This window comes from Sanguibacter inulinus (assembly GCF_013415325.1).
Taxonomy (GTDB): Bacteria; Actinomycetota; Actinomycetes; order Actinomycetales; family Cellulomonadaceae; genus Sanguibacter; species Sanguibacter inulinus.
This window is the reverse complement of sequence record NZ_JACBYE010000007.1, coordinates 1-108,184: the sequence shown is the minus strand read 5'-3', so window position 1 is coordinate 108,184 and position 108,184 is coordinate 1. Positions and strand designations below refer to the sequence as shown.

General features: G+C 71.2%; 120 protein-coding genes (1 of these 120 cut by a window edge). 59 read left to right on the top strand and 61 right to left on the bottom strand.

Translation table 11 applies throughout. From position 1 onward, the window contains the following. On the bottom strand, positions 1 to 260 hold the 5' portion of the coding sequence (gene idi / locus HZZ10_RS04860; RefSeq protein WP_308507490.1) for an isopentenyl-diphosphate Delta-isomerase. 337 nt of this gene lie to the left of the window's left edge; 260 of the gene's 597 nt are visible here — the first part of the coding sequence; it begins with the start codon at positions 258 to 260; its stop codon lies beyond the left edge, outside the window. Between the two features lie 92 nt (positions 261 to 352). Between idi and HZZ10_RS04855 the strand changes: the two genes are divergently transcribed. Beyond that, the gene (locus tag HZZ10_RS04855; protein ID WP_179912642.1) at positions 353 to 916 is read left to right on the top strand and encodes a MarR family winged helix-turn-helix transcriptional regulator; all 564 of its coding nucleotides are present in this window, start codon (positions 353 to 355) and stop codon (positions 914 to 916) included. Between the two features lie 79 nt (positions 917 to 995). Then, the gene (locus tag HZZ10_RS04850) at positions 996 to 1,631 is read left to right on the top strand and encodes an alpha/beta hydrolase (protein ID WP_179912641.1); all 636 of its coding nucleotides are present in this window, start codon (positions 996 to 998) and stop codon (positions 1,629 to 1,631) included. A gap of 88 nt (positions 1,632 to 1,719) precedes the next feature. On the opposite strand, the gene HZZ10_RS04845 is transcribed toward HZZ10_RS04850, so the two are convergent. Together HZZ10_RS04845 and HZZ10_RS04840 are read right to left on the bottom strand one after the other, a co-directional pair. Beyond that, a complete protein-coding gene (locus tag HZZ10_RS04845; protein WP_179912640.1) occupies positions 1,720 to 2,103 on the bottom strand; it encodes a hypothetical protein in 384 nt (127 codons plus the stop codon). 61 nt (positions 2,104 to 2,164) lie between these two features. After that, positions 2,165 to 2,803, bottom strand: a complete 639-nt coding sequence (locus tag HZZ10_RS04840) for a CYTH domain-containing protein (protein WP_179912639.1) — start codon at positions 2,801 to 2,803, stop codon at positions 2,165 to 2,167. A gap of 226 nt (positions 2,804 to 3,029) precedes the next feature. Between HZZ10_RS04840 and HZZ10_RS04835 the strand changes: the two genes are divergently transcribed. Beyond that, positions 3,030 to 3,449, top strand: coding sequence for a pilus assembly protein CpaE (locus HZZ10_RS04835; protein WP_179912638.1), 420 nt, complete (start codon positions 3,030 to 3,032; stop codon positions 3,447 to 3,449). Positions 3,450 to 3,457: 8 nt separating this feature from the next. On the opposite strand, the gene HZZ10_RS04830 is transcribed toward HZZ10_RS04835, so the two are convergent. Then, entirely contained in the window at positions 3,458 to 4,210 is a 753-nt protein-coding gene (locus HZZ10_RS04830) for a helix-turn-helix domain-containing protein (RefSeq protein ID WP_179912637.1), read from the bottom strand. A gap of 181 nt (positions 4,211 to 4,391) precedes the next feature. Between HZZ10_RS04830 and HZZ10_RS04825 the strand changes: the two genes are divergently transcribed. The 3 genes from HZZ10_RS04825 to HZZ10_RS04815 are packed head-to-tail and all read left to right on the top strand — an operon-like array spanning position 4,392 to position 6,961. After that, positions 4,392 to 5,435 (top strand): hypothetical protein, encoded by a 1,044-nt coding sequence (locus HZZ10_RS04825; protein WP_179912636.1) that lies wholly within the window; start codon positions 4,392 to 4,394, stop codon positions 5,433 to 5,435. Then, positions 5,432 to 6,148, top strand: coding sequence for a class I SAM-dependent methyltransferase (locus tag HZZ10_RS04820; RefSeq protein ID WP_179912635.1), 717 nt, complete (start codon positions 5,432 to 5,434; stop codon positions 6,146 to 6,148). Before HZZ10_RS04825 ends, HZZ10_RS04820 begins: the two co-directional genes overlap by 4 nt. 3 nt (positions 6,149 to 6,151) lie before the next feature. Next, on the top strand, positions 6,152 to 6,961 hold the full coding sequence (locus tag HZZ10_RS04815; RefSeq protein WP_179912634.1) for an isocitrate lyase/PEP mutase family protein: 810 nt from the start codon (positions 6,152 to 6,154) through the stop codon (positions 6,959 to 6,961). Positions 6,962 to 7,009: 48 nt separating this feature from the next. Here HZZ10_RS04815 and HZZ10_RS04810 read toward each other — a convergent pair whose 3' ends face one another. Then, a complete protein-coding gene (locus HZZ10_RS04810) occupies positions 7,010 to 7,411 on the bottom strand; it encodes a DUF1304 domain-containing protein (protein ID WP_179912633.1) in 402 nt (133 codons plus the stop codon). Between the two features lie 339 nt (positions 7,412 to 7,750). Between HZZ10_RS04810 and HZZ10_RS04805 the strand changes: the two genes are divergently transcribed. The 5 genes from HZZ10_RS04805 to HZZ10_RS04785 all read left to right on the top strand — a co-directional run bounded on the left by HZZ10_RS04805 (position 7,751) and on the right by HZZ10_RS04785 (position 11,315). Beyond that, entirely contained in the window at positions 7,751 to 8,083 is a 333-nt protein-coding gene (locus HZZ10_RS04805) for a YciI family protein (protein WP_179912632.1), read from the top strand. Between the two features lie 70 nt (positions 8,084 to 8,153). Beyond that, complete coding sequence (locus tag HZZ10_RS04800) at positions 8,154 to 8,504, top strand: ArsR/SmtB family transcription factor (RefSeq protein ID WP_179912631.1); 351 nt, start codon at positions 8,154 to 8,156, stop codon at positions 8,502 to 8,504. 149 nt (positions 8,505 to 8,653) lie between these two features. Then, entirely contained in the window at positions 8,654 to 9,772 is a 1,119-nt protein-coding gene (gene arsB, locus HZZ10_RS04795; RefSeq protein ID WP_179912630.1) for an ACR3 family arsenite efflux transporter, read from the top strand. Then, positions 9,769 to 10,797, top strand: coding sequence for a metalloregulator ArsR/SmtB family transcription factor (locus HZZ10_RS04790; protein WP_179912629.1), 1,029 nt, complete (start codon positions 9,769 to 9,771; stop codon positions 10,795 to 10,797). Before arsB ends, HZZ10_RS04790 begins: the two co-directional genes overlap by 4 nt. Before the next feature lie 74 nt (positions 10,798 to 10,871). Further along, a complete protein-coding gene (locus HZZ10_RS04785; RefSeq protein ID WP_179912628.1) occupies positions 10,872 to 11,315 on the top strand; it encodes an arsenate reductase ArsC in 444 nt (147 codons plus the stop codon). 146 nt (positions 11,316 to 11,461) lie between these two features. Here the strand turns inward: HZZ10_RS04785 and HZZ10_RS04780 are convergent, their stop codons facing one another. From HZZ10_RS04780 to HZZ10_RS04770, 3 genes are all read right to left on the bottom strand, one after another. Next, complete coding sequence (locus HZZ10_RS04780; protein WP_179912627.1) at positions 11,462 to 12,847, bottom strand: FAD-dependent oxidoreductase; 1,386 nt, start codon at positions 12,845 to 12,847, stop codon at positions 11,462 to 11,464. A 118-nt stretch (positions 12,848 to 12,965) separates the two neighbouring features. Beyond that, entirely contained in the window at positions 12,966 to 13,298 is a 333-nt protein-coding gene (locus HZZ10_RS04775) for a metal-sensitive transcriptional regulator (RefSeq protein ID WP_179912626.1), read from the bottom strand. A 37-nt stretch (positions 13,299 to 13,335) separates the two neighbouring features. Further along, entirely contained in the window at positions 13,336 to 15,021 is a 1,686-nt protein-coding gene (locus tag HZZ10_RS04770; protein WP_179912625.1) for an FAD-dependent oxidoreductase, read from the bottom strand. An 81-nt stretch (positions 15,022 to 15,102) separates the two neighbouring features. On the opposite strand from HZZ10_RS04770, the gene HZZ10_RS20210 reads away from it, so the two are divergent. The 3 genes from HZZ10_RS20210 (at position 15,103) to HZZ10_RS04760 (ending at position 17,181) form a co-directional block, all read left to right on the top strand. Continuing rightward, entirely contained in the window at positions 15,103 to 15,270 is a 168-nt protein-coding gene (locus tag HZZ10_RS20210) for a DUF8730 family Cys-rich protein (RefSeq protein WP_506344874.1), read from the top strand. 176 nt (positions 15,271 to 15,446) lie between these two features. Further along, entirely contained in the window at positions 15,447 to 15,857 is a 411-nt protein-coding gene (locus HZZ10_RS04765; RefSeq protein WP_179912624.1) for an arsenate-mycothiol transferase ArsC, read from the top strand. Between the two features lie 58 nt (positions 15,858 to 15,915). After that, positions 15,916 to 17,181, top strand: a complete 1,266-nt coding sequence (locus tag HZZ10_RS04760) for an APC family permease (protein ID WP_179912623.1) — start codon at positions 15,916 to 15,918, stop codon at positions 17,179 to 17,181. A 16-nt stretch (positions 17,182 to 17,197) separates the two neighbouring features. Here HZZ10_RS04760 and HZZ10_RS04755 read toward each other — a convergent pair whose 3' ends face one another. From HZZ10_RS04755 to HZZ10_RS04740, 4 genes are read right to left on the bottom strand one after another with little or no spacing between them, the layout of a single operon-like run. Beyond that, complete coding sequence (locus tag HZZ10_RS04755) at positions 17,198 to 18,226, bottom strand: adenosine deaminase (protein WP_179912622.1); 1,029 nt, start codon at positions 18,224 to 18,226, stop codon at positions 17,198 to 17,200. 55 nt (positions 18,227 to 18,281) lie between these two features. Then, entirely contained in the window at positions 18,282 to 18,701 is a 420-nt protein-coding gene (locus HZZ10_RS04750) for a YchJ family protein (RefSeq protein ID WP_179912621.1), read from the bottom strand. A gap of 57 nt (positions 18,702 to 18,758) precedes the next feature. After that, complete coding sequence (locus HZZ10_RS04745) at positions 18,759 to 20,804, bottom strand: AAA family ATPase (RefSeq protein ID WP_179912620.1); 2,046 nt, start codon at positions 20,802 to 20,804, stop codon at positions 18,759 to 18,761. Positions 20,805 to 20,822: 18 nt separating this feature from the next. After that, positions 20,823 to 21,701 (bottom strand): LLM class F420-dependent oxidoreductase, encoded by an 879-nt coding sequence (locus HZZ10_RS04740; RefSeq protein ID WP_179912619.1) that lies wholly within the window; start codon positions 21,699 to 21,701, stop codon positions 20,823 to 20,825. 159 nt (positions 21,702 to 21,860) lie between these two features. Between HZZ10_RS04740 and HZZ10_RS04735 the strand changes: the two genes are divergently transcribed. The 5 genes from HZZ10_RS04735 to HZZ10_RS04715 all read left to right on the top strand — a co-directional run bounded on the left by HZZ10_RS04735 (position 21,861) and on the right by HZZ10_RS04715 (position 26,240). Then, positions 21,861 to 22,859, top strand: a complete 999-nt coding sequence (locus HZZ10_RS04735; RefSeq protein ID WP_179912618.1) for a DMT family transporter — start codon at positions 21,861 to 21,863, stop codon at positions 22,857 to 22,859. Positions 22,860 to 22,914: 55 nt separating this feature from the next. Next, positions 22,915 to 23,922 (top strand): LLM class flavin-dependent oxidoreductase, encoded by a 1,008-nt coding sequence (locus HZZ10_RS04730; protein ID WP_179912617.1) that lies wholly within the window; start codon positions 22,915 to 22,917, stop codon positions 23,920 to 23,922. A 360-nt stretch (positions 23,923 to 24,282) separates the two neighbouring features. Further along, positions 24,283 to 25,278 carry a hypothetical protein gene (locus HZZ10_RS04725; RefSeq protein WP_179912616.1) on the top strand — a complete coding sequence of 332 codons (996 nt, stop codon included), beginning with the start codon at positions 24,283 to 24,285 and terminating at the stop codon, positions 25,276 to 25,278. Beyond that, entirely contained in the window at positions 25,278 to 25,529 is a 252-nt protein-coding gene (locus HZZ10_RS04720) for a hypothetical protein (RefSeq protein ID WP_179912615.1), read from the top strand. The genes HZZ10_RS04725 and HZZ10_RS04720 overlap by 1 nt, the downstream gene beginning before the upstream one ends. A gap of 57 nt (positions 25,530 to 25,586) precedes the next feature. Continuing rightward, positions 25,587 to 26,240, top strand: coding sequence for a CatA-like O-acetyltransferase (locus HZZ10_RS04715; protein WP_179912614.1), 654 nt, complete (start codon positions 25,587 to 25,589; stop codon positions 26,238 to 26,240). 36 nt (positions 26,241 to 26,276) lie between these two features. Here HZZ10_RS04715 and HZZ10_RS04710 read toward each other — a convergent pair whose 3' ends face one another. From HZZ10_RS04710 to HZZ10_RS04695, 4 genes are all read right to left on the bottom strand, one after another. After that, positions 26,277 to 26,660 (bottom strand): MmcQ/YjbR family DNA-binding protein, encoded by a 384-nt coding sequence (locus HZZ10_RS04710; protein WP_179912613.1) that lies wholly within the window; start codon positions 26,658 to 26,660, stop codon positions 26,277 to 26,279. Between the two features lie 129 nt (positions 26,661 to 26,789). After that, positions 26,790 to 27,113 carry a DMT family transporter gene (locus HZZ10_RS04705; RefSeq protein ID WP_200945479.1) on the bottom strand — a complete coding sequence of 108 codons (324 nt, stop codon included), beginning with the start codon at positions 27,111 to 27,113 and terminating at the stop codon, positions 26,790 to 26,792. Beyond that, a complete protein-coding gene (locus HZZ10_RS04700) occupies positions 27,110 to 27,514 on the bottom strand; it encodes a DMT family transporter (RefSeq protein ID WP_179912612.1) in 405 nt (134 codons plus the stop codon). The genes HZZ10_RS04705 and HZZ10_RS04700 overlap by 4 nt, the downstream gene beginning before the upstream one ends. After that, complete coding sequence (locus tag HZZ10_RS04695) at positions 27,511 to 28,224, bottom strand: GNAT family N-acetyltransferase (protein WP_179912611.1); 714 nt, start codon at positions 28,222 to 28,224, stop codon at positions 27,511 to 27,513. Before HZZ10_RS04695 ends, HZZ10_RS04700 begins: the two co-directional genes overlap by 4 nt. Positions 28,225 to 28,368: 144 nt before the next feature. On the opposite strand from HZZ10_RS04695, the gene HZZ10_RS04690 reads away from it, so the two are divergent. The 3 genes from HZZ10_RS04690 to HZZ10_RS04680 all read left to right on the top strand — a co-directional run bounded on the left by HZZ10_RS04690 (position 28,369) and on the right by HZZ10_RS04680 (position 30,628). Further along, a complete protein-coding gene (locus HZZ10_RS04690) occupies positions 28,369 to 28,980 on the top strand; it encodes a TetR/AcrR family transcriptional regulator (RefSeq protein ID WP_179912610.1) in 612 nt (203 codons plus the stop codon). A gap of 323 nt (positions 28,981 to 29,303) precedes the next feature. Next, on the top strand, positions 29,304 to 30,167 hold the full coding sequence (locus tag HZZ10_RS04685; protein ID WP_308507489.1) for a cytochrome c oxidase assembly protein: 864 nt from the start codon (positions 29,304 to 29,306) through the stop codon (positions 30,165 to 30,167). After that, positions 30,164 to 30,628 (top strand): DUF2243 domain-containing protein, encoded by a 465-nt coding sequence (locus HZZ10_RS04680; RefSeq protein WP_179912609.1) that lies wholly within the window; start codon positions 30,164 to 30,166, stop codon positions 30,626 to 30,628. Before HZZ10_RS04685 ends, HZZ10_RS04680 begins: the two co-directional genes overlap by 4 nt. Here HZZ10_RS04680 and HZZ10_RS04675 read toward each other — a convergent pair. The 5 genes from HZZ10_RS04675 to HZZ10_RS04655 all read right to left on the bottom strand — a co-directional run bounded on the left by HZZ10_RS04675 (position 30,618) and on the right by HZZ10_RS04655 (position 34,976). Beyond that, positions 30,618 to 31,703 carry a M20/M25/M40 family metallo-hydrolase gene (locus HZZ10_RS04675; protein WP_179912608.1) on the bottom strand — a complete coding sequence of 362 codons (1,086 nt, stop codon included), beginning with the start codon at positions 31,701 to 31,703 and terminating at the stop codon, positions 30,618 to 30,620. The two genes, HZZ10_RS04680 and HZZ10_RS04675, sit on opposite strands and share 11 nt — an antisense overlap. 18 nt (positions 31,704 to 31,721) lie before the next feature. Next, complete coding sequence (locus HZZ10_RS04670) at positions 31,722 to 32,675, bottom strand: CU044_5270 family protein (RefSeq protein ID WP_179912607.1); 954 nt, start codon at positions 32,673 to 32,675, stop codon at positions 31,722 to 31,724. A 12-nt stretch (positions 32,676 to 32,687) separates the two neighbouring features. After that, entirely contained in the window at positions 32,688 to 33,239 is a 552-nt protein-coding gene (locus tag HZZ10_RS04665; protein WP_056131375.1) for an RNA polymerase sigma factor, read from the bottom strand. A gap of 106 nt (positions 33,240 to 33,345) precedes the next feature. Next, entirely contained in the window at positions 33,346 to 34,173 is an 828-nt protein-coding gene (locus HZZ10_RS04660; protein ID WP_179912606.1) for a hypothetical protein, read from the bottom strand. A gap of 122 nt (positions 34,174 to 34,295) precedes the next feature. Then, entirely contained in the window at positions 34,296 to 34,976 is a 681-nt protein-coding gene (locus HZZ10_RS04655) for a nucleoside/nucleotide kinase family protein (protein ID WP_179912605.1), read from the bottom strand. Positions 34,977 to 35,102: 126 nt separating this feature from the next. Between HZZ10_RS04655 and HZZ10_RS04650 the strand changes: the two genes are divergently transcribed. Beyond that, positions 35,103 to 36,131, top strand: a complete 1,029-nt coding sequence (locus tag HZZ10_RS04650; RefSeq protein WP_179912604.1) for an NADPH:quinone reductase — start codon at positions 35,103 to 35,105, stop codon at positions 36,129 to 36,131. Between the two features lie 63 nt (positions 36,132 to 36,194). Here HZZ10_RS04650 and HZZ10_RS04645 read toward each other — a convergent pair whose 3' ends face one another. The 3 genes from HZZ10_RS04645 to HZZ10_RS04635 are packed head-to-tail and all read right to left on the bottom strand — an operon-like array spanning position 36,195 to position 38,070. Continuing rightward, the gene (locus HZZ10_RS04645; RefSeq protein ID WP_179912603.1) at positions 36,195 to 36,536 is read right to left on the bottom strand and encodes a branched-chain amino acid transporter permease; all 342 of its coding nucleotides are present in this window, start codon (positions 36,534 to 36,536) and stop codon (positions 36,195 to 36,197) included. Then, complete coding sequence (locus HZZ10_RS04640; RefSeq protein WP_308507488.1) at positions 36,529 to 37,395, bottom strand: AzlC family ABC transporter permease; 867 nt, start codon at positions 37,393 to 37,395, stop codon at positions 36,529 to 36,531. Before HZZ10_RS04640 ends, HZZ10_RS04645 begins: the two co-directional genes overlap by 8 nt. A gap of 6 nt (positions 37,396 to 37,401) precedes the next feature. Beyond that, on the bottom strand, positions 37,402 to 38,070 hold the full coding sequence (locus HZZ10_RS04635; protein WP_179912602.1) for a FadR/GntR family transcriptional regulator: 669 nt from the start codon (positions 38,068 to 38,070) through the stop codon (positions 37,402 to 37,404). 177 nt (positions 38,071 to 38,247) lie between these two features. Here HZZ10_RS04635 and HZZ10_RS04630 point away from each other — a divergent pair, with 177 nt between their 5' ends. Together HZZ10_RS04630 and HZZ10_RS04625 are read left to right on the top strand one after the other, a co-directional pair. After that, positions 38,248 to 40,065, top strand: a complete 1,818-nt coding sequence (locus HZZ10_RS04630) for a 2-isopropylmalate synthase (protein WP_179912601.1) — start codon at positions 38,248 to 38,250, stop codon at positions 40,063 to 40,065. A 41-nt stretch (positions 40,066 to 40,106) separates the two neighbouring features. Beyond that, a complete protein-coding gene (locus HZZ10_RS04625) occupies positions 40,107 to 40,613 on the top strand; it encodes a hypothetical protein (protein WP_179912600.1) in 507 nt (168 codons plus the stop codon). Between the two features lie 76 nt (positions 40,614 to 40,689). On the opposite strand, the gene HZZ10_RS04620 is transcribed toward HZZ10_RS04625, so the two are convergent. Next, a complete protein-coding gene (locus HZZ10_RS04620) occupies positions 40,690 to 41,181 on the bottom strand; it encodes a heme-degrading domain-containing protein (protein ID WP_179912599.1) in 492 nt (163 codons plus the stop codon). A gap of 288 nt (positions 41,182 to 41,469) precedes the next feature. On the opposite strand from HZZ10_RS04620, the gene HZZ10_RS04615 reads away from it, so the two are divergent. Continuing rightward, positions 41,470 to 42,375, top strand: a complete 906-nt coding sequence (locus HZZ10_RS04615) for an oxygenase MpaB family protein (protein WP_228087064.1) — start codon at positions 41,470 to 41,472, stop codon at positions 42,373 to 42,375. A gap of 13 nt (positions 42,376 to 42,388) precedes the next feature. On the opposite strand, the gene HZZ10_RS04610 is transcribed toward HZZ10_RS04615, so the two are convergent. The 3 genes from HZZ10_RS04610 to HZZ10_RS04600 form a co-directional block, all read right to left on the bottom strand. Continuing rightward, positions 42,389 to 42,937, bottom strand: coding sequence for a hypothetical protein (locus tag HZZ10_RS04610; RefSeq protein ID WP_179912598.1), 549 nt, complete (start codon positions 42,935 to 42,937; stop codon positions 42,389 to 42,391). 81 nt (positions 42,938 to 43,018) lie between these two features. Further along, complete coding sequence (locus tag HZZ10_RS04605; RefSeq protein WP_179912597.1) at positions 43,019 to 43,420, bottom strand: HicB family toxin-antitoxin system; 402 nt, start codon at positions 43,418 to 43,420, stop codon at positions 43,019 to 43,021. A 110-nt stretch (positions 43,421 to 43,530) separates the two neighbouring features. Further along, entirely contained in the window at positions 43,531 to 44,130 is a 600-nt protein-coding gene (locus HZZ10_RS04600; protein ID WP_162246140.1) for a TetR/AcrR family transcriptional regulator, read from the bottom strand. Positions 44,131 to 44,270: 140 nt separating this feature from the next. On the opposite strand from HZZ10_RS04600, the gene HZZ10_RS04595 reads away from it, so the two are divergent. The 4 genes from HZZ10_RS04595 to HZZ10_RS04580 all read left to right on the top strand — a co-directional run bounded on the left by HZZ10_RS04595 (position 44,271) and on the right by HZZ10_RS04580 (position 49,768). Beyond that, positions 44,271 to 45,923 carry an ABC transporter substrate-binding protein gene (locus HZZ10_RS04595; protein WP_179912596.1) on the top strand — a complete coding sequence of 551 codons (1,653 nt, stop codon included), beginning with the start codon at positions 44,271 to 44,273 and terminating at the stop codon, positions 45,921 to 45,923. A 16-nt stretch (positions 45,924 to 45,939) separates the two neighbouring features. Beyond that, positions 45,940 to 46,938, top strand: a complete 999-nt coding sequence (locus tag HZZ10_RS04590; protein ID WP_179912595.1) for an ABC transporter permease — start codon at positions 45,940 to 45,942, stop codon at positions 46,936 to 46,938. A gap of 116 nt (positions 46,939 to 47,054) precedes the next feature. Then, entirely contained in the window at positions 47,055 to 48,080 is a 1,026-nt protein-coding gene (locus HZZ10_RS04585; protein ID WP_308507487.1) for an ABC transporter permease, read from the top strand. Then, a complete protein-coding gene (locus HZZ10_RS04580) occupies positions 48,077 to 49,768 on the top strand; it encodes an ATP-binding cassette domain-containing protein (protein WP_179912594.1) in 1,692 nt (563 codons plus the stop codon). The genes HZZ10_RS04585 and HZZ10_RS04580 overlap by 4 nt, the downstream gene beginning before the upstream one ends. Before the next feature lie 226 nt (positions 49,769 to 49,994). Here the strand turns inward: HZZ10_RS04580 and HZZ10_RS04575 are convergent, their stop codons facing one another. From HZZ10_RS04575 to HZZ10_RS04565, 3 genes are all read right to left on the bottom strand, one after another. After that, positions 49,995 to 50,465 carry a GNAT family N-acetyltransferase gene (locus HZZ10_RS04575; protein WP_179912593.1) on the bottom strand — a complete coding sequence of 157 codons (471 nt, stop codon included), beginning with the start codon at positions 50,463 to 50,465 and terminating at the stop codon, positions 49,995 to 49,997. Between the two features lie 77 nt (positions 50,466 to 50,542). Next, positions 50,543 to 51,895: a chloride channel protein gene (locus HZZ10_RS04570; protein ID WP_218928436.1), complete on the bottom strand. Its 1,353-nt coding sequence runs from the start codon at positions 51,893 to 51,895 to the stop codon at positions 50,543 to 50,545. A 175-nt stretch (positions 51,896 to 52,070) separates the two neighbouring features. After that, positions 52,071 to 52,622, bottom strand: a complete 552-nt coding sequence (locus tag HZZ10_RS04565) for a hypothetical protein (protein ID WP_179912591.1) — start codon at positions 52,620 to 52,622, stop codon at positions 52,071 to 52,073. A 259-nt stretch (positions 52,623 to 52,881) separates the two neighbouring features. Between HZZ10_RS04565 and HZZ10_RS04560 the strand changes: the two genes are divergently transcribed. The 7 genes from HZZ10_RS04560 (at position 52,882) to HZZ10_RS04530 (ending at position 61,796) form a co-directional block, all read left to right on the top strand. Continuing rightward, on the top strand, positions 52,882 to 54,369 hold the full coding sequence (locus HZZ10_RS04560) for a glycoside hydrolase family 32 protein (RefSeq protein WP_179912590.1): 1,488 nt from the start codon (positions 52,882 to 52,884) through the stop codon (positions 54,367 to 54,369). Between the two features lie 50 nt (positions 54,370 to 54,419). Next, a complete protein-coding gene (locus HZZ10_RS04555) occupies positions 54,420 to 55,757 on the top strand; it encodes an ABC transporter substrate-binding protein (RefSeq protein ID WP_179912589.1) in 1,338 nt (445 codons plus the stop codon). A 122-nt stretch (positions 55,758 to 55,879) separates the two neighbouring features. After that, positions 55,880 to 56,761 carry a carbohydrate ABC transporter permease gene (locus HZZ10_RS04550; RefSeq protein WP_179912661.1) on the top strand — a complete coding sequence of 294 codons (882 nt, stop codon included), beginning with the start codon at positions 55,880 to 55,882 and terminating at the stop codon, positions 56,759 to 56,761. After that, positions 56,704 to 57,576: a carbohydrate ABC transporter permease gene (locus HZZ10_RS04545; RefSeq protein WP_179912588.1), complete on the top strand. Its 873-nt coding sequence runs from the start codon at positions 56,704 to 56,706 to the stop codon at positions 57,574 to 57,576. The genes HZZ10_RS04550 and HZZ10_RS04545 overlap by 58 nt, the downstream gene beginning before the upstream one ends. Then, a complete protein-coding gene (locus HZZ10_RS04540; protein ID WP_179912587.1) occupies positions 57,573 to 58,592 on the top strand; it encodes a LacI family DNA-binding transcriptional regulator in 1,020 nt (339 codons plus the stop codon). The genes HZZ10_RS04545 and HZZ10_RS04540 overlap by 4 nt, the downstream gene beginning before the upstream one ends. 12 nt (positions 58,593 to 58,604) lie before the next feature. Further along, positions 58,605 to 60,062, top strand: a complete 1,458-nt coding sequence (locus HZZ10_RS20010) for a glycoside hydrolase family 32 protein (RefSeq protein ID WP_308507485.1) — start codon at positions 58,605 to 58,607, stop codon at positions 60,060 to 60,062. A gap of 171 nt (positions 60,063 to 60,233) precedes the next feature. Next, positions 60,234 to 61,796 (top strand): glycoside hydrolase family 32 protein, encoded by a 1,563-nt coding sequence (locus HZZ10_RS04530; protein ID WP_179912586.1) that lies wholly within the window; start codon positions 60,234 to 60,236, stop codon positions 61,794 to 61,796. A 55-nt stretch (positions 61,797 to 61,851) separates the two neighbouring features. On the opposite strand, the gene HZZ10_RS04525 is transcribed toward HZZ10_RS04530, so the two are convergent. The 3 genes from HZZ10_RS04525 to HZZ10_RS04515 form a co-directional block, all read right to left on the bottom strand. Next, positions 61,852 to 62,802, bottom strand: coding sequence for an alpha/beta fold hydrolase (locus tag HZZ10_RS04525; RefSeq protein ID WP_218928435.1), 951 nt, complete (start codon positions 62,800 to 62,802; stop codon positions 61,852 to 61,854). Between the two features lie 318 nt (positions 62,803 to 63,120). Continuing rightward, positions 63,121 to 63,555: a VOC family protein gene (locus HZZ10_RS04520; RefSeq protein WP_056131305.1), complete on the bottom strand. Its 435-nt coding sequence runs from the start codon at positions 63,553 to 63,555 to the stop codon at positions 63,121 to 63,123. Positions 63,556 to 63,631: 76 nt separating this feature from the next. After that, positions 63,632 to 64,423 (bottom strand): SDR family NAD(P)-dependent oxidoreductase, encoded by a 792-nt coding sequence (locus HZZ10_RS04515; protein WP_156382721.1) that lies wholly within the window; start codon positions 64,421 to 64,423, stop codon positions 63,632 to 63,634. A gap of 91 nt (positions 64,424 to 64,514) precedes the next feature. Between HZZ10_RS04515 and HZZ10_RS04510 the strand changes: the two genes are divergently transcribed. Both HZZ10_RS04510 and HZZ10_RS04505 read left to right on the top strand, forming a co-directional pair. Then, on the top strand, positions 64,515 to 65,003 hold the full coding sequence (locus tag HZZ10_RS04510; RefSeq protein WP_179912584.1) for a MarR family winged helix-turn-helix transcriptional regulator: 489 nt from the start codon (positions 64,515 to 64,517) through the stop codon (positions 65,001 to 65,003). A 126-nt stretch (positions 65,004 to 65,129) separates the two neighbouring features. Beyond that, positions 65,130 to 66,173, top strand: coding sequence for an arsenic resistance protein (locus tag HZZ10_RS04505; protein WP_179912583.1), 1,044 nt, complete (start codon positions 65,130 to 65,132; stop codon positions 66,171 to 66,173). A gap of 14 nt (positions 66,174 to 66,187) precedes the next feature. Here the strand turns inward: HZZ10_RS04505 and HZZ10_RS04500 are convergent, their stop codons facing one another. Continuing rightward, positions 66,188 to 66,736: a TetR/AcrR family transcriptional regulator gene (locus HZZ10_RS04500; protein ID WP_179912582.1), complete on the bottom strand. Its 549-nt coding sequence runs from the start codon at positions 66,734 to 66,736 to the stop codon at positions 66,188 to 66,190. A gap of 88 nt (positions 66,737 to 66,824) precedes the next feature. Between HZZ10_RS04500 and HZZ10_RS04495 the strand changes: the two genes are divergently transcribed. Beyond that, a complete protein-coding gene (locus tag HZZ10_RS04495; protein ID WP_179912581.1) occupies positions 66,825 to 67,781 on the top strand; it encodes an SDR family NAD(P)-dependent oxidoreductase in 957 nt (318 codons plus the stop codon). Positions 67,782 to 67,794: 13 nt separating this feature from the next. On the opposite strand, the gene HZZ10_RS04490 is transcribed toward HZZ10_RS04495, so the two are convergent. Next, positions 67,795 to 68,826, bottom strand: coding sequence for an aldo/keto reductase (locus tag HZZ10_RS04490; RefSeq protein WP_179912580.1), 1,032 nt, complete (start codon positions 68,824 to 68,826; stop codon positions 67,795 to 67,797). Between the two features lie 159 nt (positions 68,827 to 68,985). Here HZZ10_RS04490 and HZZ10_RS04485 point away from each other — a divergent pair, with 159 nt between their 5' ends. Together HZZ10_RS04485 and HZZ10_RS04480 are read left to right on the top strand one after the other, a co-directional pair. Continuing rightward, complete coding sequence (locus HZZ10_RS04485; protein WP_179912579.1) at positions 68,986 to 69,231, top strand: hypothetical protein; 246 nt, start codon at positions 68,986 to 68,988, stop codon at positions 69,229 to 69,231. A gap of 58 nt (positions 69,232 to 69,289) precedes the next feature. After that, a complete protein-coding gene (locus tag HZZ10_RS04480) occupies positions 69,290 to 70,330 on the top strand; it encodes a DNA polymerase Y family protein (protein WP_179912578.1) in 1,041 nt (346 codons plus the stop codon). Between the two features lie 142 nt (positions 70,331 to 70,472). On the opposite strand, the gene HZZ10_RS04475 is transcribed toward HZZ10_RS04480, so the two are convergent. From HZZ10_RS04475 to HZZ10_RS04435, 10 genes are all read right to left on the bottom strand, one after another. Further along, entirely contained in the window at positions 70,473 to 71,174 is a 702-nt protein-coding gene (locus HZZ10_RS04475) for a DUF3618 domain-containing protein (RefSeq protein ID WP_179912577.1), read from the bottom strand. Beyond that, positions 71,171 to 71,623 carry a phage holin family protein gene (locus HZZ10_RS04470; protein ID WP_179912576.1) on the bottom strand — a complete coding sequence of 151 codons (453 nt, stop codon included), beginning with the start codon at positions 71,621 to 71,623 and terminating at the stop codon, positions 71,171 to 71,173. The genes HZZ10_RS04475 and HZZ10_RS04470 overlap by 4 nt, the downstream gene beginning before the upstream one ends. Next, positions 71,620 to 72,798, bottom strand: coding sequence for a hypothetical protein (locus HZZ10_RS04465; RefSeq protein WP_179912575.1), 1,179 nt, complete (start codon positions 72,796 to 72,798; stop codon positions 71,620 to 71,622). The genes HZZ10_RS04470 and HZZ10_RS04465 overlap by 4 nt, the downstream gene beginning before the upstream one ends. An 84-nt stretch (positions 72,799 to 72,882) precedes the next feature. Then, positions 72,883 to 73,848, bottom strand: a complete 966-nt coding sequence (locus HZZ10_RS04460) for a manganese catalase family protein (RefSeq protein WP_179912574.1) — start codon at positions 73,846 to 73,848, stop codon at positions 72,883 to 72,885. A gap of 154 nt (positions 73,849 to 74,002) precedes the next feature. Beyond that, a complete protein-coding gene (locus tag HZZ10_RS04455) occupies positions 74,003 to 74,212 on the bottom strand; it encodes a hypothetical protein (protein ID WP_179912573.1) in 210 nt (69 codons plus the stop codon). Positions 74,213 to 74,386: 174 nt separating this feature from the next. Continuing rightward, the gene (locus HZZ10_RS04450; protein WP_179912572.1) at positions 74,387 to 75,070 is read right to left on the bottom strand and encodes an SOS response-associated peptidase; all 684 of its coding nucleotides are present in this window, start codon (positions 75,068 to 75,070) and stop codon (positions 74,387 to 74,389) included. Positions 75,071 to 75,093: 23 nt separating this feature from the next. Next, a complete protein-coding gene (locus HZZ10_RS04445) occupies positions 75,094 to 76,401 on the bottom strand; it encodes a site-specific integrase (RefSeq protein WP_179912571.1) in 1,308 nt (435 codons plus the stop codon). A 126-nt stretch (positions 76,402 to 76,527) separates the two neighbouring features. Further along, entirely contained in the window at positions 76,528 to 76,893 is a 366-nt protein-coding gene (locus HZZ10_RS04440; protein WP_179912570.1) for a helix-turn-helix domain-containing protein, read from the bottom strand. Continuing rightward, positions 76,880 to 77,146, bottom strand: coding sequence for a tyrosine-type recombinase/integrase (locus HZZ10_RS19370; RefSeq protein ID WP_308507484.1), 267 nt, complete (start codon positions 77,144 to 77,146; stop codon positions 76,880 to 76,882). Before HZZ10_RS19370 ends, HZZ10_RS04440 begins: the two co-directional genes overlap by 14 nt. Continuing rightward, the gene (locus tag HZZ10_RS04435; RefSeq protein WP_228087061.1) at positions 77,077 to 77,937 is read right to left on the bottom strand and encodes a tyrosine-type recombinase/integrase; all 861 of its coding nucleotides are present in this window, start codon (positions 77,935 to 77,937) and stop codon (positions 77,077 to 77,079) included. Before HZZ10_RS04435 ends, HZZ10_RS19370 begins: the two co-directional genes overlap by 70 nt. A 233-nt stretch (positions 77,938 to 78,170) precedes the next feature. Between HZZ10_RS04435 and HZZ10_RS04430 the strand changes: the two genes are divergently transcribed. The 3 genes from HZZ10_RS04430 (at position 78,171) to HZZ10_RS04420 (ending at position 79,727) form a co-directional block, all read left to right on the top strand. After that, positions 78,171 to 78,899, top strand: a complete 729-nt coding sequence (locus tag HZZ10_RS04430; RefSeq protein WP_179912569.1) for a hypothetical protein — start codon at positions 78,171 to 78,173, stop codon at positions 78,897 to 78,899. Beyond that, a complete protein-coding gene (locus HZZ10_RS04425) occupies positions 78,896 to 79,132 on the top strand; it encodes a helix-turn-helix domain-containing protein (RefSeq protein WP_179912568.1) in 237 nt (78 codons plus the stop codon). The genes HZZ10_RS04430 and HZZ10_RS04425 overlap by 4 nt, the downstream gene beginning before the upstream one ends. Before the next feature lie 199 nt (positions 79,133 to 79,331). Next, positions 79,332 to 79,727: a DUF4406 domain-containing protein gene (locus tag HZZ10_RS04420; RefSeq protein ID WP_228087058.1), complete on the top strand. Its 396-nt coding sequence runs from the start codon at positions 79,332 to 79,334 to the stop codon at positions 79,725 to 79,727. A gap of 48 nt (positions 79,728 to 79,775) precedes the next feature. Here the strand turns inward: HZZ10_RS04420 and HZZ10_RS04415 are convergent, their stop codons facing one another. Then, the gene (locus tag HZZ10_RS04415) at positions 79,776 to 80,186 is read right to left on the bottom strand and encodes an NUDIX hydrolase (RefSeq protein WP_179912567.1); all 411 of its coding nucleotides are present in this window, start codon (positions 80,184 to 80,186) and stop codon (positions 79,776 to 79,778) included. A 288-nt stretch (positions 80,187 to 80,474) separates the two neighbouring features. Here HZZ10_RS04415 and HZZ10_RS04410 point away from each other — a divergent pair, with 288 nt between their 5' ends. Then, positions 80,475 to 80,984 (top strand): CGNR zinc finger domain-containing protein, encoded by a 510-nt coding sequence (locus HZZ10_RS04410; protein WP_179912566.1) that lies wholly within the window; start codon positions 80,475 to 80,477, stop codon positions 80,982 to 80,984. 167 nt (positions 80,985 to 81,151) lie between these two features. Here HZZ10_RS04410 and HZZ10_RS04405 read toward each other — a convergent pair whose 3' ends face one another. From HZZ10_RS04405 to HZZ10_RS04380, 6 genes are all read right to left on the bottom strand, one after another. Then, the gene (locus HZZ10_RS04405) at positions 81,152 to 82,642 is read right to left on the bottom strand and encodes a PepSY-associated TM helix domain-containing protein (RefSeq protein ID WP_179912565.1); all 1,491 of its coding nucleotides are present in this window, start codon (positions 82,640 to 82,642) and stop codon (positions 81,152 to 81,154) included. After that, the gene (locus HZZ10_RS04400) at positions 82,639 to 83,898 is read right to left on the bottom strand and encodes a Dyp-type peroxidase (protein ID WP_179912564.1); all 1,260 of its coding nucleotides are present in this window, start codon (positions 83,896 to 83,898) and stop codon (positions 82,639 to 82,641) included. The genes HZZ10_RS04405 and HZZ10_RS04400 overlap by 4 nt, the downstream gene beginning before the upstream one ends. Further along, positions 83,898 to 84,602: a copper chaperone PCu(A)C gene (locus tag HZZ10_RS04395; protein ID WP_179912563.1), complete on the bottom strand. Its 705-nt coding sequence runs from the start codon at positions 84,600 to 84,602 to the stop codon at positions 83,898 to 83,900. The genes HZZ10_RS04400 and HZZ10_RS04395 overlap by 1 nt, the downstream gene beginning before the upstream one ends. Before the next feature lie 42 nt (positions 84,603 to 84,644). Beyond that, positions 84,645 to 85,313 carry a copper resistance CopC family protein gene (locus tag HZZ10_RS04390; protein WP_179912562.1) on the bottom strand — a complete coding sequence of 223 codons (669 nt, stop codon included), beginning with the start codon at positions 85,311 to 85,313 and terminating at the stop codon, positions 84,645 to 84,647. Positions 85,314 to 85,632: 319 nt separating this feature from the next. Then, positions 85,633 to 86,316, bottom strand: a complete 684-nt coding sequence (locus HZZ10_RS04385) for a hypothetical protein (RefSeq protein WP_179912561.1) — start codon at positions 86,314 to 86,316, stop codon at positions 85,633 to 85,635. Positions 86,317 to 86,319: 3 nt separating this feature from the next. After that, entirely contained in the window at positions 86,320 to 86,679 is a 360-nt protein-coding gene (locus HZZ10_RS04380) for a winged helix-turn-helix transcriptional regulator (RefSeq protein WP_235533873.1), read from the bottom strand. Between the two features lie 65 nt (positions 86,680 to 86,744). Between HZZ10_RS04380 and HZZ10_RS04375 the strand changes: the two genes are divergently transcribed. Then, a complete protein-coding gene (locus HZZ10_RS04375; RefSeq protein WP_179912560.1) occupies positions 86,745 to 87,581 on the top strand; it encodes an SDR family oxidoreductase in 837 nt (278 codons plus the stop codon). A 92-nt stretch (positions 87,582 to 87,673) separates the two neighbouring features. Here HZZ10_RS04375 and HZZ10_RS04370 read toward each other — a convergent pair whose 3' ends face one another. Next, positions 87,674 to 88,306 carry an isochorismatase family protein gene (locus tag HZZ10_RS04370; RefSeq protein ID WP_056131251.1) on the bottom strand — a complete coding sequence of 211 codons (633 nt, stop codon included), beginning with the start codon at positions 88,304 to 88,306 and terminating at the stop codon, positions 87,674 to 87,676. Positions 88,307 to 88,467: 161 nt separating this feature from the next. Here HZZ10_RS04370 and HZZ10_RS04365 point away from each other — a divergent pair, with 161 nt between their 5' ends. The 9 genes from HZZ10_RS04365 to HZZ10_RS04330 all read left to right on the top strand — a co-directional run bounded on the left by HZZ10_RS04365 (position 88,468) and on the right by HZZ10_RS04330 (position 97,527). Beyond that, positions 88,468 to 89,415: a GlxA family transcriptional regulator gene (locus HZZ10_RS04365; protein WP_179912559.1), complete on the top strand. Its 948-nt coding sequence runs from the start codon at positions 88,468 to 88,470 to the stop codon at positions 89,413 to 89,415. A gap of 139 nt (positions 89,416 to 89,554) precedes the next feature. Then, positions 89,555 to 90,961: a TY-Chap domain-containing protein gene (locus tag HZZ10_RS04360; RefSeq protein WP_179912558.1), complete on the top strand. Its 1,407-nt coding sequence runs from the start codon at positions 89,555 to 89,557 to the stop codon at positions 90,959 to 90,961. 69 nt (positions 90,962 to 91,030) lie between these two features. After that, positions 91,031 to 91,477 (top strand): MarR family winged helix-turn-helix transcriptional regulator, encoded by a 447-nt coding sequence (locus HZZ10_RS04355; protein ID WP_056131242.1) that lies wholly within the window; start codon positions 91,031 to 91,033, stop codon positions 91,475 to 91,477. Positions 91,478 to 91,645: 168 nt separating this feature from the next. Then, complete coding sequence (locus HZZ10_RS04350; protein ID WP_179912557.1) at positions 91,646 to 93,064, top strand: MATE family efflux transporter; 1,419 nt, start codon at positions 91,646 to 91,648, stop codon at positions 93,062 to 93,064. 141 nt (positions 93,065 to 93,205) lie between these two features. After that, the gene (locus tag HZZ10_RS04345) at positions 93,206 to 94,717 is read left to right on the top strand and encodes a SpoIIE family protein phosphatase (RefSeq protein WP_179912556.1); all 1,512 of its coding nucleotides are present in this window, start codon (positions 93,206 to 93,208) and stop codon (positions 94,715 to 94,717) included. Between the two features lie 131 nt (positions 94,718 to 94,848). Then, on the top strand, positions 94,849 to 94,998 hold the full coding sequence (locus HZZ10_RS19130; RefSeq protein ID WP_506344873.1) for a DUF8730 family Cys-rich protein: 150 nt from the start codon (positions 94,849 to 94,851) through the stop codon (positions 94,996 to 94,998). A gap of 16 nt (positions 94,999 to 95,014) precedes the next feature. Further along, positions 95,015 to 96,004 (top strand): glycosyltransferase family A protein, encoded by a 990-nt coding sequence (locus HZZ10_RS04340; protein ID WP_179912555.1) that lies wholly within the window; start codon positions 95,015 to 95,017, stop codon positions 96,002 to 96,004. A gap of 161 nt (positions 96,005 to 96,165) precedes the next feature. Further along, positions 96,166 to 96,915 (top strand): PAS and ANTAR domain-containing protein, encoded by a 750-nt coding sequence (locus tag HZZ10_RS04335; protein WP_056131234.1) that lies wholly within the window; start codon positions 96,166 to 96,168, stop codon positions 96,913 to 96,915. Between the two features lie 153 nt (positions 96,916 to 97,068). Next, positions 97,069 to 97,527, top strand: a complete 459-nt coding sequence (locus HZZ10_RS04330) for a hypothetical protein (RefSeq protein ID WP_179912554.1) — start codon at positions 97,069 to 97,071, stop codon at positions 97,525 to 97,527. Positions 97,528 to 97,553: 26 nt separating this feature from the next. Here HZZ10_RS04330 and HZZ10_RS04325 read toward each other — a convergent pair whose 3' ends face one another. From HZZ10_RS04325 to HZZ10_RS20005, 3 genes are all read right to left on the bottom strand, one after another. Further along, the gene (locus HZZ10_RS04325; RefSeq protein ID WP_179912553.1) at positions 97,554 to 98,366 is read right to left on the bottom strand and encodes a GAF and ANTAR domain-containing protein; all 813 of its coding nucleotides are present in this window, start codon (positions 98,364 to 98,366) and stop codon (positions 97,554 to 97,556) included. Between the two features lie 146 nt (positions 98,367 to 98,512). After that, entirely contained in the window at positions 98,513 to 99,208 is a 696-nt protein-coding gene (locus HZZ10_RS04320; RefSeq protein WP_056131227.1) for a GAF and ANTAR domain-containing protein, read from the bottom strand. Next, the gene (locus tag HZZ10_RS20005) at positions 99,205 to 99,912 is read right to left on the bottom strand and encodes an ANTAR domain-containing protein (RefSeq protein ID WP_179912552.1); all 708 of its coding nucleotides are present in this window, start codon (positions 99,910 to 99,912) and stop codon (positions 99,205 to 99,207) included. The genes HZZ10_RS04320 and HZZ10_RS20005 overlap by 4 nt, the downstream gene beginning before the upstream one ends. A 304-nt stretch (positions 99,913 to 100,216) precedes the next feature. Between HZZ10_RS20005 and HZZ10_RS04310 the strand changes: the two genes are divergently transcribed. From HZZ10_RS04310 to HZZ10_RS04300, 3 genes are read left to right on the top strand one after another with little or no spacing between them, the layout of a single operon-like run. Continuing rightward, entirely contained in the window at positions 100,217 to 101,593 is a 1,377-nt protein-coding gene (locus HZZ10_RS04310) for an ABC transporter substrate-binding protein (RefSeq protein WP_179912551.1), read from the top strand. A gap of 1 nt (position 101,594) precedes the next feature. Next, positions 101,595 to 102,554 carry a carbohydrate ABC transporter permease gene (locus tag HZZ10_RS04305; RefSeq protein WP_179912550.1) on the top strand — a complete coding sequence of 320 codons (960 nt, stop codon included), beginning with the start codon at positions 101,595 to 101,597 and terminating at the stop codon, positions 102,552 to 102,554. Beyond that, positions 102,551 to 103,522: a carbohydrate ABC transporter permease gene (locus tag HZZ10_RS04300; RefSeq protein ID WP_179912549.1), complete on the top strand. Its 972-nt coding sequence runs from the start codon at positions 102,551 to 102,553 to the stop codon at positions 103,520 to 103,522. The genes HZZ10_RS04305 and HZZ10_RS04300 overlap by 4 nt, the downstream gene beginning before the upstream one ends. Before the next feature lie 67 nt (positions 103,523 to 103,589). On the opposite strand, the gene HZZ10_RS04295 is transcribed toward HZZ10_RS04300, so the two are convergent. The 4 genes from HZZ10_RS04295 to HZZ10_RS04280 form a co-directional block, all read right to left on the bottom strand. Further along, a complete protein-coding gene (locus HZZ10_RS04295) occupies positions 103,590 to 105,263 on the bottom strand; it encodes a glycoside hydrolase family 32 protein (RefSeq protein WP_179912548.1) in 1,674 nt (557 codons plus the stop codon). Next, entirely contained in the window at positions 105,260 to 106,231 is a 972-nt protein-coding gene (locus HZZ10_RS04290) for an ABC transporter ATP-binding protein (protein WP_179912547.1), read from the bottom strand. Before HZZ10_RS04290 ends, HZZ10_RS04295 begins: the two co-directional genes overlap by 4 nt. Next, positions 106,228 to 107,157 (bottom strand): ABC transporter ATP-binding protein, encoded by a 930-nt coding sequence (locus HZZ10_RS04285; RefSeq protein WP_056131221.1) that lies wholly within the window; start codon positions 107,155 to 107,157, stop codon positions 106,228 to 106,230. The genes HZZ10_RS04290 and HZZ10_RS04285 overlap by 4 nt, the downstream gene beginning before the upstream one ends. After that, positions 107,154 to 108,184, bottom strand: a 1,031-nt coding sequence (locus HZZ10_RS04280) for an ABC transporter permease (protein WP_228087055.1), incomplete at its 5' end; no start/stop codon positions are given. The genes HZZ10_RS04285 and HZZ10_RS04280, both read right to left, overlap by 4 nt.

Sequence of the window (108,184 nt, the reverse complement as noted above, 5' to 3'; positions counted from 1 at the left end):
CCGCAGAAGGAGTTGGTCCACACCCCTGGCCACGTGCGCTTGGCGAGCGCGCGGCGGGTGAGCAGGACCTGACCGTCCTCACGCAGCAGGTAGCACGAGAAGGCGAGGTGCAAGGGGGTGTCGAGACCGTGGACCGTGGCGCGGGGCGTGTGCCCGATGCGGCTGCCGTCCTCGGCGAGGAGGATCACGTGGTCGTCGACGGGGGCGGCGTCGGTGGCCTGGGCTGGGGCTGAACCCTGGTCGGACGTGGCTGTCGTCACGGGTGACCTCCTGGTGTCTGCGAGGACCTGTTCGGTCGGTCGGTCAAGCGTTCGCTAGCCAAACTACTTACTTCTCAAGGTAACATAATGGTGTGACCCCATCGGAGCAAACCGACGACGGCCCCGGGTACTGGTACGACAACAGTGACTCTGTGGTCGAGATCCTGCACGCGCTGAGGCGTTTCCGCCAGAGCGACCAGGGCATGCGCCGCCGGATGAGTGCCGACATGGGCATGAACGAGACCGACATGCAGGCCCTCCAGTTCGTCGTGATCTCGACCAGCAACGGAGAGCACGCGACCCCGCGCGCCCTGTCCAAGTTCCTGGGGATCTCGAGCGCGTCGACCACCAAGCTGCTCGACAGGCTGTCCGCCTCGGACTTCCTCGAGCGCCACCCCCACCCGACAGACCGCCGCGGGCTGGTGATCACCGCGACCCAGCACGCGCACGACGAGCTGCACGCCCGCATGACAGGCATGCACCGAGCGCTGCGCGAGCTCGCCGAGAAGGTACCCCCGGCCTCGCGCCGAGCCGTGGTCGACTTCCTCCTCTCGGTCTCCAGCCACCTCGAGACCGAGGGCGGGGTCAAGGCCGAACCTGGAACGGCAGGTCCGACGAGCGTCGAGGCCGTCGCGGCCCTCGGCTCGGTCGACTGACGTCGGGGCCGCTGGGGTTCTCCTCCACAGCGCCCGGACGGCTCGCGAGAGCCACCGAGACCGCAGATAGGCTGGCGGGATGACACTGAGCCTCGAGGCGTCCGCCGCCGTCTGGTCACCGTCCGCACCTGCCCGGGACGACGCTCCCCTCCTGGTCCTGCTGCACGGCTACGGCTCGCACGAGCACGATCTCGTGGGCCTCGTGCCGCACCTGCCGCGGTCTCTGCGGTCGGTCGCGGTCCGGGCGCCGCTGACCGCCGGACCTGGGTACGCCTGGGTGCCGATCGTCGACCCCGGCCGTCCCGACCCTGCTGCCACGCAGGACGCGGCAGAGGCTGTGCTGACCTGGCTCGACGAGCACGTCCCGGCCAGCACGCCAGTCGCGCTGCTCGGGTTCTCCCAGGGTGGGCTCATGGTGACGCACCTGCTGCGGAACCGTCCGGAGAGGTTCTTCGCCGGTGTCGTGCTGTCAGGGTTCACCGCTGACGTCAAGCTGCCGGGCGACGCTGCCCTCGCCGAGACCGCTCCCCCGGTGTTCTTCGGCCGCGGGGATGTCGACCCCGTCATCACGCCCGAGGCCTTCGCCCGGACGAGCGCGTGGCTGCCCGAGCACACGACGCTCACCGAGGTCGTCTACCCGGGGCTCGCGCACGGGATCTCCCAGCAGGAGCTCGCCGACGTCGCCAGGTTCCTCACCGGGGTCCTGCCAGGCTGAGCACCCGACCGACGTCAGGCCTCGCTGGTCCAATCGGCGTCAGGCCTCGCAGGTCCATCGACGTCAGGACTCGCTGGCCCGGCCGACGTCAGGCCTCGCAGGTCTTGTCGACGTAGTCGTAGACGGCGGTGCGAGCGGCCATGAACTCGTCAGCGAGCAACGCCTCGGTCGCGTCGCTGACCTTCTGCTGGTCAGTCCCGCTGGTGAAGTACTCGCCGACCTGGACGACTGTCGCCGTCATCGTGTCCCACGCGTCGGCGATCTCCTCGGGGGCGTCGACAGACTCCATCTGCTCGCCGGCACCGGTCCAGGAGGCGGCAGCCTCCTCCATCGTCTGGTCGCCGGTCTTGGAGATGTCGGTCTTGGCGTCGGTCGCGACGGTGCAGAAGTCGTCCCCGCCTGAGCATGCCGCGGGGACGAGGAGGGCTGCGCACCCGAGGAGGGCGGCTGCGGTGCGCTGCGGGAGGTTCATGGGCTCATCGTCGCCCGCCGCGACGCCATCGCGCCACGGGGAGAGGTCTCCATGCGACCCGTCAGGCGTCCGACTCCAGGGTGTTGTGCCCAAAACCCTGGAGGAACTTCGGCCCGTCGGTCGCAAGCTCGCGCTCGAAGGCGTCGGCCCACCCGCCGAAGGGCGTGTGCGACAGGGACTCGTTCGAGAACCGGCGGTCGTCGGTGACCTCCGTGACGCAGAACGACGGGATGCTGAGGTCCGTCACGGGACCTCCGCGCTCGCACTCCGCGACGATCAGCGGCCGGTTCGCGCCGCCGAACACGTCGACCACCCACCCGTCACCGCCGAGCCACAGGGCGTAGCGGTTCTTGATGATGCGCTTGCCACCCAGCCGGATCATGTCGAGGCCGACGTTGACGTCGATCTCACGCTCGGCCTCGTAACGGGTGCCGCCGTTCATCGGTCCTTTGACGGTGATGGCGCAGAACTCGAACTCGCTCGCGAAGTCGCCGAGCACCTGGAGCTCGTCCTCGGTGCCGTCGAGCGGCAGCAGGACCGTGCTCGACTGCACGCGCATCCGCATCGCGTAGCCCTCGGCCGCGAGGTAGTAGCTCTGCACGATGAGCTCCGGGTCGGGCTCGGTGAGCACAGCCGGTGGGAGCCCGTCGACGAAGAACCGCCGCTCGAACTCGAAGTCACCAAAACCGCAGTCGCTCATCGTCTCCCTCCCTCTCCGTCGTCCGTCTCTGTCATCAGTCTCGTGCGTGCAGACCGGCAGTGCGTGCAGACCCGCCGCCGGGGCTGAAGGGCGCCCGACCGGCCCGGACACGCCGGAAGCACCAGTCTGCCCCTCCCCGCCTCAGGGCACCAGGGGCTGTGGACGGCGCTCCGGGGTGCGTGGCGCCCGGGGTGCGCCCGGGGGCAAGACGCACGAGACTGGGCCGATGATCTCCACCGACCTCGCCCGCGACCTCGCACTGGCCGGTCTGCGCTGGCACCCCGCCCCCGGCGACAGGTTCACCCTCGAGGCCGAAGACCTCGACGAGGTGGTCTACACAGTCAGCGAGCTGACCATCGAGGTGCACGAGTACCCGACCGGGACGATCCTCGGCTTCAACGGCACGACCGAGTGGGCCCTCGACTCCGTCGACATGGACCAGACGCTCTGGCTGCCCTCCGAGGAACAGCTCCGGGCGCTGCTCGGCGCGACCTTCAGGTCGCTCGCCCGGACCGATTCCGACGACTACATCGTCACGATCACCCTGCACGGGGAGCCCGCCGAGTTCCGCGCCGACGCGGCACCCGACGCCTACGGGCAGGCCCTGCACTCGCTCATCTCGGCCGCCTCAGCCGTCGACGCCTGACCGGCCCGTCAGACTGCGGCGAGCGGGGGCAGCGCGACGAGCACAGGCGCGAACCAGTCTGGCGCGACGTCGACGGAGACGTCGCGGACGAGCGACACGGGGCGCTCGGGCACGAGCACGGGCCTCGACGCAGCCCCGACCACCTGGGTCACGGGGACCAGCTGCCCGGGCGCGTCGGCCCTGGAGGCGAGCACCGACACCAGCAGCCAGAAGGCTCCCGGTGGGACGTCCATGAGGATGAAATAGCCCTCGGGCCCCATGAGCGTCCCCGCCACGGGCACACCGTGCGCTGCACGCCGCCGGAACAGACCGACGTACACCGCAGGGCTGGGCCCCACGCTCGTGCGTGCGGCCGGGCTCAGGTGGACCGCTCCTGTGATCACCGTGCCGTCGGTCTGCGGGCCGCGGACGCTCACCGGGCGCGGCTGGTGGTCGGCGAGGGTGTGAGGCAGCCGACGGAAGTCCGTCGGGCTCAGGCCGACCACCTTGACGAACCGCGTGGTGAAGGTGCCGACCGAGCTGAAGCCCACGGCGTTGCAGATGTCGATCACCTTGTCCTCGCCCGCGAGCAGCATCTGCTTGGCGCGCTGGAACCTGTGGGCCGCGAGGAACTGACCGGGCGGCATGCCGACGTACCTCTCGAAGGACCTCGCGACGTGGAACGGGCTGTAGCCGACGTGGTCGGCGAGGTCGTGCAGGGTCACCGGCTCGTCGGAGTGCTCGACCAGGAAGCGTGCGGCACTGACGATCGTCAGGTACATCCGCCCACCCCGCCGAGCCGCCGGATCTGCCGTGGTGTCATGATCCCGATCATGCCCAGGTGTGCCATGGATCACAAGACCTCCATGTCCGGCCGGTACTGTGCCTTGACGCGCGCGACGCGCGTCACCCTGCTGGGGTCTCCCCCGGCAGGGCAGGGGGCGACACCGAGGAGATCGACCTGTGCCTGAGCAGCTCATGTGGGAACCCGACGTCTCGCGGGGCGAGTGGTTGCGCCCGATGGAGTCCGAGCCCTTCGCCTCGATCCTCTCGGTCGTGCCACGAGGCTTCGAGGCCTACGCACGGATCTTCCACGCGGTCGAGCGAGACCGGCCCCGCGCGACCGGGACGTGGCACGGGGTCGAGGAAGAGTCGCTCTTCGCGGGGGCCACCGACATCGAGGCTGCGCTCGAGACCGGACGCACCACGTGGGCCGAGGTCGCCGCGGCCTTCGGCACGACCATGCACAGCGAGGCGCAGTTCGCGCGGCTCGTCGGGCTCGGGAGGTGGGAGGAGTCCCAGACTGTGGCCCCCGACGGCTGGCGCTACGACATGCCCCCGGAGGGCAGCTGCGACCCTGGCTCCTTCACCGGTGCAGCACGTGTCCTCGAACGTCACACCACCACGCCGTCCGCTGGCGTCGCCGCGGTCTGGGAGGGCTGGGGTGGACTCATGAGCTCTGCGGGCTACGCCACGTACACCGCCGAGATGCCGGACCCGAGCACCGACGACCGTGGTCTCCGGTCGGCGGTCCGGTCTGCAGGCACACGACTGCGCACCACGCTGCGCCGGGCACTCACCCGGGTGAGGTGGGCGACGACGGAACGGATCGCTCTCTTCCACCGAGCCCCCGAGCCTGGCACCGGCCTGCTGTCCCGCGAGATCGCGAGCGGACCGACCTTCGCCCTGCACGGCGGCACCGGGCGCACCTACGTGCTCTTCCAGGCCGGCGCAGACGACTTCACCGAACCGGCGTGGGGCGACCGGGCTCCCTGGGTCCGCCCGGGCTGGTCGCCCCAGACGCCCAGCATGGTCTGGCCCGACGACCACGCATGGTTCCTCGCGACCGAGATCGACTGGGACTCGACCCTCGTGGCCGGCTCGGCCGGGCTGGTCCGAGAGCTGGTCGAGACACCGGGCCTCGAGGTGCTGGCCATCGACCCCGACGCCCGCCTGACCAGCGACGGCGACACGATCAACCCGGCCCCTGAGACGGAGACAGCATGAGTGCCGATGACTACGACAGGTTCGCTGACGACTACGAGGCGGAGAACGCGACGAGCCTGCTGAACGCCTACTACGAGCGCCCCGCTGTGCTGGACCTGGTGGGCGACGTGCAGGGCAAGCGCATCCTCGATGCCGGGTGCGGGTCCGGCCCGCTGGCCGCCGAGCTCGTCGCCCGTGGCGCGGACGTCACCGGCTTCGACGGGAGCCCGGCGATGATCGACCTGGCTCGCCGCAGGCTGGGTGGCACGGTCCCGCTGACCGTGCACGACCTGGCGGAGCCGTTGCCCTTCGAGGACGAGTCCTACGACGTGGTCGTCGCCTCCCTCGTGCTGCACTACCTCGAGGACTGGGGCGGGCCGCTCGCCGAGCTCCGCCGCGTCCTGCGGCCGGGCGGCCGGCTCGTCGCCTCTGTCAACCACCCGTTCGCCCAGGTGCTCAACGCCCCCGAGGACGACTACTTCAAGACCAGGCTCTACTCCGAGGACGTCGAGCTCAACGGCCAGACGACCGAGCTGACCTTCTGGCACCGCCCGCTCCGGGAGGTCGTCCGGGCAGTGACCGACGCGGGTCTCGACCTGCGCGTCCTCGACGAGCCAGGACCGTCGAAGGACACCCCGCCCGAGCTCATGCCCCCACGGATCGCGAGCGGGGAGCGGAGCGCGTTCTTCTGCTTCTTGTTCGTCGTCGCCGAGCGCCCCGGTGTGGTCCACTAGGGCATGCTCTCTCAGGTCGCCCTCGCCCGGGCCTTCGCCTCTCTCCACGTCTCCGGCTCGCCGCTCGTGCTCCCCAACGCCTGGGACGTCGCCTCGGCGCGGGTCGTCGCGGCGGCCGGAGCGGCCGCTGTCGCGACGACGAGCGCTGGGGTGGCGTGGGCGCACGGGTCGGCCGACGGCAACCGGTTGGCCAGGACGGACGCCGTCGCAGCGGTCGCCGCGATCGTCCGGGCCGTCGAGGCGCCGGTCTCGGCCGACATCGAGAACGGTCTCGGCGGTCCTGCCGAGGAGGTTGCGCAGACTGTCACCGCGGTCCTCGAGGCGGGCGCGGTGGGCGTCAACATCGAAGACTCGATGCGTCCGGTCGCCGAGCAGGTGACCCGGCTGGCTGCGGCCCGTGCGGCCGCCGAGGACGCGGGTAACCCGCTGTTCGTCAACGCCCGGATCGACACGCACCGGCTCGGCGGCGTGGGCAGTCTCGCCTGGTTCGACGAGACGCTCGACAGGGCGCTCGCCTACGCCGAGGCAGGAGCGAGCGGCATCTTCGTGCTCGGCGCGCTCCAGCCCGACGTGGTCCGGGCCCTCGTCGCCGCGTCACCGGTCCCGGTCAACGTCGCGTTCGGCCCCGGCACGCTCTCCGTCGGGGAGCTCGCTGCGGCCGGCGCGCACAGGATCAGCGCCGGGTCGTCGATCGCCGAGGCCGCGTACAGCCTGGTCGGCGAGATGGCCGCGACCATGCTGGGAGACGCCTCGGCGGCTCCCGGGCCTGCCCCGACGCTGGGGTGGTCGGCGCTCAACGCGCTCGCCGAGTAGCCCAAGGTCGGCCCCGCCAGCCGTGCTCGGCAGGCCGCCGAGGGCAGCTCAGCCGAGGAGGAGCGCCAGGACGATCGCGATGAGCGGGAAGAAGCCCTGGACGGACCCGGCGCGGAGCTTGGTGCTGTCGCTCGTGACGAGCACGAGGGCTGCGGCGACCATCGACCCTGTCGCGAAGAGCAGGATCGACGAGCCTGCCACGGCGGCGGAGCCGTCGGCTCCGAGCGCGAGAACCGCCCCGCCGATCGCCCCGACAGCCAGGAACAGGTTGTACCAGCCCTGGTTGTACGCCATGGAGCGGGTCGCGAGCGCCTCGTCCTCAGAGGTGCCGAAGGTGCGCCGGGTAGCGGGCGCGGTCCAGCGCAGGCTCTCGAGCACGAAGATGTAGACGTGCACGAGCCCAGCCAGGACGGCGAAGGCTGCGGCGGCGACAGGAAGGTTCTCGAGCACTGTGGTTCTCTCGTCTGGAGGGTGGCCCGCCCCGGAGAGGCGGACGGCTCGCGTGGGTCACGGCCGTGCGGCGGCGCCGCTGCGCCCAGGGTACGCCGGGTCCACGCTGCCGCGCGGACTCCCCCGCACCCTCGTGGCGACGACGGTCAGGCCGCGCACCTCCCCTCGCGAGACCTTCCCTCGGCTGGACTGCGGTCGCTAGATTGCGTGAGTACGCGGCCGCCGTCCGACGGCTGCCCCCGGCGTCGGACGCACCGGCGGTCGAGACCTCGTCCCAGCCGAGGCCGACGACTGGTACGGACGGCCACGGCGGGGCGACGTCACCACCGAGGAGGCACCATGCGCTATCTGCTGCTGATCTGCGACGACCCGACCGGTGAGCCCTACGACGCCGCCCACGACGACGCCGGAGCGTGGGTGGGCCACCTGCAGGCCACAGGGTCTTACGTGCTCGGCGACCGCGTCCGCCCTGAGGACGACGCCGTGTCCGTGCGGGTCCGGGGTGGCCAGAGCACCACGACGGCCGGACCTGTCACCCGGGGCAGCGAACGGCTCGCCGGGTTCGACGTCATCGACGCGGCGGACCTGGACTCCGCGGTCGCGGCGGCGGCAGCCCACCCGATGGCCCGGTTCGGGGCCGTAGAGGTGCGTCCGGTGTGGCCGATGGGGTGAGAGCCCGGCTCTCAGCCTCTGAGCAGCACCACCCTGATCGAGATTCTTCGATCCATGGGACGATGGGGCGATGAGCACCACGACTCCCACCACGACAGCCTGCTGCATCGCCGCAGTGCGGGACTCTCTCGACCCGGCCGCCGCGGACGAGATCGCACGCGGGTACAAGGCCCTCGGCGATGCGACCCGCTTGCGTCTGCTCGCCCTCGTCGCGGGTGGCGACGGGGGCGAGGCGTGCGTGTGCGACCTCACCGGACCTGTCGGCCTGAGTCAGGCGACCGTAAGCCACCACCTCAAGATCCTCGTCGAGGCGGGCCTGCTCAGCCGAGAGCGGCGCGGGACCTGGTCCTACTACGCGGTCCAGCAGGACAGGCTCGACGACCTCGGCCGCATGCTCCTCGTGAGCTCGAACGGCGCCTGAGTCACCGACGGGAGGAGCGACCGGTGCTCAGAGCTTCCCCTGCGATGTCGACAATCACCTCCTCTTGCCCTTCACTTCGATCCACGTCAATATAGGCGAGGATCAATACAGGGGAGAGAAGTCTCCTGCCCTCGACAGGACGGCACCCAGTGACTGACGCACGTACGACGACGGACGGGCCGCTCACGACGGCGGGTCCGCCCCGCCTCTCCACGCTCGACCGCTGGCTCCCGGCCTGGATCGGCATCGCGATGGTTCTCGGGCTCTTGCTCGGCACCCTCGTCCCCGGGCTCTCGGACCTTCTCTCGCACCTCGAGGTCGGCGGCATCTCGGTGCCGATCGGCATCGGCCTGCTCGTGATGATGTACCCGGTCCTCGCGAAGGTCCGCTACGACAAGGTCGCCGCCGTGACCGGGGACAAGAAGCTGCTCATCAGCTCCCTCGCTCTCAACTGGGTCGTCGGGCCGGGCGTGATGTTCGCGCTCGCGTGGATCTTCCTGCCCGACCTCCCGGAGTACCGGACGGGCCTGATCATCGTCGGCCTCGCGCGCTGCATCGCGATGGTCGTCATCTGGAACGACCTGGCCTGCGGCGACCGCGAGGCCGCCGCCGTGCTCATCGCGATCAACTCGGTGTTCCAGGTCGTCGCCTTCTCGCTGCTCGGATACTTCTACCTCACGGTGCTGCCCGGCTGGCTCGGCCTCGACACTGCAGGCCTCGACTTCTCCATGGGACAGATCGCACTCAACGTGCTGGTCTTCCTCGGCATCCCTCTGGTCGCCGGTTTCGCCTCCCGCGCGGTCGGCGAGCGGAGCAAGGGCCGCGAGTGGTACGAGGAGAAGTACCTGCCCGTCATCGGACCGTGGGCCCTCTACGGTCTTCTCTTCACCATCGTCCTGCTCTTCGCCCTCCAGGGCGAGGCCGTGACCTCTCAGCCTCTCGACGTGGCTCGGATCGCGCTGCCACTGCTCGCCTACTTCGCGCTCATGTGGGGTGTGGGCATCGTCACCGGCAAGGCCCTCGGCCTCGGCTACGCCAAGTCCACCACGCTCGCCTTCACTGCCGCCGGGAACAACTTCGAGCTGGCGATCGCCGTCGCCATCGGCACCTTCGGCGCCACGTCCGGGCAGGCCCTCGCCGGGGTCGTCGGACCACTCATCGAGGTGCCCGTCCTCGTGGCCCTCGTCTACGTGACGCTGTGGGTCGGCCGACGCTGGTTCCGCACCGACCCGTACCAGACCGTCTCCGAGAGGCAGGGAACGCCATGACCACCGTCGCCCCCAGCACGAGCACCACAGAGTCCGCGTGCGAGCAGGGCTCGCCCGCGGCGAGCAGCATGAGCCTCGACTCCGCCGTGCAGGTCGCGACCGTGCTCAAGGCCCTGGCCGAGCCGCTGCGCATCCGCATGCTCTCGTTCATCACGTCGAGCCCGACAGGCGAGGCCTGCGTCTGCGACATCGCGACGGTCGCCGACGTGGCACAGCCCACGGTCTCCCACCACCTCAAGGTGCTCAAGGACGTCGGTGTCCTCACCTCCGAGAGGCGCGGCACCTGGGTCTACTACCGCGTGGCACCCGCGCTGCGCGGCGCCGTGGGCGTCCTGCTCGACGCCTTCGCACCGGCGACCCTGGAGGCCGCCGAGCGCGCGTCCGCTGCCGCGGGGCTCGACGACGTCGACCACGTCCTCACCCGTGTCGCCGAGACGCTCGCGGAGACGTTCCCCAGCCTGACCCCTGAGACCGTCACCACGACGGTCCGCGAGTCCTACACAGCCCTGGCCCGCACCGCGGGCGTGCGGTCCCACCTCGTGGTGACAGCCGAACGCTTCGCACGCCAGCGCCTCCAGGACATCTCCACCGCAGGCGACACGACCACGGTTCCCCAGGTGCTCTTCGTCTGCGTCGCCAACGCCGGGCGCTCCCAGCTGGCCGCCGGGCTGGTCCGCAGGTACGCCGGCGACCGCCTCGTCGTCCGGTCCGCCGGGTCGGCTCCGGCCGGAGACGTCCACCCGCAGGTGCGGACCGTGCTCGCCGACCTCGGCGCGTCACCCGGCGAGGCCTACCCCAAGCCGATCACCGACGACGCCGTCCGCGCGGCCGACGTCGTGGTGACGATGGGCTGCGGCGACACCTGCCCGATCTTGCCGGGCACCCGCTACGAAGACTGGGTCGTAGGAGACCCGGCCCTCGCCTCGCACGAGGGTGTCCTGGCCATCACCGACCAGATCGACGCCCACGTGCGCGAGCTCCTCGCGTCGCTGCTGCCCGACCTCGAGATCCCTGCCACCCGGTGAGGACCTCCACCCTCCTGACCGTCGCGAGACGACCGACCGCACGACACCTCTCCCTTCGCACCCTGGAGCGCCCCATGACTGAGCCCACCACCCCGACCACGCCGTCGGTCCTGTTCGTCTGCGTCCACAACGCGGGCCGCTCCCAGATGGCAGCGGGCTTCCTCGCCGCCCTCGGCGCGGGCCAGGTGGAGGTCCGCTCTGCGGGCTCCGAGCCCGCAGACCAGATCAACCCCACAGCGGTCGAGGCCATGCTCGAGATGGGCATCGACATCCGCTCCTCGAGCCCCAAGGTGCTGACCGCCGACGCCGTGAAGGCCTCCGACGTCGTCATCACGATGGGCTGCGGCGACGTCTGCCCGATCTTCCCGGGCAAGCGCTACGAAGACTGGACGCTCGACGACCCCGCAGGCCAGGGCATCGACGCCGTCCGCCCCATCCGCGACGACATCCACGCCCGGGTCCTCGCTCTGCTCGCCGAGCTGGGTGTGACCCCCGCGCCGCTCGCACCGGTGGCCTGATCATGACGTCCTGCGGTCGGGCGATCACCGCCGCCGGGTCCGGCTACGCCGCGGTCCTGGGCACCAGCTGACCGAGCGACCTGCCGCACGACTAGGCCCTCTCGTCCACTGTCGGACGAGAGGGCTCCCGTCGGCGTACCCCGTGGTCAGACCGGGTCAGCAGACCGTCCGTGAGCCAGGCCGGTGGCGAAGCCTGTCGTGGGCTGTGCGCCGATCGTCAGCAGCTGCGGGGTCTCGCTCGTCCCGCAGCACGAGGTCTCCTCGCCGTCGGCCGCGACGTCGGTCGAGCACACCCCGGTCGAGGGCAGGTTCAGCTCGACTGCTGACGCGGCTGCGGTGTCTCCGGCGAGAGCGGCGGCGATGGACCGGACCTGCTCGTAGCCGGTGGCCAGCAGGAAGGTCGGTGCTCGCCCATAACTCTTCATCCCGGCGATGTAGAACCCGGCATCGGGGTGGCGCAGCAGCTGCTCGCCATGAGCGGGGACCGTGCCGCAGGAGTGGTAGTTCGGGTCGATGAGCTCAGCGAGCCCGGCCGGGCACTCCATGGCGCTGTCGAGGTCCAGGCGCACCTCGCGCACGATGTCGAGGTCGGGGCGGAATCCGGTGGCGTTGACGATCTGGTCGACCGTCACCTCCCAGGCTTCCTCGCGCGCGCGACCCGTCACACGCACACGCTGGCCTTCACCGGTGATCTGCTCGATCGAGGCGCACTTGACGAGGGTGATGCGGCCCGACTCGGTGGCCTCCTTCAGCCGCGTGCCCAGCAGCCCGCGCGCGGGCAGCTCGTCGTCGGTCCCACCCCCGAAGAGCCGGCGGGCCGACCCGCCGCGGATCGCCCAGGTGATCGTCGTGCCGGGAACGGCCTCGGCGAGCTCGACCAGCGCCAGCAGGGTGTTCGCCGCCGAGTGCCCCATCCCGACGACCAGGGTGTGGGTCCCTGCGAACCGTTCGCGGTCGCGCCCCAGGACATCGGGCAGGGGGCCGGTGAGGTAGGCGGTGTGCTCACCCTCGCCGAGGGCCGGCAGACCGCCGGTGCCGATCGGGTTGGTCGTGTCCCACGTCCCGGAGGTGTCGATGACGGCTCGTGCCAGCACGTCCTGGACCTGCCCACCGGCGACGATCCGCACGCGATAGGGCTGACGGTCGCGGCCCAGGGAGCGCGTCTTGTCCGCTCCGTCGCGCGTGACACCGGTGACTTCCGCCCCCAGGCGCAGGCGTCCGGCGATCTGCGGGAGGGCGGCGAGCGGAGCGAGGTACTCGGAGACGAGCTCCGCCCCGGTCGGCAGAGAGTCGGGGTCAGGTGAGCGCCACCCCGTCGGGTCCAAGAGCCGGACCGCGGCCGCGTCGACGTCGTAGCGCCACGGAGAGAAGAGCCGCACGTGCCCCCACGCCGCGACCGCCGCACCTGCACGATCCCCCTGCTCGACGACCAGCGGCTCCAGTCCGCGCTCGAGCAGGTGCGCTGCGGCGGCGAGCCCCACGGGTCCGGCGCCGATGACGACGACGGGCAGGTGATCGGTGGTCGAGCTCATGCGGACTCCCGGGCCTCGAGGTTGGATCGATGAAAGACGATCCAGTCGATTGTTGCACGAGACGGCGCCACGAGACGAGCCCTCAGTGCGTGGGTACAGACCAGCACTGCGAGGACGGTCAGGCCAGCGTGAGGAACATCTTCTCCAGCTCGTCGACCGTGAGCCTCGTGGGCCCTGACGTCGAGCCCTCGCTGTCAGGCTCGTCCCCCTCGACGAGGCACTGCCGCATCGCCGTCGAGATGATCGCGAAGCCAGCACGGTCCAGCGCGCTCGACACGGCCGCGAGCTGCGTGACGACCTGACGGCAGTCTCCACCCCCTTCGACGGCGGCGATCACGGCCGCGAGCTGGCCGTGAGCGCGGCGGAGGCGGTTGGCGACCTTCTTGACGGCCGCCGCGTCGTGCAGCGTCGCAGCGGAGGTCTCGGGACCGTCGGTCTGGGACTGGCTCATGCTCTCGGGGCCTCTCGGGGTAGGAGTGGGGGCCGGCTCATGCTCTCACCTCTGCGGCGACCGACGCTGCGGTAATGTGCTCGCCTGCACGGCGGGAGGCCGTCCCGGCGGCCCAGGTCTTCCACCCGCCGTCGAGGTTGCTGACCTCGTAGCCGAGCTGCGTGAGCAGACGAGCCGCGGTGTGACCTCGCTGCCCGACCTGGCAGTGGACGATCAGCGGGCCTGCCGGCAGGTCGTGGAGACGGCTGCGCAGGTCGTCGAGCGGGACGGACAGGGCACCAGGGATCGCACCGCGGACGTGCTCGTCGGCGGACCGCACGTCGACCAGCGTGACCCCGTCTCGCCGCTGCTCGTCGAGCTCGTGCCACTGGACCGTCGCCACGACACCGTCGGCGACGTTCTCCGCGACGTACCCGAGGAGGTTGACCGGGTCTTTGGCGGAGCCGTACTGCGGGGCGTAGGCGAGCTCGAGGTGGGCCAGGCCCCGCGCGGTGATGCCGCCGACCATGGCTGTCGCGATGACGTCGATCCGCTTGTCGACCCCGTCGGTCCCGACGATCTGCGCCCCGAGGATCGCGTCGTCGGCGGGGTCGACGAGGAGCTTGATCGCCATCGGCGCCGCGCCAGGGTAGTAGCCGGCGTGGGAGGACGGGTGGGTGTGCACGACCCGGTGCGCCCACCCCGCTGCGGTGAGCCGTTTCTCGTTCCAGCCGACGGTCGCGACCGTGAGCCCGAGGATGCCGATGATCGAGGTCCCGAGAGCCGGCAGGGCGTCGTCTGGGTCCAACCCGGCGATGTCGTCGGCGGCAGCACGTCCGTGCCGGTTCGCCAGTCCCGCCATCGTCACGAGCGTCGGCTCGGCCGAGATCGCGTCGACCTTCTCCACACCGTCTCCGACAGCCCAGATCGACCTGTCGCTGGTCCGCTGGCGCCCGTCGACGGCGATCCCGCCGGTCGGTCCGATCGTCAGCCCGGCCGCGACGGCCAGGGTCGACTCCGGCGTGACACCGGAGGCGTCGACGACCAGCTGAGCCAGCAGGCTGGAGCCGTCGCTGAGGTCGACGTGACCTGCGCCGCTCGCGACGACCGTCACGCCCGTCCTGACGTCGACGCCTGCCCCGCGGAGCGTCTCGACGACAGGTTGCACCATCTCCGGGTCGAGCGGGGAGAAGATCTGCGGCCCGCGCTGGACGAGCGTCACGTGGACACCCCGTGCCCGGAGGTTCTCGACAGCCTCGAGGCCGATGAACCCACCCCCCACCACGACGGCTCGTGCGTCCGCCCCGGCCGCACCCAGCAGCGCGGCGATGTGGTCGACGTCGTCGACCGTTCGGAGGGTGTGCCAGGGCAGGTCGCCCGAGCCGGCGCGTGGGGCGGCCGACGACCCGGCGGCGAGCACCAGCGCGTCATAGGTCTCGGTCCTCGTCTCGCCCGAGGCGAGCTCGCGCACGGTGACAGTCTTCGCCGCGGGGTCGATCGCCACGACCTCGTGCCCGACCCTGACATCGAGGGCGAAGCGAGCGGCGAGCGACTCAGGCGTCTGCAGGAGCAGCGAGTCGCGGTCCTCGATGACGCCACCGACGTAGTAGGGCAGCCCGCAATTGGCGAACGAGACGTACCGTCCGCGCTCGAGCACCACGATCTGGGCGTGCTCGTCGAGCCTGCGCAACCGGGTGGCCGCGGACATGCCTCCGGCCACCCCTCCGATGATGAGGGTCTTCATGTGGAGGACTGTATACCCCCGGGGGTATATCGTCTGCAGTGCCGGCATGTCGTCGGCACCACCACGAGAGATGGAGCCACCATGTGCCGAGCGACCCGATGCACGACCTGCGGGAAGACCACCTGGGCGGGGTGCGGGCAGCACGTCGACCAGGTGATGAAGGGCGTCCCCGCCTCCGACCGCTGCCCCGGCCACGACCAGCCCGCGGCGAAGAAGGCAGGGCTGTTCGCACGCCTGCGAGGCCGCTAGCGAGCAGGGCCACGTGCTCGTCCCCGCCGTCAGGTCCCCCTCGACAGGGCCTGACCGCTCAGGGCAGGGCGGTCGCGTGAGACACGTCGAACCCTCTGGACACCTCGGCAGGTTAAGGTGCCCAGCAGCACCCCCCTCCTGACCGTCTGACGACGCCGAACCGACCGGAGCCCGCGATGACCGAGACAGTCCCGCACATCACCTTCGTCTGCCAGAAGAACGGCGGGAAGTCGCAGATGGCGGCGGCCCTCCTGCGCGACCTGGCCGGGGACGCTGTCGTGGTGACCTCCGCCGGGACTGCGCCGGGCGCCTCGCTCAACGCTCAGTCGGTCGAGTCCCTCGCGGAGATCGGCGTCGGGGTCGGCGACGAGCACCCGAAGGCCCTGACCGCCGCGATGGTCGAGGCCTCCGACGTCGTGGTCGTGCTCGGCTCCGAGGCACAGGTGGTCGTAGGTCCCGGGACACGGCTCGAGACGTGGATCACCGACGAGCCCTCCGAGCGCGGTGTCACGGGGATGGAGCGGATGCGCCTCGTGCGCGACGATATCCGTCCCCGGGTCGAAGACCTACACCGGAGGATCCGCTGAGCCTGACGACGGCTCCGGTGCCGTCCGATCACCGGCTGACCCGGACGACCGACCTCCGATGACCGGCCCCGCTCCCCTGGCCCGCAGGCTCGGGACCACCGACGCCGTGGTGATCGGGCTCGGATCGATGCTCGGCGCCGGGGTGTTCTCGGTGTTCGCGCCGGCGGCTCAGGCAGCCGGGGCGGGCCTGCTCCTCGGCCTCCTCCTGGCGGGGGCTGTCGCCTACGCCAACGCGACGGCCTCGGCCCAGCTCGCCGCGCAGTACCCGACATCGGGTGGCACCTACGTCTACGGCCGCGAACGTCTCGGGCCGTGGTGGGGATTCGTGGCCGGGTGGGGCTTCGTCGTGGGCAAGACGGCGAGCTGCGCCGCGATGGCCCTGACCTTCGCCGCCTACGTGGCGCCCTCCGGCTGGGAGCGTCCGGCTGCTGTCGCGGCTGTCGTCGTGCTGACGGCCGTCAGCTGCCGCGGCATCACCCGGACTGCCCGCCTCACGCGGGTCGTCGTGGTCGTCGTCCTGGTGGCGCTGGTCGTCGTGGTGGTGTCCGCGCTCGTGGGCGGCGCACCCCGGTGGTCGCGGCTGGACCTGCCCCTCGGCCTCGCCGACGGCTGGTACGGGGTCCTGCAGTCTGCGGGGCTGCTGTTCTTCGCCTTCGCCGGCTACGCACGGATCGCGACCCTCGGCGAAGAGGTCCGAGACCCCCGCCGCACGATCCCCCGCGCCGTGCACATCGCCCTGGCCGTCACGGTCCTGGTCTACGGGACTGTTGCCGTCACGCTGCTCTCGGTCCTCGGACCCGATCGGCTGGCCGCCTCGGCCACGCCGCTCGCCACCGCCGTCCAGGCCGGGGGCTGGACCTGGGCGGTACCCGTCGTGACCGTCGGGGCAGCCGCGGCTGCGCTCGGCGCTCTGCTCTCCCTGCTCGCCGGCGTGGGGCGCACGAGCCTGGCGATGGCACGCCACGACGACCTGCCGCGCTGGCTCGACGCGGTCGACCCCCGGCACCAGGTGCCGCTCCGTGCCGAGGTCACGCTCGCCGTCGTCGTGTGCGTCCTGGTCCTCATCGTCGACCTGCGCGGGGTGATCGGGTTCTCGTCCTTCGGGGTGCTCGTCTACTACCTGGTCGCCAACCTCGCCGCCTTCACCCAGGGGCCGCAGGACCGCCGCACGCCCCGAGGGCTCCAGGTGGCTGGAGCCCTCGGGTGCGTGCTGCTCGTCGTGACGCTGCCACTGTCCTCTGTGGTGGCGGGCACCGCAGTGCTGGCGGCAGGCGTCGTCTCCAGGCTGTGGCGCACGCGGGCCCGCGCCCGTCCGCAGCCGTGAAGGCTGACCCGCTGGGTCAGCCGGCGTAGCCCTCGACGTAGGCGTCGACCTCGGCGAGGAACCTCGCGCGGTCTGCGTCCGAGACCCACGACGCCTCGAAGGAGTTCTTCGCGAGGGTCACGACCTCCTCGCTCGTCAGGCCCGCCTTCTCGACGAGGGCGACGTAGTTCTCGGCCACGTAGCCGCCGAAGTACGCGGGGTCGTCGGAGTTCACCGTGACCTTGACGCCCGCCCGCAGCAGCTGGGCGATCTCGGTGGCCTTCATGTCGTCGGTGACGAAGGAGTTGGACACCGGGCAGCACGTCAGGCCCAGGCCGCGCTCGCGCACGACCTCGACGAGAGCGGGGTCTTCGACGACGTTGGTCCCGTGGTCGATCCTGTCCACGCCGATGTCCTCGAGCACCTGGCGGATGTTCTCGATGCTCCCGACCTGGTCGATGTCGCAGTGCATCGTCAGCCTGTAGCCGAGCTCACGGGCGCGGGCGAAGACCGCACCGAACTTCGACGGCGGGTTCTCCCGCTCGTCAGAGTCGAGACCGACGCCGAGGATCTTGTCGGCGAAGGGCACCGACGCCTCGAGGGTCTCTGCGGCGCTCTCGGCCGAGAAGTCCCGGAGGAAGCAGAGGATCAGGTGGGCGTCGACACCGAGCGCCGCACCGTCGACAGCGGCCCGGTGGTAGCCGTTGACGACGTCCGCGAAGGGCACGCCTCGGCTCGTGTGCGCCTGCGGGTCGAAGAACATCTCGACGTGCGTCACGCCGTCTGCGGCCGCCCGGCGCAGGTACGCCGTGGCGAGGTCGTAGAAGTCCTGCTCGGTGACCAGGACGTCCATCGCCGGGTAGTACACGGCGAGGAAGCTCGCGAGCGAGTCGAAGACGTAGCTCGCCTGGACCTCTTCGACGGTGCTCTGGGCGAGCTCGACGCCGTTGCGGCGCGCGAGCTCGAGCTTGAGGTCGGGCTCGAGGGTGCCCTCGAGGTGCAGGTGGAGCTCGGCCTTGGGCAGGCCGGTGACGAACTCGCGGGTGGGGGAAGCAGGCAGTGCCACAGGGGGTCCTCTCGGTCAGGGGTCCTCCCAACTTATCCCTGCGGAGCCCCGTCGCTCATCCCTGCGGAGCCCCGTCGACGCCGTCGAGGTACAACCACCGGCGGGAGCCGTCGTCGGCGCGGACGAACCGGCTGACCTCGGTCTGCGTGCTCCGCTCGCCGTCGTGGCGCGAGTGCGCACGGAAGGCCACGGTCCCGGTCTCGTCGGACTCGCCGCCGTCGACCGTCTCGAGCACCCGGAGGCGGGTGAACACCGTGTCGGGGTCGAGGTCGAGGGTCTCGGGCCGGGTCTGCGGGTGCCAGGAGGCGAGGAGGTGGTCGACGTCCCCCACGACGAAGGCCGTGTAGCGGGACCGCATGAGGGCTTCGGCGGTCGGGGCCTGCACAGCCCCGGAGTGGACGGGCGCGCAGCAGGACTCGGCGAGGCGCCCAGTGCCGCAGGGGCACGGGCTCGAGAGGTCGAGGGCAGGGCTCATGGGACCAGTATCACCGCAGGTGCGCCCGGTGACGAGAGGTCTGCGGGGGTCCAGGCCTCAGAGGTACATCCCCGGGCGCGGGCGCTCGGGGGCCACCGGGAGATCGCCGGGCACGTCCTGCGGGGTGATCGTCCGGATGTCCTGCGGGGTCGGTGCGTCGAGGGCGACCACGCGCTCGGCCTGGATCGACGCGGCCTCCTCGAAGACGTTCCGCACGAAGCGACCGTTGCCAAATCCTGCCGGGCGCGGGTGCGGCAGCAGGGCCCTGATGCGGTCCTCGACGCCGTCGGCGAGCACGAATCCCTGCTCGGTCGCCATGCCACGCAGGATGGTCAGCAGCTCGTCGTCGGAGTAGTCGTCGAAGACGAGGGTCTTGGGGAACCTCGACGCGACCCCGGGGTTCGACTGCAAGAACCTGTGCATCTCGGCCGGGTAGCCGGCGACCACGACGACCACCTCGTCGCGGCGGTCCTCCATGAGCTTGATGAGGGTCGCGACGGCCTCGGCGCCGAAGTCGCGGTGCGAGTCGGCAGGCATGAGGGCGTAGGCCTCGTCGATGAACAGCACACCACCCGACGCCCTCTCGAACACCTTCCGGACCTTGGGGGCGGTCTGCCCGATGTACTCGCCCACGAGGTCCATCCGGCTGACCTCGACGAGGTGCCCGCGGGAGAGCAGCCCGAGCTGGGCGTAGGTCCGGGCGAGAAGACGCGCGACCGTGGTCTTGGCGGTCCCCGGGTTCCCCGTGAAGACGAGGTGGCGCGAGCGGCCCGAGTCGGGCATGCCCGCCTCGGCGCGCAGCTGGTCGGCGCGCGCCTCGGCCTCGAGCCGGCGGACCTGGACCTTGACGGGTTCGAGTCCGACGAGCCGGGCGAGCTCGCCCTGCGGGTCGCCGATCTCCACGGCGTCGGGCAGCAGGTCGTCGGTCTCCTCGTCCTCGGTCTCGTCGCTGTCGCGCAGACGCATCGGGCGCCCGGGGACGGGGTGGCGCACAGGCTTGACCCTGCGCGCGAAGTCTTCGAGGAGCGGGTTGCGGGCCCGGCTGCTGCGCGCCGTGTAGGTTTCCTCGACGTCCTGGATGAAGTCGACCAGGCTCGGCGAGGCCGACGCGACCGGGGCGCCGGGCAGCCCGGCGAGAGACACGGCCGTCTGGCTGGTCGACGCGAGCCACGTGCGGCACACGTCGATCTCGCCGCGGAGCAGACCGCGCGCCACCCAGTCCCGGGTGCTCGACAACCAGACCTGCTTGTCGAAGGACGCCTGCCGGTCCGCCATGTCGGCGTTGACGGCGTCGGCCCGCTCGCGGCCCAGTGCGACAGCGGCCGCCGCGGGCAAGGCGGTCCGGCCGTCGGCGAGGGCGATCGAGGCGAGCACCTGGTCCGAGGTCTGCGAGCGCTCGAGCATCGAGGCGAGGTGGTCGTGGACGACCGTGAAGCCGGCGACGGACCAGGAGAAGGTGTCGGCCCACCCGCCGAGCTCGGGCAGGACCGCGCGCTCGTCGTCGGTCAGGAGGTCCTGGCGCCAGAGGCGGGCGAGGTCGGCGTAGGGGCTGAAGGCATGCAGCCTGCGGAGCTCCCGGTCGTCCATGACACGCTCGAAGATGCCGCGGAGCGCGTCGCGACGCGCAGCGAAGGGCTCGACGTCGTCGAAGACGGCGAGGGCGTCGACACTGGCCTCAAGGGCGTCGAGGCGCGCCTCCGGGTCTCGTCCGGCGTGGTCGAGGAGCCGGAGCGGCCAGTCTGTCGCCGACGGGAAGTACCTGTAGACGGGGCTCTCGCCCAGCCTGGACACCGGAGGCAGGTGGTCGGCGATGACCTTCTGCGGGAAGGTCGGCTCGGTGCCGGACAGCAGGGCGCTCCACCCGCCGAGGCGCTCCCCGAGGACGAGCAGGTAGATGGCCATGTGCGGGGTCCCGACGGGCCAGTCGTTCCACGCTGTCTCCCGGCGCCCGACGCGCTCGTCGTCGACGAGGGCCTGGACGTGCGCGCGGGTGGTGTCCCACCAGCCATCGGGGAGAGGCCACGGGGTCGACCCGATGACGTCGAGGTGCGGCCGGGTCGACTGGAGGACGGCGAGGTGCTCAGGAAGGGCCAGGGAAGGCACGGGACTCCTCGGTCGAGTTCAGATGTCCTGCAGCATAGCGACGGCGGGCGCGACCCTGCTCCGGACCCACTCGGGTCCGCTCGTCGGGGGTGTGGCCACGATGACGGTCTCCACGCCGAGCGCCGCGTAGGGGCGCAGGCTCTCGGTGAAGGCTGCCGGGTCTCCGGCGTGCAGCTCGTCACCGCTGTGCATCATGGTCACCCGGATCTGCGAGACGTCGCGACCGACGTCGTCGCAGTGCCTCTTGAGGACGTCGAGCTTGTGCGCGATGCCCTCAGGGGTCGTGGCGAAGAGGTTGCAGGCGTCGGCGTACTGCGCGACGAGCCGCAGGGTCTTGCGCTCTCCCCCGCCGCCGACCATCACCTCGGGGTGGGGCGTGCTGAGGGGCTGGGGCGAGCAGAGCGTCTCGGCGAGCTGGTAGTGCTTGCCCTCGAAGGGGCCGTCGTCTGCTGGGTCCCACATCTGGTGGCAGATCTGCAGGGTCTCCTCCAGTCGCTCGAACCTCTCGGCGAGCGGCGGGTACGGGACCCCGAGCGCCAGGTGCTCGCGCTCGTACCAGGCGGCCCCGAGACCCAGGGTCGCCCGGCCGCCCGAGAGCACGTCGAGGGTGGTCGCGATCTTCGCGAGGAGGCCGGGCTGACGGTAGGTGACGCCCGTGACGAGCGCCCCGAGCTGTGCCTGCTCTGTGCGCCCGGCGAGGAAGCCGAGCGTCGTGTAGGCCTCCAGCATGGGGTCGCTCGCGGGGAACCCGGCGCTCTCCATCTGGAAGTAGTGGTCCATCACGGACACCCACGAGACGCCGGCCGTCTCGGCCTCGGCTGCGGTCCCGGCGAGCTCAGCACGGAGACGGGCGGGCTCGACGGCGTCGAACCTCCAGAGGTGGACTCCCAGGCGCATGCGATCTCTCCAGACCGTGAGGGTGACCCGGCGGCGGACGCGCCGTGCCGGAGTCCATCATGTGCCTGGTCGCCGGGGCGCGCCACGGGAGCGATGCCCGGGATCGCCCAGGTCGCCAGACGGGGCTGCCTGGTGGCCGAGAGGCAGAGAATGGGCGCCATGACCTCGTCGCCGGCCTCAGGCCCCGCAGACCTCGCACCCCCCGCCCGCACGGCGCGCTTCGGCACGGCGCTCGCCGTCGCGATCACGAGCGGCGCCGTCATCGCCGTGCAGGGAAAGCTCAACGGCGAGCTCGCGACCCGCGGTGCGGGTGCGCTCGTGTCGTCGTGGTTCGCCTACGTCGGGGCCTTCGTCATGGCCGTCGTGCTGCTCACGGCGCTCGGGCGTCTCGGACCTGCGGTGCGCGCGCTGCGCGGCGCGCGGTGGTGGTGGTTCGCGGTCGGGCTGTGCAGCGTGCCCCTGGTCATGTCGATGGCCGTGGGCATCCCGGTCGTCGGGGTGGCCCTCGCCTCGGTCTGCTCGGTCGCCGGTCAAACCGTGTCCGGGCTGGTCCTCGACTCGCGCGGGGTGGGCCTCGACGCACCGATCCGGCTGACGGTCCGTCGCGCCGTCGCCGGGCTGGGAGCGCTGGTGGGGCTCGTCGTCGCGGTGCTGTCGAGCCCTGGTCCGAGCACCGGGACCGTGCTGGCCGCGATCGGCACGGGTCTGTTCCTCTTCGTCGGGGGTCTCCTGCTGTCCGTCCAGTCCGCCGGCAACGGCGTCGTGGCCGCCCGCACGGGTGACCCCCTCGTGCCGACGGTCGCCTCGGTGGTCGGCGGGCTCGCCGGGATCTCCCTCGTGTGCGCCGTGGCCGCAGCGGTCGGCGGGCTGTCGGAGGTCACGCTGCCGCCCCTGAGCACCGACTGGTGGGTGTACCTCGGCGGGCCGCTCGGGGCGATCATCACGGTCTCGGCCGCGTACTCCGTCCGGACGCTCGGCACCTTCGCGCTGACCCTGTCGATCGTCGGCGGACAGCTCGTCATGGCTCTCGTGCTCGACATCGGCGGCGGGGTCGGCGCGAGCTGGTCGACCATCGTCTCGGTGCTGATCATCGCGGCGTCGGTGTCACTGACGGTGACGCGCTCGCGTGCGGGGTCCACAGACGACCGCGTGGCGTGACCCTCGGCACCTGCGCAGCGGGAACACGACCCGACCTCGCTCTGTTGACGCAAGCATGACGCTCCCTCTCTCGATCCTCGACCTTGCCCCGATCGCTCCCGGAGAGACGGCCCGCGACAGCTTCGCGGCGTCTGTCGCGCTCGCCCAGCAGGCTGAGAAGAGCGGCTACAGGCGTGTCTGGTACGCCGAGCACCACAACATGGCGTCGATCGCCTCGAGCGCCACGTCGGTCCTCATCGCCCACGTGGCGAGCCAGACCTCGACGATCCGCCTCGGCGCGGGTGGCGTCATGCTGCCCAACCACTCGCCGCTCACCATCGCCGAGCAGTTCGGGACCCTCGAGGCTCTGCACCCCGGACGGATCGACCTCGGTCTCGGGCGCGCTCCGGGCGGCGACCAGGCGACCTTCCGGGCCCTGCGCCGCGACCCCGCAGCCTCGGACCAGTTCCCGCAGGACGTCGTCGAGCTCCAGGCCTTCCTGTCCGGTGACTCGCGCGTCCCCGGGGTCAGCGCGACCCCGGGCGCCGGCTCCCACGTGCCGCTGTACATCCTCGGGTCGTCGCTCTTCGGTGCGCACCTCGCCGCCGCGCTCGGCCTGCCGTACGCCTTCGCCTCGCACTTCGCCCCCGACGCGCTCCACGCCGCGGTCGCCGCGTACCGCAGCGAGTTCCGCCCCTCGGAGCAGCTGCAGCAGCCCTACGTGATCGCCGGGCTCAACGCGATCGCCTCGGACGACCACGACGACGCGCTCGAGCAGCTGACGCTGGCCCGCCGGTCGAGGCTGCTCATGATGCTGCGCCAGAGCCGGCAGATCCCGGTGACCCAGACCTTCAGCGACGACGAGCTCGACATGCTGCTCGACTCCCCGGCCGGTGCGCAGGTCGCGAGCATGATGACCTACACGGGTGTCGGCACCGGGGCCGAGGTCGCCGACTACGTGGCCCGGTTCGGTGAGAGCGTCGGCGCCGACGAGCTGATCGTCGCGCACGCCTCGCTCGCCACCCCCGCACGACTGCGCTCGGTCGAGCTGCTCGCCGAGGCGTACGCCGCGGTGCCTGCCTGACGCACCTGTCGCGTCACCACCGAACGGTGCGCCCTGATCGGGTGCCGGAAGCAGGCGACCGGACTAACCCACTAAGGGCAATGCGCCCGCACCCATGGACGCACCGGCCGTTCTGACCCGGAACGATCAATGGCGCCACCGAGTGAGTCTCAAGAACATCGGAAAATTCTTGTGGGCGATCGCAGAGCAGCTTCGGTCGTGCGATTCAGCAGAGCACGCTGATCCCTGAAGAGTGCTCGCTCACCGGGAGGACTTTCGTCCCGCAGCCGTTCTTCCGCCGAAGAATACTCTGTCAATCGACGCACCCAGCACAAGCCGCACCTGCGGCTCTCCTAGGGGCGCTCTTCAGCAGGGGACATCATGAAACGGATTTTCTTCACCACGGCGACATTCACCATTCTTGCCATATTGTCGACCTCGATCGCGGCCACTGCACTGGACACTCCTCAACAGCACAAGGCATCGAGCATCGACGGCACCTCCCAGAGATCCCACGACCCTCTAGACGCGGAGGACACCGTCCGGTCTATCGACCTCGCACTGGCCGACCTCGGGGCTTCTACGGACTCGACCGGAGCCCCGGTTCCCATCTCCGGGAGCGCGGCTCCCCCGATCTCGGTCGGGGTCGACGTCGTCGCGACGACATCCTCAGGAGACACCGTGGGCATGGGCCTCCCACTGGGACTAGAGCTGGACGACCCCGTGGCGATCGGCGCGACAGCTGTCTACGCTGAAGCGGGGAACAGCGCATCTGTCGGTCTGCAGACCGTGGAGGGCGACGGCTTCCGAGCCCTGATCGCCATCAGCTCCCCCGAGGCTCCCGGCTCGTACTCCTTCCCGTTCGACCTTCCGACCGGTGCGGCCCTCGCCCTCCAGAGCGACGGCTCGGTCGAGATCGTCGGGGCCGACGGAGCCACCCGTGGGGTCGTCGCTCCCCCGTGGGCGAGAGACGCGAGAGGCGAGGAAATACCGACCGCCTATGCGGTCGACGGGAACACGCTCGTGCAGACGGTCGACTTCGATGCAACCTCAGCATTCCCTATCGTTGCTGACCCGACCTTTCAGGGCGACTGCGGCATCATCACCTGCACACTTCGTCTCAACAGGGCCTCAACTCGGAATGCGCGAGATGCCGGGTGGCTCATCGCAGCAGCAGCCGGAGGTTGCGCAGTGATCTCTGCTGGCGTCGGGGCCGTCGTCTGTGGCGCAGCGGTCGCGCCGGCGGCCACACTTCTCGCGGTTGCCGCGGGCCGTTACTGGGAGAACGGAAATTGCCTGGGTATCAAGATTGCTGTCGCCCCAGGTACACCATCTTGGCCTACGCAGGTCAAGAAGAACACATTTAATTGCCGTTGATGGACACATACTGGAGCTATCTGCAGATCTCGCTCGCGGTGATCCTCGCCTCCACCGGGATCTCCTACGCTCTGCCACGGCTCAAGACGGCGAGCCTCGTCACGATCATCGTCGTCGTAGCGCTGAGCGGGCTGGTCCCGGGCATGCCTCTGTGGCTCCGTGCCGGGTGCTTCGTCGTCGCGCTGGGCCTCGCTGCAGCATCTCTTCTGCGCAGGCGGAGGAGGAGCTCCCCGGAAGCGACCATCTCCTGACAGCAGGGCCGCTGAAAAGTGCTGGTCTGAGGTAGGTGCGGCTGCCAGGATGGCGCGATGACGTCTGCCATGCCGATCGACCTCTCCACCTGGCCCCGGCGACAGCACTTCGAGCACTACAGGTCCGTCGTCCCGTGCACCTACGCGATCACGGTCGAGCTCGACGCGACGGTCTTCGTCGAGACTCTGCGGGCGTCGGCCCGGAAGAGCTACGTCGCGCAGGTGTGGGCCCTCGCGACCGCCGTGAACCAGCACGACGCGTTCCGCATGTGCCTGACCTCGGACGGCGCCCCGGCGACGTGGCCCGTGGTCCATCCCTCGTTCACGGTGTTCAACCCGGAGCTCGAGACTTTCGCGAGCATCTGGGCACCGTACGACACGAGCTTCGCGACCTTCCACGACACTGCAGCAGCACTGCTCGTCGAGCACCGCACGGCGACTGAGATGTTCCCGCAGGGACCGGCGCCGGAGAACTCCTTCGACGTGTCGAGCCTCCCGTGGACGTCCTTCACGGGGTTCACGCTCGCGGTCCAGCAGGGCTTCGACCACCTCGCGCCGATCTTCACACTCGGGCGCTACGTCGAGAGGGAGGGCGAGGTCCTGCTCCCCGTCGCTCTTCAGGTCCACCACGCCGCTGCGGACGGGTTCCACGCGGCGCGTCTGCTCGGGACAGTCCAGGAGCTGCTCGACGACCCCACCTGGGTCGACTGACCTGACGACGCCGTTCGTGCTCTTCGAGCCTCAGGCTCACGAGCCCGAGCCGAAGGTCGTCGGGTCGACAGGTCGGAGCCTGCGGGGCAGCCCCTCGACGACCAGCAGATACGACTCCGTGACGAGGTCGTCCACGAGCTCTTCGTCGAGGTCACCGCCGGGGTGCAGGGTGATCCAGTGCTTCTTGTTCATGTGATAGCCCGGGCTGACGTCCTCGTGGGCCTCACGGAGGCTGCGGGCGTCTGCGGGCGCGGCCTTGAGGACGACGATCGGCTCCTGCGTCACGGCGGTCGCCAGCATGAACACCTTGCCGCGCACCTTGTACACGTCCCAGTCCTCACCGAAGGGATGAGTGAGCTCCGCCCCGGGCAGCTCCTGCGCCCGCTCGGCGGCGCGCTCCTGCAGTGTCGTCGCGTGCACAGACCTCACCCTTCCAAGCCACTCTCCGGTCCCGGACCTGCCCCACGGTACGCACAGCCTCAGACACCGCACCGCGTGGCCCCGGCACGTCGGGCCACGCGGTGCGGCACCCCTCCACGACGCACCTCGTCAGTGTGCCGCGCCCAGCTCGATGAGGATCACGCCGAGACCGATGCACGCGATACCGAGCATCATCCGACGCGTGAGCGCGTCCCCGAAGGCGACCCGCGCGCCGACAGCGGTGAGCGCGACACCAGAGGCCGCCCAGATCCCATAGGCGACGCCGACCGCCATGCCCGCGTCGAGCGACACCGTCAGGAGCACGAAGGCCAGCGGGTAGAAGATCGCCAGCGGGACGATCCACGCCTTCTTCCGGAGTCCCTCCGAGGCGCGGAGGCTGAGCGTCGCAGTGACCTCCGAGAGGATCGCCGCCACGAGGGCGAGCCACATCATGCGCCGACCTCCGTCCGACGCCCGGCAGGCCCGGTCGCGGAGCCGGGCGCAGCGGAGCCGGGCGCAGCGGGCTTGTCGTCGGTGTGCCCGGTCTCGACGAGGACGACACCGACCATGACGACGACGATCCCGAGGACCATCGGCCAGGTCAGCGCCTCCCCGAACAACCACGCGGCGAGCAGTGCCGTCAGCGCGACCCCCGAGGCCGCCCAGACGCCGTAGACCGAACCGATCTTCGCCCCCATGCGCAGCAGGAGAGCGAGGAGCACGAAGGCGGTGACGTACCCGGCCGCGGTGAGGGCGTACCACCCTGGTGAGTCGAGAGCGGCGCGGAGCGCGAGGGTCGCGACGACCTCAGCGACGATCGCGCCGACCAGGACCATCCACGTCGCGCGCCTCATCGGGTGGCTCCGTCGGTCTGGGAGGACGTGACCTGGGCCGCGGAGAGGGTGGCAGCAGTCGAGCCTGCGGCACCTCGCGGCGCCACGTCGCTCCGGGCCTCACCCACGACTGCAGCCGGCCTCCACATCGACATCGGCCGGGCACCGGGGATCCCGTCGATCGGCGCGACCTCCTGGAAGCCCTCCCGTGCGTACAGCCGACGGTTCCGCTCGTTCGACGACTCGAGGTAGGCGGGCGACCCCTCGGCGTCGATCCGCGCCAGGCGTGAGCCGAGCAGCGCAGAACCGATCCCGGTCCCCCGCGCGGAGGTGGCCGCGCCGATCTGCGCGAGGTACCAGTGCTGCGCAGCCGGGCGGTGCGCGGCCATCAGGCTCTGGACGCGGGCGGCGTGCCGGAGCCCGCGCAGCCCCAGCGCGGCGACGAAGGCCGGGAGCTCGAGCACCTGGCTCAGCAGGTGGGAGCGAGTGCCCGGGGGCTCCCAGACCGCCACACCGACGATCTCGCCGTCGTCCCGGCGGGCCAGGTCGACGCCTCCGAGCGGTAGCGCACCGCTGCGGAGCACGGGGGCGAAGAGCCGGGCGAGGAGGTCCGCTGTGGGTGACGGCCGTCCTGTCACGGCGGCCAGGACAGGGTCACCGGCGAAGGCCTCGGCGAGGACTGCGGCGGCGGCGGGGACGTCAGCGAGAGAGGCCGGGGTGATCGTGGGCATGGTGCTCCTTGCGTCGAGGGGTGGCTCTACCTAAACTTGGTCACACGACCAAGTCAAGCGACCAAGTGGGATCGACACGGTGTCTTCACGACCCGGGGCGGGCACGTGAGACGCCCACCGCGACAAGACGGGAGAATGACCTGCATGGCAGCAGAGAAGACGTCACGACGCCGGTCCGCGCAGGAGCGACGCGACGACCTGATGGACGCCGCGATCGTCGTGATGAGCCGGGGCGGGGTCGCGGCCGCGACCACCCGGGCGATCGCCGAAGAGGCCGGTGTGCCCCAGGGCGTCTTCCACTACTGCTTCAGGTCGAAGGACGACCTCGTCACGGCACTCTTCGAGCGCGAGATCGCGCGGTCGACCGCCCGCACCGGCAGCGCGCTCTCCACCTTCCCCGACGTCCGCCGCGGCGTCGCAGCAGCGCTCGAGGCGCAGCTCGCTCTGGTGCGCGCCGACCCGGACTACTACCTCGCGATGGCCGAGCTCTCCCTCACCATCGCCCGGACGCCCGCCGGCCCCGCCCTCGCCGTGTGGGAGCAGGAGCAGTACCGCACCCGCGCCCAGGCGGGACTCGAAGCCTGGTCGGCCGAGCACGGGCTCACCTGGTCGGCGCCCCTCGAGCACGTCGCCTCGTTCCTCGTCGCCCTCGGCGCCGGGGTGACGAGCACCTGGCTCTCCGACCGGGACGACGCCCGGGCCGAGAGCGCTGTCGCGGTCGCGACCCAGGCCCTCGACGCGCTCGCGCAGCGCTGAGCGGGGGCGCGGGCGCACCACCCTCGAGTGGCCGTTCCTCGCTGGACCACCGCTCGCCGTCATACCCCGCCCGTCACGCCCGTCGCCCCCGCGCGCCCGTCGCCCCCGTCGCGCCCCGTCCTCCGTCGTCCCCAAGCCAGCCCGTGCAGCGCCGAGCCAGGCCGTCAGCGTGATCTGCGTCAGGCCGTGATCTGCCTCAGGCGCAGACACCTGCAGACGGGAGACCACGATGCTCATCACGCACGCGCGCACCCCTGCAACCGCTCACGTCAGGAGCACGGCAGGCACGCCCGGTGCAGCCAGGACCGGGCGAGGCTGCGACCGTGCACGGACCTGACGGTCACCACGGCTCGACCTCTGCCGGCGAGTGGCCGATCGAGGTCGTCCTGCTCGTGCCCTTCGTCGCCGCGCTGGTGATGTACGTCTGCGCGGCGGTGATCCAGTACTCGACGGGGCGTCCGTGGCCCTGGTACCGGACCCTCTTCTTCGTGCTCGGCACGGCTGCCGCAGCCTCCGGGGTCGCCGGGCCTGTCGCGACCTGGTCGCACGAGACCTTCACCGGGCACGTGGGCGCGCACCTCTTGGTCGGGATGGTCGCGCCGCTGCTGCTCGTGCTGTCGGCCCCTGTCACCCTCGCGCTCCGGACCCTCGGGACCGTCCCCGCCCGCAGGGTGGTCCGGCTGGTCCGCAGCCTGCCGGCGCGGGTGCTCACGAACCCGGTGGTCGCCGCGACCCTCGCCGTCGGAGGCACGTGGGTGCTCTACAGGACCCCGCTCTTCGAAGCGACCCGCTCCGACGTCCTGCTGCACCTGCTGGTGACGCTGCACCTCCTCGCGGCGGGGTATCTCTACACAGCCGCGATCGTCTCGGTCGACCCGTCGCCGCACAGGTCGTCGACGAGGGTGCGCGCTGCGGTCCTGCTCGTCTCGATCGCCGCCCACGGCGTGCTCGCCAAGCTCGTGTACGCGCAGCCGCCCGCGGGCCTGGACGTGGCAGACGTGCGGCGGGGCGCGCAGCTGATGTTCTACGGCGGCGACCTGGTCGAGCTCGCGCTGGCAGCCCTGCTCGCGGCGCAGTGGTACAGGTCGTCAGGCCGTGACCTGCGACGCGCAGGCCTCGTCCCAGCAGCCGTGGGGCTCGGCCACCTGCAGTCCGAGCAGCTCCGAGACGAGAAGAGGACGCGATGACCACACCCGACACCACCGAGCACCGTCAGGTCGCCTACCGCAGCCGTTCGTTCTGGGGCGGTGTGCTCGTCGGCGTCGCGGTCATGGCCGGGATCGACGAGATCGTCTTCCACCAGGTCCTCGCCTGGCACCACTTCTACGACCTGGGGACGTCCGCCGTCGCGCTCGTCTCGGACGGTCTGCTGCACGCGGCGGGGCTGCTCGCGATCGTCGCGGGCTTCGTGCTCCTCCTCGACGCGCACCGCCGCGGCAGCGCGTGGAGCGCGGCCGCGTGGGCCGGTGTCTTCGTCGGGCTCGGGGCCTTCCAGCTGTGGGACGGGACCGTCCACCACAAGGTGCTCGGTCTGCACCAGGTCCGCTACGGCGTCGACCTCGTGCCCTACGACGTCGCGTGGATCGTCTCGGGTGCCCTCCTGCTGTGCGTCGGCCTCGGGCTGCTGGTCAGGCTGGTCAGGCGGTGACAGCCCGCAGGAGCCCGGCCACGAGGTGGACGCGTCCGACCACGGTGTCGACCAGCACGTGCTCGGTGTCAGCGTGCGCCCCACCCCCGACAGCCCCGAGCCCGTCGAGCGTCGGGATGCCGAGAGCGGCTGTGAAGTTGCCGTCGCTGCCACCGCCGACCGAGACCCCGCGGATCCCGGGCTCGAGCGAGGCCGCGAGCGCGAAGAGGTCTGTCGACGTCTCGGGGGTCATGGGCGGGCGGGCGACAGAGCCCGTGACGGCGAGCACGGCCTCCGGGTCGCGCGGGGTGAGCGAGGCGAAGGCCGCCTCGACGCGTGCTGTCTCGTCCGCAGTCTCGACCCGGACGTCGACGACGATCGTCGCCGCGTCGGGTACGACGTTGCTCTGACCTCCCGAGCGCAGGACCGTCGGTGTCACGGTGGTCCCGGCCTCGGGGCGGTTCAGCGCCGCGATCTCCAGCACCTGGTGCGCGGCCTCGACGAGCGCGTTGACACCTGCTTCGGGTTCGAGGCCGGCGTGCGACGCCCGCCCGGTGACCGTGACCTCGAAGGTGCCGCAGCCCTTGCGCCCGACCTTGAGGTCGCCGCCGTCCCCGGCACCCTCCAGCACGAGGACGGTCCCGCAGGCCTGGGCCCGGTCTTCGAGCAGCGCCCTGGACGTGAGGCTGCCGTTCTCCTCGTCGGCGGTCACCAAGATCTCCACTCCGGACCTGTCGTCGAGCAGGGCCACAGCGTGGACCGCCTGCACGAGCCCGCCGAGCATGTCGAAGACCCCCGGGCCGGTGATCTTCCCGTCCGCCACGGTGAAGGGGCGGCGTGCGAGGGTCCCGACCGGGAAGACGGTGTCGTGGTGCCCCAGCACGAGGACCCTCGGTGCACCACCACCAGACCAGTGCACGTGCGGCCCGGCCGGGCCGTCGACGAGGACGGCCCGGCCACCGAGCCGACGCTCGAGGAGGTCGGCGACCACGCGCGCAGAGACGGTCAGAGACTCGACGTCCCCCGAGGGCGACTCCACCTCCACGAGGGTGCGGAGGTCGTCGAGGATCGTGTCGAGCGAGACGGCGAGAGTCATCGGATCACCGTAGTGGTGTCAGCAGCTCTCGCCGGACACGGAGTCTGGACCGCAGAAGGGCGGCTGTGCCTCGGGTGCGGTGTCGGCTGGGCCCTGCTCGATGAGGGTCATGCGCCAGACGACCGTCCCTTCGCCGTCGATGCTCTGCTCCTCCAGAAGCGTCCCGTCGCTCGGGTCGAGGATGTAGAGCTCTCTGTACCAGTTGTCCTTGAGCTGGTCTCGCTCTACCGCTACGCCCGGTCGCCCAGCGGCGTCTGTCATGTCGCCCAGCAGCTCGACGTCGGGGATCGAGGCTGCGACGTTCCAGGCAGCACGTCTCAGCGACGGGGAGGCTGGACTCTCGCGCAGGAGCTCGCCGATGCTCTCCCACAGCACGTCGTCCACGTCTCCCCCGCTCGTCTGGGCCACCTGCCTCAGGTACGAGCCGAGCTCGTCCGCGTCGGTCGGGAGGGCCTCGAGCTCGTCCCAGGTGATCTGCTGGTTCGAGATGAACACTGCAGGGCCGCCGAGTGACTCCGGTCGGATCGTCCTGACCTGGCCGCCAGGAGCACCGTCGTCGGTCACCGGAAATCCGTCGATGAGGATGCTGTCGGCAGTCCGGCCCATCCAGACCTCGCGGGTGAACTCTCCGGTCTCGGGGTACTCGACCTCGGAGACCACGTGCCAGTACTCGGCACCGATCGCCTCGTCGACCTGCTGGCCGGCTCCTTCTGCGGCGGCGAGCAGCACGGACTCGGCTGACGCCGGGGTGGCGACGACGAGTGGCACGGCGATCAACGCGGCGGTCACGGCCGCTGCACCAGCCAGGATGCTCGCGCCCCACCTGCGGGGTCGGCGGTTGCGTCGCACGGCGGCGACACGTGCGCCTGCCCCGGCGATCGCCTGGTCGAGCTGGTGGCGTCCGGCGAGGAGGGACTCGGTGGTGGGGTCTGCGACGTCGCCAGCGGTCTTGGCCAAGGTGTCGAGATTCATGATGGTCCTCCGTCAGACAGCAGAGATGGGAGTGGTGCTCAGGACGGTCCGGGCGCGCTGGCGCGCTCGGGTGAGCCGGGTCCGGACCACGGTCGGGTCCACGCCGAGGGTGCGGGCCGCCTCGGCGGCACTGAGCCCTTCCCAGGCGACCAGCAAGAAGGCCTCGCGCTCGGCGGGGCTCAGCGATGCCAGGGCCAGCCGGAGCTGGTCCCGGGCGGAGCGTGCGTCGACGCGGTCGTCGACGGCGTGCCAGTCGACGCCGACGTCGGCGTCGACGACAGCGCTGGGACGCTGCCGCCGGAGGTAGGAGCGCACCACGTTGCCGCTGATCCCGTACAACCAGGGCAGCGCCGACCCGCTGTCGTGCGGCTTGTAGCGCACGCGGGCCTCGAGGGCGGCCACGAAGACGTCTCCGACGAGGTCTTCGGCAGCGGCATGCCCGGCGCGCCGGGCGATGAAACGAGACACCGCGACGGCGTGGCGCTCGTAGAGCAGGCCGAGGGCCTGCGGGTGCAGCACCGATCGGGCTAGCAGCTCGTCGTCGGTCGACTCGTTGGTCTTCATGTCTGGTCTATGCAGCGAGCGTCAGAAGCGTGACACCCGACGTCCTGCTCGCTGCGGTCCTGCACCCGGGTCTCGCCATTCCCTGCCGAGACCCAGGTCAGGACGGTCAGCTCGAGAAGTCCGCCACGAGGTCGTCGTACTCCTCCGAGGTGATCGCCACGAGCGATCCGTAGGCTGTGCCCGCAAAAGACGACTGCAGGCTGTCGATCTGCCAGTCGTCCCCGTAGCGCAGGACCCCGACGCCGCCGAGGTAGGTCTCGCCGTCCAGCTCGTAGAGGACGACGTACTCGCGGCGCTCGTCGGCCCCGACGAGCTTGGCTGCCTCGGCGAGGTTCTCGTCGAGCTTTCCGGGGCCCTTCACCTGGTCGATGCGCTGGGCGGTCAGATCGGCGAGGCGAGCGGAGTCGAGTTCGTCGACGATGTCCTGGGCGGAGACGTCGCCCTTCTCGAGCGGGGTCGTGGAGTCGAGGTCGACGTCCGGCAGCAGGAGGCTGATGGTCATGCGGCGGTACTGCTCGGCGGCGGCGCCGGCACGGGTGGTCTTCGCAAGCCCGACGAAGAGCTTGTCGTCGGACGGGAGCGACGAGGTGTCGGCGGGCGTGAAGGCGCGCAGCCTCTCGAGCGTGCCGACGAGGTCGAGGTTCTCGGCCTGGGCATCGGTGGCCCACGCGGTGAGAGCACCGGCTGCGTCTCCCTCGGCGATCTGCTCGGTCGAGAACTCGACCGCCTCCTCGGGCGTCGCGAATCCCTGCTGCTCAGAGTCCCCGGCGCCGCCGGACCTGACACCCAGCAGCACCCCGAGGACCACGGCGACGACTGCGAGGACGGCGACCAGGACCCAGGGCAGCGCACTGCCTCGGCGAGGCCCGGCGGGCGGTGCGGGGGGACCGGGGACCTGGGCGGGCTGTCCGTAGGCGGCACTCGAAGACGTCATGCTGCTGGACGCTACCCGCCCAGGGCTGCGCGCACGATGGTGACCTCTCCCCGGGGACCTGAGCCCGGCACGACCGCGCACGCTGCAACAACACCGGTCGAGCCCCCTGGCGACCACGCGGGCTACGAGCCGGAGCGCCCGGCCCCCCTGGTCAGGTGCGGGCGTGCCAGGTCGGTGTTGTCGAAGACCCAGGTGGCTCTCCGGCGCGGGTCAGCCTCGGCGAGGTACAGGCGCTGACCGCCGACGTACCTCCGGTTCGACGCGGCCTCGGGGTCTGGGTCGTGGGAGCCCTGCAGCCGCGCGTTGCCCCGCGGGACGGTGACGGCCAGCGGTGCGTCCACCCAGACCACGGCGTCCCAGACGTCGGCGAGCTCGGGCCGCTGCAAGAAGATCCCGTCGACCAGGAGGATCCCGGCAGGCGGGACCTCGAGCGCCGGGACGGTGACAGGCTCGTCGAGGTCCACGTCCCAGACGGCCGGGACCACAGGCTGCCCGGCGCGCAGCGGGTCGACGACGGCAGACCTGAAGGCCTCGTAGCGGTACGACCCGCGGTAGAACCCCTCGGCTCCGAGGCCCGCAGCCCGGCGCTCTGCTCGTGGCCTGTGGAAGCCGTCGATGCTGACGCGCACCAGGGGGCGTTCGTGGCGCGCTGCCGACAGCCCGGCGAGCTCGTGGGCCAGGTGCGTCTTGCCGACCCCGTCGACGCCGTCGAGGGCCACCAGCGCACGCTCGCCGGGGCGCACGAGCTCGATCTCGTCGAGCAGGGCGGACACGACGGGCGATCGGTGGTCTGGGACGTGCATGCGCACGACTCTACGAGCGACGACCGACGGCGAGGCGGCGCGTCCACCTGCCGTGCGGACGACCGCGGCACCGTCGCCGAGAGGCCCCCGGGGAATAGAGGACGACCTCTCACCCTTATCGCCCTCATGAAGGCAATCGTGTACTCCAGCACAGGTCCCTCGTCCGTCCTAGGCCTCGTCGACCGTGAGGTCGCCAGCCCCGGCCCCGGGGAGGTGCGCGTGCGGGTGGTCGTCTCCGGCGTGAACCCGACCGACTGGAAGGCGCGGGCCGACGGCGACCTCGCCTTCCCGGAGGTCGTCCCCAACCAGGACGGCGCAGGCGTGGTCGACGCCGTCGGCGACGGGGTCACCGAGCTCTCCGTGGGTGACCGCGTGTGGCTCTACCTCGCGGCTCACCGTCGTCCGACCGGGACGGCTCAAGAATTCACGGTCCTGCCCGTCGACCGCGCCGTCAGGCTGCCCGACGGGATCGACCTCGACGTCGCGGCCAGCATGGGGGTCCCGGCGATGACGGCCCACCGCGCGCTGACCGTCCACGAGCACGGTCCCGCCCGCCTCGCACCCGGCGCGCTCGAGGGGCGTGTGGTCCTCGTCCAGGGTGGCGCCGGCGCCGTCGGGCACGCCGCGATCCAGCTCGGCGTGTGGGCCGGGGCGACGGTCATCACCACGGTCAGCAGCGACGCGAAGGCCGAGCTCGCGCGCGCAGCCGGCGCGCACCACGTAGTCCAGTACCCCGACGACGCTCTCGCCGACCGCATCCGTGAGATCGCCCCCGAGGGTGTCGACCACGTCGTCGAGGTCGCCCCTGCGCAGAACGCGGCCCTCGACGTCGAGGTGCTCGCCAACCACGGCAGCATCGGCTACTACGCCAACAACAACGGCGACGACTTCAGCGTCCCGATCGTCCCGAGCTTCATCAAGAACGCGCGGTGGCAGGGGCTGCTCCTGTACACGGTCGGCGACGAGGCGCTGCACGCCGCCGCGGAGGACGTCACGGCCGCGCTGCGCGACGGTGCGCTGCCGGTCGGTGAGGCCGCAGGCCTGCCGATCACGTGGTTCCCGCTCGAGGAGACCGCCGCGGCGCACGACGCCGTCGAGTCCGGTGTCACGGGCAAGGTCCTGATCCGCGTCTCCGACGAGCCGCTCGGCGAGTAGGTCTCGTGCGCGGCACGCCCACCTGGCGTGCCGCGCACTGTCGTCTCAGCCCATCTCGTCGCCTCAGCCCGCCCCGCCGGAGAACACCGTGTTGACGAGCACGACGTACAGCGCCGTCCCGCCGAGGATCGACAGCAGGGCGTTGCGCCGCCACAGGTGCAGCGCGACGGTGACGACGAGGGCCACGAGCTCGGGCACACCGTGCCACCTGTCGCCGAGGGAGACGTCCTTGAGCGTGTAGACGACGAGGATGAGCATGATCCCCACGGGCATGTACCGGCCGAGGAACTGCACGAAGGCCGACTCGCGCAGCGGCCCGATCACCAGGAACGGCAGGGCACGCAGCCCGAAGGTCACCACGAGGATCGTCGCGAGGGCCGCCAGGACGTAGCCGTCGTCAGGCACGGGCCACCCGCTCTCCGCGAGCGCGCCGGAGCGCGAACCTCACGGTCAGGGCCGCGAGGAAGAGCAGCATGCCCACCACGAGCATCTCGTCGCGGGCGACGAGCAGGGCCACGAGGGCGGAGCCGATCGCGAGCATCGGCGAGGTGAGGTCCCGGTTCTGGCGGAAGGCGTCGAGGGCGAGGACCGTGAACAGCGCGGTGAGGGCGAACCACATGCCCTGCGGCACCTGCGGCAGCGCCCGGCCGAGGAGCGCCCCGGCGACTCCGCCCGACACCCAGTAGGACTGGCAGAGCACCTGCATCCACACGATCCGGGCGGTCGTCCGTTCGGCTGCGGGGATGTGGTGGGCGAGGGCGTAGGCCTCGTCGGTGAGGGCGTACATGCTGTACGTCTTCGCGAGGGGGCCGCGGACGGCGTGCAGCGGGAAGGACAGGGCGTAGAAGACGTGCCGGAAGTTCACGAGGACCGTCGACAGGGCGATGCTCGCGAGCGGAGTCGCGGCGACCACGAGCCCGATCGCGAGGAACTCGAGCGACCCGGCGTAGATGAAGGTCGAGAAGAGGGGTGCCCACCACCAGGAGAGCCCGGACTCGATGACGAGGAGCCCGAAGGCGACCCCGAGCGGGACCATGGCGACACCGACCGAGAGCGTGTCCTTGAGCGCTGCCGCGAAGGCGTTCGCGGGGACGGGGGTGGTGTCGGGCTCGGGTGAGAGCTCGTCGTGATTCGCGGGCACCGCACCACGGTAGCCGCGGGCTGACTGGAGGACGGCAGGTGTCCGGGCCCCGAGCAGGACGAGCCACACGAGGCGCACGAGCCGCACGAGCCGCACGAGCCGCACGAGCCGCACGAGCCGCACAGAGGCTCAGCCGAGGTGCGCCTTGAGCGCGAGGAGATGTTCACGGGTGAGCGTGGCGGCAGCCGTCCCGTCGCGGTCGGCGATGGCCTGGACGATGCGCAGGTGGTTCTGGTGGTCGGCGTCGCCGCCGTACTCACCGCGCAGCCGGAGCAGGTCGATCATCGCCTGCCTGCTCCGGGGCGTGAAGGAGTCGAAGAGCTCGACGAGGATCTCGTTGTGCGCCGCGCTGACGATGCTCCTGTGCAGGGCGGTGTCGGCGTCCACGTGGACCTCGATACTCTCCTGCCGAGCCGCCCTCTCCCGCGCGGCAGCCTCCATCGCCTGCAGCTCGTCGGAGGTGCGGCGCTCGGCTGCCAGGACCGCGGCCTCGACCTCGATCGCGATGCGCGCCTCGATCACGGCGGCGACGTCCGCCCGCCGGACCACCCGGTCCCAGTCCTCGGGCTGCTCGAGCGCGGTGACGAAGACACCGGCCCCCTGCCTGCTCGCGAGCACACCCCGGCCGGCGAGGTCCCGGATCGCCTCGCGGACCGTCGACCGTCCGACCCCGAGCTGCGGCGCGAGCGTCGTCTCACCGGGGAGCTTCTGCCCGAGCGCCCACTCTCCGCCCCGGATGCGCTCGAGCAAGAGGTCGGCAGCCTGCTCGGCCAGCGGTGTGCGGTTCAGCTGCGTCATGGCACCATCTTCTCGCACTCCTCGACTTCTCTACTTGTCTGAGGAGTTGTGCTAGCGTCACGAGCGTGGCTCCTCTTCTCCTCCTTGGTCGCCGCGGCGAGGTCTGACCCGACCGGTCCCTCGCCGCGGGGCTGCGACGCGCGCCGGTCGACCACATCACGACCCGAAGGACCGACCATGAGCACCACCTCTCGTATCTCGACCCCCGCAGGCCCCGTCCCCGACGGCTCCCCAGCCTGGAACCGGCAACGACGCTCGCAGATGCCCTCCCACCGCTACACCGACGCCTACTCCCGCGTCGAGGTCCCGCTCCAGGAGCGCAGCTGGCCGCTCCACAGGCTGACCGCAGCACCACTGTGGGTGCCTGTCGACCTGCGCGACGGCAACCAGGCGCTCGCCGAGCCGATGGACCCGGCCCGCAAGCGACGATTCTTCGAGCTCATGGTCCAGATGGGCTACAAGGAGATCGAGGTCGGCTACCCCTCCGCCTCGCAGACCGACCACGACTTCGTGCGGCTGCTCGCCGAGAGCGACATCGCCCCGGAGGACGTGACGATCGTCGTGTTCACCCCGGCACGCCGCGACCTCGTCGAACGCACCGTGGAGTCGGTCCGCGGCATCCGCAACCCCGTCGTGATCCACATGTACACGGCGACAGCGCCGACCTGGCGCGACGTCGTCCTGCGCCGTGACCGCGACTCCCTGCGCGAGCTGATCCTCGCCGGGGGCCGCGACGTCCTCGAGCTCGCCGGGCACCTGGAGCACGTGCGCTTCGAGTTCTCCCCCGAGGTCTTCAACCTCACCGAGCCGGACTACGCCCTCGAGGTCTGCGACGCCATGACCGGGCTGTGGGACGCGACCCCCGACCGTCCCGTGATCCTCAACCTCCCGGCGACGGTCGAGATCGCCACGCCGAACGTCTACGCCGACCAGATCGAGTACATGCACCGGAACCTCGCGCGGCGCGACGCGGTGATCCTCTCCGTCCACCCGCACAACGACCGCGGCACCGGGGTCGCGTGCGCGGAGCTCGCTGTGCTGGCCGGGGCGCAGCGGGTCGAGGGCTGCCTGTTCGGCAACGGCGAGCGCACGGGCAACGTCGACCTCGTCACCCTCGCGCTCAACCTCCACGCCCAGGGCGTCGACCCGATGATCGACTTCTCGGACATCGACGAGATCCGTCGCACCGTCGAGCACAGCAACCGCATCGAGGTCCACCCGCGCCACCCCTACGCCGGCGACCTCGTCCACACGGCCTTCAGCGGGACGCACCAGGACGCCATCAAGAAGGGCTTCGCCGAGCACAGGCAGCGCGCAGCGGCCGAGGGTCTGGCAGAGGACCAGGTCCCGTGGCGGGTCCCCTACCTGCCGATCGACCCGGCCGACCTCGGGCGCAGCTACGACGCCGTGATCCGGGTGAACTCGCAGTCGGGCAAGGGTGGCATCGCCTATCTGCTCGAGTCCGACTACGGCATCGAGCTGCCCAGGCGTCTCCAGGTCGACCTCGCCGGACGCGTCCAGCAGCACGCCGACACGACAGGCCTCGAGATCGACGCACCGCAGCTGCTCGAGATCTTCGAGCACAGCTATCTGCCGCAAGCAGACGGCCTGCTCGAGCTGCTCGACCTGTCGACCGAGACCCGCGACGGCACGCGGACCCGGGTCGCGCTGCGCATCGCGGGTGACGAGCGCAGCGGCACCTACGAGGGTGTCGGACCCGTCGAGGCCGTGACGTCGCTGCTCGGGGAGCACGGGATCGACGTCGAGATCCTCTCGCTCCACCAGACGTCCCTGCGGGCCGGTGCCTCGAGCGAGGCGCTGACCCTCGTCGAGCACGTCGGCCCTGCCGGGACGACCTGGTCCGGTGGGCGGCACCGCTCGGTCCTCACGGCGAGCGCCCAGGCCGTCCTCGGTGCCGCACGGGTCGTGATGGCTGGTCAGGGCACCTCTCCCCAGGCAGAGCAGCCCATCGCCCTCCAGCCGGTGCGCGGATAGCGTCACCCGCGTCAGACTCTCGCTCGACGGAAGGCCCGCTCATGCCCGCACACCACCCGCTCCGCGCCCCGGCGCTCCTCTCGATGCTCGCGGTGGTCTGCGGGGTCGTGCTGTCGGGGTGCTCGGGCTCGTCGGACCCCGGACCGGGCTCGTCGGCGATGACCGGGACTCTGCACTACGAGAAGGGGTCGGTGCCGCCGCCGTACCACTACCAGCTGACGCTCGAGCTCACGGACGACGAGTTCACGCTCGTCTGGTCGGGCTACGACGACGAGGTGGGTCGCACGACGGGCACCCCCGTCGACCTCGACGCCGCCCGCGAGATCCTCGACGGCTCCGGCCTGCTCGAGGGCGACGACGACACAGGCGGCTGCACGGGCGGCGCCCAGGCCGAGGTCGACCTCGTGGTCGACGGCGACAAGGTGCGCACCTCGGGCGGGACCTGCGGCGGCGAGGGTGGGGCCGGTGACGTCGCCGACGCGATCCGCGCCATCGCGGGCGACGACGTCGTGGACGACGCGATCGACGAGGTCGAGTCCGCCTCCTGACCGCGCGCTGTCCCGCAGGGCGCGCACGGTGAGCGGCCTGGTGACGTCGGAGGACGCCGTCCCCCGCGCCACCAGGTCAGCGCGCGGCGGCGTCGCGGTGCGCTGTGAGCGCCTCGATCATGAGGTCGTGGTCTTCCTGGTCCGTCAGACCGGAGACCACCGCGACCCCCACGAGCGACCCGCGCACCCGGAGCGGGACGCCACCACCGGCGAGGACGTGCACGGCCGGGTCGAGCCCGAGGCGCGGCTCGGCCTGCGTGACGCCCTTGCTGCGGAACCGGAGCCTGACCGCGAGCGACGGGGCGTCGAAGCGGCGCACGAGAGCGTGCTTGCGGTCCATCCAGCTGTCGTTGTCGGCGCTCGTCCCGGGCCTAGCCGCCTGGAAGACTCGCTGGTCGCCGAGCCAGATCGCCACGGTGATTCCGAGGGCACGCTCGGTCGCCAGGGCGACGACGCGCTGCCCGAGGTCCCACGCCTCGTCGTGCCCGAAGCGCTCGAGGTCGAGCTCGCGGACCTCGGCGAGGATCTCCTCGGCGCGAGCGAGGTCGGAGAGGGAGTCGTCGGTCATGCGGCACCTCCCCCGGCGCTGGTGCTGGGCACAGAGCCGGCGAGGGGGGCGGTGGGCAACGACAGCTGCGCGACGAGCATGGATCGTCCTCGGTCTCGGGGGTGGGTCGGGCCACGAGCACTCTACGGCTCACCCGGCACAGGGTCGAGGGATCACGAGCGCAGGTGCAACCGCAGGCAGACAGGCAGGCGCAGATGCAGCTGCAGATGCAGGTCCTGGCTACGTCGAGAGGCGTGGTGGACGACGTGGCCGGATGCCCCACAGGCGGACCGCGGGTACGTTCGCCCCATGGGACGGATGGTCGACACGTGGCGCTCTCACCTCCTCACGACCTTCTCCGGGGACGACGCCGGCAAGCCCGCCTGGGTGGAGAAGATGGCCGACGGTGACGACGCGGGGTTCTTCGGACCCGGGTCGGCCGCGTGGGCCGTGCACGGCGGGACGGCCACGCTCATCGCGGGGATCCGTGCGCTGCTGCTCCAGACCCTCCACCCTGGTGCGATGGCCGGGGTGCACGACTGGTCTCGCTACCAGGAAGACCCGCTCGGGAGGTTGTCGGGGACCATCCGCTGGCTGCTCACCGTGACCTTCGGGGACACCGCGCAGGCCCGGGCGGAGTCGACCCGCGTCGGCCGCTACCACAACCGGGTCGTCGGTACCTACGTCGCGGCCGACGGGACCGAGCACCCCTACACCGCAGGAGACCCGGAGCTGCTGTCGTGGGTGCACGTCGTGTTCACCGACGCCTTCCTCACCTGCGAAGAGATCTGGGGCGGGACCATCCCCGGGGGCGCCGACCAGTACGTCCGCGAGTGGGCGACGGCCGGCGAGCTCGTCGGGGTCGTCGACCCGCCGCGGTCGAAGGGTGAGCTCACGGCAGCCTTCGAGGCCTTCCGCCCGTCGATGAAGAGCGACGAGCGCGTCGCCGAGGCCGTGCGGTTCATCCGTAACCCGCCGCTGCGACGGACCATGATGCCCGCGTACAGGATCCTCTTCGCCGGGGCCGTCGCGTCGATCCCGGCCGAGCAGCGCCGGATGCTCGGCCTGCGGCGCCCGTGGTGGCCCGCGATCACCGCGAACCGCGTGGTGCTGTGGGGTGTGGGGATGATCCTCGGGAGGTCCTCGACCTCGGAGGATGCGGCGCGGGCGAGGCTCGCGCGGCTGGCAAGGACGGCGGCCGACGACCCGACGTGAGGACCGGCGCGGGCTAGGGGATGTCGAGAGGGTCGACGAGCAAGCCGACCCTCTCGTCGACATAGGCACCGACGTCACGCACCGCGCTGTCACCGAGGGCGGCGTTCCACCGCACGACGAGCGAGCCGTCAGGCGCGAAGACCACCGGCCCCTCGCCCGACCGCAACGATTCCGCGTCGAGCGTGATCTCGCGCCAGCCGTGGTTGACGGTCTCGCCCGTCTCGAACTTGCCGCGCAGAGCGGCCGCCCGCAGGTCGCGGCGCTCCTCGGCCGACTGCGACTGGTAGTTACGCACGCCCGCCTCACGAGCCCGGACGATCGCACCCGTCGCGTAGAGCGTCCCGTCGCGCCCGAGCATGAGGGCTCCCAGCCGCCACGCCCGACCGACCGGGCGCAGCACGGGGTTGCGCTTCACGAGCAGCACCCGGTGCGCCTCGACGTACTCCGCGAGCGGCTCGTCGCGCGCGTCAGCGGCCTCGAGCCGGGCGACCGCACGGCGCAGGACCTCTCGGAGGGCGTCGACGGCTCTCTGGTCGTCACGGGGCGTCGCGCTCTGGTTCACCTGTCTATGATCGCGCACCCCGTACCTGCCGCGAGAGGAGACGGGTGGACTCGCGACCACCTCGGCAACCATCGCGAGAGGTCAGGCTGAGAGCAGCTGATGGGCTCGCTGGCCCGAGACACCGAGAACTGCACCGATGTCGCGCTGGGGTACGTGCCGTTCTGCGAGCGCCAACGCCAGCGCCCTGGTCTGCTGACGTACTCGCTGCTCGTACTCGGCCGCCAGACGACGAGCGTCTTCGATAGCCTCGAGCTCTGCTGCGACGTCGACACCGTCGACGGGTTGGTAGTGGACGGTCACCTGGACGTCGTCTTCGCTGACGTCTCGGACGACGGCTACAAGACCTCGTGCCATCGACTCGACCTCGGCGAGGCGTCGGGCCTGCGTGAGACCTATCCCGGGGACCTCGACCATCCACCAGCGACCGTCGCGGCTGACGTTGGCGATGACGTGCAGAGAGTTGTTCGTGGTGCCTGTGGACATGTCTGCTCCTCGCGGATGCTTCCAGCAAAAGTCTATCAAGGCTAGACAGTAACCATCTAGCAACACTAGGCAAATGTTGTCTAGCAGACCTAGACACACTCCGCCGAGCCTCAGGGCAGCGCGCCCTCGACCGGCGCAAGCGCCTCGGCGAGCACCTCGCACAGCGAGGTCCGCACAGCGCCTGACCTCGACCACTCCCCGACGGCCGCGACGAGGGCCCCCGCATAGGCAGCGCCCGCGACCTCGGCGCGCAGCGGCTCGACGCCCTTCATCACGGCAAAAGACGTGAGCACGACCGCTACGTCGCTCGCGCGCACCGCGGCCGAGCGCCGGAGCTCGTCGGCGAGGCCCATCGTGTCGGCGTGGGTGAAGGCGAGCGACACGTTGTCGGGGCGCAGCGCCCCGGCGACCTCCATCAGGGCGGCCCGTGCCGTCCCGCGAACCGTCCCGTCGTCGTGCCGCGGGTCGGTCAGCGACTCCCCCAGCGTCGCGACCGTCGCGTCGAAGGTCGACCACAGGAGGTCGCTCTTGGCGCCGAAGTAGTTGAAGAAGGTGTTGCGGCTGACGCCCGCACGGGCTGTGATGTCCGCCACGGAGGTTGCCGCGTAGCCGCGTTCGAAGAAGAGCTCGCCAGCCGCTTCTTCCAGCATCGCGCGGGACGAGGCACGCGGACGGCCCGCTGCGCGAGCGGAGGGAGTGACGGGGCTCATGGGGTGATCGTAGCGACCGGACCTGAAGTGTGACTTATTGTGGGACGCAGTCCAAAAACTCGTGCGGCGATGCTCGAACCAGCCGCACCGTGCACCGCTGCACATCCGTGCCCGGTCTGCTGCTCATTCCTTGGAGACTCATGCTCGCCGCCCGACGCGCCCTCAGCCGGCGCGGAGCCGCCCTGGCCGCCCTCGTCCCTGCCGCAGCTCTCGTCCTCGCCTCGTGCAGCAGCGACGACTCGTCGTCGTCCGCCGAGCAGCAGGACGGAGGCACGCTCGTCTACGCGACAGGCGACGCCGAGCCCACCTGCCTCGACCCGCACGTGGGTGGCAACTACCCGCAGGCGATGCTCACCACCCAGGTGCTCGAGCCGCTCGTCGGACGCGACGCCGAGGGCGAGATCCTGCCCTGGCTCGCGACAGGCTGGGAGATCAGCGAGGACGGTCTCACCTGGGACTTCACCCTCGCCGAGGGCATCACCTTCACCGATGGGACACCCTTCGACGCCGAGGCCGTCAAGGTCAACGTCGAGCACCTGCAGGACCCGGCCACGCAGTCCTCGACCGGGTACCTCGCGCTCGCCAAGGTCTCCGAGGTCGAGGTCGTCGACGCCACCCACGCGCGCTTCCACCTCACCGAGCCCGACTCCGCACTCGCCGAGTCGCTCAGCCAGCCGTGGCTCGCGATCGAGTCGCCGACGGGTATCGCCCGGGGCATGGACGCCAACTGCGCCGCACCCGTCGGCACAGGGCCCTTCGTGGTCGAGAGCTGGACACCGCAGCAGCAGGTCGACCTGGTCCGCAACGACGACTACGCGACGTCCGCCCCCGAGGCGACCCACGAGGGCGCCGCGCACCTCGACCGCATCGTGTGGCGGTTCATCCCCGACGCCGCGACCCGGTACGCCGCGCTGCAGTCGGGTGAGGTGCAGGTCATCGACAACCCGCAGCCCGACGCGATCGCCACAGCACAGGCCGGCGGCGACATCAGCGTCGTCGACGCGCCGCGCCCGGGCTCGGTCAACCGCCTCGAGCTGAACTCCGGCCAGGCACCCTTCGACGACGTCCGCGTCCGCGAGGCCTTCGTCCGCGCGGCCGACGTCGACCCCGGCATCGAGAGCCTGTACGCCGGGACCGTGACGCGCTCCTACTCGCCGCTGTCGAGCAGCGAGCCGACGGCCGTCTCGGACGAGTCGCTCTTCGGCACCGACCCCGACGCCGCGCAGGACCTGCTCGACGAGGCCAGCTGGACCGAGCGGGACGCCGAGGGCTACCGCACCAAGGACGGCCAGCGGCTCACCGTGCGCTTCCCCGTGAGCACCAACCAGTCTGTCGCGGCCGAGCAGTCGCTCTTCGAGCAGGTCCAGGCCAATGCCAAGGCCGTCGGCTTCGAGGTCGTCATCACGCCCCTCGACCTCAGCGGCTGGTACGAGGCCCTCGGCGCGAACGAGTACGAGATCGTCTCGGCCCCGTACACGAAGGTCGGACCTGACGTGCTGCGGATCCTCTACCACTCGAGCGGGATCGTCCCGGCGCCGAGCGGCTACTTCGCCAACCACGCGCAGGTCTCCGACCCGGCCCTCGACGAGATCCTCGACCGTGCGGCCGAGGTGACCGACCCCACCGAGCGCGCCGAGCTCTACGCCCAGGCACAGCAGACGGTCCTCGACGGCTTCTTCATCCTGCCGCTCTACGACCAGCAGAACCACTACCTGACGCGCGGCGTCGAGGGCGTGCGTACCCTGCACACTGTCGGCACGCCGACCTTCCTCGACACCCAGCTCACCTCCTAGGAGCACCCGCACCCCCATGAGCGTTCTCCGGTGGGCCCTCGGTCGGGTCGTGGCTGCCGCCCTCGTCGCGTGGGTCGTGACGACAGTCGTGTTCTTCGCGCTGCGGGCGGCGGGCGGCGACCCGACCGAGGCGATCCTCGGAGGCCCTGGGTCGCAGGCGAGCGCGGAGGCCGTCGCACAGGCACGGTCGGACTACGGTCTCGACCGTCCGCTGGTGGTCCAGTACCTCGTGCAGATGCAACGGATCGTCACGCTCCAGCTCGGCGACTCCTACGCGCGCAAGCAGCCTGTCGCCGACCTCGTCGGGGCCCAGCTGCCCTCGACGATCCTGCTCGCTGTGCTCGCCCTCGTGCTCGCCTGGGTGATCGCCCTCGCGCTCGCCACCCTCTCGACCCGCTCGCGCGGACCTCTCGGCCGAGCGGCCTCGGGCATCACGCAGGCCGGGGAGATCGTCGCGACGGTCGTCCCGCACTTCTGGCTCGGGGCCGTGCTGATCCTCGTGTTCTCCTCCACCCTCGGGTGGTTCCCGGCGACGAGCGTCGGGGCGTCGCCCGCCGGGCTGGTGCTGCCGGTCGTCACGCTCGCGGTGCCTGTCGCCGGGTTCCTCGGGCAGCTCATGCGGGACGGCCTCGACGAGGCCGCCGCGTCACCCTTCGCGACGACGGCGCGGGCGCGCGGGGCCTCGGAGTCCCGCGTGCTGTGGCGGCACACGCTCCGTCACGCGGCGCTCCCGGCGATCTCGCTGTCCGGGTGGGCCTTCGGCTCGCTGCTCAGCGGGGCCGTCGTCGTCGAGTCGCTCTTCGGCCGGCCCGGGCTCGGGCGGCTGCTCCTCGACGCGACGTCGTCGCGCGACGTCCCCGTGGTCGTCGGGACCGTGCTCGTCGTCGCCCTCACCTACACGGTCGTCATGACGATCGCCGACGGGCTCGAGAGGATCGTCGATCCCCGCCCGCGCGGAGCAGATCGCGACAGCGCCGCCGACCGCTCGGCCGCACCCGAGAAGGCGATCGTGTGACCCCCACGTCCGGTCACCCTCCCACCGGCGCGAGCTCGGCACCCGGGAGCGAGATTGTGCCCCCTTCGTCCGGGCACCCTCCGACCAGCGCGAGCTCGGCACCTCGGAGCGAGATCGTGACGTCCACGTCACGAACTCGCTCCGACGGCACGATCTCGAAGGACAACGGAGCGGTTCGGCCGGAGCACGGCACGATCTCGAAGGACCACGGGGCGGTCCGGCCGGAGCACGGCACGGCGCCAGAGGACCACACAGCGGGAGCGGAGAAGAAGCAGGTGACGCAGGTGCGCGGGAACACCAGGCCGCACGACGGTGCCCGGACCGGCCGGCGCCGGGCGCGCCTCGGGGCCTTCGGCGTCGCCGGGGTGCTCGCGCTGGCCGTCGTGCTGCTCATGGCCGTCGCGACGGTGTGGCCGGGGCTGATCGCGCCCGGCGACCCTGACGCGATCGCTCCGCGCGACGCCTTCGCCGCGCCGAGCCTCGCGCACTGGTTCGGGACCGACGAGTCCGGGCGCGACGTCTTCACGCGGGTCGTCCACGGCACCCGCCAGTCCCTCGGCATCGGAGCCGCCGCGACGGCGATCGGGGTGGGCATCGGGCTGGTCATCGGCATGCTCGCCGGCCTCGGGCCGCGGCTGGTCGACAGTGCGCTGAGCCGTGTCATCGAGGTGCTGTTCGCGCTGCCGTCCCTCGTCCTCGCGCTGCTGCTCGTCTCCGTGATGGGCGCGGGCGTGACGCCGACCCTCGTCGCCGTCGGCCTCGCGACGGCGCCGGGCTACGCCCGCATCTTGCGGTCCCAGGTGCGCTCTGTCGCCGCGAGCCCCTACGTCGAGGCCGCCAGGCTCGAGGGTCAGCCGGCGCTCTTCGTGTTCTTCAAGCACATCGCGCCCAACACCCTGTGGCCGCTCGTCGCGGTCGCGACCCTCGGCGTCGGGCAGGCGATCGTCTGGGTCTCGGCGCTGAGCTTCCTCGGCCTCGGCGCGCTGCCGCCCTCCCCAGAGTGGGGCGCCATGGTCAACGGAGGCCGGGTGTACCTCGTTCGCGCCTGGTGGCTGACGCTGGCCCCCGGCCTCGCGATCACCATGACGGCGGCCGCGCTGACGGTCCTCGGACGACGCCTCGGACGGGTGGGAGCAGCATGAGCGCCAGGCCGGAGAAGACGACGCGAGACCGCGCCGCGGCGGAGACGTCGACTGCTGACCTGCCAGCCACGGCCAGGTCGGCACGGCTGCCTGCCCGGGTCGGCTCGGTGGAGCGGTCCGGTCCGGCTGGACCGCTCGCCCTCGACATCCGTGGGCTGCAGGTGTCCTTCGCCGGGGTCGGCGCCGTGCTGCGCGGTGTCGACCTCACGGTCGCGCCCGGTGAGTGCGTCGCCGTGGTCGGCGAGTCCGGCTCTGGCAAGTCGGTCCTCGTGCGGTCTGTGCTCGGGCTGGCTTCCGAGGGCGGCTCGACCGCCCGAGTGGCCGCGCAGACCTTCACCGTGGGTGGGCGTGACGTGCGGCGGCTCTCGGAGCGCGGGTGGCGCTCGGTCCGCGGGTCCGAGGTCGGGCTCGTGCTCCAGGACGCCCTCCAGTCGCTCGACCCGCTGCGGACCGTCGGGGCGGAGATCGGCGAGACCCTCGCCCTGCGCAAGGTGCCGCGCGCCCAGCGCCGCGACCGCATCCTCGCGGCCCTCGACGCGGCCGGTCTCGACTCCCCCGAGCTGCGCATCGTGCAGCGACCAGGTCAGCTGTCGGGTGGGATGCGCCAGCGCGCCCTCATCGCCTCGGCCCTGGTCGCCGAGCCGCCGCTGCTGGTGCTCGACGAGCCGACGACGGCCCTCGACGCGACTGTCGCCGCGCGGGTCCTGGCCACCCTGGCCGCCCTGCGTGACGCCGGGACGGCGTTGCTGCTCGTCAGCCACGACCTCGCGGCGGTCGCCCAGGTGGCCGACCGAGTGGTGGTCCTCAGCGATGGCGAGGTGGTCGAGGAAGGTCCCACCGCGCAGGTGCTCGACTCCCCCGTGCACCCTGAGACCCGACGCCTCGCGGCAGCCGTCCCGCGCGGACCCAAACCGGGAGCTGCGAGCACCTTCGGTCCTGTCGTGCTGTCAGGGCGTGGGCTCGGGCGGACGTTCCGGACCCCTGGCGGCGGGCACGTGCAGGCCATCGACGGTGTCGACGTGGATCTGCGACGCGGCGAGGCCCTCGGGATCGTCGGTGAGTCAGGGTCGGGCAAGACGACCCTCGCCCGCCTGCTGCTCGCGGCGGACGCACCCGGCACGGGCACGGTCACCCTCGACGGGGAGGCGTGGAGCGAGACCGGGCACCGCGAGCGTCGCACCCGGCGCCACAGGGTCCAGCTGGTGCCGCAAGACCCGCTCGGGTCTTTCGACCCGAGGTACACCGCCGGACGGATCCTGCGTGAGGCGCTCTCCCGAGGGCGTTCGACCGCGACACCCGTCGAGCTGCTCGACGCCGTGCGGCTGCCGCCCGAGGTGCTCGGCCGGCGTCCGCGCAGCCTGTCCGGCGGCCAGCGTCAACGGCTCGCGATCGCCCGTGCGCTCGCCCTCGAGCCCGACGTCCTCGTCTGCGACGAACCCGTGTCGGCCCTCGACGTGACGGTCCAGGCCGAGATCCTCGGTCTGCTGCTCGACCTCCAGCGCAGCCGCGACCTGTCGATCGTCTTCGTGTCGCACGACCTCGCCGTCGTGCGACAGGTCTGCGACACGGTCCTGGTGATGAAGGACGGTCGCGTCGTCGAGCGCGGACCCGTCGAGGACGTCTTCGCCGACCCCCAGGCCCCCTTCACCCGCGAGCTGCTCGCAGCCCGACGAGGCGCGGGGACCTAGACGAGGTCGCACCTGCGACGCGGAGGTCGTACCTTCGACGCCGAGGTCGTACGGACACGCCAGATCTCGTCTACCAGGCCTGGGTTCCGACGTGTCCGTACGACCTCGCGGGCAGAGATGCGACCTCGTCGACCGCGGGCAGCACGGGCAGCGCGGGCAGCGTCGGGTGCCGCCGGGTGCCGCCGGGTGCCGCCGGGTGCCGCGGGGTGCCGCGGGCAGCGTCGGGTCAGACGAGGGGCTTCGCCATCTTCACCGAGGTGGTCTCGTAGCCGAGCGACTCGTAGAGCCCGCGAGCGCTCGTGTTGAACCCGAAGACGCTCAGGCCCAGGGTCGTCGCGCCCTGTGCGCGTGCGTAGTCCTCGCCGAGCAGCATCGCCTGGCGGCCGTAGCCCTCACCGCGGTGCTCGGCGTCGACGACGACGTCCCACACCCACCACGCTGCAGGGTCGTCGGAGGTGTCCGGCCCGATCCAGAGATACCCGACAGCGCCACCTGACGCGTCGACGAGATCGAACACCGCGTGCCCGCCTGTCGGCCGTCCCCCGGGGAAGTCGCGGTCGAGGCTCTCGCGCGCCCGGCGACGGGCGTCTTCAGGTGTCGCGCCGAGGGCGACAAGATCGGTCGCGTACTCCGCGGCGCTCCTGTCGAGCCATCGAGGGAGGTCCTGCGGGGCGAGGGGGCGGAGCGAGATCGTCACCCGACGATCCTCGCAGACCCACTGCTGCCAGCAGCGGTGGTCGACTGCCGAGGCCCTCAGTGGCAGACGCCCGCTGCCTACCCGGAGCCTGCTGCAGCGCCCGGCGGCCGCCCTGTCGGGAACGGTTCCTGCGGGGCGTCGTCACCCCGGGTCAGGAACGACATGACGACGTGCGCCACGACGACGGAGACGATCACGAGCGGCATGACCGACAGCCCCTGGGACAGCAGCAGCGTGGCGAGCAGCACCGAGACGAGGGGCATCCGGAGCATGACGACGCACATCGCGCCGATCCCCATCGCTGCACCGGCCACCGTCTGGAGCCCTGGCGCGTGGGACAGGGCGATCCCGCCCGCAGCCCCGATGAACATCCCGGGGAACACCGGGCCCCCACGGAAGACGCCGAGCGACAGCGCATAGGTGAGGCTCTTGAAGACGACGAGGAGCACGAGGGCACCGACGGAGTAGTCGGAGGCGTGGACCAGGAGCGGGCCCAGCGCGGTCTCGCCCGAGAAGAGCACAGCCTCCGGGCTCCGGTCGGAGACCGCGCCGTACGCCATGGCGACGAGTCCGACGAGGAAGGCCACGACGACAGGCGCCAGGACCGGCCGGCCTGCGCCCCGCGTGCGGACGAGTCTGGAGAGCCTGCGCACACCGATGCCGAGGAACGGCGCGGCCAGGCCGATGACGACAGCCCACCCAAGCTGCGGCACGTCGGGCCGTACGAAGTCCGGGAGGGCAGGGATGGCGAGCGATGCGGTCCCGAGCCCGGTGAGGGAGCCCAGCCCCACGATGACGAGCGCGCCGACACCAGAGGCGAGCAGGCCTGGGACGAGCATGAAGCCGAGCGCCGCGCCTCCGGTCGCGGAGGCCTCCATGAGGAGGAACGCGCCGAGCAGCGGCGACCCGAGGAGCAGGCTGATCGCGGCGAAGGCACCGGCAGCCCCCAGCACGGCGACGGCCTGCTCGTCGTCGCCGCGCTTCACGAGGCTCGGGGCCCACGCGGCTAGCCCTGCCCCGAGGGCGATGAGCGGCGCCTCCGGTCCGACGACGGCACCGAGACCGAGGCTCGCCAGCGCCGCCAGCGCGATGCCAGGGATCTCGCGTGGCCGCGGCGGAGGGCCCGCGTGGAAGCCGTCGGCCGGAGAGTCCCCACCCTTCCCGGGGAGGTACCGGACGCACAGCCCGACGATCAGCCCCGCCAGGACGAGCGGTGGCACAGGCCACCAGAGCGGCACAGGGTCCAGCCCGAGCGCCGACGGGAGGTCGTGGTAGACCCAGTGCTGCGTGTGGTGGACGAGCTGCAGGTACGCGAAGGCGACCGCCGACACGGGCACGCCGACGGCCGCTGCGAGGAGGAGCAGCTGGCGGTACCGCCTGGAGTGCAGGCTCGGCAGAGGCTGTGGGACCGGCGTCGGGTGTGACGGCATGATGCCCATGGTGCTCGTCGCAGCGTCCGCGCTCATCACCCGCCGGGGATGAGGAGCCGAGGCGCTGGCGGCGCCACGAGCCAGAGATGGGGAGCACCAGCGCCTTTTCTGCAGTGACCGCGCGCGGGGCCCGGCGAGGTCGTGCCGGAGCGGATCGCGGCTCGCCCGCCGCGCCTCAGAAGGTGAGCGTGACGTCCTCGGCGGTGCAGGCACCGGCCGAGTAGGTGATCGCGTCCATCATCGTGCTCATGGTCTCGTCCTCGGTCCCGCCGGAACCCGCCTCGAGCGCCAGCAGCGACAGCACCGCGAAGAGCCCGTAGGTCTCGGTCGGAGCCGTGTCCTTCTCGTCCTCGGCGCGGAGGTAGATGTCGTCGTAGGCGTCGGTGTCTCCGGGCTCGACCGCGCGCAGGTCCGAGACGATCGTGTTGAAGCTCTCGCAGGAGGTCTTGATCTCCTCTGACGTAGCACCCTGGACACCGAAGTCCTCCGGTGCGTTCCCTGTCACGTCGTCGTCCGAGCTCGCGTCGTCGCTGCTGTCCGAGAGCTCCTCATCCTCGCCCGTCGTCTCCTCGGTGGCGTCGTCCGTCGTCCCGGTGCCTGTCGCGTCGTCCTGCGTGACGTCCGTGGTCGCGTCACCCGATCTCGAGTCGTCGGACGAGCACGCACCCAGGGCGAGCACCAACCCTGCGGTGAGGGCCGTGGCGGTGAGAGAGCGTGCGATCTTCATGGGCTGGGATCCTGACGACGGGGCCGCGGAGTCGTCCCGCGACCAGGTGAACGGTGCCCCCAGAACGTACCTGCCGCTCTGCGGCAGCGGGCCGTCCGGCGATGGGGAGTTCTCCCGGTCCCCATCGCCGGGGCACGCGTGACCGGTGTGAGGGCCACGAGTGGTGCCTGGGCTGCCGCACTTTGGTCAACCGGTTGACCATCCCGGCATCGGCGCATTACGGTGTGCGCAACCGCTTAACCACGATGACGAGGTAGCAATGGACCAGCGAGGGTTCTACCAGCCGGACGGCGCATGGGTGGGGGATGTCATCCCCTGGCAGGAGGACGGGGTCTTCCACCTCTTCTACCTGCACGAGACGCGCCGCGTACCGGCCGACGGCATGCCGTGGCACAGGGTCGTCACCGACGACCTCGTCACCTTCCGCAGCACGGGCGAGGCGCTCCCCTCGGGAGGCCCGACCGCCGCAGACTTCAACGTCTACACGGGCAGCATCGTCGTCGACGCCGAAGGGACCCACCACGCCTTCTACACAGGCCAGAACCCGGCGGTCGTCGGTGCTGACGGACGACCGCTCCAGCTCGTCATGCACGCGACGAGCCGCGACGGCATGCGGTCCTGGCAGGGTCACCCCGCTGAGACCTTCGGTGCGTCACCGGGCTACGAGACCGGGGACTGGCGTGACCCCTTCGTCTTCTGGGACGCCGAGGCCGGTCTGTGGCGGATGCTCGTCACGGCCCGTCACGACCACGGACCCGACCGCCGCCGCGGTGTCGTCGCGCAGTGCGTCTCCCGCGACCTCAGCACCTGGGAGCCCGCAGAGCCGTTCTGGGACCCGCGCAGGTACGTCGCCCTCGAGTGCCCCGAGGTGTTCCAGTGGGGCGGGTGGTGGTACCTCGTGTACTCCGAGTTCAGCGACGCCTTCACCACGCGCTACAGGATGGCCCGCTCCCTCGACGGCCCGTGGTTCGTCCCCGAGCACGACACGCTCGACGGGCGGGCGTTCTACGCCGCCAAGTCGGCGGAGCGCGACGGTCGGCGCCTGTTCTTCGGCTGGATCGCCTCCCGCGAGGGTGGGGCCGACGACGGCGCATGGCAGTGGGCGGGCACCATGTCCGTCCTCGAGGCCGAGCAGCGCGCTGACGGCACTCTCGCCTTCCACCCCACCCAGGAGCTGCGCGACACCTTCGCCGACCCCGTCGACGTCGTCCCGGCCGAGACCGTGCTGAGCGCACCCGACGGGTGCACGAGCGTCGTCTCGTCCGAGGACGCCCCGTCCGCGTTCAGGCTCTCCGCCCGGTTCGACCTCTCCGAGGGCACCCGGGAGGCCGGCCTCCTGCTGCGCGCGAGCGCCGACGGGGACGAGGGCTACGTGCTGCGCCTCGAGCCGCACAGGCACCGGCTCGTCCTCGACAGGTGGCCGCGCCAGCAGACCGGGACCGAGCAGTGGCACATCTCCGGGGACGTGCCCTTCGTCGTCGAGCTCGAGCGGCCGTGCCGGCTCGACCCCGGTGAGCACGACCTCGAGGTGATCGTCGACGGCGACCTGTGCGTCGCCACGGTCGACGACGCGACGGTGCTGAGCACCCGTCTGTACGACCGCCCTGCGGGACGGGTCGGCGCCTTCGTCGGAGAGGGCACGGGCACGCTCTCCCACCTCACCCTCGCCCCCCGTGCCACACCACAGCCCGGGCGCCCGCTGGACGCCGCCACCCTCGACGGCGACCTGCTCGCCGCCACCACCTAGACATCCCCCCTGCCACCCGACCACCCCCCTCGATCAACGGAGATTCGACCATGGTCACCAGGAAGCGCACCGCAGCACTCCTCACAGCCGCCGTCACCGCCGCCGCCCTCGCCCTCAGCGGCTGCGGGGGCGCGGCCGGCGGAGCCGACCCCACCGACGTGAACCCCGAAGGAGAGATCGAGCCCCGCGAGATCTCCTGGCTCCTGTCACGGCCTGCCGACGGCGGTGTGATCACCGCGATGGAGCAGATCGCCGACGAGTACGCGGCCGACCACCCGGGGTTCTCGCTCAACCTCATCACCACGCCCGACAGGCCGTCGTACATCCAGAAGTACGAGACCCTCGCCGCGGCGAACAAGCTCCCCGAGCTCTTCGACACCGACGCCACGCCCTTCGCCCAGAAGCTCGCAGGCCAGGACCGCATGGTCGACATCGACCTGCTGCTCGCCGACCTCGGTCTCGACGACGACTACCGCGAGGCGGCGCTCAGCTACCAGCGCTTCGACGACGGCTCCCTGTACATGGTCCCCTTCGAGTTCCAGCTCGAGGTGTTCTGGTACAACACCGCGATCTTCGAGCAGGCCGGGGTGAGCGTCCCCGCCACCCTCGACGACTTCCCCGCGATGTGCACGGCGCTGCGCAGCGCCGGCGTCACCCCCATCGCGCTCGACGGCCAGGACCAGTGGCCCCTCGAGAGGTACATGGCCTACTACCCCTTCCGTCTGACCGGGGCCGACTTCATCCAGGACCTCAAGAACGGTGACGCGTCCTTCGCCGACCCAGCCGGTCAGGCAGCAGCCCAGTGGCTCGCCGACCTGGGCGAGGCAGGCTGCTTCGCCGAGGGCTTCTCCTCGACCGGCTACGCCGACGCCCAGGCGCTGTTCACCTCGGGCAAGGCAGCCGTGTACAACATCGGCACGTGGGAGCTGGGCAACCTCGCGACCGAGGCGCTCGACCCCGCGGTGCAGGGCTCGGTCGACTACTTCACCCTGCCGACGGTCGAAGGTGCGGTGACGGCTGAGAACGAGTACGTGACCCCGTCGGGCATCGGCATGGCGGTCAACGCGCAGACCTACGACCCGCTCGTGCGGGACTTCCTCGGCTACGCCCTCGAGCGCTACCCGGAGATCTACGCAGCCACCGGCGCGCTGTCCCCGACGACGACCGCCCAGACGACCATCCCGGCGGACGCGACAGACCTCTACTCCCGACTGGTCACGCAGGCCGACGAGGTCGGCACCGCGATCGCGATGCCCTGGGACACCCAGCTCGACCCCGCGACCAACACCCGCCTGCAGCAAGAGCTCACCCTCCTGGTGCAGGGCGACATCACGCCCGAGGAGTTCACCACGACGATGGACGCGGCCCTGGCGGAGAACCTGCGATGACCGGGCTCGCCCACGCCGGAGCCGGACCGGCCCGCCCACCGCAGGAGGCGCCGCAGGAGGCAGCGCAGGTCGGCAAGCCCGCACCGGTCCGCTCCCGCTCGCGCGCACCGATGCGGACGTCGATGCTCCCGCGCCGCTCGCGCCTGTCGGTGCTCGTCTTCCTCGTCCCACCCCTGCTGGTCTACGCCCTGGCCGTCCTGCTGCCGATCGGGCAGTCGCTCGTCCTGAGCCTCTTCCGCTGGGACGGCATCACCGACATGTCCTTCGTCGGCGTCGACAACTACGTCAAGATGCTCACCCGCGACGACGTCTTCTGGACCTCCTTCCGCAACGCCCTCGGCTACCTCGCCATCTGCCTGGTGCTCCAGCTCGGCGGCGCACTCGTCGTCGCGGGGCTGCTCACAGCGCTCCCCCGCGCCCGCGAGCTCGTCAAGACCCTCTACCTGCTGCCCGCGGTGATCTCGACGGTGGCCATCGCGCTGCTCTTCCAGCGCCTCTACTCCCTCGAGCCTGTCGGCCTGCTCAACCAGGCCCTCGCCTGGGTCGGGCTGGAGAACCTGCAGACCGCGTGGCTCTCGGACGTCAGCACGGTGCTCGCCGCCGTCTCGGTCCCCGAGGGCTGGCGCTTCACGGGGCTCTACATGCTCATCATCTACGCCGCCCTCATCGCGGTGCCGAGCGAGCTCGAGGAGGCCGCACGCCTCGACGGCGCGTCGTGGTGGCAGATCTTCTGGCGGATCCGGTTCCCGTACATCCGCCCCGTGTGGATCACCACGACCGTCATGGCCACGACCTTCGCGCTGCGCGGCTTCGACATCCCGTACCTGCTCACCAACGGCGGCCCCGGGCAGTCCTCCGAGCTCTTGACGACCTACATGTACAAGACCGCCTTCGTCCACACCGACTACGGCTACGCGAGCGCGATCTCGGTCTTCATCGTCCTCGAGTGCCTCGTCGCCGTGGGCCTGATCTTCCTCATCTTCCGTCGAAGGGACGACTCGTGACCGCGACAGTGCTCACCGCGACGGTCGTGCTCATCGTCCTCGTCCAGGTGTACCCGCTCGTATGGCTGCTGCTCACGAGCTTCCGCACGGCCTCCGACTTCGCCGGGGGCAACCCCTTCGCCCTGCCGTCGGACCTCACGCTCGACAACTACTCGCGCGCCTTCGCCACCGGGAACCTCGGGCTCAACGTCCTCAACAGCCTGATCGTCACGCTCGGGGCGAGCGCGCTCATCGTGGTGGCCGGCATGATGGCGGCCTTCGCCCTCCAGGTGCTCGGCTTCCGGCTCAGCGGCTTCGTGCGGGCCCTGTTCCTGCTCGGGATCATCGTGCCCGTGCAGATCGCGCTCGTGCCGCTGTTCATCGACTACTCCCGGGTGGGGCTGCTCGACACCCACCTGTCGATGATCATCCCGCTCGCCGCCTTCGCCCTGCCGATGGCCGTCTACCTGTTCTCGTCCTTCTACGAGTACATCCCGCGGGAGATGTACGAGGCGGCCTCGCTCGACGGCGCAGGCCCGTACAGGATCTTCGGGCAGATCACCCTCCCGCTGTCCCTCAACACGATCATCACCGTGGTGCTGGTCAACTCGATCTTCATCTGGAACGACTTCATCTTCGCCAACACCTTCGTCCTCTCCGACGGCCTCAAGACGATCCCGCTCGGCCTGCAGAACTACATCGGTGCGATGGGGAACACTGACTGGACGGCGACCTTCGCAGCCGTGTGCGTCACCGTGACGCCGCTGCTGCTGGTGTTCCTCGTGCTGAACAAGGCAATGATCAACGGACTCGAGAGCGGGGCGACCAAGGGATGACCACGGCAGGCAGCAGCAAGCACGGTGCGGCGGTCACGATGCGAGACGTCGCGAAGCTCTCCGGCGTCTCGGTCTCGACGGTCTCCCACGTCGTGAACGACAAGCCTGGTGCACGCATCGGCAAGGACGCCCGGCGACGGGTCCAGGAGGCCGTCGAGCAGCTCGGCTACCGCCCGAACGTTCTGGCCAAGACCCTCTCCCGCGGGACGTCGGCGTTCATCGGCCTGGTCGCCGACGAGATCGCCACGACCCCCTTCGCAGGCCAGATCATCCACGGCGCGCAGGACGAGGCGTGGAAGCACGGCTTCGTCCTGCTGGTCGCCAACACCGACGGCAACGCGGCGGTCGAGGACGACGCCATCGCGATGATGCTCGAGCACCAGGTCCGCGGGATCCTCTACTCGAGCTGGTACCACCGCGAGATCTCCGTCCCCGAGGCGCTCCACCAGACCGACACGATCCTGGTCGACTGCTTCGCCGACGGCAGCGGCCTGCCCGCCGTGGTCCCGGACGAGGAGCAGGGCGGGCGGACCGCGACCGAAGAGCTCCTCGCTCACGGGCACCGGCGCATCGCCTTCCTCAACACCACCACCCCGTCCCCCGCCCAGACCGGACGTCTGGCCGGCTACAGGTCCGCGCTCGAGGCCGCAGGCATCGGGTTCGACCCGGCGCTCGTCCTCCCTGTCGCGCCCGACCAGGGCGGCGGCTACGCCGGGACGTCCCACGTCGTCGACTCCGGTGCGAGCGCAGTGTTCTGCCACAACGACCGCGTGGCGATGGGCGTGTACGACGGCCTGCGCGAGCGCGGGCTTCGCATCCCCGACGACGTCGCCGTGATCGGCTTCGACAACCAGGACGTCATCGCCGCCCACCTGCGTCCCACCCTGTCCACGGTCGCGCTGCCGCACTACGAGCTCGGCGCCGCGGGCGTGCGCATGCTCCTCGGCGTCGACCCTGCCCCGGACGACGAGCCCCGTCTCGTCGCCTGCCCGCCGGTGCTCCGGCACTCGGTCTGAGGAGAGGATCCCGTGCAGACGACGAGCACCGGCGCGCCGCGCCCCAGCTTCCACTTCACCCCACGACAGCACTGGATGAACGACCCCAACGGGCTCGTGCACCACGGAGGCCTGTGGCACCTGTTCTTCCAGCACAACCCTGAGGGTCCCGACTGGGGCAACATGAGCTGGGGGCACGCCACCAGCCCCGACCTCGAGCACTGGACCGAGCTCCCCGTGGCGATCGCCCACAGGCCCGGTGAGCAGATCTACTCCGGCTCCGTCGTCGCGTCGCGCACGGGCGACGACGTGCTCACCGCCTACTACACGAGCGCCTACGACGACGGGCACCAGGCGCAGTCCCGCGCGACCAGCGTCGACGGGGGCCTCACCTGGGACCTCGACCCGGCCAACCCGGTCCTCGACCGGGGGACGACAGCCTTCCGGGACCCCAAGGTGATCCGCTACGACGACGGCGGCGGCACCCCGCGCTGGATCATGCTGACCGTCGAGGCCGACGACCGGCAGGTCCTGCTCTACTCCTCGACCGACCTGGTGACGTGGGAGCACCTGAGCACGACGGGCCCCTTCGGGGCGACAGGCGTCGTGTGGGAGTGCCCTGACCTGGTCAGGCTGCCGCTGGACGGAGACGCCGACGACACCCGGTGGGTGCTGCTGCTCAGCACCAATCCCGTCGGAGAGGACCCCGATCCCGCGGGCTCGTCAATGCACTACGTCGTCGGGCACCTCGACGGGACCTCCTTCGTGCCCGAGGTCCCCGAGCTCCGCCGGCTCGACCACGGGCGCGACTACTACGCGGCCGTCACCTTCGACGACGCCCCGGACGGCGAGTCCGTCACGATCGGCTGGATGAGCAACTGGCACTACGCCCGGGTGTTCCCCTCAGCACCGTGGCGGGGCGCGATGTCGCTGCCGCGCACCCTGGCGCTGCGCACGGTCGACGGGCGACCCACGCTCGTGCAGTCGCCGCCGGGATTCGTCCGCGGGTACCTCGACCGCGTGCTGCCGACGGCGCTGCTGGTCGACGACCAGCCGGCTGATCTGCACCTCTCCGGGCACTCGCTCGTCGAGCTCCGCTGGGACCCCTCGGCCACGGGCGTGCTCAGCATCCGGCTGCGGGGTGACCAGGACGCCTTCGTGGACCTCGTGCACGACCCTCACGGCAGGACGCTGTCCCTGACCCGGGGTGGACCAGCGGCCGAGGCCGTGCACCCCGACTTCCCGTCGACGAGCACCGTCCCGCTGACCGGCGACGGCCCGGCCCGGCTGCTCCTGAGCCTCGACGGCCCGCTGCTCGAGGTCTTCGTCGGCGACGGCGAGGTGACAGCGTCCAACCTGGTCCTCCTCGGTGCCCGTGGCGTGACCCTGAGCCTCGAGGCGGCACGCCCCGCGACCCTGCACGCCACCGTGGTCGACATCAGCGCTCACCAGGAGACCAGCATGCCCGTCCCCGCCGCCGCACTCGGCTGACAACAGCCGCACTCGGCTGACCGCAGCCGCACTCGGCTCAGCGCAGCCGCTCCAGCACCCACCACGACGCCGGTCCGCCGGCCGCAGCACCCACCGCGATCCCCCTGCACAGCACAGCACCGCACCGAGGGGCCGATCCGTCGCGCCCACCACCTCCGAGAGGAACCCGCAATGATGCCGTCCATCTCACGCCGCACAGTGCTCCGAGGAGCCGGGACCGGGGCGCTCGCCCTGGCCTTCGGCAGCGCCCTCACCGGCACCGCCCGGGCAGCGCAGGGCTCGCTCCGCGCCGTCTACCACATGACCCCGCCGAGCGGCTGGCTCTGCGACCCGCAGCGCCCTGTCACCACGGGCGGGGCCTACCAGCTGTACTACCTGCACTCCGGCCAGAACAACGGACCTGGAGGCTGGGACCACGCGACCACGACCGACGCTGTCACCTTCACCCACCACGGGACCGTGATGCCGCTGCAGCCCGACTTCCCCGTGTGGTCAGGCTCGGCTGTCGTGGACACCGCGAACACCGCCGGCTTCGGCGCCGGGGCTGTCGTCGCGCTGGCGACGCAGCCGACAGACGGCGTCCGCAGGTACCAGGAGCAGTACCTGTACTGGTCGACCGACGGCGGCTTCACCTTCACCGCACTGCCCGACCCTGTCATCGTCAACACCGACGGGCGTGCCGCCGTCACGCCCGCCGAGATCGAGAACGCCGAGTGGTTCCGCGACCCCAAGATCCACTGGGACTCCGCCCGGGCCGAGTGGGTCTGCGTGATCGGACGCCTGCGCTACGCCGCGTTCTACACCTCGCCGAACCTGCGCGACTGGACGCTGCGCCGCAACTTCGACTACCCCGACCATGCTCTCGGTGGCATCGAGTGCCCCGACCTCTTCGAGATGACGGCCGACGACGGCACCCGCCACTGGGTGCTCGGGGCCAGCATGGACGCCTACGGCGTCGGCCTGCCGATGACCTACGCCTACTGGACGGGGACCTGGGACGGCGAGCAGATGGTGGCTGACGACCTCACCCCGCAGTGGCTCGACTGGGGCTGGGACTGGTACGCGGCGGTCACCTGGCCGTCGCTCGACGAGCCCGAGACCAAGCGGCTCGCGATCGCCTGGATGAACAACTGGAAGTACGCCGCCCGTGACGTCCCGACCGACGTGAGCGACGGGTACAACGGGCAGAACTCGGTCGTCCGGGAGCTGCGGCTCGCCCGCCAGCCCGGTGGCTGGTACAGCCTGCTCAGCACCCCAGTCTCGGCGTTGCGGGACCACGTCACCGCGACCACCACCCTCCCCGACCGCACCGTCGACGGCAGCCTCGTCCTCCCGTGGGAGGGACGCGCCTACGAGCTCGAGCTCGACATCTCCTGGGACACCGCGACGAACGTGGGCGTGTCCGTCGGCCGTTCAGCCGACGGCTCGCGGCACACGAACATCGGCAAGCACGGCGCCGAGCTCTACGTGGACCGCGGGCCGTCCGACCTCGCCGGGTACTCGCTCGCGCCCTGGTCGCGAGCCGCCGCCCCGATCGACGCCGACGCGCGGTCGGTGCACCTGCGCATCCTCGTCGACACCCAGAGCGTGGAGGTCTTCGTCGACGCCGGCCACACCGTGCTCTCCCAGCAGGTCCACCTGACCGCGGCAGACACCGGCATCTCGCTCTACACGGACGGTGGCCCCGCAGCCTTCACGGGCATCACGCTGCGGTCCTTCGGCGACGTGGTCTAGCGGCGCGTGGCGGCGACGGGTCGTCTGCGTGCTCCGCAGACGACCCGTCGTCGCATCAGCGCAGCTCGGCGACCACGTCCCGGACGGCCTCGACGACGACCTCGGGCTGGTCACGCATCACCAGGTGCCCGCTCTCGGCGGCGACCACCAGCCGGCTCGCGCTCGAGAGGTCGAGGAGCCGGCGCTGCCCGTCCTGCCAGATCGCCTCGACCTCCTGCCCGGCCTCGGTGCTGAGCCCGGCCGCCGCGTAGTCCTGTGCGACGCCGCGGGCGACGACCACCAGGGGCAGTCCTCCCAGATCCTGGCCGCGGACGGCGTCCTCGGTCGAGCCGACGAGGTCCGCCTCCTCCTGGCGCACCCTGAAGAACTCCGGGTCTGCGACGACGTCGACGAACCTGTCCTGGTCCTCCGGATCGACGCTGCCGGCCAGCAGGGTCCCGGCGAAGAGCCGCATCACCCCGGTCTCGGTGAGCGCCGACAGCAACCAGACAGGTGGGTTCCCTGCGAAGCCCTCGGCCTCGAGGATCGGCGCCGTCCGGGCCGCGTCGTCCTCCGGGCGGGCGTCGACGAGCACGAGGCCCGTCACCTCGTCCGGGTAGCGCTCGGCGAAGAGCCTGGAGAACAGACCGCCCATCGAGTGCCCGACGAGGACGTACGGACCGTCGAGGCCTGCTGCCATGAGGGCGTCGTGCAGCTCGGCGACGATGTGCTCGCCGGTCCGCGAGGTCGTGGCCGGCTCGCTCCACCCGGTGCCTGCTCTGTCGTACGAGACGACCGTCGCGACGTCGGCGAGCCCGGCCGGGACGTCGCGCCACGACAGGCTGGTCTCCCCGCTGCCCGCCACGAGCACGACGACGGGGGCCCCGGCGGGCCCCGGGGTCACCTGGAGGTGCAAGGACGTCGTCCCCACGTCGACGAGCACACCCGGAGCCGGGAACCTGTCAGCCGCCCCGGCCGAGGCGACCCGCTCGTAGACCACCCCGGCGAGGACCAGGAGGACGAGCACGACAAGAAGCCCGGTGACGGCCCTCGTGAGGCGGCGCCCGAGACTGCGGCGAAGACGGGAGGGACGGGGAGCGCGGGCAGGACGGGGAGGACGTAGGGCGTGTGAGGTCGACATCCCTCGATCGTGGTCGCCGGGGTGCCGTCCTCGCGTCGGCTGACCGGGCGACCCGACGTCGCCCGATCGGCCGACAGGCCGGCGGACCCGGCGCCCGGCAGGACCTCGGTCACCGCGACCGCGGCGCCCTCGGGCGACGATCTCGCCCCGATGCCCGCGGACTGGGGTCATGGGGTCATGGGGTCATGGGGTCCTGCGACGACCTCAGGACTTGAGGGCCTGAGCCAGCATCACGAGGATGCCGCTCGGACCACGCAGATACGTGAGCCTGTACACGTCCTCGTAGGTGGCGACCCCGCGGAGCGGGTAGCAGCCGTGCGTCGCGGCGATCGCGAGGGCAGCGTCGAGGTCGTCGACCGAGAAGGCGACCCTGTGCATGCCGATCTGGTGCGGCAGCGTCGGCTCGGTCTCGAGAGCCACCGGGTGGATGTACTCGAAGAGCTCGAGGCGCCCCTGACCGTCGGGGGTCTCGAGCATCGCGATGCGTGCGTGGTTGCCGTCGAGCCCGACAGCGGTGTCAGCCCACTCGCCGCTGACGGTGTCCCGGCCGATCACCGTCAGGCCGAGGTCGGTGAAGAAGGCGACCGCGGCGTCCAGGTCTCGGACGGCGATCCCGACGTTCTCGAGCTTGATGGTCATAGGGGAACGCTAGCGCCGTCAGCGCGCAGCCGACAGACCCAGCCTCGGTCGCGGTCTTAGCTGCCGACGTCGGGCGTCAGAGCATCCCCGTGAGCACCCCGCCGTCCGCTCGGACCGTCGCCCCGTTCGTCGCCGACGCGAGAGGGCTCGCCAGGTAGGCGACGAGCGAGGCGATCTCGTCAGGGTCGATGAAGCGTTCGAGGAGCGTCGTCCGGTTCTGACCGATGATCGAGGCCTTGACCGCGTCTTCGGGCGCGGACTGGGCTGCTGCGACCGACCGGACCACGTCTGCGACACCGTCCGAGTAGGTCGGGCCGCCGAGGACGGTGTTGACCGTCACGGCTGTGCCGCGGGTCCGCTTGGCGAGGCCGTTGCCGAGCGCGATCATCGCGGCCTTGGTGACCCCGTAGTGGATCATGTCGGCGGGGACATTCACCCCGGACTCGCTGCTGATGAAGACGATGCGGCCCCGACCGCGCTCGAGCATCCCCGGCAGCACCTGACGAGAGAGCCGGACCCCGCTCATCAGGTTCACCTCGAGGTAGCGCACCCACTCGTCGTCGGTCACCGACTCGAGCTCCGCGAGTCCGAAGAGACCGACGTTGTTAACGAGGACGTCGACGTCTCCGAGCTCGTCGACGAGCGACCTCACCGACGCAGGGTCGGCGAAGTCCGCGACGATCCCGCGGTGATCAGCGCCGGGGTGAGCGCGTCGCAGGTCGGCGACGACAGCGTCGACAGTCTCCTGGGTGCGGCCGTTGACGACCACCCTCGCGCCTTCTGCGGCGAGCCTCGACGCCACGGCGCGGCCGATGCCCCGGGTCGACCCGCTGATGAATGCCGTCGTGCCGTGCAGCTGCAGATCCATGAGCTCTCCTCTGATTCTCCCCGGCATGACTTGCCTGGGAAAGTCAGACTACGGAGAGTCACTTGCCTGAGCAAGTCCGTAGACTGGGCTCATGCCCGCCTCCCCGCCTGGCCTCAGCCGTGACCACCTCGCCGCCTGGGCCTCCCTGGCCACGGTGCTCGAACGCCTCCCGACAGCGCTCGACGCCCAGCTGCGGCGGGACCACGACCTGAGCCACTACGAGCACGGGCTGCTCTACGCGCTCGACAGCTCGACCGAGAGGTCGCTGCGCATGAGCACGCTCGCCGGCTACGCCAGCAGCACGCTGTCCAGGCTGTCGCGGGCGATCTCCCGGCTGGAGAAGAAGGGCTGGGTCCAGCGCTCCCCAGACCCGGACGACGGCCGCTTCACTCTCGCGATCCTCACGGACGAGGGGCACGACCTCGTCGTCCGCTCGACGCCCGCACACCACGCCCTCGTCGAGGAGCTCGTCTTCGCCCCGCTCTCCGAGGCACAGGTGCACCAGCTCGCGACCATCAGCGCGGAGATCGCGACGACCATCGACCCGACTGTGCCCTGGGCGCCGCCGGAGCACGGCTGAGGAAGACCTCCGAGCACGCGGGACCACGTGCGGCTCGGCGACCATGAGCAGCTCGCCATCATGTGCGGCTCGGCGGCCGCTGGTCCTGCCTCTCGGAGCGTCGCGACCTCGCGGTACGGTCTGCGGATGACCACTCCCCCCGACGACGCGCGACGCGGCTCTCGCGTCGTCGAGCGGTGGGACCGCCAGCAGGTCCCGCTCTACCTTCTCGCCATCGCCCTGGGTGCGGCCATCGGCCTGGCCCTCCCCCAGGTGGCGTCGACGCTCGAGCAGGCGATCACCCCGGTGCTCGCGCTGCTGCTCTTCGCGACGTTCTCGGGCGTCCCGCTCATCGAGGTAGGCCGGGCCCTCCAGGACGTGAGGTTCCTGGTGACGGCCCTCGTCGCGAACTTCGTCGTCGTGCCCGTCGTGGTCTTCGGGCTCTCGCGGTTCGTCGCGGACGACCAGGGGCTGCTGCTCGGTGTGCTCCTCGTGCTCCTGACCCCGTGCGTCGACTACGTCATCGTCTTCACGGGGCTCGCAGGCGGGGCGCGGGCGAGGCTGCTGGCTGCCTCTCCCCTGCTGATGCTCGTCCAGATGCTCCTGCTGCCGGTCTACCTCTCTCTCTTCGCAGGTCCTGAGGTCCTCGAGGTCGTCGACGTGCGCCCCTTCGTCGAGGCCTTCGTCGTGCTGATCCTCGTCCCGCTCGCAGCCGCTGCCGGGGTCCAGGCCCTCGCCCGGGGCCGGCGGGGACAGCGTGACCGTCGGACCGTCGGGGCGATCGCCGGAGGAGCCGTCGAGAGGGCGACGGCCGCAGCGATGGTCCCGCTGATGATGCTCACCCTCGTGGTCGTCGTCGGGTCGCAGGTCGCGGCTGTCGGCGCCGAGGTGCGCTCGCTCGCGCGCGTCGTGCCGCTCTACGTGGCCTTCGTCGTGGTCGCCGTGGCCGTCGGAGTCCTCGCGAGCCGCGTCGCACGCCTGGACGTCTCCGCAGCCCGTGCCGCAGTGTTCTCGGTCGCGACCCGCAACTCTCTCGTCGTCCTGCCGCTCGCGCTCGCCCTCCCGGAGAGCCTGTCGATCGCACCCCTAGCGGTCGTCACGCAGACCCTCGTCGAGCTCGTCTCGATGGTGATCCTCGTGCGGGTCGTGCCTCTCGTGGTCCGCGGGACTGGAGCCGCGCACTCGCGCTGAAGCCACCCGCCGTGTCAGCGGCTGGGCGCGGGCCTCAGCCCGTCGAGCAGCACCTGGACGAGGAGCGAGCGGTCGTCGGGCGAACCGAGACGCACAGCGTGCTCGATCCCGCAGACGAGGTGCGCGAGGTGGTCGACCGTGAGGTCGGCCCTGACGGCCCCGGCACCACGAGCAGCCTCGAGCACGGAGGCGAAGGTCTCGAAGATCTCGCGCTTGGCCGTCCGGACGGACTCCGCCTCGTCCTCGGGCGAGAGCAGCACCGCCTGGAGACCGCCGTCCTCGAGCTGGAGTGCGAGGGCAGATCGCAGGTAGAGCGCGAGCCCTGCTCCCGGGTCAGGGTCTGCTGCCGCCCGACGAGAAGTCGCGAGCATCTCGTCGAGGGTCTCGGCGGAGAGCGCCTCGACGAGGGCATGGATCGTCGGGAAGTGCCTGTAGACGGTCCCGACCCCGACTCCGGCGTCGCGGGCGACGTCGTTGAGCCGCAGGGCGGCGCGGTCGTGGGTCCGGGCGACCTCGAGGATGCGCGCTCTGCTGCGCGCGGCGTCGGAGCGGAGGGCTGACATGCGACCACCCTACTCCAAGCGGATTGTGTATCCGTTCTTGTGCTAGCGTCCAGATGGATAAGTCATCCACTTGAGAGACGAGGACTTCATGACCTGGGACCCTTTGCGCCTGCCAGACCAGACCGGGCGCACCGTCGTCGTCACCGGCGCCACGGCCGGGATCGGCTACTTCGCCGCAGAGCAGCTCGCCGCGGCTGGCGCCGACGTCGTCCTCGCTTCCCGCTCGCAGGACAAGCTCCGACGCGCCGCTGACGCTGTCCGCAGCCGCGTGCCCCTCGCATCTGTGCGGACCGTCGTGCTCGAGCTCGGCTCGTCGGCCTCGGTCGACGCGGCCGCTTCAGAGCTCGCCGCGCTCCCCCGCCTGGACGCCCTCCTGCTCAACGGCGGCGTGATGAGCATGGACCGGACCGCCACGACCGAGGACGGGCTGCCGCTCATCCTCGGGACGCACGTCGCCGCGAGCGCGAGACTGCTGGAACGGCTGCTGCCGTCCCTCGTCGCGACAGCCTCCGAGCACGGGAGCCTGAGCCGGGTCGTCCACACCTCGACGGGCTTCGTCCAGATGCTCCGCCTGCGCACCGACGACCTGCGGCACGTACCCAGGCTGGGGATCACGGCGTACACCAAGGCCAAGACCGCGACCGAGATCTTCGCCTTCGAGCTCGACCGCAGGCTCCGCGCCGCCGGCTTGCCCGTCGCCTCCGTGGTGACCAGGCCGGGCGTGGGGGTCGACGCGAAGACCCCCGAGCGTCCGGGGGTCCGGGATGCGACGACGCCCTACCAGCGCAACCCGTACACCCCGTGGGCGCAAGGCAAGGACACCGCTGCCTGGTCGGCGGTCAGGGCGCTCACCGACCCGCAGGTGAGCGGCGGCGAGTACTTCTCGCCGAGCGGGAGGCTGCGGGGCACCCCCGTCTCGATCCCGCTGCCGGCCAGGACCGCCGCCCCGGCCGGCGACACCGCTGAGCGCCTGTGGCGCCAGGTCGAAGACCTCGCGGGTGTGACGATCGACCTCCCCGACCTCGCCTCACGTCCGGCCCCGTAGGCACCGCACCAGGTCAACGCCCCCCGGTGAGCTTCCTGCTGCGCTGGGCGACCCCTGCGGTCCCGTAGGGGTAGTCGTCGACCTGCGGCGCGCTCGCCTCGGTCAGCCGGGTGGTCTCGTCCTCGGTCAGCACGAGGTCGGCTGCCGCGAGGTTGTCGCTCAGCTGCTCGACGGTCCGGGCACCGAGGATCACCGAGGTGACGGCCGGCCTGTCGGCGAGCCAGGACAGCGCGACCTGGGAGGCGGAGACGTCACGGGCGTCGGCGATCTCGCGGAGCGCGTCGACCACGCGCCAGGTGCGCTCGTCGTCGTTGCGGCCCTGCCACGCCTCCATGCCGCGCTGCGGGTTCTCACCCAGACGCGTGGCACCCGAGGGCGGGACGTCACGCTCGTACTTGCCGGTGAGCCATCCGCCCGCGAGCGGCGACCAGGGCAGCAGCCCGATCCCGGCGTCGAGGGAGGCGGGCACCACCTCGTGCTCGATGTCGCGGACCAGCAGGTTGTACTGCGGCTGGAGCGTCACGGGCGCGGCCCAGCCGTGGGCGGCAGCCGTGTGCACGGCCTTGGTCAGCTGCCAGCCGAGGTAGTTGGAGAACCCGTAGTACGAGATCTTGCCGGCCGTCACGGCGTCGTCGAGGAACCTCAGCGTCTCCTCGAGCGGGGTCACGGCGTCCCAGGCGTGCATCTGGTAGAGGTCGACGTGCTCGACCCCGAGGCGCCGCAGCGACGCGTCGAGGGCGTCGCGCAGGTGGCGCCTGGAGAGGCCGAGATCGTTGGGACCCTCTCCCATGGGGAAGCGGCCCTTCGTCGCCAGGACGACCTGCGAGGCTTCGGACGGGTGCGCGGCGAGCCAGCGCCCGATGATCTCCTCCGAGGCGCCGCCGCTGTAGACGTCGGCGGTGTCGACGAAGGTGCCGCCAGCCTCGACGAAGGTCTCGAGGATCGCGCCGGAGGTGGCTTCGTCGGCCTCCGAGCCGAAGGTCATGGTCCCGAGGCAGTGGCTGGACACGACTGCGCCGCTGCGGCCGAGGGTGCGGTACTGCATAGAGGACTCCTGTGTCGTCGATCGTGTGGGACTCGTCCAGCCTCTCCCGCTCGTCGCAGGACCGCCAGCGGGCCGAGGTCCGCCCGCGTAGACTCGGGCGACCAGCCGCGCGCCAGCGGCCGAGAGCCGGGGGGCACGCATGGCACCACAGCAGGCACGATGACCGACTACCCACGCATCTCCACGGTCCCCGTCGAGGCCTGGACCGGCCCCGAGGACGATCCTGTCCCCGTGTGGCGTCGGATCGCCTCCTTCGCCGTCCCCTTCGCCGTGGTCGCGCTCGTCTGGGCCTTCGTGCCGTGGGCTGCGCCGTGGGGCGTCGTCACTGCGGTCGTCGTCGTGGCGATCGTCCAGACCGTCCGCGACGTGCGCAGGGCGCGAGGACGAGGCCGCCGCACCTCTTAGCCGCCGCAGCCCCGAGACCACCAGCGACCGCCACGTCGAACACCTGTACGATCGATGGATGACCAGCAGACCGCTGCTGCACGCCGACGCCGACGCCTTCTTCGCCTCGGTCGCCCTGCGCGGGCGCCCCGACCTCGTGGGTGTGCCTGTCGCCGTGGTCGCGCACGTCTTCGTCGCGAGCGCGAGCTATCCGGCGCGCGCTCTCGGCGTCACCAGCGGCATGCTGGCCGACGAGGCACTGCGACGACACCCCGGGCTGGTGCTGCTCGACGTGCCGCGCGCGGAGGTCGAAGAGGTCGGCGACGCCCTCTTCGACCTCTTCCACGAGTGCGCCCGGGCGGTCGAGCCCGGCTCGGTCGAGGAGGCCTTCCTCGACGTCGGGACCGACGACTGGGACGAGGCCGTCGAGGCCGGCCGCACGCTCAGGCGCCGTGCTGACCACGAGCTCGGCATCCCGGTGAGCGTCGGGGTCGGGCGCACCAAGCTCATGGCGAAGCTCGCCTCGCGTGCTGCCAAGCCCGACGGGCTGCACGTCATCAGCCCGCAGCAGGAGACGTCGCTGCGCAGCTCCCTCGCCCTCGCCGACGTCTGGGGCGTGGGGGCGACGACCCGCGAGCGCCTGACCCACCTCGGTGTGGAGCACCTGGCCGACCTCGACACCGTCCCGCGCGCCATGCTCCAGCAGTCCTGCGGCACGGCGATGGCACGCAGGCTCTGGCAGATCCGCGAGGGCACGGACGACGCGACCGTGCGCACGGTCGAGGCCAGGTCGACCCTCACCGCCGAGGGGTCGACCTCCGGCTACGGGCGCGCGGACAAGAGCACCGGGCAGGTCGTCGACGCGTGCGTCGAGAGGGTGTGCCACCGGGCCGCCCGGGCCGGCCTCGTCGCGACGGGTCTGGCTCTCGCGCTGCGGTCAGAGGGAGCCAGGGCGGCGACTGTGCTGCGACGAGGCGGCGATGCCACGGCCGACCCGAGGACGTGGCGCGCGGTCGCCCATGATCTCCTCGGGCCTGACGAGGCACCGACGGCCACGACGGTCCGAGCCACGCTCACCGGTCTCCTGCCGTCAGACCGGGTCCAGCCGACGCTCTTCTGAGCCTCGGTCAGGAGATCGTCAGGGTCACGTCGCTCCTGGGGCTGGGCCGCACGACACGACGAGGCCCCGACCGCGACGGTCGGGGCCTCGTCGTGCTGCGCCGTCTCGCTCGTCCGCGAGATCTCAGCCGGTCACAGGCACGTCAGGGCGTCGAGCCCTGCACGGTGTCGCGCGACTCCTGAGCCTGGCCCTGGACCGACTCCTGCGCGTGCTGCGCCTGGTCCTTGACCTGCTCGGCACCGTGACGGGCCTCTTCAGCCACGTCCTGCGCACCGCTCGTCGCGGTCTCCTTGACACTCTGCGCACCGGCAGCGGCGGTCTCCTTGACTGCTGCGGCGGCCTCGGTCGCCGGCTGCTGGAGGGCGTCGCCGATGTCCCGAGCAGCGTCCTTGACCTCCTGGGCGGCGTGCTGGACGCCCTCGTCCTCCTTGACCGTCCGGACAGCGTCTTTCTCGGTCCGGCTGGCGGGCAACAGCGCAGCGGCGAGCATGCCAGCCCCGAAGGCGACCAGCCCGGCGGCCAGGGGGTTGCCCTGCGCCTTGCGGCGGACGTCGCCGGGAGCGTTCTTGGCGGCGTCGGCGGCCGAGCTCCCCGCGTCGCGGACGCTCTGCGCAGCGCCGTGCGCGGCGTCGCTCGCGGAGTCGCTCGCGGAGTCGCCAGCCTTCGATGCAGCACCGAAGACCTTGTCCTTGACGTCGCTCACGGCGGAGCGCACCTTGTCGGTCTGGCGCTGGGCGATCTTGGAGGGGCTGACCTTCTCCTCCAGGTTGTCCACGTCCTCGCTGAGCGCAGCGCGGGTCGCCTCGATGTCGGCGCGGATCTGGTCCGGGTCGTTGGTCGTCATGATCGTTCCTGTCCTTTGAGCGCGTCGGGGATCTTCTTGATGGAGTCCGCGGTCTGCGGGAGGCCCTTCGTCTTCTGGAGCTCCTTCTTGCCGCGGAGCGCCAGCACGGCCGCGATCACGGCCCAGATGAGCGTGACGATCAGCGCGGCCCAGCCGAGGGCCGGTTCGCGGTCGCCCTCGCCGAGGAGCGCACCGAGCACCCACCAGAGCGTCAGCGAGAGGAAGAGCAGCACGAAGTGCGCCGCCCAGGCGGCACCGCCGAGCAGGCCTGCGCCCGTCCCGGCCTTCTTGGCGCTCTCCGTCGCCTCGGCCTTGGCGAGGGCGACCTCTTGCCGGATGAGCGTCGACAGGTCGCGGGTGACCTCGCCGAACAGCTGGCCGACGCTGGCGTCCGTGGGGTCGTGCGGTGGCGGCGCGGGCGCTGGGGGAACCGAGGGAGGGATGGTCATCGCAGCTCACCGCCGTCGAGCGTGGTCGCCCCCGGCTGGGAGGAGGTGGGGACGTGCCCGGCGGTCCGGGCACCGTCGGCGCTCGTGGTGCCCGTGCCGTAGCCCGACTCGGTCCTGTACTCGCCGTCAGCCCCGTACCCGGCCTCGGCAGCCGACCCGCTCGGGACCGCCCCGCCGGCGTAGCCCGTCGTGCCGTAGCCGTCGACTGACGGTGACGGCACCGGGGGCACCCCGCCGTCTGACGCAGCCCAGGCCGAGGTCCCCTCGCCCGAGGTGGCGGTCGACGACCGTGCACCGCTCGTGCTCGTCCCCGAGGTCGAGCCCGTGCTCGTGCTCGCCGAGGAGCTGCCTGAGTCGCCCTTGAGGCTGCGGGCCACGCGACCGGCGACCAGGCCGAGCCCGGCCGCGATCGCCAAGAACGTCCCCGGGGACCGACGGGCGAACCGTGAGACGTCGCCGAGGACCTCCTCGGGGCTGCGGTCCTCGAGCCAGGTGCTCGCGGTCGAGAGGTACCCGGAGGCTCGGCGCGCGAGGTCGCTCGCGATGCCCGGGTCGTCGCTGGCCGAGGCCATGGTGCTCAGCTCGTCCGAGACGGTCCTGGCACCGAGGGAGAGCCGTTGCAGCTGGACACTGGCTCCCTCCGCGAGCTCGGACCGGCTCTGCTGCCACAGGTCACGGACCTGGGTCTTGGCCTCGGCCAGGGTCTCCTTGGCACGCTCGATCGCCTCGGCCGTCGTGTCGTGGGCCATCGACTTCTCGGCGTCGAGCACGGAGCTGGCCGCACCCTTCGCGGACGACGCGAGGTCGGCGGCCTCGTCCTTCGCCGTCCCGGCGACCGACGCCGCCTCGTCCTTGGCGGTCTCGGCGACGTGCGCCGCCTTCTCACGGGCACCGCCGGAGCTGTCGTCGCTGGAGCCACCGTCTGTGTCGCCGAGGCCGCTGGTCGACGTCCCGCCGAGCGACCCGTCGCCCGGTGCGAGCTCGTCGATCGACGGCTCTTCTTCGAAGCGCGTGCCGCCGAGAACGGTGTCCTCCGGGGCGGTGTCACGGTGAGCACCGCCATAGCCGTCACCGCCCGGGGCCGTCGGGGCTGGCGGTACAGAGCCGTATCCCGCCGAGGTCTGAGGCTCCACGGGGTCGGTCGGGTACCGCGGGCTGCTGTAGGGATCCGTCATGATCGTTCCTCTCAGGTGTGCAGGCGATGCTGGGGAGGAGGCACCCGGGACGAGCCCGGGCGCCTCGGTCAGACAGCTGTCAGGTCAGGACTTCTCTGACGGCGGGATGGGTCCGTAGACCGGCTGGACCTCGGCCATCTCGATGTCGGCCGTCGCCTGGATGAGCGAGAGCAGCTCCGGGTCGAGGCCGGGTGCGAACTCTTCGAAGCGCTCCTCGGCGATCGTCGAGGGCACGCCCTCAGGGGCCTGCTCGGTCGCGTCGAGCTCGGTGCCGTCGTTCGACGGCGACATGCCGCGGAAGATCTTCCCGGCCTCGGAGAGCCCGGTGAGGTCGAAGGTGTACTGCTTGCTCTGCAGACCGAGGTCCACGAGCTTCTTCACCTCGGGGAACTTCTCGGCGTTGGTCTTCGGGATCGGCAGCAGCTTGCCCCAGTCCACACCCAGGGTCTCGAGGGCCTTGGCGTAGGCGTTCTCGTGCGCCTGGTCGCGGACGATGAGGTACGAGATGGTCGAGCGTGCCGTCTTGTTCTCGGTCATCTCGTAGATCCGGCACTTCTGCAGGCGTCCCGTGGACTCGAGCATGAGGTTGTACAGCAGGTCGAGCACGAGGTTGCCGGAGTTGTAGACGTAGCTGCCGCTCCACGGGTTGCCCGCAGAGTCGACGGGCAGGGCGCCCTGCGCGGCCACGAGGTAGTGGTGGATGTTGCCCTCGTCGAGAGCCATCCGCAGCGGGATGTCGCCGCCGCCACCCGGGGTATCGAGCGGGTCGGTCTTCTTGCCGTTGTAGCGGGGCGAGCCGTCGAGCAGGCGGGAGATGGTCGTCCCGATGAGCTCGACGTGGCTGATCTCCTCGGTGCCGATGCCCTGGAGGAGGTCGCGGTAGGGCTTCCCAGCAGCACCTCGGAAGTTCATGCTCTGGAACAGGTACTGCATCATGGTCCGCATCTCGCCGAACTGGCCGCCGAGTCCCTCCTGGAGGGCGTTCGCTGCTGCCGGGTCGGGCTCGTCGGGGATGATCTCGTGGATGAGTCGCTGGACGTGCAGGTACACGGTGGTTCCCTTCGTCAGTCGTCGACAGAGGTGGGCCGGCACGGGCGCACGAGGGCGCGATGAACCGACCTGAGAGCTCTGGCGAGTCAGGTGGGGTGGTGCGGTGCGGTGCTGGGGGCAGCTGCCCGTCAGGAGGCTGCCGGTCGCGCAGGCGTCAGGTGGTGCCGAGGGTGGAGTCGTCCGGGTCGCCGTCGCTGCGGGTGTCGCGCGGGTTGAGCATGTCCGGGTCGGCGTCCGGGTCGGCACCGGGCTCGGTGCCAGCTGCCTGCCCTGCCGTCGGAGAGGCGTCCTCGCCAGTCCTGGGGTTCATCGACTCCGGGTCCGCGTCCGGGTCGTGGGAGGAGTCGTGCTGCGGGTCTGTCATCAGGGGATCCTCGCGCTCCGAGACGCACTGCTGCGCGTCGTGTCGGGGGCTCGCCGCCATCTTGACGAGGGGGTGACCGGCCGTCCCGGGAGGGGCCCGGCGGGTCTTCACCCACTGTAGGACCGGCGTCACCAGCACGCGCGGCGAGCAGCAGCGCAGCCTGTGGATGAGCGCTCAGGCGATCGGCAGCACGAGGGTGGGGTCCGCCGGGTCGACCTTCTGGGTGCTGTTGACCTTGCGGTCCACCCGGTGCGCCCTCATGGTCTTCGCGACCTCGGCCGAGGAGTCTGCCAGGCGCGCGGTCATGGTCTCCCGGTCGTCGATCTTCGCCGGGGAGAGCCAGTCGCCCCACAAGTCGGGCTGGACGAAGACCGGCATCCTGTCGTGAACCTCGCCCGAGGCGTCCCGCGCCTCACGGGTGATGACGGTGTACGTCAGGGTCCACTCCCCCGTCGCCTCGTCCTTGCGCGCAGCGTAGAGACCGGCTGCGGCGAGTGGGCCGTCGGCGTGGATGTAGTGCGGCTGCTTGCCGCTCGGGGTCGTCTCCCACTCGTAGTAGCCGGTCATCGGGACCAGGCACCGCTGGCTGCTGAAGGCTGAGCGGAACATCCCCGAGCTGGCGACGGTCTCGAGGCGGGCGTTGATCGGACGAGGTCCGGAGTCCTTGGCCCAGGCCGGACGCAGGCCCCACCGGGCGTAGTCGACCTCGCGGTGTACCTCGTCCTCGACGAGCCTCTCGCGAACCACCGGCGCGGGGTCGCTCGGCGCGACCGAGAACACCCCCGCCCAGTCGTAGGCCGTGCCGGGTTCTGCGTCGAAGAATCCCATGAGGTCGTCGATCGTGTCGGCGACATGCATGTGTTCGACGGGGAAGTAATCGCTTAGTTCTGCTCTCGCAGTTGTGGGTAGTCGTTCCAGGTCCCGCCGGAGAGTTGGCTCCACCTGGCAGCGGTGCTCTCCGCGACGCCGAAGGCGTCAGCGACCACGCGGGCGGGCAGGGCTGTGGCCAGGTGTCGCATGGCTGCATCCTTGGCCGTGCGCGGGCTGATGCCCACGGCTAAGAGAAGTTCACCGAGGCGCGACGGGGTGATGTGCGTCGTGGGCATGAGTCCGCTGAAGAGCCATTCGGTGCCCTCGGTGCGGTAGATCGTGCGCACGGCGGGGTCGTCCACGTAGGTGCGAAGGAGATCTCCCACCGCTCGGGGCATCGTCACGGGGTCTGTGGCGAAACGTACGGAGACAGATTCGTCGGTGATGGTGATGTCCGAGTGCTTCATCTGGGCGCAGGTGGCTAGGGACTGAGCGAAGAGGAGCACGAAGAGCCCTACGATCCGGGTCGTCACAGGGAGCTCGTCGTCATCGAGCAGACGATCGATGTGTTGCCACCGCTCGCCCTCGCTGACGGCCGGGCGTGCGTTCGTACCCGCTCGCCGTTGAACCTCGACGTCGGTCGCGTGCCGGTTGGTACGTGCCCAGGTCAGGAAGGTCATTAGGGCGTTGCCGGTGTTGGCGATCTGGGCGGAGTAGTGGTCGAGGTCCCCTTGGGTGGCTGTCGACAGTGACTGGCCTTGCCCTTCGAGCCATGCCAGGAGGTCGCGGATGGCCGTGAGCTGATGGCGGCGACTGTCCACGACCGAGGAGCTGGCGTGGGTGTTCGGGTATCGCTGGCTGAGGGAGCGCAGGATGTGCCATCGGTAGTAGCGGCTCAGCACGTGCGCGTGCTCTGTCGTGAGGGTCTCGAGGAGACGCTGCGCGAACAGGCCGAGGTCGTTGACGTAGATGTCGATCTCGGGGAGCGTCTTGGCGCTGATGAGCAGGCGACGAAGGTAGCGAATCCGGGGAGATGTTCCGAGGAGGTCGAGGGTCGTGTGACTGATCGGGGCGATCCCCAGCGCCATTCGTCTCAGGGCCGTGCTGATCCCGTCTCTCCGGAGCCATCGAGTGACGTTGCGCGCGTCCGGTGCGCTCAGCAGGTGCTCATAGAGGCTGACGAAGCCGGGGTGGAGGGTGCCGTCCTCGCGGGCCAGGACCTTCGATGCTCGGTCCTTGAGCCGGCACGTTCCGCACTGGGCACCGGTGAGCTGCTCCTCGCTGCCGCACGAGCGGCAGGCGAACCTGCTCGGCATTCCGGCGCACGCAGCGCACACGACGTTCCTCTCCTCGTCGTGGAAGGCGAGGACCTTGGGCACGCCGCAGGACGGGCAGGGAAGGCTTCGCGGCGTAGCCGCGAGTAGCACGGGTTGCAGATCGGTCCGCCGAGCAATTCATAACCGGCGGTGATCGACCGCGCGCACATGTGGCAGGAGCGTGCGGGCTCAGTCACTCGTGGGGCGGTGGATGCGCGCCGGGATCGGTCGCAGGGATCCGATCGACGGTCCCGTGGTGCCGGTGGTGCTGGCGCCGCCGGTGCCGGTGCGTGTGGATTCGGTGGCGGCCACCGGAGGGTTGATCTCGATAAGGTCGGCCGGGCTGCAGCTCAAGACGGTGCACAGGGCAGCGAGGATCTCCATGTTGAGGCGGGCCGGAGGCTTGGTGACGAGGCGAAAGACCTGTTCACGGGAGAGGCGGACCCCTGCTTCTCGTAGTGGTTCGACGAGGTCGGTGGTCTGGAACATTCCGGCAGAGGCCATGAGCGTGCGCAGGTGCCAGGTGATCGGTGCATGGGTGTCAGGGCTGGGCATGGGAGTCTCCGTAGACGCGTGACAGGGCTTGGGCGATCACTCGGTTCTTGTAGTCGTTGCCGACCGAGGTGTAGATGGCAGTGGTCGAGGCGTAGAGGTGACCGACCTGATCTTGGACGAACTTCTCCGAGTACCCCCACTCGATGAGGTTCGTGACATAGGTGTGGCGCAGCGCGTGAAGACTCAGCTCGACGGGCAGACCCGCACGGTCGCGCAGGTCCGCGAAACGGCTGTCGAGGTAGCGCAGGCACACGCGCGTGTACCGCGCTCGGTCGGCCACAGGGCTCCCCGCGGGTCGTCGGTCAATCGCGGTCGTCCTTCGTCGACCCACTGCCGGAGACCGTCGACGACCCAGTCCATCTCAGGCAGGGTCAGCACCGTCCGCCGGCGAGGACCAGAACCGCTCGATCCCTTGCCCCATCGCACCTCCACCGTGCCGTAGGTACCGAACCTCAGCGCCGCCGGGTTCGGGCGAAGGTCAGCGACCTCGAGCGAAGCCGCCTCTTTGCGGCGAAGCCCGAACGCGTAGATGGTCTTGAAGATCTGCGCGTCCCGCAACGCACTGAGCGCGCCCTTCCTGCCCGCGGCGAGGATCGTCTCGACCCGTTCGTCCGCGCACACGAAGAATCCCTCAAGCTCGTCGTACGTCAACGCTCGGCGCTGCGGGCGCCCTTCGTACTCGAGCAGGTGGGCGACCGTGTTCCAGTCGTGGCAGATCTGTTGAGGAGCGCTGCCGAAGCGTTCGAGGCACTCCGCGACCCACTCGTATCGCGTGTCGGTGACGTAGGCACAGAAGATGCGGACGGTCATCTGATAGCTGCGGATCGTCGACTTCGCCAGCGGCTTCGCCCCGGACATCGATCGCACCGTGAAGTCCTCAAGGTCTCCCGGACCCCACTGCCACGGCGGCTTCTCGCAGTAGCCGGCGAACCGGCGGATGAACTTGATCCGCACCTCGACGCCGTACGGATCGAGCCCCCGGCTGCGCTGCTGATCACGCCAGCCGTTGAGCATCTCGTCGAAGACGAAGCTCTCCTCGTGCAACGGACGCACGCTGCGCAGACGTCGCGTCGGACCGAGCGCCCGGTCTGTCAAATCAGCCACTCCTCGAGTGTTGCATTGGGAGCATCATTGATGCAACCGGGCATCCGTTGGCCGCGCCAGGCGGGCCTAGACGGACTGTCACCAAAGAGGGAAGGCGATTTCGCTCAAGTCGCCATCTCGATTGTCGATATGGGATGCAAGAACGTATCGACAATCGAGATGGAGCGTCTGCGATGACCACTGCACAGGAGACAGGACAGCACGGCAGATCCGTTGGGTCGGCCGTCACGGTCGGCGTCATGACCGTTGTCGGATGGCTTGCCGTCGTGGCGGGTGGGGTCCTGGCGGTCCTCGCGGTGACCGGCGACCTGAGTGTCGAAGTCCCCGTCCAGATCGGTCACGCCGCGCCGGCGTACATGGAGGTTGTGCTGCCATGCGTCGAGGGGTGGTCGCTCGACGGAGGGAGCTGCGCCCCAGCAGCCTCCGCCGACGAGTGGCCCGGCGGCGCGGCACTCCCCGTCCAGCACGCCTCGGGTCTGGTCGCGACCACCCACGACGTCGATCCGCTTCCTGCACTGCTCTCGACCGTCGCGATGTGGGGAGGCGCCCTGGCCGCCGGCGTCAGCCTGCTTGTTCTCCTCCCCGTCTTCCGGAGCACGGCGGCCGGGCGTCCCTTCGAGTCCGGCAACGGTCGGCGGCTAGTCGTTGCCGCCACTGTCATCACTGGTGCGTGGGCCCTCTCAATGGCCGGACCCGCCTTGGGCGCTCCAGCGATCATCGGCTCCATCGAGACCAGCACCATCTACAGCGAAAGCGGTCCGTTCGACATGCCGGCGAATTGGCTCGTCTTCGACCTCCGCATGACTTGGTGGCCAGCGATCATCGTGCTCTTGCTCGCCGCGCTAGCTGTCACCACGCACCGCGGCACCCGGCTCACCGCCGACACGGAAGGGCTCGTGTGAGACCGACGGACGAGACCAACCCGCACCGCGTCGTCAGTCACCTCTCGGACCTGCTCGACGCCCGCGGACTGACACTGGTCCAGCTCGCCGCACTCACCGGCGTGACAGTCGCTAACCTGTCTGTCCTCAAGAACGGCCGCGCTAGGGCCATCCGGTTCTCGACCCTCACGGCGATCTGTGACGCCCTCCAGTGCCAACCCGGCGAGATCCTCGAGGTCGCCGCGCCGAACTGACGCTCGCACCGTCGCGCGATCAGCCCCAGAGCCCGGACCGCAGCCCCGCCGTTGCATCGACCGCAATAATGCCCACTCCGATGTCGCTCGCATATCTGCCGCACATGCTCCTGAGCGTAGGGCGCACCGTGGCCGCGGTCTAGACCTCAGGCTGCACGTTCCTTCACGGTGCTGCACGTTCGTGCGCTATTCTTCGAGCATGACGACCTCACTGATGATCTTGATCGCCGGCCCCTACGCCTCTGGGACCGGTGGCGACCCTGCTCTCATGCGCCGGAACCTCGACAGGCTCGAAGAGGCGGCCTGGCCCCTCTTCGAGGCGGGCCACCTGCCGATGATCGGCGAGTGGGTGGCACTCCCTGTCCTCGCCAGCGCGGGCGCGAGCGGGCCTGACCACCCGCTCGCGGCCCAGGTCATGTACCCGACGGCCGCGCGGCTGCTCGAGCGCTGCGACGCTGTGCTCAGGCTCCCGGGTGAGTCACGGGGTGCCGACCAGGACGTGGCGATCGCCCGCGAGCGCGGCATCCCCGTCTACACAGACATCTCCGAGGTCCCCGGGGTCGGGGTCCGCCCTGCAGGCGCTGTCACTCCCTGAGCCCCCGTCCCCGCAGACCGCGCTCGGACCTGGCCTGGCTGGAGGGGCTCAGGCCCGTGCGGCGAAGAAGGCGGCGAGCACGTCGTCGTCCTCGTAGGCCAGATGCATCTGCGCGACCTGCTCGGGCGTGAACCAGTCGACCCGCTGTCCTTCGGTGAGGACGATCTCGTCAGCCGGCACGTCGAGCGGGGCGGTGAAGGTGTGCTCGACGCCGTAGGACCGGGCGACCGTCTCGAGGTGCACCACGACCTCGGGAGCGAGGTCGACACCCAGCTCTTCACGGACCTCGCGGACGATGCAGTCCGGAGGACTCTCGCCAGGCTCCAGCATGCCGCCGGGGACCGCCCACATGCCGGGGTACGGGATCCAGTCCTTGTCGTCCCGGAGCTGGAGCAGGACCGCACCGTCGGCGGCGACGAGGATGATCTGGCACCCTCCGCCCTCGAGAGCCTGGGACATGTCGTCTTCTCCTCGGATCTCGCCGGCGGCCCCTGACCGGGCACCGACCGTCAGTCTGCCACCTGCGGCCGGACCGTCGCCGGTCGACTCCCCCGTCCTGGCACAGCGACGACCGTCGTCGGGGTCGACTGCGGTATCAGCTCGACTCTGTGCGCACCGCAGGAGCAGCGGACGTAGACCACCAACCCCTCGCTCGTGGTGTGGGAGGACAGTCGGGACCACTCGTGGGTGTGCATGGATCCATGCTGAGGTCATGGGTCAGGAGCATTCAACCATTACAGTCGAGAGATGATCTTCGATCACGACCACCAGGTCGGTCCGCTGCTCGCAGCGGCTCTCGTCAACGCGGACGGCGAGGAGAGCCTGGAAGGGCTGCTCGTCGAGCACCGCATCCGTCGCCCCGCCCTGTCGCCGGCCGACGCTCACGAGGTCGGCAGGTGGGCGGTGCGCCTGCGGCAGGTCTTCGAGGCCGAGAGCCCCGACGACAGGTGCGACCGCGTGAACGCGCTGCTCGCCGAGATCTCGGGCGCGCTCTACCTCTCGACGCACGACAGCACCCCGCCGCACCTCCACCTCGCGCCCGACACAGACGGCATCACGGCACGGGTGCGCGCTGTCACCGCGGGAGGTCTGGCCTTCTTCATCGCCTCGGCGCACGGGCGACGCTTCGGCGTCTGCGCCCGCGAGCGCTGCGACCGTGCGTTCGTCGACGTGTCGCGCGGCGGACGCCAGCGCTACTGCAGCGCCCGCTGCGGCAACACCGACGCCGTCGCGCGGCACCGTCGAGCGCAGCGCTGAGGCAGCCGCGTCACCCTCGCAGGGCAGCGGGGTGTCCTCGTCAGCCTCGCGCAGCACCGCAGCACCGCAGCACCGCAGCACCCTCGTGCAGCGCCGAGGTCTCCTGGTCGACGGTGCCCGTCGGGCCGCACCCGACTCTCCCGGGGACGGCCCGACGGGCCAGGCCGTCATCGCACCGGGACGCTCCTGCGCGGCGCCCGGAGAGCTCCCACGAGCAGGTCGACGACCACGAAGGCCGCGAGAGACAGGCCCATGAGCGGCAAGAAGACCCCGACCGCCCCGGCGCAGAGCAGCGCGAGCGCGGCACCCCACCACGGGGCGCGCCGCAGCACGCCGCGCTCAGGCGGCTTGCCGACGCGACGGGTCCCGCGCCTGGGGCGGCGCTGCCACCACATGACGTAGCCCCACACGACCATCGCGGCGATCGCGGACCCTGCGAAGAACAGCACGAGCTGGTTCACGAACCCGAACATCGACCCCATGTGCAGGTCGATCCCCCACCGGCTGAGCTTCGCGACGAGCGAGAAGTCGTCGAAGTCCACCCTGTCGACCACCTGCATGGTCTGCCCGTCGATCGCGACGGCGTCGACCTCAGTCGGGTACGACCTCTGGATCTCCTGCACCACCCAGGCCGCCCCGGCCTCGGTGGGTGGGCGGATCTCGACGAGCCCGGTGTCCACGTTCACGTCCTGCGCGATCGTGAGCACCGAGTCGAAGGCACCCCGGCTGACGTCCGTGGCGGCGACCGCCCCTGCCGGTGCGCCGCCGCCGTGGTGGCCCGCATGCTCGTCCGGAGCATCACCACCCGCCCCGCTGAGGTCTGTGCTCACCGCCGGGGTCGTCCACCCCACGGCCGCGCGCAGGTCCGAGACGTTGCCGCCTCCGTGCTCGGACCAGGTGATGCCCGTCGCGGAGAGGAACAGCGCGACCCCCAGGACCCACAGGCCTGTGGTCGTGTGCCGCGATCTCGTCCTGGCGTAGCCCGGACCCGATGCGGCCGGCCGCCGCGTCTTCTTCCGCCGGGCGCGCCAGCGCTGCGTCACCCACAGTCCCAGGCCGGCCAGCGCCACCACTCCCAGCCAGGACGCCGCGAGCTCGCTGTAGAGCCGACCCGGCTCCCCCAGGTGCAACGACCTGTGCAGCTGGGTCACCCACGTCCGCACGGGCAGCGCACCCGAGGTGCCGTAGGCGGTGAGGTCACCACGGATCTCGGCCGTCGCAGGGTCGACGAAGACCGCGCGGGTCTCGCTCGCGCCGAGGTCCTCGCCCGCGTACATGACCCGCGTCGTGTCTCCGGGCTCAGGTGCCGGCCGCACGGCGACGATCTGCTCGTCAGGCCCGACGTAGGCGTCGGCAGCGAGGATCTGATCGCGCAGCGCGAGCTGGCTCGCCGCCGCCGGGGCGTGCAGCTCGTGGTCGTACACCGCCTGCTCGATCTGCGGGGTCAGCGCGTAGAGCGCGCCGCTCGCCGCAGCCACCAGGACGAAGGGACCGACGAAGACTCCGGCGTAGAAGTGCAGCCGCAGCAGGAGCGGCGAGAGCCAGCCCGCTCGGCGGGGCTGGCGTGCAGGGTCTGTCCCTGACGGCCGGTCTGCCGACGGTGACCCGTCGAGAAAGACCGGACCTCGAGGCTCACCGGTGTCACCGGTCGCGCTCACGAGCCGTCACCGAGCAGCGTCTCGCCGACGAACCCGCCCTCGGAGCACCCTGGCGGGATCGCGAAGACCGCCGACCCGATCGGCGTGGTCCACTCGTTGAGCAGGTCGAGCTCGTCGAGCCTGCGCTGGAGCGGGACGAACTGCGTGTCGACGTCGGCCTGGAAGGACACGAACAGCAGACCCGAGCTCGAGACCTGGTCGCCCGTCGGTGCGTCGTCGTAGTTGTAGCCCCGGCGGAAGATCCGCTCGGACGTGTCGTCCGAGCGGGCCCGGCGGACGTGCGAGAACTCGGGGATCACCGGGAAGCCGATCGCCGTGGTCGCCTCGAAGTCGGGCTCGTCGTGCTCACGGGTCCCGGTGAGCGGGGCGCCCGTCGACAAGAACCGCCCGGTCGACTGCTCCCGTCCGCTGCGGTCGAGACGGTCCCAGGCGTCGAGGTCCATGCTGATCCGTCGCACCACCATGCTGGTGCCCCCCGCGAGCCACCCGTCGCCGATCCAGACCAGGTCGTCGAAGTCTGGCGTCGTCGGAGCAGGGTTGACCGTGCCGTCGACCTGGCCGAAGAGGTTGCGCATGGTGGTCCCTGACTTCTCGGAACCGTGCGCGCGCCGGAACCCCGACTGGGTCCACCGCACGGTGGTCAGGCTCCGGGCGTCCTTGAGCAGCATCCGCTGGGCGTGGGCGACCGTGAAGGCGTCGTCGGCCCCGATCTGGAGCAGCAGGTCGCCGTCGTTCCAGGCGTCCTCGAGCCTGTCGACCCCGAAGGCGGGCAGCGGGCGCAGCCACGTGGGCAGCGCCCCGGCCGTGGACCCGTCGGGCATACCGCGCCGGACCAGCTCGGGTCCGAAGCCGAAGGTGACGGTGAGGCGTGCCGGGACCTGCGCGAGCTCGGGCTCGGAGTCGGCGAGGGCTGGCGCCCCCTGGGTGAGCCTGGCGGCGTCGTCGGTGAGGATCCGCAGGAGGCGGCGCAGCCCGTCGCGGTCGACCTCGGGACGCAGGTCGAGCGCGACGAGGGTCACGTGCGCCTGGGGTGGGGTCTCGATGCCCGCCTGGTGCGTCCCGTAGAACGGGACGGAGAGCCCTCCGTTGAGGGCCATGTCGGGCTCGGAGGTCTCAGAGCCGCGGCCGTCGCGCCGGACGAGGGTGTCGGCGCCGATCGCGGCGACAGCCCCGATCCCGGCGACAGCCCCTCCGAAGAGGAGCTGCCGCCGGGTGGGACCACCGCGACCGGGCTCGTGGGCCTGGTCGCGGCTCATCACTCGTCGCCCGCGTCGGGTGCGTCCGTGGCGCCCGGGGTCGTGGTGGCGGCACCTGAGTCGCCGTGGTCCATGTCCCCGTGGTCCATGCCCCCGTGGTCCATGCCCTCCATGCTCTCCATGCCCTCCATGTCGTCGCCCTCGTAGGTCTCGTTCGCGCCGGCGTAGTCCTTGGCGGGGGCCGTGAAGTCGAGGGTCGACTCGTCAGAGAAGGTCAGCGTGAAGGTCACCTCGTCGCCTGCGACGACAGGCTCGACGAGGTCCATGAGCATGATGTGGTTGCCGCCCGGCGCGAGCACGAGGTCGCCCCCGGCGGGGACCGTGAAGCCGCCGTCCTTCTCGCGCATGACCATCGAGCCGCTCTCGTTCTCGACGGTCTCGTGGAGCTCGAGCGCAGTCGAGGCAGGGGTCGTGACCGAGACGACGGTGACGTCCTCGGACCCGGAGTTGGTGATCTCCCCGAAGGCAGCAGACATGCCGCTGTCGGCCGCCTTGACCCACGGGTCGTCGACGGACACCGAGTCGGCGGCGGAGCCGTTCGCGGCGGACCCCGCCCCTGACGGCGCGGACTCAGCGCTGCTGCACCCGGCGAGCGCGACGAGTGCCGCGACAGAGAGCGCGACCGTCGGAAGGTGGCGTCGGCCGGGGGTGCCGGGACGGGTCGAGGAGGTCAGACGGCGGGAGGTGAAGAGACGTGCAGACATAGGAGTTCCTTCAGTTCGATGAGAGTGAGCCGGACGGAGGCGTCAGAGCGACGCGTCGTCGGGCGGGGTGGCGCGGCGGCGCGAGGGGCGCACGGCCACCCAGAAGACGAGCGACGCGGCCAGAGCACCCAGGACGCCGACGACGACAGGCCGCACCCAGGCCGGACCGGCCGCCGGGTCCGCGGCCGAGACGGCGGCCTCGGGCTGGTCGCCAGCCGAGCCGGCTGCCGGGTCCGCAGCCGAGCCGGCAGCCGGGTCCGCAGCCGAGCTGTCGGACGGTCCCGCCGGAGGGGCCGACCCCGTCTCGGAGCCCGAGGTCGGAGCGGTGTCTCCCACAGAGAAGGGGATGACCCCGGTGATGGGGTGCCCGTCGGAGGACACCACCCGCCACCGGACCTCGTACGACCCGTCAGGGACGTCGTCGGCGAGCTCGGTGACCACGTCGGGGCCGTCGAGCACAGGGTCGCCGACGGTCCAGGTGGTCCCGGCGTCGTCGGCGACGATCACCGCAGGGCCGATGGCGAGGATCTCGTCGGAGAACCTCAGCGTCACCTCGGTCGGGGCGACGTCGAGGTGCTCTCCCACACCGGGAGAGCTGTCGAGCAGCTGGTCGTGCGCGGCTGCCGGCTGCGCAGCGACCGCGACGAAGAGCGCGAGGAGCGCTCCTGTCCCGGCCGTGCGCGAGGCAGCACGGAGTGAGCGTGCAGTCATGGGGGTTACGACCTTCGTCGAAGGTCCGCGAGCACCAGCGGGCACCCCGTCGAGCACGACGACCAGGCCCGTCGCCCGGAGGGCAGCGAGCAGCACCACCACGCACCGAGGCGCACGGCAGTCGCCTCGGTGCGAGACGCGCCGCGGTCACCGCCGTGCGGCGAGCGGCACCACCGTCGACCGTGGCCAGCACAGTGCGGGCCGCCCGTGGCAGGCAGGGAGTCGTGAGAGACGAAGAGTCCGTCAGGCAGGCGCGGAGACGTCAGGAGTCAGCACACCCCGCGCCGTCGAGGTGACGAACGGGTGCTGACAGGGGGTCTCAGGCCAGCGCGTGCGCCGGCGGACCGCGCCTGACGACGCACGACCGCACCACGGAGAGCGGCGCCGGGACCCAGACGCCCTCGTCGCCCGACAGCGCAGCCCGCGGGTGGGCGGGCAGCACGAAGAGCCTGACGACGGGCAGGAGGAGGAAGGAGACGAGGCGGTCCGCCAGCCCGGTGAGCCGGGCGAGGACGACCTCACCACGGCGGAGGGTCACGACGGTCAGGGCGGCAGCAGCGGCGTGCGCGAGCATCATCCAGAGACCGCCATGACCAGCGTGGCCCGCGTGGGTCGCAGAGCTGGCCGCGGACCCGACGGTCAGGACGACGGGATCGACACCGTGCCCGGCGTGCGGGCCGGCCCCGCCCACGACGGCGACGGTCACGCTGCTCGCGGCACCCACGACGAAGAGCGTGTGGAACAGCAGCTGGCTCAGCGCGACGGAGACCGACAGGCGCAACCACGAGCGTCGCAGGCCGGCGAGGGCGATCGAGGCCGAGGTCGCGAAGACCAGCGGGACGAGGACGCCGAGCAGACCGGGCATCGCACCGCCCGCCAGCACGTGGGAAGCCAGGGCGACGAAGGTCGAGAAGGCTGCGGCGAGCGCGCCGCGGCCGAGGCGAGCCGGACGCGAGACGGCACGGGCGGGCACGGCTAGCACCTGCTCCCCGGTCGTCTGCATGACCTAGATCCTAGGGGACGCTCGATCTTCGGGGACGCTCGACGAGACAGGAGGGACGGAGAGCGCCCAGCTGTTCATCGCGTCGAGGACCGTCCGGAGCTGTCCGCCCACCTCGGTGAGCTCGTAGACGACCCGCGGCGGGATCTCGGCGTATGCCGTGCGGGTCACCAGCCCGTTGCGCTCGAACTGCCGGAGCCGGTTGGTAAGGGTGTGCGCGCTGATCCCGGGGAGGCGGTCTCTGATCTGGGTGAACCTGAGCGGCCCGTGCAGCAGCTCGCGCACGATGAGCGTCGCCCAGGGACCGTCGAGCAGGACGAGGAACCGGGCGACCCCGCACTCAGGGGCTTCGTCGACATCTCTCACGAGGCCGATCGTAGTCCCTCGGTGCAGTTGACGTAACCGATGCATCGTATGCACTAATGGCTCCCATGACCTACATCGTCCACGGCGCCACAGGCGCCCAGGGAACCCCCGTCGCCTCCCTCCTCTCCGCTGCCGGTCACCACGTGACCGCCGCAGTCCGCACCCCGAGCACCTACGCGGGACCCGGCACAGCCGTCGCCGTCGACCTCTCCGACACGGCCTCGCTCGTCGAGGCCTACACCGGGGCAGAGGGCGTCTTCGTCCACCTGCCGATCGGCTCCCCCGACCAGCAGGTCGCCTACGCCCGCACCATCGCCGACGCCGTCGACGCCGCCCGCCCGGGCCGCGTCGTCCTGTCGACGAGCGGGTACACCCTCGACGACCCCGCCAGCGCCGTGAGCATCCTGGCCGAGCGCCTGACCGCCTCGGGGGTGTCGAGCGCCGTCGTCCAGCCCAGGCTGTACCTCGAGAACCTGCTGCTGCCCGTCGTCATGGGCCCGGTCCAGCAGGACGGCGTGCTCGGCTACCCGGTCCGGGAGGACTACGCGGTGTCGTGGAGCTCCCACCTCGACGTCGCCGACGTCGTGCTGCGCCTTCTGGAGGACCGGGCGATCACCGGGACCGTCGGTGTCGGCGCACTGCCCGGCCTGCTCGGGTCGGACCTGGCCGAGGGCTTCGCCGAGCACCTCGGACGCCCCGTCCGCTTCGAGGCCATCACCCCCGACGCCTTCGAGCAGCTCATCACGCCCCTCTTCGGTCCTGCCGCGTCGTCGGTCGTCGACTCCTACAGGTGGCGCGCGACACAGCCCCACGAGCTCGTCGACGAGGAGACCAGCGCGCAGCGCCGGCTCGGGATCACGCCGCGGACCGTCGCCCAGTGGCTGGGTGACATCGGCGTGTGAGCCGCGAGCGCCGAGGCGCGACGCACGAGAGCGGGGTCCTGGACCGTCGGCCCAGGACCCCGCTCTCGTCGGCTCGGCAGCCCCTGCGGGTCTCAGCCCGCGTGCTGCGCTCCGAGCATCGCCGAGGCGACGAGGTTGTCCTTCTCCAGCACGGTGCCGTCCGTGACCGCAGCCGCCCACACGTCGGTCGAGGCGACGGCCGCGAGGTTGGACTGGAAGATCGCCATGAGCGTCGTGTGCACGGTCTCGGCCGAGACCGACCCGACCGAGTTCGCGATGTGGATCGCGCCCGTCGCGTCCGAGAGCACCTCGGCGGCGAGGCCGTGCGTCTCGGTCTCGGCGACCGAGGCGAGGATGCAGTTGTTGGTCATGTACCCGGCGAAGGTCACGGTGTGGACGTCGTGCTCGCGCAGCCAGTCGACGAGGCCGGTCCCGGCGTAGACCGTGCCGTACTGCTTCGTGACGGACGTCCACGCCGGGGTCCGGCGCCGCTCGATCTCCGGGTGGATCTGGTACCCCGGGGTGGTCGGGTCGAAGACCGGCGCACCCTCACCCGCGACGTGCTGGACGGCGACCACCGGGATGCCTGCGGCAGTCGCGGCGTCGACCGCCTGGGCGATCCGGGCGAGGGAGTCCTCGCGCGGGGGGAACTGGATCTCGAGGGGGCCGTCGAAGTAGTCCTGCTGGACGTCGACGAGGACGAGTGCGCGACGAGGGGTGCTCATGGTGTCTCCTGGGTGCTGGTGGGGCTGAGGACTGGTGGTCCGGTCGGGGTGCCGGCGGCGACGAGCCTCGGCACCTCTCGATCCTGCCGCTGCGGACCCTCACCTACCACTGGCCCGTATGCTGACTTCCGATGAGATCAGGCCACGATCGGAGACCTCCTGTGCGCTTCGCCGTCTACGCCTTCGACGACATCACGATGTTTCACCTCGCAGTCCCCCAGATGGTCTTCGACGAGGTCACCCGGCAGGGCCTCGGCGACTGGTCGACCGTGCTGTTCTCCGAGCGCGCCGGCCGCGTGCGCACCGCCGAGGGCTACACGGTGTCCGGCATCGAGGGCATGCGCGCCGCGAGCGCGGCCGACGTGGTCGTCGTCCCCTCCTGGCTCGCCGACGGCCGCTCCCCCAGCCCGGTGCTCCTGCGGCTGCTCACCCAGGCCCATGCCCGCGGAGCCACAGTCGTCGGTCTGTGCCTCGGGTCGATGGTCGTCGCCGACTCCGGTCTCCTGGACGGCCGCAGCGCCGTCACGCACTGGCACGCCGTCGACCAGCTGGCCGCCCGGCACCCGGGCATCGCTGTCGACGCCGCGGCGCTCTACGTCGACCACGGCGACGTCCTCACCTCGGCCGGGACGGCCTCCGGGCTCGACGCCTGCCTCCATCTCGTGCGCACACGCCTGGGCGCGGCTGCAGCCAACACCGTCGCGCGGTCCCTCGTCGTCGCCCCGCACCGCGAGGGCGGGCAGTCCCAGTACATCGAACGGCCCGTCGCACCGCGCGCGGCGCCAGACCCTGTCGCGGCAGCCTGCGAGTGGGCGCTCGAGCACCTCGACGACGACCTGAGCGTCGACAACCTCGCCGCGGTCGCCCACATGAGCCGGCGCTCTTTCGTGCGGGTCTTCCGCGCCTCGACGGGCACGGCCCCGGCGGCCTGGGTCCGCTCGCGGCGTCTCGACGAGGCCCGCAGGCTCCTCGAGACGACGGACCTCGCGGTCGAGCGGGTCGCCGCGGCGTGCGGGTTCGGCAGCGCTGTCACGCTCCGGCAGAACTTCGCGAGCGCCTTCGGCAGCACCCCGACCGGGTACCGCCGCCGCTTCGACGCCCGCGTGTAGCCGCCGGGACCGTCGAGCCGACGGGGTGCCCTCGACTCCCTGTCTCCAGGGGCGGTGACCAAGGGACGGTGGCGCAGAGCCTGGCTATCATCGGCCTGACGAGCGGCGACGAGCAGCGACGAGCAGCGACGGGGGCGGCATGGAGCAGGAGACGTCAGGACCCGTCCCACCCTCTGGCCTGCACGGGATCTTCGAGGGCGTCCTCTATCCGCTGCGGTTCCACAAGGGCGGCTGGGCCTTCAGGTCGGACCACCCGGCTGCGGGCTTCACAGCAGACGGCGACGTGCTCGTCCGGATGATCGCGGTAGACGACCAGGTCGAGTGCTTCGGCTTCAGGCACACCGGGACGTACAGGGGTTTCGAGGTCGCCGTGCTGCCGCGCCCCGACGGCGACCTCGTGCTGGTCTCGACCGACAGGTCGGCGACCGAGCAGGGCTTCACGGCTCACGAGCTCCGACGCGGTGGCACGGACTGGCGCACGACCGTCCGAGCCGGGGACCCGGGTCTGCGCGTGACGAGCGTGCGCAGACCGCTGCCCGTACCGTGGGCCGACCACCCCGAAGAGGTCCTCCCACCCCGCGGCGGCGACCGGTCTGCAGCTGCTCCAGGAGCACGCCCGGACGGTCCCGCCCGCGGCCTGAGCCCCTCGGCGTTCCGGAAGAACGGTCTGTACGCACAGCGCGGGAGCGCCGAGTACAGGCTCGTGCGCCAGAGGGACGGATGGGTGCTGCACACAGACCGCCCCGAGGACGGCTTCACCCGTCGGCACGACCGCTACGTCCGGGCTGTCGCACCGGGCGAGCAGCTCGAGTGCTTCACCCTCGCCCACACGGGGGTCTTCCACGGGCTGGTCGTCCGCGTCGACCCCGGGAACGCCAGACTCGTCCAGCTCTCGACCCGCGACCGCCGTGCCCTCGAGGACGGGTTCATCCCCTTCGGCTTCGAGCGTCGGGAGATCCAGGAGTACGTGCGGACCGTCGCGGTCGACGACCCCGGCCTGAGCATCACGACCACCAGGACCCCGCTGCCCGCCCCGTGGGTGCAGGAGGCTCCGCGATCAGCGCGGACCACGCCGCCGCCCAGCTGGGGAGCCTTCACCCACGCTCTTGCCGAGACCTTCCGTGACGTCTCCGACCGCACCTACCTCGTCGTCATGTCGGCGGCGGACCCCAGACGGTACGTCCAGGTCGCCGGCGGACCCAGCCTGCTGCACGCCGAGGCCCCCGGGACCGACGTGGTCGCCGACGCCGACGAGGACGCCCTGCACGCCGCGGACTGGGCCCCGCCCGGACCTGCGCAGCCGAGCTGGACGTGGGAGCTCGAGCAGCCAGCCGCGGGCGCCGACCTCACGGCCCTCGCCGAGCGCTGCGTCAAGGCGCTGCGCCACGCCTACGGCATCAGCGGTCCGAGCGCGCTCGTGTACCGAGCCTGGCGCGACCCGGAGACCATGCTCCCCGGGGAGACGTGGTCGGCCGAGCGCATGGAGACCTACGACCGGGGTTCGAGCGCGCTCGCGCTGCCCTCCCTCGGCCTTCCGGCTGTCTGACCGGGCAGCAGCCCACCAAGAATAGTTCGAGGGTTGACAGTTAGATCTCTAACTACTATTTTCATGAGCATGGACCCCGACGAGAACCGCTTCGACCGGAGCCTCGAGCTGATCCGCTGGATCGGCCTGGCGCAGCGCAAGGCGGCTGAAGAATGGATCCGCGAGCGCGACCTCAGCCATCCGCAGGGGTTCGTGCTCGGTCATCTCGCACGGTCCCCCGGGGCCATCCAGCGGGACATCGCCGCGGTCAGCCGCACGAGCGCGGCGAGCGTGTCGAGCCTGCTCCAGGGTCTCGAGCGCCGCGGTCTGGTCGAGCGCCGCTCGGAAGACGGCGACGAGCGTCGCAAGCGCGTCTACGTCACCCCAGCCGGTGAAGATCTCATCGCTGGTTTCGACGAGGCCCTGCTCGCGGCCGACGAGAAGATCTTGGCGCCGCTCGACGAGGACGAACGCACGACCCTGCACACCCTGCTGACCAAGATCACTGCCGAGCTGCCGCGCCCCACGCGCGACTGACCCCGCGGCTCTCCTAGGGCGACCGTCCTGACGGACGTGGTCGACCCTCTCTCCGGCGCGCCCTGATCCCTCGGGAGGGCGAGCCGCCGACTCACCGACCCCACATGCATCGTCGCCGCGCCGGCGCTCGTCGGCGTGCGCTCGAGCCTGCCCAGGAAGAGGCCTCTCATGAGCACCGACACCCCCACCAGCAACCGCTGGTACCTCTCGACAGCACCGGTCCTGCGTGCACTCGTGCACCTGTGCATCCCCATGGCGGCGGCGATGATCGTCAGCGCCGTCTACAACGTCGTCAACGCCGGGTTCATCGGCTCCCTGCACGACAGCGCCCTCCTCGCCGCCGTGACGCTCGGCGCCCCTGTCCTCGCCCTCGTCATGGCTGTCGGCGGCGTCTTCGGCGTCGGCGGCGGGGCTCTCGTCTCGCGGCTGCTCGGAGCCGCAGAGCACGACCCGGCGAGCGCGCAGCAGATCAAGCACGTCTCGTCCTTCGCCGTCTGGGGAGCTGTCCTGACCGGGGCGGTGGTCGGAGGTCTCGGCCTGCTGCTCCTCGACCCGCTCGTCACGCTGCTCGGCGCTGACGCGACGGCCGCCCCGGCGACGCGGGCCTTCGTCGGGGTGATGCTCGCCTTCGTGCCGGTCCTCACGGCGGCCTTCTGCCTCGAACAGCTCGTCAGAGCCGAGGGCGCAGCACGCCAGGTGATGACAGGGCTGATCCTGTCGACGGTCCTCAACGTCGTGCTCGACGTCCTCTTCATCCTCGTTCTCGACCTCGGGGTCGGCGGTGCGGCGCTCGCGACGGGCCTGTCCAACCTCGGGCTCGTCGGGTACCTCGGCCTCTGGCTGCACAGGCACAGCGAGCACACCAGCCTGGCACCGCGCTGGTTCACGCTCTCCCCCGCAGTGCTGCGGCCGGTCTTCGGCGTCGGGGTCAGCGAGCTGTTCCAGGCGTCCTTCCTCGTGGTCACGGCACTGGTCCTCAACAACCTCGCCTCGGCCTACGGTGACGACGCCCTCGCTGCGATGGGTGTCGCCGTGCGCATCGCGCAGGTCCCGGAGTTCCTGGTGATGGGCGTGACCCTCGGCGTCCTGCCGCTCTTCGCCTATGCCTACGGCAAGGGCGACCGCGAGCGCCTCAGGAAGGCCGTGCGCGTCTCCGCGCTGACCGTCGGCGGGCTCGTGCTCGTCGCCGCGACGGTGGCCCTCCTGCTGCGCGAGCAGCTCGTCTCCGCCTTCACCGCCGACAGGGCGGTCCTCGCGATCGGCGTCACGGTCCTCACGGCCCAGGTGGTCGCGATGATCGTCAACGGCTTCACGGGGCTGCTCACCTCGCTGTTCCAGGCGACCGGGCGGGCCGTCCCGGCGATCGTCATGTCGACGTCGCAGGGCGTGCTGTTCATCCCTGTCGTCCTGCTCGGCAACCTGTGGTTCGGGCTGCCGGGGATCATCTGGTCGCTGACGGTGTCGGAGGGGATGGTCCTCGTGCTGGGCGTCGTGCTCTGGGTGGCCTACCGCAGGTCGATCGACCGAGGCCTCGCCGAGGGCAGCGAAGAGCGCGCCGAGGCCGCGCTCGAGCAGGCCGAGGCGTAGCCGGGAGCCTCCCCGCACGCACCCCCGGAGACCTCTGGCACGCGGGTTCCTGGGCCCCAGGGCGCAGGAACCCGCGTCGTCTTCGGCTCGTCCCCAGCATGCCTGCGCGGCCCAGGCCGCGGGATGTGCCACTCTTCCGGTGTGGAGAACTTCCCGGGGGCCCAGAGTCTCGAGGCGCGCGCCGAGCAGATGGTCGCGCTGTTCGGCTCGTCGACCGTCGGTGTCGCGACGGGGTCCGTCGACAAGGTCCTCGAGGCCAACGACGAGATGCTCCGCATCTTCGGTCGCACCCGGGACGACCTCGCCGCAGGGCTCTCCTGGATGGACGCGGGCCGTCCGGCCGACGCCGAGCGCGACGCCGCGGCCTTCGAGCACCTGCGCCAGGACGGCAGCACCGTCGTCGTCAAAGAGCTCTTGCGCCCCGACGGCGTCGGCGTCCCGACGCTCGCCGTCCTCGTCGCGACAGGCCGCGGCCCGCTCCGGTGGGTCGCCGTCGTCGTCGACCTGTCGGGCGACGAACGCCTCAAGCACCTCGCCTGGTCCGAGGCCGCGATCGTCTCGACCCTCCTCGAGGACGCCCCCGTCGGCTTCGCCTTCATCGGCACAGACCTGCGCTTCGTCCGGGTCAACCGCGAGCTCGCCGCGATGAACGGCTTCACGGTCGCCGAGCACGACGGCGCGCACGTCTTCGAGCTCCTGCCCGACCTCCGCGAGGGCGCCGAACCGCTCCTGCGCTCGGTCCTCGCGGGTGGCGAGCCCATCCGGGACGCCGAGATCGTCGGGTCCACCCCCGCCGAGCCCGGGGTGGTGCACACCTGGCTCGAGTCGTTCTTCCCGGTCCGCACAGGCGACGGGCCCGTCCTCGGGGTCGCGGCCATCGCCCGCGACGTCAGCCGCCTGCGTGCGCTCCAGGACGAGCTCGCCGCCACGACGCTCAGGCTCAGCCGCGCCCTCCACGAGATGCAGGACACGCTCCAGCCGACGGTCCTGCCCTCGGCCGCCGGGTACACGGTGACGATCCGGCACCTGCCGGCCGACTCCGAGGTCGGTCTCGGCGGAGACTGGTACGACGTGACCCGCACGGCTCACGGTCAGCTCGTGGCGAGCATCGGTGACGTCGTCGGGCACGGTGTGGAGGCGATCGGTGCGATGGCTCGCGCCAGCTCGGCGCTGCGCGCCTACGTCCACGAGGGGCACTCCCCCGACCACGCGCTCGCCCACCTGGACAGGCTGCTCGGTGCTACTCGTGAGGCGATGGCCACTGCGGCCGTCGTGAGCGTCTCGATCGAGGACGGCCTGGTCAGGTACGCGCGCGCCGGTCACCCCTACCCCTTGGTCCTCAGCCCTGACGGGACCGTCCGCACCCTCCGCGACGCCCGCGGCCCCATGCTGGGCGCCCTGCCCGACGCGACCTACAACCCTGCCGAGGTGGTCCTCGAGCCAGGGCAGACCCTCTTGCTGCACACCGACGGACTCGTCGAGCGCCGCGGCGAAGACCCGGCCACGAGCGCGCGGCGGCTCGCCGACGCCCTCACCGAGGGTGCGTCCCTCGGCGTCGAGGCTCTCGCCGACCTCGTGCTCGAGCGATGCGTGGAGGCCGGTCTGCGCCGCGACGACGCCTGCCTGCTGGTCGTCAGGCGCGACCTGGTCTAGCGTCGCCGGCCGACGCCGCGACGAGGACCGCCCTGACGAGCGCAGCGTCCACGAGCTCTGTCCGACTCAGGCACACTGGTGAGGGCTCACCTCTCGCAGCCCACACCCCATCACGAAGGACGAGGACCCTCATGTGTCAGCCGGTGACGTGCGCACGCTGCGGCAAGACCACCTGGGCCGGGTGCGGCCTCCACGTCGACGAGGTCATGGAGCACGTCGCGCAGGCTGACAGGTGCCCCGGGCACGACGAGCCCGGGTCCGGGCACTCCGCCAGCGCCTGACCCGGACGGCACCCGCGTGAGCACCCCGGAGCACGACCGCGAGTCCCACCACGGCGGCGCCCGCCTCGACCGCGCCGCCCCTCTCCTCCGTGACGAACGGCTTTCCCACGACGCCCCCCGGAGCGGCGCGGCAGGACCTTCCGTCGGGGTCGTCGTCACAGCCTTCGACCAGGGACGGCAGATCTGCGAGGCTGTCGGCTCGATCCTCGCCCAGACCCACCCGGTCAGCGAGGTCGTGGTCGTCGACGACGGGTCGACCGACCCCGACAGCGTCGCCGCCCTCGACGATCTCGGCGCGCAGACGCACGGCTCGCCGACAGTCAGGGTCCTGCGCCAGGCGAACTCCGGCGTGTCAGCCGCCCGCAACGCCGGGATCGCAGCGCTGAGCACCGAGGTCGTCGCCGTGCTCGACGGAGACGACCTGTGGGAGCCCACCTTCGTCGCGTCGACCCTCGCCGCGCTGGTCCAGGACCACGACGTCGTCGCCGCCTCGTCCTGGCTCTCGATGTTCGGGGTCGCCGCAGGGGTCGTCGAGCCTGCAGGCGGCTCCGTCGAGGCCTTCCTGCCCAGGAACGCCGCGCCGGCCTCCCTCCTGCTCCGCCGCGAGGACTGGCAGCGGGCCGGCGGGTACGACGAGACGATGACCCAGGGCTTCGAAGACTGGGACTTCTACCTCAGGCTGCTGCGCCGACCCGGCACCCGGGTCGAGGTCGTCCGCGAGCCGCTGCTGCGCTACCGCACCCACCCGACCTCCGCGAACGTGCGCAGCATGGAGGCACGCGTCGCCCGCTACGCCCAGGTGGTCGCGAACCACCGGGACACCTTCGCCGCGCACCTCGAGGCAGTGCTCCTCGGGCTCGAGGCGATCTCGACGGCGCGGCTCGCCGCGTGGGAAGACCTCGTGGTCGCCGACCCGTCCGCAGAGGTCGGCCCGGTGACCTTCGGTGACGGCGGCATGGCGTCTGCCGTCCGGATCGCGACGGCACGCGCGCGCACGACCTCCTGACCATGCTCGGTCGTGCTGCCCGGTCGTGCCACGCCCGAGCGTGCCGCGCTCGACCCCATGACCAGACCCCCAGGTCGTGGCGTCGCAGCCCTCGTCCTCGTCTATGATTGGTCACCGGTCGGGCAGTGGCCGTCAGAGTGAGAAGTCTGAGGAGCACTGTCATGCACGCCCGTCCGACCAGCAGGCGCGAGTCGCCGGACGCACCCCCCAGCACCGAGGGTCCCGTCGAGGTCCCAGCGGTCCCAGCGGCCCCAGAGACCGACCGTCAGCTTGCCGGCACGTTCCGGCTCGAGCTCCCCGCCGAGCGGTGGACGTGGTCGGACGAGGTCTACCTCATGCACGGCTTCGACCCGGGCGACGTCGTCCCGTCGACCGATCTCATCGTCTCGCACAAGCACCCCGAGGACTCAGCGCACCTTGTGGGACTGCTGCGCGAGGCCGCAGCGGGCCCCACTCCCTTCAGCTGCGTCTACAGGATGCTCGACGCCCGTGGCTCGAACCGCGTGCTGGGCATCGTCGGGAGCGGGCGGCGCGAGGGCGGCACCGACGAGGGCGGCCACGGTACGACGACGCTCGAGGGCTACTTCGTCGACCTCACCGACAGCTACCGCGAGGCCGTCCAGCGCGAGGCGACGGCGTCGATCCTCGCCTCGTCGTTGAGCCGGTCGACGATCGAGCAGGCCAAGGGCATCGTCATGGCCGCGCTCGGGGTCTCGGGCGACGAGGCCTTCGCGGTGCTGCGACGGTTCTCCAACGACTCCAACACCCCGCTGCGCGAGGTCGCCGACCACCTCGTCTCCGGGTTCCTCACGACCCCCTCGGTCCCGCTGCTCGACGACGTACGCAAGCACCTCGCCCGGGTCGACCCCAGGCGGGAGCTCGCGACGCCCGCGGGCGACCCCGACGTCTGACCGTGTCCCGGTGGTCTGTGGCGCTCTGAGCAGCACAGACACCGTCCAGCACGGCCGGGCCGCTCGCGGTGCGCCCGCGCGCGCGGGCGTGTAGCGTCAGAGCACGGGTCTAGCAGGCGGCTCGGACACCACCCTCACCGGAGGTCCGCCGTCATGCCTGTCGCCATGAACGAGTCCACCCAGCAGAACGCCCTCCAGCAGGGTCTCGCCGTCGGTTGCCGCGCCCTCGGCATCACCGAGATCACCGCAGACTGGGACAGCGTCAAGCAGTCGTTCAGGCGCGCCTGGCTCACCTGGGACCACGCCCACACCATGCCCGCGATCCGTCACGACCTGGTCCACAGCTCGATCCGGCCGGCCCTCGTCAGGAGCAAGACCCGCCCGGGCAGCCTCATCGCCTCGTGGAGCTGCGAGGGGTCCTTGCGCCCCCTCGTCCGTGAGGACATCGCCCCGGGGGCGCTGCCCGACCTCCTGGCCCTGGTGACCGCCATCAGCCTCGAGGACTGGATCGAGCTGACCCGTTCGCTCGTCGCAGGCCTGGACGACCACGACGTCGTCCACGAGGACTACTCCCGGCAGGCGACGTCCGGCACGCCAGAACCGGCGATCTGACGAGCTCCCACCCGGAGGCGGCGCCGTCAGCTCTTCTCTGGTGCGGAGCCGCCGGGGGCGCTCGAGGACGTGTCGATGCCCGGGATGCGGCGCGTCGCGACGATCTGCTGCGCGACGTCGGCGAGCTTGGTGTTGGAGTCCTGAGAGATCCGGCTGAGCACCGAGAAGGCGTTGGGCGCGGAGAGCCCGTAACGCTCCATGATCACGCCCTGAGCCTGGCCGATGAGCGTGCGGCTCGCGACGGCCGACTCGAGCTGTTCTTCGGTCTGGGCCGCCTGGAGAGCTGCCGCGGCGACAGCGGCGAAGGTCCCCGCGAGCGCCTGGTCGGCGGCGCTGAAGGCACCTGGCTCCGTGGCGTAGAGGTTGAGCGCGCCGTGCTTGGTCTCGGTCGTGTAGAGCTGGAGGCAGAGCATGCTCCGCACCCCGAGACGCTCGGAGACGGCTGGTCCCCAGCGAGGCCAGCGTGAGTCGGCGACGACGTCGTCGGTCCGCACGACCTCTTCCGACCGCACGGCGTCGAGGCAAGGGCCCTCGTCGAGCTCGTACTGCATCTCGTCTCCGAGGCGGACCGCCTGGTCGGTCGCGGCGGCCGTGGTGATCTCGCGCCGGGTGATGAGCGAGATCCCCGCTGCGGCGCACCCGGGGACCATGCTCACGGCGAGCTCGACGATCCCGTCGAGCGTCTCCTGGACGCTCGGCTCGACCGCGAGCAACCTCGCGGCGGCGGCCACCCGGTCCGGGAGATCCACGTCGCCAGAGGTGGCTCGGTCGAAGGTGTCGTCGAGGCTCGTCGCGTCGAGGCTCGTCGCGTCGGAGACTCTCTGGTCCTGGGTGCTCATCGGGATCCTCTCTGGCTGGCCGTCCCGGTGCACGTGCCTGGGCCACCGGAGGCCTGCGCCGGGACGGGACGTCCGTCGGACCAGCGCGAGTCTGCCCACGATACCGTCCCCGCAGCACCCCTTCCAAGAGACCGCCGTCCGGGTCCTCAGTCCCGCCGCTGCGCCTCACGGAGCACGGCGTCCGCGACCTCGCCGAGAGAGCGCGTCGCGGCCCGCTCGACGAGGGCGTCGTAGGCGGCGTCCATGTCGAGGTGCTCGGTCTGCGCGAGGACGCCCTTCGCCTGCTCGATACGCACCCTGACCTCGAGAGCCTCGCGGATCCTCGCGTGGATCGCGCTCGTCTCCCCCAGGCCCGGCCGGGCGATCGCGACCGTCGCGAGGTCGGCGAGGCTGTGGGCGACGGAGAGGTCTTCCTCGCTCCACGGGTCCTGCCCGCGGCCGAAGAGGTTGAGACCGCCGATCGCGTCCCCCCGCCAGGCGAGCGGGATGGCGTGCACGGACCTGAAGCCCGCCGCGACCACGGCCGCCCCGACCTCGGGCCACCGTCCGACGATCTCGTCTTCACCGACCGCCGTCACTGCCGTGCCCAGCTCGATGGTGTCGACGCACGGTCCGCTCTCGTGCATGGCCTGGTAGATCTCGAGCTGGGTCGCCGTGTGCGACGTCGCCGTGAGCAGCTGCAGCCCTGTCGACTGCTCGCTGACCAAGATCGCTGCAGCGTCGACCGGCAGCACGCGCAGGCACTCCTGCGTGAGCCTGGAGACCACGTCGGTGATCTCACGGTCCTGGACCAGGAGCGCCGTCATCTCGGCGAGCACCCCTGCCGATGTCGGTGCACTCATGATCGCTCTCTTCCTGTGCTGTCGTCGTCAGAGGCAAAGTTGAGCCGTCGTGAGACCAGGTCGTCGGAGACCGCCTCGATCGTGGTCCCCTGAGCGTAGGCCCTGGCCCTGATGAGGGTGAGCGCGTCCTCCGGCGACACCCGGAGCTGCGCGACCACCATCCCCGTCGCCTGGTGGACCCGCGCCCTGGCAGGCCAGGCCACGAGGTCGGTCGGGTCTGCGTCCATCGACTGCAGGAGCGCCGCCCCGACGATGTCGGCGAGGGTCTGGGCGTCCTCGGGCGGCCTGCTGAGCGCCCGGCGGCGCGAGGTGTACACGGCCAGGACCCCGAGGACCTCGCCGGCCACCCGCATCGGGTACGCCGAGATGGTCACGTCTCCGGCGGCATGTCGGAGCTCGTCCATCACCAGGGACGGGGTGGCCGAGGCCGTGACGACGCTGACCTCGGCGAGGTTCGCCGTCTCGCGAGCGCTGCGGGTGGGACCTGCGTCGAAGATCTCCTGGACCGACTCGATCCGGCGAGCCACGGTGTTGCTCGCAGCGAGCGGGAAGGCAGGCATGGAGTCGGGCGTGAGGACGATCGACCCGCCGTCGGCCGAGAGCATCATCACCGCGGCGCGGCACAGCCTCACCGGCAGGGAGTCAGAGGGCGGGACCTGCGACATGTGCGTCGCGAGCTCGGCGAGGATGCTCACATCGTCCACTGGTGCCTCCACAGCGCCTGCCGGCCCGGTCTGTGCGCCGCGACCTGGCGCAGCGCACCGTGGGTCGCAGGACGCGCTCACCTCAGGAGGGTATCCCAGCGGGGCCTCTTCCTCGGGGCACTCCTGTGGATGCAGCCCCGTTCCGGTGGAGCACTTCACCCGCTGGTGCCACACTGTGCTCAGGTGAAGCAGATCGCCGCTCGTGCACCCGTGGTGCGCCGGGTGGCCTGCGGCTGCGCGGCCGCCCCCAGGTGCCATCTCCCCTGCTCAGGGCCTCGCGCCCGCGCCCCAAGGAGCACACCTCATGGCTCACCCCACCCGCGTCGGCACAGCCGCCCTCGCGTTCTCCCTCGTCCTCGCCGGCTGCGCCCAGGGCACAGGCTCGAACGGCGAGACACCGGAGTTCAGCCCCGACGCCCCGCTCGAGGGCGAGCTCTCGATCATGGGCTTCGGCACGGGCGACGAGATCGGCCAGGTCCGGTACGACCGCGCCGTCGCCGCGCTCGGCGACGTCGACTTCTCGCTCTCCGAAGGGGCGCTCGACATCCAGGCCTTCCTCTCGGCCGTCGCGTCGGGCAACCCGCCCGACCTCGTCTACGCGAGCCGTGACCTCATCGGCTCCTTCGCGTCCCGGGGCGCCGTCGTGCCGCTCGACCAGTGCGTGGAGGCCGAGGGGATCGACGTCGACGCCTTCGACCAGGCGGCCGTCGACCAGGTGACCTTCGCCGGGTCCCTGTACGGGGTCCCGGAGTTCAACACGGTCCAGGTCGTCATGGCCAACGCGGACCTGCTCTCGGCGGCGGGGATCACGGTCGACGACGTCGACGGCTCGGACCGGGCCGCGGCGACAGCCGCGAACGACGCGCTCACCCGCCAGGACGGGGGCAGGCTCTCCGTGATCGGCGTCGACCCGAAGCTCCCCGAGTTCTTGCCGCTGTGGTCCCACGCGCTGGGCACCGACCTCATCTCGGCCGACGGCCGCACCGCGCAGCTCGACGACCCGGCGGTCCTCGAGGCTCTCGAGTGGGCCATCGACCTGTACGACGCGCAGGGCGGGTTCTCCGGGGTCAAGTCCTACCGTGACTCGGCGGACGCCTTCGGGGCGGGCAACCAGCTCGCGACGGGGGCGCTCGGCGCGATGCCGATGGAGCACTGGTACGTGAACGTGCTCAACGAGTCGTCGCCCGACGCGCCCCTGACCTTCAGCACCGTCAAGGACGCCGAGGGCGAGCCGATCGCCTACGCGGGCGGTTCGGCCTGGGCCGTGCCGACAGACGCCGAGAACCCCGCGGCAGCGTGCGCCTTCGCCCGCCTGATGACCGAGACCGACGCCTGGACCGAGGCCGCACAGGCCCGCGCGGACGCCAGGGCGGAGAGCGGCACGCTCTTCACAGGGCTGCTCACAGGCAACACCGAGGCCGACCAGCTGATCCGTGACGAGCTCGTCCCCGCCGACGCCCCGGCCCCCTGGTCCGAGGCGATCGAGGCCACCTACGAGGCGAACGAGCACACCTTCAGCCTGCCGGCCAACCCCGCAGACAACGCCTTCAAGACCGCGTGGCAGGACGCCGTGAACCGGGTGCTCAACGGTCAGCAGGAACCCGCCGAGGCACTCGCGCAGGCGCAGACCGAGGCGCAGGCTGCGCTCGACGACGCGTGGGCCACCTGGGACGAGCGCTGACATGACCGCACCCAGCACCCTCCGGACGCTCGGCGGGACCTCCCGCCGGCGACGTCCGGCGAGCACCACCCGGGAGCGCCGCGAGCGACGCACCGCCCTGTGGTTCATCAGCCCGTGGATCGTCGGGTTCCTCGTCTTCACAGCCTGGCCGATCATCTACAGCCTGTACCTGTCCTTCACGGACTACGACGTCATCAACGACCCGCAGATGGTCGGGCTCGAGAACTACCAGCGGCTGCTCGACGACCCCAAGATCGCCCTGTCCCTGCGCAACACGCTCGTCTACACGGCCCTGCAGGTGCCCGCGTACGTGCTCGTCGCGCTCGCCCTCGCCCTGCTGCTCAACGAGGCCGGCCGCTCGGCGGGGTTCTTCAGGACCGCGTTCTTCCTGCCGAAGATGACACCGCCCGTCGCGGCGGGCGTGCTGCTCCTGCTCCTGTTCAACGGCCAGTACGGGATCGTCAACGAGGTGCTCGGCTGGTTCGGCATCGACGGACCGGCGTGGACCACGGACCCGGCGTGGATCAAGCCAGGGCTCGTGCTCCTCAGCCTGTGGAGCGTCGGCTCCTCGGTCATCATCCTGCTCGCGGCGCTGCGCGACGTCCCGACCGAGCTCTACGACGCCGCCCGCGTGGACGGGGCCGGGTACTGGCGCCGGACCGTCTCGGTGACGATCCCGATGATCAGCGGGGCGCTGTTCTTCGTCGTGGTCATCAACACCATCGGGGCCTTCCAGATCTTCACCGAGGCGTACACCGCGTACTTCGGTGCGGGGAGCTCCTCGTACTCCAACGACGCAGCGCTGTTCTACGTCATCTATCTGTTCCAGCAGGGCTTCGAGTTCCTCGAGATGGGCTACGCCTCGGCGATGGCGTGGCTGCTGTTCCTCATCATCATGGCCGTGACCGCCGTCCAGCTCGTCGTGTCCAAGCGCCTCGTCCACTACCAGGGAGAGCGATGACCACCCCAGCAGTAGCCGACAGGTCCGGGGCCGACGAGCAGCCGGGGCAGGGCACCCGCGCCGCCGTCCTCGGCCCTCCTCCCCAGGCTCCGGTCCTCCCGCCGGCCGGGAGGTCCCGCGAGCGCTCACGCCGACGCACCGGACGGATCGCGCTGCGCACCGCCGTGGTCGCGACCCTCGTCCTGCTGACGGTCGTGTTCGTCTACCCGTTGGTGTGGCTGCTCAGTGCCTCCTTCAAGCCGCGGTCCGACGTCTTCGACAACCGGCTGATCCCGAAGACCTTCACCGTCGAGAACTACCTCACGGTGTGGCAGGAGGCGCCGATCGCCCTGTGGCTCGGCAACACCCTCGTGGTGACAGCCCTCGCCGCGGTCACCGTCACGCTCACCAGCGCCCTCGTCGCCTGGGGCTTCGCCTTCTACAGGTTCCGCGGGCGCGGGCCTCTGTTCACGCTCGTCCTCGCGACGATGATGCTGCCCGGGGCGGTGACGCTCATCCCGACCTTCCTCATCTGGAACCAGCTCGGTCTGGTCGGGACCAACGTGCCGCTCTGGGCCGGGAACCTCTTCGGCAGCGCCTTCTACATCTTCTTGCTGCGGCAGTTCTTCCTCGGGCTGCCACGCGACCCCTTCGAGGCGGCGATGCTCGACGGCGCGAGCAGCTGGACCATGTTCTGGCGGATCGCCCTGCCGCTGTGCAAGCCGGCGATCGTGCTCACCTTCCTCTTCGAGGCGCAGGCGTCGTGGACCGACCTCATGCGTCCGCTGATCTACCTCCAGGACTCAGACACCTTCACCATCCCCCGCGGGCTCAAGGCCCTCGTCGACCAGTTCGGCGCGGGCGGGGAGTCTCAGTGGGAGGTCGTCGTGACGGCCGGCGTGCTCACGACGGTCCCGATGATCCTGCTGTTCTTCCTCGGCCAGCGGTACTTCGTCGACGGGGTGGCCACGACGGGCTCCAAGGGCTGACCCGCCGCGGACGGCGGCTGCTCAGACTCGACCGCCGCCGTCCAGTCAACGGGTGCGGAGCCCCCCGTCAGCGGGGGCGGAGCTCGCGCGGTCCCGACCAGATGTCGGCCATGCTCCAGGCGTCGATGCTGCTCACCTGCGCTTCCGGGCTGCTCCGGAGGACGAGGCCGTCGGCGCCCGGGTCTTCGGGGTACGAGCGGGCTGTGAGGGCACGACCGTTCGCGAAGACCTCGAGCGCCGAGCGGTCGACGAGGACCCGGAGGGTCACCGCACCGTCCTCGTGCGGGACCGGTCCGCTGCGGGGGGTGGCGTCGACCCCGGGGTCGACGCTCGCCGCCGACCTGTCGAGCACCAGGTCGAGGTCGAGATCGGGATCCTGCGGCCTGTCGAGGCGGACGACGGTCTGCTCCCCCGACTCCTCAGAGACCAGCACCGCAAGCTCGACCCACGCACCGGGCGCGAGCGTCACCGTGAGGACGAGGTCGCACTGCCGCCCGTCGACCCGGGTCGGGTCGAGCACTGTCGTCCCCGGGCGCGGCTCGACGACCACGTGGTCTCGGCGGAGCGCCTCGACCTCGCGGACGGGCGCGGAGACGAGCTCGCCGTCCGCCCCCGCGCTGACGTCGCGCGGCAGGGACATGACACCGGACCACCCGGCTGCGGCGGCCGCGTCGTCGCTGCGACCCTCCTGGAGCCACCCGAACATCACCCGGCGACCGTGGTCGTCCGTGGTGGACTGCGGCGCGTAGAAGTACCGGCCTCCGTAGTCGAGGCGTCGCAGCGCCGCCGGGGTGAAGGTGTCGCCCTCGTAGCGGCCGAGGAGGTAGAGCGGGTGGTGGGTCACTCCCTCGTCCCAGGCGGAGAAGACGAGCGCGTGCCCCCGCTCCGGCGGGAGCTCGGCGCGACCGGCCGGGACCTCGAAGAGGTCGACGCACTCCCACATCGTGCCCGTCCAGTCAGGTGCCCCGGGTGCTGGGTCGGAAGCGTCGCCGACCACCAGCGGGCCGACGTAGCGCCAGCTGCGCAGGTCGTCGGACTCGTAGAGCAGGGCGGTCCCGCCCTGCCCCCGCAGCCCCGAGCCGATGAGCTGTCGCCAGCGGCCGTCTTCGCGCCAGACCGAGTGGTCGCGGAAGGCGACGGTGTCGAGGTCCGCGGGCGGACCGGCGATCACGGGGTTGGCGGGATCTTTGGTCCAGGTCCGCAGGTCGGCGGAACCGACGGCGATCGCGGCGGACTCGCTCTCGCCGCGACGTGCGGAGTAGACGATCGTCGGCACGCCGTCGTCGTCGACGAGCACGCCGGACCAGCAGCCGTCGGAGTCGGGCGCGTCGGGGCCACCCGGCTCGAGGGCGATGGGCGCGTCCTCCCACGTGACGAGGTCGGTGCTCGTCGCGTGCCCCCAGTGGATGCGGTGGTGCCGCGCCTCGACGGGGTTGTACTGGTAGAAGAGGTGGTAGACGCCGTCCCGCTGGCTCACGCCATTGGCGTCGTTGAGCCAGCCTGCCGGCGACGTGAAGTGGAAGCGGGGGCGGTGCCTGTCGGACTCGGCACGCGTGACGAGGTCTGCGCCGCTCAGGGCGATGGTCTCGGACAGCTCGGGGCTCCAGGTGGTGTCGTGGTGATCTTCGTCGTGGCGACCGGTCTCGGCCTGCAGGGGCGGTGCGGGCGCTGAGGCCCGCAGCCCTGGAGGCGCTAGAGGTGCTGGGGGCGCAGGTGCGGCGGCAGGTGCGTGCGGTCTCATGCCAGACCGTCGGCCGGCTCGGCCACCCAGTGCTGCGACGTCGCGTCGACGGTACGTCGCACGACGGCGCGCGGTGCGTGCTCGGGGCCGAGCCACCGCTCGACCTCGCGTCGCATCTCGGCGCGGCGCACCGGGTCGTAGGACCCGCTGCGCTCCGGGTCTGGCACGGCGGAGAGCAGCAGCTGCGTGTAGGGGTGCACGGGGTCGCCGAGCAGCGCGAGCGACTCTCCGCCCTCGACCGCCCGTCCGCGGTACATGACCACGGTGCGGTCTGCGAGGTACCGCGCCGAGGCGAGGTCGTGGGTCACGTAGAGGATCGACACCCCGGTCTCGTCGCGCAGCCGGCCCAGCAGGTTGAGGATCCCGATGCGCACCGAGACGTCGAGCATCGACGTCGGCTCGTCCGCGAGGATCAGCTGTGGCTCGGCCCCGAGGGCGCGGGCGATCGAGACCCGTTGACGCTGCCCGCCCGAGAGCTCGTGCGGGAACCTGTCGAGGTAGCTCGCGTCCAGGCCGACGGTCTCGAGCAGCTCAGCCGCGCGGGCCCGGGGGTCGCGCCGGGCCTCGGGCGAGCCGTGCAGCTCGACCGAGCGCGTGACGACGTACTCGATGCGGTGCACGGGGTTGAGCGAGCCGAAGGGGTCCTGGAACACCATCTGCACGCGCCCGCGGTAGGCCCGCGAGGCGCGTCGTCGCTCGGTCCGCAGCACGTCCTCGCCGTCGACCACGATGCGCCCAGACTCAGGGGCCTCGAGACGGGCGACGCACCGGGCGAGGGTGCTCTTGCCGCTGCCAGACTCCCCGACGAGCGCGACGATCTCGCCCGTGCCGATGTCGAGGTCGACGCTGTCGAGGGCTCGGACCTTGCGGCGCGAGAGCATGCCCCCGACGGTGAAGGTCTTGCTGAGCCCCTCGACGCGCAGCGCGGACTCCGCGGTCGGTGTGGTCTTCTCGGTCGTCGCGCTCATCGGAGTGCCTCCTCGGTCTGGTGCGTCGGTCCGCTGTCGGCGTCGAGCGCGACCCAGCGCCCGGGCCGCACCTCGCGGAGGTCCGGGACGTGGTCGAAGCGGACGCCCTCCGCGAGACCCGTCAGCGGGACCCGAGGTCCGCTGATCGGCGGGAAGGCGTTCATCAGCGCGTCGGTGTACGGGTGCAGCGGGTCCCGGAAGATCTCGCCGGCCGGGGCGCGCTCCACGATCCGCCCGCCGTGCATGACGCCGATGCGCTGGGAGAGCTCGATCATGAGCGACATGTCGTGCGTGATGAACAGGACGGCGAAGCCGAGCTCTTCCTGGAGACCGCGGATCTGCGCCATGATCTCCTGCTGGACCACGACGTCGAGGGCTGTGGTCGGCTCGTCGAGGATGAGCAGCGAGGGGGTGAGCGCGCAGGCCATCGCGATCACGACCCGCTGCCGCATGCCGCCCGAGAGCTGGTGCGGGTAGGACCTCAGCCGACCCCGGTCGATCCCGACCATCTCGAGCAGACCGCCCGCCCGCCGCAGGGCGTCGCGCTTGCTGCTCCGTTCGTGGGTGGTGAACACGTCGGCCAGCTGGTCGCCGACGGTCATCACGGGGTTGAGGGAGTTCATGGCGCTCTGGAACACCATGGCGACCTCGCGCCAGCGGAACCTGCGCAGCTCCTCGGCCGACATCGCGAGGACGTCGCGGCCACGGAACACCACCCGTCCGCCGTCGATCTCTGCGGGGGGCTTGAGCAGCCGCATGATCGCGTTGGCGACCGTGGACTTGCCGCAGCCCGACTCGCCGGCGAGGCCGAAGATCTCACCTTCGCCGATGGTCACGTCGACCCTGTCGACGGCCCGGACCGTGCGCTCGGCCGTGCGGTACGTCACCGAGAGGCCCTCGATCTCGAGGACTGGTGCGCTGCTCATCGTGCGGTTCCCTTCGTGCTCCCGGCGGCGCCGGTCTCGGTGACCGCCCCAGGCCCGGTGGCTGCAGCCGTCACGGGCGTGGGGTCTGTGGCCGACCGGCGGCGGGCCGGTGTCCGCAGGCGGGGGTTGGTGATCTCGTCGACCGCGTAGTTGACGAGGGCGAGCGCCAGGGCGACGAGCGCGATGCAGGCTCCCGAGGGCACGAAGACCCACCAGGCTCCCGAGAGCAGCGCTCCGTCGTTGCTGGCCCAGTAGAGGTTGGTGCCCCAGCTCACCGTCGAGCCGTCGCCGAGACCGAGGAACTCGATCCCGGCCTGCGCGCCGATCGCCCCGATGATGCAGGCGAGCAGACCGCTCATGACGATCGAGGCCATGTTCGGCAGGATCTCGCGGAACATGATGCGGGACGGCCGCTCCCCGGTGACCACGGCCGCCGCGACGAAGTCCTTGCCGCGGATCGAGAGCGCCTGCGAGCGCAGCACGCGGGCCGAGCCTGCCCACCCGGTGATGATGAGCACCACGACGACGGTCCCGATCCCCGAGGGCAGGAAGGCCGCGAGGATGACGAGCAGCGGCAGGCTCGGGATGAGCAGGAACACGTTGGTGAGCAACGACAGCAGGCTGTCGGTCGTCCGGCCCGCGTAGGCGGCGAGCAGCCCGACGACGACCCCGATGAGGGTCGAGGCAGCACCGGCGACAAAGCCGACGAGCAGCGAGCTGCGTGCGCCCCACGCCGTGAGCGCGAGCACGTCCTGTCCCTTGGCCGTCGTGCCGAGCAGGTGCTCGGCGCTCGGTGGCAGCGACCCTGTCGCGGTGATGTGCATCGGGTCTCCGGGGAAGACGACGGGTGCGAGGAGCGCCGTCGCGACGAAGACGAGCAGGATGACCAGCCCGGCGAGCGCCTTGCGGCTGCGCAGCAGGTAGGCGAGGAGACGGCGTCCGCCCCGGGCACGCCGGGCGGCGCCCGAGCCGTCCTGGAGCGCGTCGGGGCTGGAGGCCCCGGGGCCGTCGGGGGCGGGGACTGCTG

Excerpts from the sequence above, each read along its gene's own strand:
- HZZ10_RS04850 (WP_179912641.1), top strand. The coding sequence starts at position 996 with ATGACACTGAGCCTCGAGGCGTCCGCCGCCGTCTGGTCACCGTCCGCA.
- HZZ10_RS04845 (WP_179912640.1), bottom strand. The coding sequence starts at position 2,103 with ATGAACCTCCCGCAGCGCACCGCAGCCGCCCTCCTCGGGTGCGCAGCC.
- HZZ10_RS04840 (WP_179912639.1), bottom strand. The coding sequence starts at position 2,803 with ATGAGCGACTGCGGTTTTGGTGACTTCGAGTTCGAGCGGCGGTTCTTC.
- HZZ10_RS04835 (WP_179912638.1), top strand. The coding sequence starts at position 3,030 with ATGATCTCCACCGACCTCGCCCGCGACCTCGCACTGGCCGGTCTGCGC.
- HZZ10_RS04830 (WP_179912637.1), bottom strand. The coding sequence starts at position 4,210 with ATGTACCTGACGATCGTCAGTGCCGCACGCTTCCTGGTCGAGCACTCC.
- HZZ10_RS04820 (WP_179912635.1), top strand. The coding sequence starts at position 5,432 with ATGAGTGCCGATGACTACGACAGGTTCGCTGACGACTACGAGGCGGAG.
- HZZ10_RS04815 (WP_179912634.1), top strand. The coding sequence starts at position 6,152 with ATGCTCTCTCAGGTCGCCCTCGCCCGGGCCTTCGCCTCTCTCCACGTC.
- HZZ10_RS04805 (WP_179912632.1), top strand. The coding sequence starts at position 7,751 with ATGCGCTATCTGCTGCTGATCTGCGACGACCCGACCGGTGAGCCCTAC.
- HZZ10_RS04800 (WP_179912631.1), top strand. The coding sequence starts at position 8,154 with ATGAGCACCACGACTCCCACCACGACAGCCTGCTGCATCGCCGCAGTG.
- HZZ10_RS04790 (WP_179912629.1), top strand. The coding sequence starts at position 9,769 with ATGACCACCGTCGCCCCCAGCACGAGCACCACAGAGTCCGCGTGCGAG.
- HZZ10_RS04785 (WP_179912628.1), top strand. The coding sequence starts at position 10,872 with ATGACTGAGCCCACCACCCCGACCACGCCGTCGGTCCTGTTCGTCTGC.
- HZZ10_RS04780 (WP_179912627.1), bottom strand. The coding sequence starts at position 12,847 with ATGAGCTCGACCACCGATCACCTGCCCGTCGTCGTCATCGGCGCCGGA.
- HZZ10_RS04775 (WP_179912626.1), bottom strand. The coding sequence starts at position 13,298 with ATGAGCCAGTCCCAGACCGACGGTCCCGAGACCTCCGCTGCGACGCTG.
- HZZ10_RS04770 (WP_179912625.1), bottom strand. The coding sequence starts at position 15,021 with ATGAAGACCCTCATCATCGGAGGGGTGGCCGGAGGCATGTCCGCGGCC.
- HZZ10_RS20210 (WP_506344874.1), top strand. The coding sequence starts at position 15,103 with ATGTGCCGAGCGACCCGATGCACGACCTGCGGGAAGACCACCTGGGCG.
- HZZ10_RS04765 (WP_179912624.1), top strand. The coding sequence starts at position 15,447 with ATGACCGAGACAGTCCCGCACATCACCTTCGTCTGCCAGAAGAACGGC.
- HZZ10_RS04760 (WP_179912623.1), top strand. The coding sequence starts at position 15,916 with ATGACCGGCCCCGCTCCCCTGGCCCGCAGGCTCGGGACCACCGACGCC.
- HZZ10_RS04750 (WP_179912621.1), bottom strand. The coding sequence starts at position 18,701 with ATGAGCCCTGCCCTCGACCTCTCGAGCCCGTGCCCCTGCGGCACTGGG.
- HZZ10_RS04740 (WP_179912619.1), bottom strand. The coding sequence starts at position 21,701 with ATGCGCCTGGGAGTCCACCTCTGGAGGTTCGACGCCGTCGAGCCCGCC.
- HZZ10_RS04735 (WP_179912618.1), top strand. The coding sequence starts at position 21,861 with ATGACCTCGTCGCCGGCCTCAGGCCCCGCAGACCTCGCACCCCCCGCC.
- HZZ10_RS04730 (WP_179912617.1), top strand. The coding sequence starts at position 22,915 with ATGACGCTCCCTCTCTCGATCCTCGACCTTGCCCCGATCGCTCCCGGA.
- HZZ10_RS04725 (WP_179912616.1), top strand. The coding sequence starts at position 24,283 with ATGAAACGGATTTTCTTCACCACGGCGACATTCACCATTCTTGCCATA.
- HZZ10_RS04720 (WP_179912615.1), top strand. The coding sequence starts at position 25,278 with ATGGACACATACTGGAGCTATCTGCAGATCTCGCTCGCGGTGATCCTC.
- HZZ10_RS04715 (WP_179912614.1), top strand. The coding sequence starts at position 25,587 with ATGACGTCTGCCATGCCGATCGACCTCTCCACCTGGCCCCGGCGACAG.
- HZZ10_RS04705 (WP_200945479.1), bottom strand. The coding sequence starts at position 27,113 with ATGATGTGGCTCGCCCTCGTGGCGGCGATCCTCTCGGAGGTCACTGCG.
- HZZ10_RS04700 (WP_179912612.1), bottom strand. The coding sequence starts at position 27,514 with ATGAGGCGCGCGACGTGGATGGTCCTGGTCGGCGCGATCGTCGCTGAG.
- HZZ10_RS04695 (WP_179912611.1), bottom strand. The coding sequence starts at position 28,224 with ATGCCCACGATCACCCCGGCCTCTCTCGCTGACGTCCCCGCCGCCGCC.
- HZZ10_RS04690 (WP_179912610.1), top strand. The coding sequence starts at position 28,369 with ATGGCAGCAGAGAAGACGTCACGACGCCGGTCCGCGCAGGAGCGACGC.
- HZZ10_RS04680 (WP_179912609.1), top strand. The coding sequence starts at position 30,164 with ATGACCACACCCGACACCACCGAGCACCGTCAGGTCGCCTACCGCAGC.
- HZZ10_RS04675 (WP_179912608.1), bottom strand. The coding sequence starts at position 31,703 with ATGACTCTCGCCGTCTCGCTCGACACGATCCTCGACGACCTCCGCACC.
- HZZ10_RS04670 (WP_179912607.1), bottom strand. The coding sequence starts at position 32,675 with ATGAATCTCGACACCTTGGCCAAGACCGCTGGCGACGTCGCAGACCCC.
- HZZ10_RS04665 (WP_056131375.1), bottom strand. The coding sequence starts at position 33,239 with ATGAAGACCAACGAGTCGACCGACGACGAGCTGCTAGCCCGATCGGTG.
- HZZ10_RS04660 (WP_179912606.1), bottom strand. The coding sequence starts at position 34,173 with ATGACGTCTTCGAGTGCCGCCTACGGACAGCCCGCCCAGGTCCCCGGT.
- HZZ10_RS04655 (WP_179912605.1), bottom strand. The coding sequence starts at position 34,976 with ATGCACGTCCCAGACCACCGATCGCCCGTCGTGTCCGCCCTGCTCGAC.
- HZZ10_RS04650 (WP_179912604.1), top strand. The coding sequence starts at position 35,103 with ATGAAGGCAATCGTGTACTCCAGCACAGGTCCCTCGTCCGTCCTAGGC.
- HZZ10_RS04635 (WP_179912602.1), bottom strand. The coding sequence starts at position 38,070 with ATGACGCAGCTGAACCGCACACCGCTGGCCGAGCAGGCTGCCGACCTC.
- HZZ10_RS04630 (WP_179912601.1), top strand. The coding sequence starts at position 38,248 with ATGAGCACCACCTCTCGTATCTCGACCCCCGCAGGCCCCGTCCCCGAC.
- HZZ10_RS04625 (WP_179912600.1), top strand. The coding sequence starts at position 40,107 with ATGCCCGCACACCACCCGCTCCGCGCCCCGGCGCTCCTCTCGATGCTC.
- HZZ10_RS04620 (WP_179912599.1), bottom strand. The coding sequence starts at position 41,181 with ATGACCGACGACTCCCTCTCCGACCTCGCTCGCGCCGAGGAGATCCTC.
- HZZ10_RS04615 (WP_228087064.1), top strand. The coding sequence starts at position 41,470 with ATGGGACGGATGGTCGACACGTGGCGCTCTCACCTCCTCACGACCTTC.
- HZZ10_RS04605 (WP_179912597.1), bottom strand. The coding sequence starts at position 43,420 with ATGTCCACAGGCACCACGAACAACTCTCTGCACGTCATCGCCAACGTC.
- HZZ10_RS04600 (WP_162246140.1), bottom strand. The coding sequence starts at position 44,130 with ATGAGCCCCGTCACTCCCTCCGCTCGCGCAGCGGGCCGTCCGCGTGCC.
- HZZ10_RS04595 (WP_179912596.1), top strand. The coding sequence starts at position 44,271 with ATGCTCGCCGCCCGACGCGCCCTCAGCCGGCGCGGAGCCGCCCTGGCC.
- HZZ10_RS04590 (WP_179912595.1), top strand. The coding sequence starts at position 45,940 with ATGAGCGTTCTCCGGTGGGCCCTCGGTCGGGTCGTGGCTGCCGCCCTC.
- HZZ10_RS04580 (WP_179912594.1), top strand. The coding sequence starts at position 48,077 with ATGAGCGCCAGGCCGGAGAAGACGACGCGAGACCGCGCCGCGGCGGAG.
- HZZ10_RS04570 (WP_218928436.1), bottom strand. The coding sequence starts at position 51,895 with ATGCCGTCACACCCGACGCCGGTCCCACAGCCTCTGCCGAGCCTGCAC.
- HZZ10_RS04565 (WP_179912591.1), bottom strand. The coding sequence starts at position 52,622 with ATGAAGATCGCACGCTCTCTCACCGCCACGGCCCTCACCGCAGGGTTG.
- HZZ10_RS04560 (WP_179912590.1), top strand. The coding sequence starts at position 52,882 with ATGGACCAGCGAGGGTTCTACCAGCCGGACGGCGCATGGGTGGGGGAT.
- HZZ10_RS04555 (WP_179912589.1), top strand. The coding sequence starts at position 54,420 with ATGGTCACCAGGAAGCGCACCGCAGCACTCCTCACAGCCGCCGTCACC.
- HZZ10_RS04550 (WP_179912661.1), top strand. The coding sequence starts at position 55,880 with ATGCTCCCGCGCCGCTCGCGCCTGTCGGTGCTCGTCTTCCTCGTCCCA.
- HZZ10_RS04540 (WP_179912587.1), top strand. The coding sequence starts at position 57,573 with ATGACCACGGCAGGCAGCAGCAAGCACGGTGCGGCGGTCACGATGCGA.
- HZZ10_RS04530 (WP_179912586.1), top strand. The coding sequence starts at position 60,234 with ATGATGCCGTCCATCTCACGCCGCACAGTGCTCCGAGGAGCCGGGACC.
- HZZ10_RS04520 (WP_056131305.1), bottom strand. The coding sequence starts at position 63,555 with ATGACCATCAAGCTCGAGAACGTCGGGATCGCCGTCCGAGACCTGGAC.
- HZZ10_RS04515 (WP_156382721.1), bottom strand. The coding sequence starts at position 64,423 with ATGGATCTGCAGCTGCACGGCACGACGGCATTCATCAGCGGGTCGACC.
- HZZ10_RS04510 (WP_179912584.1), top strand. The coding sequence starts at position 64,515 with ATGCCCGCCTCCCCGCCTGGCCTCAGCCGTGACCACCTCGCCGCCTGG.
- HZZ10_RS04505 (WP_179912583.1), top strand. The coding sequence starts at position 65,130 with ATGACCACTCCCCCCGACGACGCGCGACGCGGCTCTCGCGTCGTCGAG.
- HZZ10_RS04500 (WP_179912582.1), bottom strand. The coding sequence starts at position 66,736 with ATGTCAGCCCTCCGCTCCGACGCCGCGCGCAGCAGAGCGCGCATCCTC.
- HZZ10_RS04495 (WP_179912581.1), top strand. The coding sequence starts at position 66,825 with ATGACCTGGGACCCTTTGCGCCTGCCAGACCAGACCGGGCGCACCGTC.
- HZZ10_RS04490 (WP_179912580.1), bottom strand. The coding sequence starts at position 68,826 with ATGCAGTACCGCACCCTCGGCCGCAGCGGCGCAGTCGTGTCCAGCCAC.
- HZZ10_RS04485 (WP_179912579.1), top strand. The coding sequence starts at position 68,986 with ATGACCGACTACCCACGCATCTCCACGGTCCCCGTCGAGGCCTGGACC.
- HZZ10_RS04480 (WP_179912578.1), top strand. The coding sequence starts at position 69,290 with ATGACCAGCAGACCGCTGCTGCACGCCGACGCCGACGCCTTCTTCGCC.
- HZZ10_RS04475 (WP_179912577.1), bottom strand. The coding sequence starts at position 71,174 with ATGACGACCAACGACCCGGACCAGATCCGCGCCGACATCGAGGCGACC.
- HZZ10_RS04470 (WP_179912576.1), bottom strand. The coding sequence starts at position 71,623 with ATGACCATCCCTCCCTCGGTTCCCCCAGCGCCCGCGCCGCCACCGCAC.
- HZZ10_RS04465 (WP_179912575.1), bottom strand. The coding sequence starts at position 72,798 with ATGACGGATCCCTACAGCAGCCCGCGGTACCCGACCGACCCCGTGGAG.
- HZZ10_RS04455 (WP_179912573.1), bottom strand. The coding sequence starts at position 74,212 with ATGACAGACCCGCAGCACGACTCCTCCCACGACCCGGACGCGGACCCG.
- HZZ10_RS04450 (WP_179912572.1), bottom strand. The coding sequence starts at position 75,070 with ATGCATGTCGCCGACACGATCGACGACCTCATGGGATTCTTCGACGCA.
- HZZ10_RS04440 (WP_179912570.1), bottom strand. The coding sequence starts at position 76,893 with ATGCCCAGCCCTGACACCCATGCACCGATCACCTGGCACCTGCGCACG.
- HZZ10_RS04430 (WP_179912569.1), top strand. The coding sequence starts at position 78,171 with ATGACCACTGCACAGGAGACAGGACAGCACGGCAGATCCGTTGGGTCG.
- HZZ10_RS04420 (WP_228087058.1), top strand. The coding sequence starts at position 79,332 with ATGACGACCTCACTGATGATCTTGATCGCCGGCCCCTACGCCTCTGGG.
- HZZ10_RS04415 (WP_179912567.1), bottom strand. The coding sequence starts at position 80,186 with ATGTCCCAGGCTCTCGAGGGCGGAGGGTGCCAGATCATCCTCGTCGCC.
- HZZ10_RS04410 (WP_179912566.1), top strand. The coding sequence starts at position 80,475 with ATGATCTTCGATCACGACCACCAGGTCGGTCCGCTGCTCGCAGCGGCT.
- HZZ10_RS04400 (WP_179912564.1), bottom strand. The coding sequence starts at position 83,898 with ATGAGCCGCGACCAGGCCCACGAGCCCGGTCGCGGTGGTCCCACCCGG.
- HZZ10_RS04395 (WP_179912563.1), bottom strand. The coding sequence starts at position 84,602 with ATGTCTGCACGTCTCTTCACCTCCCGCCGTCTGACCTCCTCGACCCGT.
- HZZ10_RS04390 (WP_179912562.1), bottom strand. The coding sequence starts at position 85,313 with ATGACTGCACGCTCACTCCGTGCTGCCTCGCGCACGGCCGGGACAGGA.
- HZZ10_RS04385 (WP_179912561.1), bottom strand. The coding sequence starts at position 86,316 with ATGCAGACGACCGGGGAGCAGGTGCTAGCCGTGCCCGCCCGTGCCGTC.
- HZZ10_RS04375 (WP_179912560.1), top strand. The coding sequence starts at position 86,745 with ATGACCTACATCGTCCACGGCGCCACAGGCGCCCAGGGAACCCCCGTC.
- HZZ10_RS04370 (WP_056131251.1), bottom strand. The coding sequence starts at position 88,306 with ATGAGCACCCCTCGTCGCGCACTCGTCCTCGTCGACGTCCAGCAGGAC.
- HZZ10_RS04360 (WP_179912558.1), top strand. The coding sequence starts at position 89,555 with ATGGAGCAGGAGACGTCAGGACCCGTCCCACCCTCTGGCCTGCACGGG.
- HZZ10_RS04355 (WP_056131242.1), top strand. The coding sequence starts at position 91,031 with ATGGACCCCGACGAGAACCGCTTCGACCGGAGCCTCGAGCTGATCCGC.
- HZZ10_RS04350 (WP_179912557.1), top strand. The coding sequence starts at position 91,646 with ATGAGCACCGACACCCCCACCAGCAACCGCTGGTACCTCTCGACAGCA.
- HZZ10_RS19130 (WP_506344873.1), top strand. The coding sequence starts at position 94,849 with ATGTGTCAGCCGGTGACGTGCGCACGCTGCGGCAAGACCACCTGGGCC.
- HZZ10_RS04335 (WP_056131234.1), top strand. The coding sequence starts at position 96,166 with ATGCACGCCCGTCCGACCAGCAGGCGCGAGTCGCCGGACGCACCCCCC.
- HZZ10_RS04330 (WP_179912554.1), top strand. The coding sequence starts at position 97,069 with ATGCCTGTCGCCATGAACGAGTCCACCCAGCAGAACGCCCTCCAGCAG.
- HZZ10_RS04325 (WP_179912553.1), bottom strand. The coding sequence starts at position 98,366 with ATGAGCACCCAGGACCAGAGAGTCTCCGACGCGACGAGCCTCGACGCG.
- HZZ10_RS04320 (WP_056131227.1), bottom strand. The coding sequence starts at position 99,208 with ATGAGTGCACCGACATCGGCAGGGGTGCTCGCCGAGATGACGGCGCTC.
- HZZ10_RS04310 (WP_179912551.1), top strand. The coding sequence starts at position 100,217 with ATGGCTCACCCCACCCGCGTCGGCACAGCCGCCCTCGCGTTCTCCCTC.
- HZZ10_RS04305 (WP_179912550.1), top strand. The coding sequence starts at position 101,595 with ATGACCGCACCCAGCACCCTCCGGACGCTCGGCGGGACCTCCCGCCGG.
- HZZ10_RS04300 (WP_179912549.1), top strand. The coding sequence starts at position 102,551 with ATGACCACCCCAGCAGTAGCCGACAGGTCCGGGGCCGACGAGCAGCCG.
- HZZ10_RS04295 (WP_179912548.1), bottom strand. The coding sequence starts at position 105,263 with ATGAGACCGCACGCACCTGCCGCCGCACCTGCGCCCCCAGCACCTCTA.
- HZZ10_RS04290 (WP_179912547.1), bottom strand. The coding sequence starts at position 106,231 with ATGAGCGCGACGACCGAGAAGACCACACCGACCGCGGAGTCCGCGCTG.
- HZZ10_RS04285 (WP_056131221.1), bottom strand. The coding sequence starts at position 107,157 with ATGAGCAGCGCACCAGTCCTCGAGATCGAGGGCCTCTCGGTGACGTAC.